Source organism: Streptomyces sp. NPDC021224, from assembly GCF_044332905.1.
Classification (GTDB): Bacteria; Actinomycetota; Actinomycetes; order Streptomycetales; family Streptomycetaceae; genus Actinacidiphila.
The window spans coordinates 1-112,806 of the sequence record NZ_JBIRPW010000008.1; the positions used below are offsets into that span (position 1 = coordinate 1).

The 112,806-nt window shown below is 72.5% G+C and carries 101 protein-coding genes and 4 pseudogenes (1 of these 105 only partly in view); 46 read left to right on the forward strand and 59 right to left on the reverse strand.

Going from position 1 to position 112,806, the window contains the following annotated elements:
• Positions 1–134: 134 nt before the first annotated feature.
• From ACH4PY_RS20885 to ACH4PY_RS20900, 4 genes and pseudogenes are all read left to right on the forward strand, one after another.
• Positions 135–383 carry a phosphopantetheine-binding protein gene (locus ACH4PY_RS20885; RefSeq protein WP_398184716.1) on the forward strand — a complete coding sequence of 83 codons (249 nt, stop codon included), beginning with the start codon at positions 135–137 and terminating at the stop codon, positions 381–383.
• A complete protein-coding gene (locus ACH4PY_RS20890) occupies positions 380–1,792 on the forward strand; it encodes a condensation domain-containing protein (protein WP_398184719.1) in 1,413 nt (470 codons plus the stop codon). The genes ACH4PY_RS20885 and ACH4PY_RS20890 overlap by 4 nt, the downstream gene beginning before the upstream one ends.
• Before the next feature lie 381 nt (positions 1,793–2,173).
• Positions 2,174–2,751, forward strand: a pseudogene (locus tag ACH4PY_RS20895) (alkaline phosphatase family protein).
• A pseudogene (locus tag ACH4PY_RS20900) lies at positions 2,748–2,927 on the forward strand (alkaline phosphatase family protein); the annotation flags it as partial. The pseudogenes ACH4PY_RS20895 and ACH4PY_RS20900, both read left to right, overlap by 4 nt.
• Before the next feature lie 161 nt (positions 2,928–3,088).
• On the opposite strand, the gene ACH4PY_RS20905 reads toward ACH4PY_RS20900, so the two are convergent.
• Together ACH4PY_RS20905 and ACH4PY_RS20910 are read right to left on the reverse strand one after the other, a co-directional pair.
• Entirely contained in the window at positions 3,089–4,162 is a 1,074-nt protein-coding gene (locus ACH4PY_RS20905; RefSeq protein WP_398185817.1) for an adenylate/guanylate cyclase domain-containing protein, read from the reverse strand.
• Between the two features lie 495 nt (positions 4,163–4,657).
• Entirely contained in the window at positions 4,658–5,515 is an 858-nt protein-coding gene (locus ACH4PY_RS20910) for a biotin--[acetyl-CoA-carboxylase] ligase (RefSeq protein WP_398184722.1), read from the reverse strand.
• Positions 5,516–5,799: 284 nt separating this feature from the next.
• Between ACH4PY_RS20910 and ACH4PY_RS20915 the strand changes: the two genes are divergently transcribed.
• From ACH4PY_RS20915 to ACH4PY_RS20930, 4 genes are all read left to right on the forward strand, one after another.
• Complete coding sequence (locus tag ACH4PY_RS20915; RefSeq protein ID WP_398184726.1) at positions 5,800–7,389, forward strand: acyl-CoA carboxylase subunit beta; 1,590 nt, start codon at positions 5,800–5,802, stop codon at positions 7,387–7,389.
• Positions 7,390–7,448: 59 nt separating this feature from the next.
• Positions 7,449–7,664 carry an acyl-CoA carboxylase epsilon subunit gene (locus tag ACH4PY_RS20920; protein WP_398184729.1) on the forward strand — a complete coding sequence of 72 codons (216 nt, stop codon included), beginning with the start codon at positions 7,449–7,451 and terminating at the stop codon, positions 7,662–7,664.
• A 109-nt stretch (positions 7,665–7,773) separates the two neighbouring features.
• Positions 7,774–7,911 (forward strand): morphogenic membrane protein MmpB, encoded by a 138-nt coding sequence (gene mmpB, locus ACH4PY_RS20925; RefSeq protein ID WP_398184732.1) that lies wholly within the window; start codon positions 7,774–7,776, stop codon positions 7,909–7,911.
• 105 nt (positions 7,912–8,016) lie between these two features.
• The gene (locus ACH4PY_RS20930) at positions 8,017–8,640 is read left to right on the forward strand and encodes a nucleoside triphosphate pyrophosphatase (protein WP_398184735.1); all 624 of its coding nucleotides are present in this window, start codon (positions 8,017–8,019) and stop codon (positions 8,638–8,640) included.
• A gap of 64 nt (positions 8,641–8,704) precedes the next feature.
• On the opposite strand, the gene ACH4PY_RS20935 is transcribed toward ACH4PY_RS20930, so the two are convergent.
• Complete coding sequence (locus ACH4PY_RS20935; RefSeq protein WP_398184738.1) at positions 8,705–9,193, reverse strand: hypothetical protein; 489 nt, start codon at positions 9,191–9,193, stop codon at positions 8,705–8,707.
• Positions 9,194–9,660: 467 nt separating this feature from the next.
• Between ACH4PY_RS20935 and ACH4PY_RS20940 the strand changes: the two genes are divergently transcribed.
• The gene (locus ACH4PY_RS20940; protein WP_398185820.1) at positions 9,661–11,421 is read left to right on the forward strand and encodes an acetyl/propionyl/methylcrotonyl-CoA carboxylase subunit alpha; all 1,761 of its coding nucleotides are present in this window, start codon (positions 9,661–9,663) and stop codon (positions 11,419–11,421) included.
• A 100-nt stretch (positions 11,422–11,521) separates the two neighbouring features.
• Here ACH4PY_RS20940 and ACH4PY_RS20945 read toward each other — a convergent pair whose 3' ends face one another.
• On the reverse strand, positions 11,522–12,964 hold the full coding sequence (locus tag ACH4PY_RS20945) for an MFS transporter (protein ID WP_398184741.1): 1,443 nt from the start codon (positions 12,962–12,964) through the stop codon (positions 11,522–11,524).
• Positions 12,965–13,120: 156 nt separating this feature from the next.
• On the opposite strand from ACH4PY_RS20945, the gene ACH4PY_RS20950 reads away from it, so the two are divergent.
• A complete protein-coding gene (locus ACH4PY_RS20950) occupies positions 13,121–13,666 on the forward strand; it encodes a TetR/AcrR family transcriptional regulator (RefSeq protein ID WP_398184744.1) in 546 nt (181 codons plus the stop codon).
• Between the two features lie 39 nt (positions 13,667–13,705).
• Here ACH4PY_RS20950 and ACH4PY_RS20955 read toward each other — a convergent pair whose 3' ends face one another.
• Positions 13,706–14,596 carry a DeoR/GlpR family DNA-binding transcription regulator gene (locus ACH4PY_RS20955; protein WP_398184747.1) on the reverse strand — a complete coding sequence of 297 codons (891 nt, stop codon included), beginning with the start codon at positions 14,594–14,596 and terminating at the stop codon, positions 13,706–13,708.
• A gap of 107 nt (positions 14,597–14,703) precedes the next feature.
• A complete protein-coding gene (locus ACH4PY_RS20960; RefSeq protein WP_398184750.1) occupies positions 14,704–16,140 on the reverse strand; it encodes an NAD(P)H-quinone dehydrogenase in 1,437 nt (478 codons plus the stop codon).
• A gap of 130 nt (positions 16,141–16,270) precedes the next feature.
• Here ACH4PY_RS20960 and ACH4PY_RS20965 point away from each other — a divergent pair, with 130 nt between their 5' ends.
• The 4 genes from ACH4PY_RS20965 (at position 16,271) to gdhA (ending at position 21,275) form a co-directional block, all read left to right on the forward strand.
• On the forward strand, positions 16,271–16,708 hold the full coding sequence (locus tag ACH4PY_RS20965; RefSeq protein WP_398184753.1) for a gamma-glutamylcyclotransferase: 438 nt from the start codon (positions 16,271–16,273) through the stop codon (positions 16,706–16,708).
• 501 nt (positions 16,709–17,209) lie between these two features.
• On the forward strand, positions 17,210–18,019 hold the full coding sequence (locus ACH4PY_RS20970; protein ID WP_398184756.1) for a purine-nucleoside phosphorylase: 810 nt from the start codon (positions 17,210–17,212) through the stop codon (positions 18,017–18,019).
• A 25-nt stretch (positions 18,020–18,044) separates the two neighbouring features.
• On the forward strand, positions 18,045–19,691 hold the full coding sequence (locus ACH4PY_RS20975; protein WP_398184759.1) for a phospho-sugar mutase: 1,647 nt from the start codon (positions 18,045–18,047) through the stop codon (positions 19,689–19,691).
• A gap of 246 nt (positions 19,692–19,937) precedes the next feature.
• Positions 19,938–21,275, forward strand: coding sequence for an NADP-specific glutamate dehydrogenase (gene gdhA, locus ACH4PY_RS20980; protein ID WP_398184762.1), 1,338 nt, complete (start codon positions 19,938–19,940; stop codon positions 21,273–21,275).
• A gap of 43 nt (positions 21,276–21,318) precedes the next feature.
• Here gdhA and ACH4PY_RS20985 read toward each other — a convergent pair whose 3' ends face one another.
• From ACH4PY_RS20985 to pstC, 10 genes are all read right to left on the reverse strand, one after another.
• The gene (locus ACH4PY_RS20985) at positions 21,319–22,044 is read right to left on the reverse strand and encodes a hypothetical protein (protein WP_398184765.1); all 726 of its coding nucleotides are present in this window, start codon (positions 22,042–22,044) and stop codon (positions 21,319–21,321) included.
• Between the two features lie 5 nt (positions 22,045–22,049).
• On the reverse strand, positions 22,050–22,904 hold the full coding sequence (locus tag ACH4PY_RS20990) for a phosphate ABC transporter ATP-binding protein (protein ID WP_398184768.1): 855 nt from the start codon (positions 22,902–22,904) through the stop codon (positions 22,050–22,052).
• A 76-nt stretch (positions 22,905–22,980) separates the two neighbouring features.
• Positions 22,981–23,898: a sortase gene (locus ACH4PY_RS20995; protein WP_398184771.1), complete on the reverse strand. Its 918-nt coding sequence runs from the start codon at positions 23,896–23,898 to the stop codon at positions 22,981–22,983.
• A gap of 78 nt (positions 23,899–23,976) precedes the next feature.
• Positions 23,977–25,443 (reverse strand): Ig-like domain-containing protein, encoded by a 1,467-nt coding sequence (locus ACH4PY_RS21000; protein WP_398184774.1) that lies wholly within the window; start codon positions 25,441–25,443, stop codon positions 23,977–23,979.
• A 145-nt stretch (positions 25,444–25,588) separates the two neighbouring features.
• Positions 25,589–26,716, reverse strand: a complete 1,128-nt coding sequence (locus tag ACH4PY_RS21005) for a hypothetical protein (RefSeq protein ID WP_398184777.1) — start codon at positions 26,714–26,716, stop codon at positions 25,589–25,591.
• A gap of 150 nt (positions 26,717–26,866) precedes the next feature.
• Complete coding sequence (locus tag ACH4PY_RS21010; protein ID WP_398184780.1) at positions 26,867–27,979, reverse strand: hypothetical protein; 1,113 nt, start codon at positions 27,977–27,979, stop codon at positions 26,867–26,869.
• A 177-nt stretch (positions 27,980–28,156) separates the two neighbouring features.
• Positions 28,157–30,682 carry a hypothetical protein gene (locus ACH4PY_RS21015; RefSeq protein WP_398184782.1) on the reverse strand — a complete coding sequence of 842 codons (2,526 nt, stop codon included), beginning with the start codon at positions 30,680–30,682 and terminating at the stop codon, positions 28,157–28,159.
• Positions 30,669–32,369 (reverse strand): phosphate ABC transporter substrate-binding protein PstS, encoded by a 1,701-nt coding sequence (locus ACH4PY_RS21020; protein ID WP_398184785.1) that lies wholly within the window; start codon positions 32,367–32,369, stop codon positions 30,669–30,671. Before ACH4PY_RS21020 ends, ACH4PY_RS21015 begins: the two co-directional genes overlap by 14 nt.
• The gene (pstA, locus tag ACH4PY_RS21025; RefSeq protein ID WP_398184788.1) at positions 32,366–33,691 is read right to left on the reverse strand and encodes a phosphate ABC transporter permease PstA; all 1,326 of its coding nucleotides are present in this window, start codon (positions 33,689–33,691) and stop codon (positions 32,366–32,368) included. The genes ACH4PY_RS21020 and pstA overlap by 4 nt, the downstream gene beginning before the upstream one ends.
• Before the next feature lie 34 nt (positions 33,692–33,725).
• Positions 33,726–34,757 (reverse strand): phosphate ABC transporter permease subunit PstC, encoded by a 1,032-nt coding sequence (pstC, locus tag ACH4PY_RS21030; protein WP_398185823.1) that lies wholly within the window; start codon positions 34,755–34,757, stop codon positions 33,726–33,728.
• A 383-nt stretch (positions 34,758–35,140) separates the two neighbouring features.
• Here pstC and ACH4PY_RS21035 point away from each other — a divergent pair, with 383 nt between their 5' ends.
• On the forward strand, positions 35,141–35,533 hold the full coding sequence (locus ACH4PY_RS21035; RefSeq protein WP_398184791.1) for a hypothetical protein: 393 nt from the start codon (positions 35,141–35,143) through the stop codon (positions 35,531–35,533).
• Positions 35,534–35,539: 6 nt separating this feature from the next.
• On the opposite strand, the gene ACH4PY_RS21040 is transcribed toward ACH4PY_RS21035, so the two are convergent.
• The 5 genes from ACH4PY_RS21040 to ACH4PY_RS21060 form a co-directional block, all read right to left on the reverse strand.
• Positions 35,540–36,247, reverse strand: coding sequence for a PH domain-containing protein (locus ACH4PY_RS21040; RefSeq protein WP_398184794.1), 708 nt, complete (start codon positions 36,245–36,247; stop codon positions 35,540–35,542).
• A gap of 106 nt (positions 36,248–36,353) precedes the next feature.
• On the reverse strand, positions 36,354–37,100 hold the full coding sequence (locus tag ACH4PY_RS21045; protein ID WP_398184797.1) for a hypothetical protein: 747 nt from the start codon (positions 37,098–37,100) through the stop codon (positions 36,354–36,356).
• A gap of 2 nt (positions 37,101–37,102) precedes the next feature.
• Complete coding sequence (locus ACH4PY_RS21050) at positions 37,103–38,017, reverse strand: ATP-binding cassette domain-containing protein (protein WP_398184800.1); 915 nt, start codon at positions 38,015–38,017, stop codon at positions 37,103–37,105.
• Positions 38,014–38,409 carry a GntR family transcriptional regulator gene (locus tag ACH4PY_RS21055; RefSeq protein WP_398184803.1) on the reverse strand — a complete coding sequence of 132 codons (396 nt, stop codon included), beginning with the start codon at positions 38,407–38,409 and terminating at the stop codon, positions 38,014–38,016. The genes ACH4PY_RS21050 and ACH4PY_RS21055 overlap by 4 nt, the downstream gene beginning before the upstream one ends.
• A 70-nt stretch (positions 38,410–38,479) precedes the next feature.
• The gene (locus ACH4PY_RS21060) at positions 38,480–39,010 is read right to left on the reverse strand and encodes an AAA family ATPase (protein WP_398184806.1); all 531 of its coding nucleotides are present in this window, start codon (positions 39,008–39,010) and stop codon (positions 38,480–38,482) included.
• A gap of 268 nt (positions 39,011–39,278) precedes the next feature.
• Between ACH4PY_RS21060 and deoC the strand changes: the two genes are divergently transcribed.
• The 3 genes from deoC to ACH4PY_RS21075 are packed head-to-tail and all read left to right on the forward strand — an operon-like array spanning position 39,279 to position 42,587.
• Positions 39,279–40,277, forward strand: coding sequence for a deoxyribose-phosphate aldolase (gene deoC / locus ACH4PY_RS21065; protein WP_398185826.1), 999 nt, complete (start codon positions 39,279–39,281; stop codon positions 40,275–40,277).
• A gap of 5 nt (positions 40,278–40,282) precedes the next feature.
• On the forward strand, positions 40,283–41,722 hold the full coding sequence (locus ACH4PY_RS21070; RefSeq protein WP_398184809.1) for an aldehyde dehydrogenase family protein: 1,440 nt from the start codon (positions 40,283–40,285) through the stop codon (positions 41,720–41,722).
• Positions 41,715–42,587 carry an aldehyde dehydrogenase family protein gene (locus ACH4PY_RS21075; RefSeq protein WP_398184812.1) on the forward strand — a complete coding sequence of 291 codons (873 nt, stop codon included), beginning with the start codon at positions 41,715–41,717 and terminating at the stop codon, positions 42,585–42,587. The genes ACH4PY_RS21070 and ACH4PY_RS21075 overlap by 8 nt, the downstream gene beginning before the upstream one ends.
• A gap of 39 nt (positions 42,588–42,626) precedes the next feature.
• On the opposite strand, the gene ACH4PY_RS21080 is transcribed toward ACH4PY_RS21075, so the two are convergent.
• On the reverse strand, positions 42,627–42,992 hold the full coding sequence (locus ACH4PY_RS21080) for a hypothetical protein (RefSeq protein WP_398184814.1): 366 nt from the start codon (positions 42,990–42,992) through the stop codon (positions 42,627–42,629).
• 195 nt (positions 42,993–43,187) lie between these two features.
• Between ACH4PY_RS21080 and ACH4PY_RS21085 the strand changes: the two genes are divergently transcribed.
• Positions 43,188–43,802 (forward strand): uridine kinase, encoded by a 615-nt coding sequence (locus ACH4PY_RS21085; protein ID WP_398184817.1) that lies wholly within the window; start codon positions 43,188–43,190, stop codon positions 43,800–43,802.
• 32 nt (positions 43,803–43,834) lie between these two features.
• On the opposite strand, the gene ACH4PY_RS21090 is transcribed toward ACH4PY_RS21085, so the two are convergent.
• Complete coding sequence (locus ACH4PY_RS21090; RefSeq protein ID WP_398184820.1) at positions 43,835–44,563, reverse strand: hypothetical protein; 729 nt, start codon at positions 44,561–44,563, stop codon at positions 43,835–43,837.
• A gap of 205 nt (positions 44,564–44,768) precedes the next feature.
• Positions 44,769–45,522 (reverse strand): annotated as a pseudogene (locus ACH4PY_RS21095) (transposase family protein).
• 719 nt (positions 45,523–46,241) lie between these two features.
• Here ACH4PY_RS21095 and ACH4PY_RS21100 point away from each other — a divergent pair.
• Both ACH4PY_RS21100 and ACH4PY_RS21105 read left to right on the forward strand, forming a co-directional pair.
• Positions 46,242–46,649: a hypothetical protein gene (locus ACH4PY_RS21100; protein WP_398184823.1), complete on the forward strand. Its 408-nt coding sequence runs from the start codon at positions 46,242–46,244 to the stop codon at positions 46,647–46,649.
• A 239-nt stretch (positions 46,650–46,888) separates the two neighbouring features.
• Positions 46,889–47,350, forward strand: coding sequence for a transposase family protein (locus ACH4PY_RS21105; RefSeq protein WP_398184826.1), 462 nt, complete (start codon positions 46,889–46,891; stop codon positions 47,348–47,350).
• Positions 47,351–47,356: 6 nt separating this feature from the next.
• Here the strand turns inward: ACH4PY_RS21105 and ACH4PY_RS21110 are convergent, their stop codons facing one another.
• Positions 47,357–49,036, reverse strand: coding sequence for an APC family permease (locus ACH4PY_RS21110; protein ID WP_398184829.1), 1,680 nt, complete (start codon positions 49,034–49,036; stop codon positions 47,357–47,359).
• 237 nt (positions 49,037–49,273) lie between these two features.
• On the opposite strand from ACH4PY_RS21110, the gene ACH4PY_RS21115 reads away from it, so the two are divergent.
• The 7 genes and pseudogenes from ACH4PY_RS21115 to ACH4PY_RS21145 all read left to right on the forward strand — a co-directional run bounded on the left by ACH4PY_RS21115 (position 49,274) and on the right by ACH4PY_RS21145 (position 53,768).
• Positions 49,274–49,723, forward strand: coding sequence for a hypothetical protein (locus ACH4PY_RS21115; RefSeq protein ID WP_398184832.1), 450 nt, complete (start codon positions 49,274–49,276; stop codon positions 49,721–49,723).
• Entirely contained in the window at positions 49,693–49,905 is a 213-nt protein-coding gene (locus ACH4PY_RS21120) for a hypothetical protein (RefSeq protein WP_398184835.1), read from the forward strand. Before ACH4PY_RS21115 ends, ACH4PY_RS21120 begins: the two co-directional genes overlap by 31 nt.
• Positions 49,889–50,446 carry a DUF6879 family protein gene (locus tag ACH4PY_RS21125; RefSeq protein ID WP_398184837.1) on the forward strand — a complete coding sequence of 186 codons (558 nt, stop codon included), beginning with the start codon at positions 49,889–49,891 and terminating at the stop codon, positions 50,444–50,446. The genes ACH4PY_RS21120 and ACH4PY_RS21125 overlap by 17 nt, the downstream gene beginning before the upstream one ends.
• Positions 50,346–51,064, forward strand: a pseudogene (locus tag ACH4PY_RS21130) (helix-turn-helix domain-containing protein). The gene ACH4PY_RS21125 and the pseudogene ACH4PY_RS21130 overlap by 101 nt, the downstream one beginning before the upstream one ends.
• A 114-nt stretch (positions 51,065–51,178) precedes the next feature.
• Entirely contained in the window at positions 51,179–51,661 is a 483-nt protein-coding gene (locus ACH4PY_RS21135) for a hypothetical protein (RefSeq protein ID WP_398184840.1), read from the forward strand.
• A gap of 84 nt (positions 51,662–51,745) precedes the next feature.
• A complete protein-coding gene (locus ACH4PY_RS21140) occupies positions 51,746–52,411 on the forward strand; it encodes a class I SAM-dependent methyltransferase (protein WP_398184843.1) in 666 nt (221 codons plus the stop codon).
• Between the two features lie 274 nt (positions 52,412–52,685).
• Positions 52,686–53,768, forward strand: coding sequence for a hypothetical protein (locus ACH4PY_RS21145; RefSeq protein WP_398184846.1), 1,083 nt, complete (start codon positions 52,686–52,688; stop codon positions 53,766–53,768).
• 9 nt (positions 53,769–53,777) lie between these two features.
• Here the strand turns inward: ACH4PY_RS21145 and ACH4PY_RS21150 are convergent, their stop codons facing one another.
• The 4 genes from ACH4PY_RS21150 to ACH4PY_RS21165 form a co-directional block, all read right to left on the reverse strand.
• Positions 53,778–54,284 (reverse strand): hypothetical protein, encoded by a 507-nt coding sequence (locus ACH4PY_RS21150; protein WP_398184850.1) that lies wholly within the window; start codon positions 54,282–54,284, stop codon positions 53,778–53,780.
• A gap of 29 nt (positions 54,285–54,313) precedes the next feature.
• On the reverse strand, positions 54,314–54,517 hold the full coding sequence (locus ACH4PY_RS21155) for a DUF397 domain-containing protein (protein ID WP_398184854.1): 204 nt from the start codon (positions 54,515–54,517) through the stop codon (positions 54,314–54,316).
• A gap of 117 nt (positions 54,518–54,634) precedes the next feature.
• The gene (locus tag ACH4PY_RS21160) at positions 54,635–54,838 is read right to left on the reverse strand and encodes a DUF397 domain-containing protein (RefSeq protein ID WP_398184857.1); all 204 of its coding nucleotides are present in this window, start codon (positions 54,836–54,838) and stop codon (positions 54,635–54,637) included.
• A complete protein-coding gene (locus ACH4PY_RS21165; protein ID WP_398184860.1) occupies positions 54,835–55,662 on the reverse strand; it encodes a Scr1 family TA system antitoxin-like transcriptional regulator in 828 nt (275 codons plus the stop codon). The genes ACH4PY_RS21160 and ACH4PY_RS21165 overlap by 4 nt, the downstream gene beginning before the upstream one ends.
• A gap of 160 nt (positions 55,663–55,822) precedes the next feature.
• On the opposite strand from ACH4PY_RS21165, the gene ACH4PY_RS21170 reads away from it, so the two are divergent.
• Positions 55,823–56,266 (forward strand): ATP-binding protein, encoded by a 444-nt coding sequence (locus tag ACH4PY_RS21170; protein ID WP_398184863.1) that lies wholly within the window; start codon positions 55,823–55,825, stop codon positions 56,264–56,266.
• On the forward strand, positions 56,263–56,625 hold the full coding sequence (locus ACH4PY_RS21175; RefSeq protein ID WP_398184866.1) for a hypothetical protein: 363 nt from the start codon (positions 56,263–56,265) through the stop codon (positions 56,623–56,625). The genes ACH4PY_RS21170 and ACH4PY_RS21175 overlap by 4 nt, the downstream gene beginning before the upstream one ends.
• On the opposite strand, the gene ACH4PY_RS21180 is transcribed toward ACH4PY_RS21175, so the two are convergent.
• The 4 genes from ACH4PY_RS21180 to ACH4PY_RS21195 form a co-directional block, all read right to left on the reverse strand.
• Positions 56,603–57,118, reverse strand: a complete 516-nt coding sequence (locus tag ACH4PY_RS21180) for a VanZ family protein (RefSeq protein WP_398185829.1) — start codon at positions 57,116–57,118, stop codon at positions 56,603–56,605. The genes ACH4PY_RS21175 and ACH4PY_RS21180 overlap by 23 nt on opposite strands.
• Before the next feature lie 137 nt (positions 57,119–57,255).
• Positions 57,256–57,867 carry a hypothetical protein gene (locus ACH4PY_RS21185; protein WP_398184869.1) on the reverse strand — a complete coding sequence of 204 codons (612 nt, stop codon included), beginning with the start codon at positions 57,865–57,867 and terminating at the stop codon, positions 57,256–57,258.
• On the reverse strand, positions 57,864–59,384 hold the full coding sequence (locus tag ACH4PY_RS21190) for an ATP-binding protein (RefSeq protein WP_398184872.1): 1,521 nt from the start codon (positions 59,382–59,384) through the stop codon (positions 57,864–57,866). The genes ACH4PY_RS21185 and ACH4PY_RS21190 overlap by 4 nt, the downstream gene beginning before the upstream one ends.
• A 32-nt stretch (positions 59,385–59,416) precedes the next feature.
• A complete protein-coding gene (locus ACH4PY_RS21195; RefSeq protein WP_199923381.1) occupies positions 59,417–60,094 on the reverse strand; it encodes a response regulator transcription factor in 678 nt (225 codons plus the stop codon).
• Between the two features lie 252 nt (positions 60,095–60,346).
• On the opposite strand from ACH4PY_RS21195, the gene ACH4PY_RS21200 reads away from it, so the two are divergent.
• On the forward strand, positions 60,347–61,093 hold the full coding sequence (locus ACH4PY_RS21200; protein ID WP_398184876.1) for a SigE family RNA polymerase sigma factor: 747 nt from the start codon (positions 60,347–60,349) through the stop codon (positions 61,091–61,093).
• A 126-nt stretch (positions 61,094–61,219) separates the two neighbouring features.
• On the opposite strand, the gene ACH4PY_RS21205 is transcribed toward ACH4PY_RS21200, so the two are convergent.
• Positions 61,220–61,528 (reverse strand): hypothetical protein, encoded by a 309-nt coding sequence (locus tag ACH4PY_RS21205; RefSeq protein ID WP_398184879.1) that lies wholly within the window; start codon positions 61,526–61,528, stop codon positions 61,220–61,222.
• Positions 61,529–61,619: 91 nt separating this feature from the next.
• On the reverse strand, positions 61,620–62,786 hold the full coding sequence (locus tag ACH4PY_RS21210; RefSeq protein WP_398184882.1) for an adenosine deaminase: 1,167 nt from the start codon (positions 62,784–62,786) through the stop codon (positions 61,620–61,622).
• Between the two features lie 101 nt (positions 62,787–62,887).
• Here ACH4PY_RS21210 and ACH4PY_RS21215 point away from each other — a divergent pair, with 101 nt between their 5' ends.
• On the forward strand, positions 62,888–63,715 hold the full coding sequence (locus ACH4PY_RS21215; protein WP_398184885.1) for an alpha/beta hydrolase: 828 nt from the start codon (positions 62,888–62,890) through the stop codon (positions 63,713–63,715).
• A 45-nt stretch (positions 63,716–63,760) separates the two neighbouring features.
• Here the strand turns inward: ACH4PY_RS21215 and ACH4PY_RS21220 are convergent, their stop codons facing one another.
• Positions 63,761–63,973 carry a hypothetical protein gene (locus ACH4PY_RS21220; RefSeq protein ID WP_398184888.1) on the reverse strand — a complete coding sequence of 71 codons (213 nt, stop codon included), beginning with the start codon at positions 63,971–63,973 and terminating at the stop codon, positions 63,761–63,763.
• Positions 63,974–64,209: 236 nt separating this feature from the next.
• Between ACH4PY_RS21220 and ACH4PY_RS21225 the strand changes: the two genes are divergently transcribed.
• Positions 64,210–64,911 carry a hypothetical protein gene (locus ACH4PY_RS21225; RefSeq protein WP_398184891.1) on the forward strand — a complete coding sequence of 234 codons (702 nt, stop codon included), beginning with the start codon at positions 64,210–64,212 and terminating at the stop codon, positions 64,909–64,911.
• A gap of 65 nt (positions 64,912–64,976) precedes the next feature.
• Here the strand turns inward: ACH4PY_RS21225 and ACH4PY_RS21230 are convergent, their stop codons facing one another.
• The 13 genes from ACH4PY_RS21230 to ACH4PY_RS21290 all read right to left on the reverse strand — a co-directional run bounded on the left by ACH4PY_RS21230 (position 64,977) and on the right by ACH4PY_RS21290 (position 82,675).
• Positions 64,977–67,052, reverse strand: coding sequence for a hypothetical protein (locus tag ACH4PY_RS21230; RefSeq protein ID WP_398184894.1), 2,076 nt, complete (start codon positions 67,050–67,052; stop codon positions 64,977–64,979).
• A gap of 128 nt (positions 67,053–67,180) precedes the next feature.
• Positions 67,181–68,458 (reverse strand): thymidine phosphorylase, encoded by a 1,278-nt coding sequence (locus ACH4PY_RS21235; protein WP_398184897.1) that lies wholly within the window; start codon positions 68,456–68,458, stop codon positions 67,181–67,183.
• Between the two features lie 236 nt (positions 68,459–68,694).
• Positions 68,695–69,132, reverse strand: coding sequence for a cytidine deaminase (locus ACH4PY_RS21240; protein WP_398184900.1), 438 nt, complete (start codon positions 69,130–69,132; stop codon positions 68,695–68,697).
• The gene (locus tag ACH4PY_RS21245; RefSeq protein WP_398184903.1) at positions 69,129–70,415 is read right to left on the reverse strand and encodes an ABC transporter permease; all 1,287 of its coding nucleotides are present in this window, start codon (positions 70,413–70,415) and stop codon (positions 69,129–69,131) included. Before ACH4PY_RS21245 ends, ACH4PY_RS21240 begins: the two co-directional genes overlap by 4 nt.
• Complete coding sequence (locus ACH4PY_RS21250) at positions 70,412–71,524, reverse strand: ABC transporter permease (RefSeq protein WP_398184906.1); 1,113 nt, start codon at positions 71,522–71,524, stop codon at positions 70,412–70,414. Before ACH4PY_RS21250 ends, ACH4PY_RS21245 begins: the two co-directional genes overlap by 4 nt.
• The gene (locus ACH4PY_RS21255) at positions 71,521–73,122 is read right to left on the reverse strand and encodes an ABC transporter ATP-binding protein (protein WP_398185832.1); all 1,602 of its coding nucleotides are present in this window, start codon (positions 73,120–73,122) and stop codon (positions 71,521–71,523) included. Before ACH4PY_RS21255 ends, ACH4PY_RS21250 begins: the two co-directional genes overlap by 4 nt.
• 138 nt (positions 73,123–73,260) lie before the next feature.
• Complete coding sequence (locus ACH4PY_RS21260) at positions 73,261–74,343, reverse strand: BMP family protein (protein ID WP_398184909.1); 1,083 nt, start codon at positions 74,341–74,343, stop codon at positions 73,261–73,263.
• 154 nt (positions 74,344–74,497) lie between these two features.
• Positions 74,498–75,682: a M20 family metallopeptidase gene (locus ACH4PY_RS21265; protein WP_398184912.1), complete on the reverse strand. Its 1,185-nt coding sequence runs from the start codon at positions 75,680–75,682 to the stop codon at positions 74,498–74,500.
• A gap of 143 nt (positions 75,683–75,825) precedes the next feature.
• A complete protein-coding gene (locus tag ACH4PY_RS21270) occupies positions 75,826–77,364 on the reverse strand; it encodes a glycosyltransferase (protein WP_398184915.1) in 1,539 nt (512 codons plus the stop codon).
• Positions 77,365–77,606: 242 nt separating this feature from the next.
• Complete coding sequence (locus tag ACH4PY_RS21275; protein WP_398184918.1) at positions 77,607–78,746, reverse strand: hypothetical protein; 1,140 nt, start codon at positions 78,744–78,746, stop codon at positions 77,607–77,609.
• A 73-nt stretch (positions 78,747–78,819) separates the two neighbouring features.
• Positions 78,820–79,779 (reverse strand): N-acetylneuraminate synthase family protein, encoded by a 960-nt coding sequence (locus tag ACH4PY_RS21280; RefSeq protein WP_398184921.1) that lies wholly within the window; start codon positions 79,777–79,779, stop codon positions 78,820–78,822.
• 51 nt (positions 79,780–79,830) lie between these two features.
• On the reverse strand, positions 79,831–81,030 hold the full coding sequence (locus ACH4PY_RS21285) for a cytidylyltransferase domain-containing protein (protein WP_398184924.1): 1,200 nt from the start codon (positions 81,028–81,030) through the stop codon (positions 79,831–79,833).
• 346 nt (positions 81,031–81,376) lie between these two features.
• Positions 81,377–82,675, reverse strand: coding sequence for a DUF6716 putative glycosyltransferase (locus ACH4PY_RS21290; protein ID WP_398184927.1), 1,299 nt, complete (start codon positions 82,673–82,675; stop codon positions 81,377–81,379).
• A gap of 186 nt (positions 82,676–82,861) precedes the next feature.
• Between ACH4PY_RS21290 and ACH4PY_RS21295 the strand changes: the two genes are divergently transcribed.
• Together ACH4PY_RS21295 and ACH4PY_RS21300 are read left to right on the forward strand one after the other, a co-directional pair.
• On the forward strand, positions 82,862–83,857 hold the full coding sequence (locus ACH4PY_RS21295; RefSeq protein ID WP_398184929.1) for a glycosyltransferase family 2 protein: 996 nt from the start codon (positions 82,862–82,864) through the stop codon (positions 83,855–83,857).
• Positions 83,857–85,215: a polysialyltransferase family glycosyltransferase gene (locus ACH4PY_RS21300; protein WP_398184932.1), complete on the forward strand. Its 1,359-nt coding sequence runs from the start codon at positions 83,857–83,859 to the stop codon at positions 85,213–85,215. Before ACH4PY_RS21295 ends, ACH4PY_RS21300 begins: the two co-directional genes overlap by 1 nt.
• A 3-nt stretch (positions 85,216–85,218) precedes the next feature.
• Here the strand turns inward: ACH4PY_RS21300 and ACH4PY_RS21305 are convergent, their stop codons facing one another.
• Positions 85,219–86,799, reverse strand: a complete 1,581-nt coding sequence (locus ACH4PY_RS21305) for a methylmalonyl-CoA mutase (protein ID WP_398184935.1) — start codon at positions 86,797–86,799, stop codon at positions 85,219–85,221.
• 252 nt (positions 86,800–87,051) lie between these two features.
• On the opposite strand from ACH4PY_RS21305, the gene ACH4PY_RS21310 reads away from it, so the two are divergent.
• Positions 87,052–87,987 (forward strand): L,D-transpeptidase family protein, encoded by a 936-nt coding sequence (locus tag ACH4PY_RS21310; protein ID WP_398184937.1) that lies wholly within the window; start codon positions 87,052–87,054, stop codon positions 87,985–87,987.
• A gap of 147 nt (positions 87,988–88,134) precedes the next feature.
• On the opposite strand, the gene ACH4PY_RS21315 is transcribed toward ACH4PY_RS21310, so the two are convergent.
• A complete protein-coding gene (locus tag ACH4PY_RS21315; protein WP_398184940.1) occupies positions 88,135–89,211 on the reverse strand; it encodes a hypothetical protein in 1,077 nt (358 codons plus the stop codon).
• 9 nt (positions 89,212–89,220) lie between these two features.
• Positions 89,221–89,940: an RNA polymerase sigma factor gene (locus ACH4PY_RS21320; protein WP_398184943.1), complete on the reverse strand. Its 720-nt coding sequence runs from the start codon at positions 89,938–89,940 to the stop codon at positions 89,221–89,223.
• Positions 89,941–90,115: 175 nt separating this feature from the next.
• Here ACH4PY_RS21320 and ACH4PY_RS21325 point away from each other — a divergent pair, with 175 nt between their 5' ends.
• The 6 genes from ACH4PY_RS21325 (at position 90,116) to ACH4PY_RS21350 (ending at position 95,249) form a co-directional block, all read left to right on the forward strand.
• The gene (locus ACH4PY_RS21325; RefSeq protein ID WP_398184946.1) at positions 90,116–90,910 is read left to right on the forward strand and encodes a DUF4253 domain-containing protein; all 795 of its coding nucleotides are present in this window, start codon (positions 90,116–90,118) and stop codon (positions 90,908–90,910) included.
• A 264-nt stretch (positions 90,911–91,174) separates the two neighbouring features.
• Positions 91,175–91,762: a 2-oxo-4-hydroxy-4-carboxy-5-ureidoimidazoline decarboxylase gene (locus ACH4PY_RS21330; RefSeq protein WP_398184949.1), complete on the forward strand. Its 588-nt coding sequence runs from the start codon at positions 91,175–91,177 to the stop codon at positions 91,760–91,762.
• Positions 91,763–91,812: 50 nt separating this feature from the next.
• Positions 91,813–92,193, forward strand: a complete 381-nt coding sequence (sdhC, locus tag ACH4PY_RS21335) for a succinate dehydrogenase, cytochrome b556 subunit (RefSeq protein ID WP_398184952.1) — start codon at positions 91,813–91,815, stop codon at positions 92,191–92,193.
• Between the two features lie 3 nt (positions 92,194–92,196).
• Positions 92,197–92,676, forward strand: coding sequence for a succinate dehydrogenase hydrophobic membrane anchor subunit (locus ACH4PY_RS21340; RefSeq protein ID WP_398184955.1), 480 nt, complete (start codon positions 92,197–92,199; stop codon positions 92,674–92,676).
• 30 nt (positions 92,677–92,706) lie between these two features.
• The gene (sdhA, locus tag ACH4PY_RS21345) at positions 92,707–94,464 is read left to right on the forward strand and encodes a succinate dehydrogenase flavoprotein subunit (protein WP_398184958.1); all 1,758 of its coding nucleotides are present in this window, start codon (positions 92,707–92,709) and stop codon (positions 94,462–94,464) included.
• Positions 94,464–95,249: a succinate dehydrogenase iron-sulfur subunit gene (locus ACH4PY_RS21350; protein ID WP_398184961.1), complete on the forward strand. Its 786-nt coding sequence runs from the start codon at positions 94,464–94,466 to the stop codon at positions 95,247–95,249. Before sdhA ends, ACH4PY_RS21350 begins: the two co-directional genes overlap by 1 nt.
• A gap of 92 nt (positions 95,250–95,341) precedes the next feature.
• On the opposite strand, the gene ACH4PY_RS21355 is transcribed toward ACH4PY_RS21350, so the two are convergent.
• The 3 genes from ACH4PY_RS21355 to ACH4PY_RS21365 form a co-directional block, all read right to left on the reverse strand.
• Positions 95,342–97,036, reverse strand: a complete 1,695-nt coding sequence (locus tag ACH4PY_RS21355; protein ID WP_398184963.1) for a vWA domain-containing protein — start codon at positions 97,034–97,036, stop codon at positions 95,342–95,344.
• Between the two features lie 224 nt (positions 97,037–97,260).
• On the reverse strand, positions 97,261–99,732 hold the full coding sequence (locus tag ACH4PY_RS21360; RefSeq protein ID WP_398184966.1) for a DUF4132 domain-containing protein: 2,472 nt from the start codon (positions 99,730–99,732) through the stop codon (positions 97,261–97,263).
• On the reverse strand, positions 99,732–100,127 hold the full coding sequence (locus ACH4PY_RS21365; protein ID WP_398184969.1) for a hypothetical protein: 396 nt from the start codon (positions 100,125–100,127) through the stop codon (positions 99,732–99,734). Before ACH4PY_RS21365 ends, ACH4PY_RS21360 begins: the two co-directional genes overlap by 1 nt.
• 223 nt (positions 100,128–100,350) lie before the next feature.
• Between ACH4PY_RS21365 and ACH4PY_RS21370 the strand changes: the two genes are divergently transcribed.
• The 3 genes from ACH4PY_RS21370 to ACH4PY_RS21380 all read left to right on the forward strand — a co-directional run bounded on the left by ACH4PY_RS21370 (position 100,351) and on the right by ACH4PY_RS21380 (position 105,686).
• Positions 100,351–101,031, forward strand: coding sequence for a TetR family transcriptional regulator (locus ACH4PY_RS21370; protein ID WP_398184972.1), 681 nt, complete (start codon positions 100,351–100,353; stop codon positions 101,029–101,031).
• Between the two features lie 98 nt (positions 101,032–101,129).
• A complete protein-coding gene (locus ACH4PY_RS21375; RefSeq protein ID WP_398184975.1) occupies positions 101,130–102,767 on the forward strand; it encodes an FAD-dependent monooxygenase in 1,638 nt (545 codons plus the stop codon).
• A gap of 330 nt (positions 102,768–103,097) precedes the next feature.
• Entirely contained in the window at positions 103,098–105,686 is a 2,589-nt protein-coding gene (locus ACH4PY_RS21380) for a DUF4132 domain-containing protein (RefSeq protein ID WP_398184978.1), read from the forward strand.
• Here the strand turns inward: ACH4PY_RS21380 and ACH4PY_RS21385 are convergent.
• From ACH4PY_RS21385 to ACH4PY_RS21400, 4 genes are all read right to left on the reverse strand, one after another.
• The gene (locus tag ACH4PY_RS21385; protein WP_398184981.1) at positions 105,673–107,118 is read right to left on the reverse strand and encodes a hypothetical protein; all 1,446 of its coding nucleotides are present in this window, start codon (positions 107,116–107,118) and stop codon (positions 105,673–105,675) included. The genes ACH4PY_RS21380 and ACH4PY_RS21385 overlap by 14 nt on opposite strands.
• Before the next feature lie 379 nt (positions 107,119–107,497).
• Positions 107,498–107,770 (reverse strand): GlsB/YeaQ/YmgE family stress response membrane protein, encoded by a 273-nt coding sequence (locus ACH4PY_RS21390; protein WP_398184984.1) that lies wholly within the window; start codon positions 107,768–107,770, stop codon positions 107,498–107,500.
• 165 nt (positions 107,771–107,935) lie between these two features.
• Complete coding sequence (locus tag ACH4PY_RS21395) at positions 107,936–109,585, reverse strand: sensor histidine kinase (RefSeq protein WP_398184987.1); 1,650 nt, start codon at positions 109,583–109,585, stop codon at positions 107,936–107,938.
• A 63-nt stretch (positions 109,586–109,648) separates the two neighbouring features.
• Positions 109,649–110,383, reverse strand: coding sequence for a response regulator transcription factor (locus ACH4PY_RS21400; protein WP_398184990.1), 735 nt, complete (start codon positions 110,381–110,383; stop codon positions 109,649–109,651).
• A 232-nt stretch (positions 110,384–110,615) separates the two neighbouring features.
• On the opposite strand from ACH4PY_RS21400, the gene ACH4PY_RS21405 reads away from it, so the two are divergent.
• Positions 110,616–112,806, forward strand: partial view of an MMPL family transporter gene (locus ACH4PY_RS21405; RefSeq protein ID WP_398184992.1) — the 5' portion only. Its footprint extends 26 nt past the window's final position; only the first 2,191 of its 2,217 coding nucleotides appear in the window; the start codon lies at positions 110,616–110,618; the stop codon falls past the right edge of the window.

Below are 112,806 nucleotides of genomic sequence, written 5' to 3' on the forward strand. Positions count from 1 at the left end.
GACCACCGCACCGTCGAAGCCGTCGCCCAAGCCCTCGAAAACGCACTCCTCACCGAACTCGACCAACTCACCGACGCAGAAGCCGACCAACTGCTCGGTGAGAGCGAGAGCATCCACGGAACGGACGGAACAGCATGAGCACCCCGGTGATCAAGGAACGCCTGGCCCAGCTCGTCGCGGAGTCCTCGGACGGCGCGATCACCGCCGGTCAGGCCCTGGCGAGCACGGCCCCGCTGTCCGACCTGGGCCTGTCGTCGCTGTCCCGGATGCGGCTGGTCGACGCGGTGGAGGACGAGTACGACGTCGAGATCGATCTCGACGGTGACGGCTGGGACCTGGTCGACAACCTCGACGCCCTCGCCGCGCACCTGGAGTCCCGGTGACCGAGGCGCCGCCCGCCCCGGCCACGAGCCGGCCCGCGCCGCCGCGCGTGACGTGGGAGCCGGTGCCGTTCACGACCGACGGTGGCGAAGGGCCGCTCGCCTGGGGGCAGTTCCACATGTGGCACCCGTTGCTGCGCTACGGGGCGGCCTTCGCGACGCTGAGCCTGCGCCAGGTGATCACCCTGCCCGTGCCCGGCCCCGACGTACCGCAGGCGCTCGCCGCGGTCCGGCGCCTCGTCGAGACGCACCAGGTGCTGCGCACCCGCTTCTCCGACCGCGCCGGGGAGCCGTGGCAGACCGCCGCCGCCGAGGGCACGCACCTGGTCGAGGTGTGCGAGCTGGGCGCGGAGGCCGGGGCCGGGGCGCTCGCGGCGTTCGCGGAGCGGCGGACCCGCAAGCTCGCCGCCGAGCCCTTCCGGCACAGCCACGAATGGCCGGTGCGCTTCAGCCTGGTGTGCAGCGGCGGACGGGTGCGGGCGGTCGCCGTCGTGTGCTCGCACCTCACCTTCGACGGCTGGTCCGCCGACCTCGTCGGCACCGCGCTGCGCCGCCTGGTCGCCGGGGGCCGGGTCAGCCCGCCGGAGTGGCAGCCGCTCGACCAGGCCGCGTACGAGCGGTCCGAGCGGGGTCTGCGCGACGACGCCCGCGCGATGCGGCACTTCCGGACGCGGCTCGCGGAGGTGCCCGACGCCGCGCCGCGTCCGCCGCACGCGCCCGCCTCCCCGCCGATCCAGCAGTGGTGGCTGACCTCCACCGCGCTCGCTGCGGGGTCCGTCGCCGTGGCCGAGCGCACCCGTACGTCCAGCTCCGCGGTGATGCTCACGCTCGCGGCGACCGCGCTGGCGGCGCTGCGCGGCCAGGACACGGTGCCGATGCTGCTCATCACCGGCAACCGGGTGACCGAGCGGCAGCAGCGCTACATGGCCGCGACCGCGCAGGACGGGCTGTACGTCCACGACGGCGGTACGGGCGGCACCCTGGACGACGCGGTCCGCGCGGTCTACCGCCGCTCGGCGACCTCCTACCTGCGGGCGTCCTTCCACCCGGCGTCACTCGACGCCCTCACCGCCGAACTCGACGGCGCCCGCGCCCACCCGCTCGACCTCAGCGGCTACTTCAACGACGCCCGCCTCAGCCGCGACTGGCGGCTCCCGCCGGGACCGGGCCCGTACCCGCGGTCCGCGCGCGGTCCGGCGTTCGTCCGCGGCTACGACGTCAACGACATGGCCTTCTGCCTCGTCCTCGCGCAGCAGGGTGCGGACTGCCAGGTCTCGCTGCTGGCCGACACCCGGCTGGTGCCGGCCCCGGCGATCCCGGCGGTGCTCTCGGGCCTGGAGTCGGTCCTGTGCGAGGCGGCCACGGCGGACGTGCCGCTCGCGGCGATCCCCCCGGCCCTGGGCATCGGCTGAGCGCGGGCGGCGCAGGGGCCGCGCGTCCCCTCCCCGGTTCCGCCCGCCCGCCGCGGCCGCCCGCACGTCGGCTCCCGGTCGTCCGCTCTTCTCCCGGCGCGCCGTTCCCGGTCATATAAGTCACGTCATCATTACGGGTCTAGTCCAAACCAGGTCCCCCCTCGACCCGCGAAGCGAGACACAGACCCATGAACGCAAAGACCGGACGTCTCCCGCCGGACGCTGCTCGGCGGTGCCGCCGCCACCGGTGTGCCGGCCGCCCTCCCGCTGAGCCTGCGCACCGCGCTCGCCGCGTCCGTGCGCTCCGGCCGGCTCGACGACATCCAGCACGTGGTGATCTTCATGCAGGAGAACCGCGCCTTCGACCACTACTACGGCACCATGCAGGGTGTCCGCGGCTTCGGCGACCGCGCCGCCGTACGGGGGCCAACGGCAGGCCGGTCCTCCAGCAGCCCGACCCCTCCCGCCCCGAGGGCTGGCTCGCGCCCTTCGCGATGTACGCCGCCCACACCAACGCCTACCAGCAGGGCGCCCCCGCCTTCGGCTTCGGCGACTCACTCAACGCCCGCAGCGACGGCATCGCCGACGGCTACGTGACCCGGCGCAGCAGCGGCTGGCTCGGCCAGGGCTACTACGAGCCCGCGGACATGCCCTTCTGCAACGCGCTCGCCTCGGTCTTCACCGTCTGCGACAGCTACTACTGCTCGACGGAGACCTCCACCAACCCCAACCGCGAGCACTTCATGACCGGCACCAGCGGCGGCACGGTGCGCGACCAGGCGGTCATCGACAACTCCGAGCCCGGCTTCGAGTGGACGACCTACGCCGAGCGCCTGGAGACCGCCGGGATCAGCTGGAAGACCTACCAGGCGCAGGAGACTTCGACGACAACGCGCTCGCCTGGTTCACCTCCTTCCGCAATGCCAAGCCCGGTGACTCCCTCTACGAGCGCGGCATGAAGAAGGTCGGCGCCGTCACCGACCAGGGCAACCCGTGGAAGATGGGCGACGTGCTGGTCGCGGCCTTCGCCGCCGACGTCACCGCGGACAGGCTGCCGCAGGTGTCGTGGAGCGTCGCGCCCGCCGCGCTGTCCGAGCACGCGAACTACGCGCCGCCGGACGGCGAGAACCTCACCGCCCGGCTGCTCGCGGCCCTCGCCGACAACCCCGAGGTCTTCGCCAAGACCGCCTTCATCGCCGCCCACGGGCGCCGAGAACTGCGCGACCAGCCCCACCGCGGGAAGGTCGCGCGGGCCACCGCAAGGGGCAGCCCCGGGCGTGAGGGCCCCGGCGGGGGTCAGCGGCGGGTGAGGAGCCAGGGTTCGACCACGCCGAGGCCGCGCACCGGGCGGCGCCACATCGGCTGGAGCGCGAACCGGTACTTCGCCGCGTCCGCGGTATCCGCCGCCTCCGCGTCGGCGTCCGCCTCGGACAGCGGCGCGTCGCCCGCCTCGCCGAGGGCCTCCGCGAAGTCGCCGTCGACCAGGACGGAGTCGCGCGGCGCTATCGAGGTGAGCCGGGAGGCGAGGTTGACCGTCGTACCGAACACGTCGCCCATCCGGGTGGTGACCGTGCCGAAGGCCATGCCGACGCGGAGCGCGGGCATCGTCTCGTCGCCGGTCATCGTCTCGATGAGGCGGATGCCGATCTCGGACGCGGTGCCGGGGTCGTCGGCGACGAAGAGCACCTCGTCGCCGAGGGTCTTGATGAGCCGCCCGCCGTACGCGGCGACCTGGTCGGCGGCGGTGGTCTCGAAGGCCTCGACGAGTTCGCCGAGCTCTTCCTCCTCCAGCCGCCGGGTGAGCCGGGTGAAGCCGACGAGGTCGGCGAAGCCGACGGCGAGCCGCCGGTCCACGGCCTCCTCGTCGTCGGACTGCACGACCCGGCTGGTGGCGGCCGCGACCTGGCGGCGCCACACGTAGATGAGGAATTCCTCCAGCTCCGGCAGCAGCAGCTCGACCAGCGGGTACGCGACCTCCGCGCGGGTCATGCCGGGCTCGGGCGGCTCGGTGAGGCCTTCGAGGAAGGAGTCGGTCTGCCAGTCGGCGAGCCGCGCGGTGGTCTGGCCGGTGGAGCGGGCCACCTGGATGGCCATGGACTCGCTCAGCAGACCCGCCTCGACGAGGCCCGCGAGCCGCCGCAGCGCCAGGACGTCGGCCTCGGTGAGCGCCTTGGCCTGGCCGATGTCGGCGAAGCCCATGGCGCGCCAGAAGCGGGCGGCCAGGTCCATGGAGACGCCCGCGGTGCGCGCGGCCTGGAAGGGCGTGTAGCGGCGGGGCGCGCCGAGGATGAGCTGTTCGAGCCGCAGGGCGAGCGGGTGCTCGCCCGCCTCCGCGGCGGCCTCGCCCGCCCTGCCGTACGCGGCGGGCATCCCGTGCTCGCCGGGGGCGCGTACGGGTTCGGGCTCGGCGGACTCGACGACGAAGGTGCCGTCGTCCGCGGGGACGCCGGGCTCCGCGGCCGACGCGGGCGGCGCGGGCTGCTCGCCCTCGTCCGGTCCGGGCTCGCGGTCGCCGGGGTCGCGGTCGCCCGGCTCGCGGTCGCCCGTGTCGCGGTCGCCGCGGGAGCCCGCGGCGCGGCCCGGCTCCGGAGCGGGGGGGCCCGGGTCGTCCGCGCTCACCGTACGGCCCCTGTGGAATCCCTGCGCACAGCCCTTCCGATCATCGAGACGACGCAGCGAGTCAACGATACGGCAGGTGTGCCGCAGCTCACTCTCACCGGGAGCCGGATCTCGCCGGTACGGCGGCGGGCGCGCGGCACGGTCACCGGGACGGCCGTCACCGGCGCGTCCCCGCACCCCCCGCGGTGCCCCTCACCAGCCCGCACGGCCCGGCGCGCCCCCGCGCACTCGCACGCGGCGGCCCGCTCAGTCCGAGGGCCGCAGGTGCACCACGTCGCCGGCGCCGACGCCGTGCTCGCCCTCCGCCGTGGCGATGACGAGGCGGCCGTCGTCGTCGATGCCGACCGCCGTGCCGGACAGCTCGCGGTCGCCGGGGAGTTCCGCGCGGACCTGGCGGCCGAGGGTCGCGCAGCCCGCCGCGTAGGTCTGCCGCAGCCGGGAGGCGTCGGGGTCGCCGCCCGCGGTGCGCCAGGCCTCGTACCAGTCGGCGAGGGAGCGCAGGACGGCCCGCAGCAGCGGATCGCGGTCGGTGGTGGCGGCGCCCGCGAGGGCGAGGGAGGCGGCGGTGGGGACGGGCAGCTCGTCCTCGCGCAGCGACACGTTGAGGCCGATGCCGATGACGACGCCGTTCTCGCCGGTGCGTTCGGCGAGGATGCCGCCCGCCTTGCGCTCGTCGCCGTCGAGGGTGAGCAGCAGGTCGTTGGGCCATTTGAGTGCCGTGTCGACGCCCGCGGTGCGTGACAGCGCGGTGGCGGTGGCGACCCCGGCGAGCAGCGGCAGCCAGCCCCAGCGGTCGACGGGCACGGGCTTGCCGAAGGCCCCGGCCGCACCCGGCCGGAGCAGGACGGAGAAGAACAGCCCGGAGCGCGGGGGGGCGCTCCACCGCCGGTCGAGGCGCCCGCGCCCGGACGTCTGCTCCTCGGCGACGAGCACCGCGCCCTCGGCGGCCCCGGCGGCGGCGCGCGCGGCGAGGTCGCTGTTGGTGGAGCCGGTGGCCTCGACGACGTCGAGCGAGGTCCACAGCGGGGAGCCGACGACGGCCCGGCGCAGCGCGGTCTCGTTGAGCGGCGGGCGGTCGAGGTCGGACCAGCGGCTTGTCGTCATGGGGCCCACACTACGAGCCCGCGGTGCCCGGACGGACGCCCGGGACACGCCGGGTGCAAGCGTGCCGCGGGGCGGGCCGCGGGGGCCGTGGTGGTGCAGTGTGGTGAACGCCGCAGTGCCCGTACCGGAGAGTCGCCGTTACGCTACCGAGCACAGCGTTACTGACCAGTTAAGAAGCAGCCGACGTCCGGGAGGCGTACGCGCCGTCCGGTACCCCGCCCGTACCCCCGCCCGCACCCCAGTGAGCCGCCGCGAGCAGCCCAGAGCAGGAGAGCCGCCGAGCCATGGCCGAGCCGGACTACGACATCCACACCACCGCGGGCAAGCTCGCGGACCTGCGTCACCGTATCGAGGCGGCGGCGCACGCGGGCTCCCAGCGCGCGGTCGAGAAGCAGCACGCCAAGGGCAAGCTGACCGCCCGCGAGCGGATCGAACTCCTGCTGGACGACGGTTCGTTCACGGAGCTGGACGAGCTGGCGCGGCACCGCTCCACGAACTTCGGACTGGAGGCCAACCGCCCCTACGGGGACGGCGTGGTGACCGGCTACGGCACCGTCGAGGGCCGCCCGGTCGCGGTCTTCTCGCAGGACTTCACGGTCTTCGGCGGGGCGCTCGGCGAGGTCTTCGGCGAGAAGATCGTCAAGGTCATGGACTTCGCGCTGAAGACCGGCTGCCCGGTCATCGGCATCAACGACTCCGGCGGCGCCCGGATCCAGGAGGGCGTGGTCTCACTCGGCCTGTACGGCGAGATCTTCCGCCGCAACACCCTTGCCTCCGGGGTGATTCCGCAGATCAGCCTGATCACCGGGCCGTGCGCGGGCGGCGCGGTGTACTCCCCCGCGATCACCGACTTCGTGGTGATGGTGGACCAGACGTCGCACATGTTCATCACGGGCCCGGACGTCATCAAGACGGTCACCGGCGAGGACGTCGGCATGGAGGAGCTGGGCGGCGCGCGCACCCACAACTCCACGTCCGGCAACGCCCATCACCTGGCCGCGGACGAGAAGGACGCCTTCGAGTACGTCAAGGCGCTGCTGTCCTACCTGCCGGGCAACAACCTGGAGGAGCCGCCCGCCTTCGCCACCGAGGCCGAACTCGCCGTCACGGACGCGGATCTGGAACTGGACACGCTGATCCCGGACTCGGCGAACCAGCCGTACGACATGCACAAGGTCATCGAACACATCGTGGACGACGGGGAGTTCCTGGAGACGCAGGCGCTCTACGCCCAGAACGTGGTGACCGGTTTCGGCCGGGTCGAGGGCCGCCCGGTCGGTGTGGTCGCCAACCAGCCGCTGCACTTCGCCGGGTGCCTGGACATCAAGGCGTCGGAGAAGGCCGCGCGTTTCGTGCGCACCTGCGACGCGTTCAACATCCCGGTGCTCACCTTCGTGGACGTCCCCGGCTTCCTGCCCGGCACGAGCCAGGAGTGGGACGGCATCATCCGCCGCGGCGCCAAGCTCATCTACGCCTACGCAGAGGCGACCGTCCCGCTCATCACCATCGTGACGCGCAAGGCGTACGGCGGCGCGTACGACGTCATGGGCTCCAAGCACCTGGGCGCGGACCTCAACCTGGCCTGGCCGACCGCGCAGATCGCGGTGATGGGCGCGCAGGGCGCGGTCAACATCCTGCACCGGCGCACGCTCGCGGAGGCGGGCAGCCCGGAGGAGGCCGACGAGCTGCGGGCCCGGCTGATCGCGGACTACGAGGACACCCTGCTGAACCCGTACATCGCCGCCGAGCGCGGCTACATGGACGCGGTGATCGCGCCCTCGCAGACCCGGGTGCAGCTGATCAAGGCGCTGCGGACGCTGCGCAACAAGCGCGAGAGCCTGCCGCCGAAGAAGCACGGCAACATCCCGCTGTAGCGGGTCGGGGCAGGGGCAGCGGCAGGGGCAGGACCGGAGCCGGGGAAGGGAGTTCAGCGGTGGTCGAGATCAAGGTGGAACGCGGGCGGCCGACGCCGGAGGAGCTGGCGGCCGTCGTGGCGCTGGTCCAGGCGCGGGCCGCGGCGGCCGGGGCGGAGGAGCCCGAGGCGCCCGCCGCCCGGCGGTCCGGCTGGTCGGCGCCGGAGCGCACCGTGCCGCGCGCCCTGCCCCGCCCGGCGCCGGGCGCGTGGCGGGCGTCGGCCTGGCCCTCCTGAGCCGGGGCGGCGCCGAGGCCATGGCCGGAACGGGCCATGCCGAGCGGGCCGTTCCGCTTGAGTACGCGTACTCAGGCGCCGCGCCCGCCCCGCGAGCACCCTGGTGGGCATGCTCTGGCCCGACGATCAACGACGCGACGAACCGTCCGAGGACACCCGGGAGGCGCTGCGCAAGCTGCGCCGCGCGATGGTGGTGGCCGCGCTCGTCGCGGCGCTGCTGATGGTCATCGCGACGCTGCGGGTGTGAGCGGGCCCCGAGTGCGGCCCCCGGGTACGGGGCCGCCGGTCCGGTCGTGGGGCCGGTCCGGTCGTGGGGCCGGTCCGGTCGTGGGGCCGCGCCTACGATGGGGCGATGACCTCGCCGACCCCGCCCCGCCGCGTGCTCGTTCTCGCGTCCGCCTCCCCCGCCCGCCTCGGCCTGCTCAAGCAGGCGGGCTTCGACCCCCGGGTGGTGGTCAGCGGGGTGGACGAGAAGGCGATCCACGCCGACAGCCCCGCCGAACTGGCGCGCGTGCTGGCCGAGGCGAAGGCCGCGGCGGTCGCGCGCGGCGGCATGCTCGACGCGGACGGCGGCGAGCTGGTCGTCGGCTGCGACTCCGTCCTGGAGCTGGACGGCCAGGCGCTCGGCAAGCCTGCGGACTCCGCGGAGGCCACCGCCCGCTGGCAGGCGATGCGCGGCCGCGCCGGGGTGCTCCAGACCGGCCACTGCGTCATCGACCGGGCCACCGGCCGCCAGGTCTCCGCGACGGCGTCGACGACCGTGCGCTTCGGCCGTCCGGACGACGCGGAGATCGCCGCCTACGTGGCGAGCGGCGAACCGCTGCACGTCGCGGGCGCCTTCACGCTCGACGGGCGGTCCGCGCCCTTCGTCGAGGGCATCGACGGCGACCCGGGCAACGTCATCGGGCTGTCCCTGCCGCTGCTGCGCGGCCTGCTGGGCGAGCTGGGAGTGCGCGTCACCGACCTGTGGGTGTAGGCCCCCCGGTCCGCCCGGCGTCCGTCCGGCGTCCGCCCCCGCTCAGAGCCCGCTCAGAGCCCGCTCAGGGCCCGGCGGACGGCAGCGGCGCGCCCGGCGGTGCGGCGGGCGGCGGGTTCTGCGGCGCGGAGCCGCCTCCCGTGCCGCCGGGGCCGCCCGCGCCGGCGCGCGCTTCCCGGGCGCTCTCGGGCGCGTAGAGCAGCAGGGTGCCGACGAGCAGGCCGAGGACGACCATGAGCGCGGCGAAGGCGAGCCAGCCCACCAGGCCGACGACGATCGCGCCGAGCACCCCGTGGACCACCGCGCAGACGATGAGCACGATCCGTGTGAGCAGCGGCGCGGGCTCCTGGCGTACCGCGACACGGGCCGTCAGGAACGCGCACAGCAGCAGGAAGAGGGCGAAGATCCCGCCCGCGACCCACGAGCCGACGGCCATCCCGTCCGGGTCGAGGCCGGCCAGTGACATGTCCTGGTGGCGTACGGCCAGGCCGAGCACCCAGTTCACGAAGGCGACCCCGAGTGCTTCGAGCACCAGGACCACCGCTGTGGCCACGGCTATCCCTCTGCGCACCCTGTCCCCCCTCCGACGGCCGTCCATGGGGTCGCAGGCTACTCACGGGTAAGAGGGCGGGCAAGGGTCGTGACAGGCGTTCGGGCCACCGGTGCGCAACCGTGACCGCCGTCCGGGGGGCGGCGGCCGGGCGGCCGGGGTCCGGGGGCGCCTCCGGCGGCGCGCCGTCACCCGTCAGGACGGACCCGGCCGCAAACTTTCCGCGGACTCTTCGTGGGATTCCCACAAAGAAGCGTCAACTCCATGCACCGACTCCGAGCGAGATTCGACCCGCGCCCGGTAGAGCGGGACATGGGCGGGAGCAGGGCCGTACCGTGGACTGAGCTGGAGTTCACGGGGTGCGGTGGTTCACGGATCACCCTCCGTGTGGGCAAGCTCACGTGCAGGGGTGCCTCGGCATCGAGTGTGGCCAGTACCTAAACTCGGCTTGTTTCATGGAGGGAGCCATCGTGCGCAAGGTGCTCATCGCCAACCGCGGTGAAATCGCAGTACGCGTCGCCCGCGCCTGCCGGGATGCCGGGATCGCCAGCGTAGCCGTCTACGCGGACCCCGACCGGGACGCGCTGCATGTCCGCGCGGCCGACGAGGCGTACGCACTGGGCGGCGACACACCGGCCACCAGCTATCTGGACATCGCGAAGGTGCTCAAGGCGGCGGCCGAGTCGGGTGCGGACGCCGTGCACCCCGGCTACGGCTTCCTGTCGGAGAACGCCGAGTTCGCGCAGGCCGTGCTGGACGCCGGGCTGAACTGGATCGGCCCGCCGCCGCAGGCCATCCGCGACCTGGGCGACAAGGTCGCGGCACGTCATATCGCCCAGCGGGCCGGTGCCCCGCTCGTCGCGGGCACGCCCGACCCGGTGTCGGGCGCCGAGGAGGTCGTGGCCTTCGCGAAGGAGCACGGCCTGCCGATCGCCATCAAGGCCGCCTTCGGCGGCGGCGGACGCGGCCTGAAGGTCGCCCGCACGCTGGAGGAGGTCCCGGAGCTGTACGACTCGGCGGTGCGCGAGGCGGTCGCCGCCTTCGGGCGCGGCGAGTGCTTCGTGGAGCGCTACCTGGACCGGCCGCGGCACGTCGAGACGCAGTGCCTGGCCGACAAGCACGGCAACGTGGTGGTCGTCTCCACCCGTGACTGCTCGTTGCAGCGCCGCCACCAGAAGCTCGTCGAGGAGGCCCCGGCGCCGTACCTGACGCCGGAGCAGAACGCACAGCTGTACGCCGCCTCGAAGGCGATCCTGCGCGAGGCGAAGTACGAAGGTGCGGGAACCTGCGAGTTCCTCGTCGGCCAGGACGGCACGATCTCCTTCCTGGAGGTCAACACCCGGCTCCAGGTCGAGCACCCGGTCACCGAGGAGGTCTCGGGGCTGGACCTGGTGCGCGAGATGTTCCGGATCGCCGACGGCGAGGAGCTCGGCTACGACGACCCGCCGCTGCGCGGGCACTCCTTCGAGTTCCGGATCAACGGCGAGGACCCGGGCCGGGGCTTCCTGCCCGCGCCCGGCACGGTGACGAAGTTCGTCGCCCCGTCCGGCCCGGGTGTGCGGCTCGACGCGGGTGTGGAGTCCGGCAGCGTCATCGGCCCGGCGTGGGACTCGCTGCTGGCCAAGCTCGTGGTGACCGGCGCGACGCGTGAGCAGGCCCTCCAGCGGGCGGCCCGCGCGCTGGACGAGTTCCAGGTGGAGGGCATGGCCACGGCCCTGACCTTCCACCGCGTGGTCGTCCGGGACCCGGCGTTCGCGCCGCCGAAGGGCCCCTTCACCGTCCACACGCGGTGGATCGAGACCGAGTTCGTCAACACGATCCCGCCCTTCGCGGGCGGGCCGGCGGACGATGACGAGGCGCAGGGCCCGCGCGAGACGGTCGTCGTCGAGGTGGGCGGCAAGCGCCTGGAGGTGTCGCTCCCGGCGTCGCTCGGCATGACCCTGGCCCGCACCGGGCTGGCCGCGGGCGCCAAGCCCAAGCGGCGCGCCACCCAGCGCGCGTCGGCGGCGGTGTCCGGCGACTCGCTGCCCTCGCCCATGCAGGGCACCATCGTCAAGGTCGCGGTCGAGGAGAACCAGCAGGTCACCGAGGGCGACCTGATCGTTGTCCTGGAGGCCATGAAGATGGAGCAGCCGCTCAACGCGCACCGCTCCGGCACCATCATCGGCCTGAAGGCCGAGGTCGGCGCCTCGGTGTCGTCGGGCGCGGTCATCTGCGAGATCAAGGACTGACACGACTGAGACGGCCGCAGGCCGTCGCTCACGCGCGCGGCGCGGCCTCCCGCCCGGGAGGCCGCGCCGCGCGCGTACGTCGCCCCGCGGTGACCGGCCGTCAGTCGGCCGCCGCCGGTGTGCGGGACGGCAGCCGCAGGGCCAGCACCAGCGCGAGCGCGGCGGCCACGAAGACGACGGCGAGGGCGAAGGCGGCGTCCACGCCGTGGATGAACGGGTCCTGCCGGTGGTGGCGGGAGACCGTGCCGAAGACGGTGACCAGCACCGACAGGCCGAGGCTCGCACCGACCTGCTGCATCGTCTGGAGCAGCCCGGAGGCCGACCCCGCGTCCGCGGGCGCGACACCGGACAGGATGACGGTGTTGAGCGGCATCATGGTGAGGCCGATGCCGAAGCCCATGAGGATCATCGTCGGCAGCACCCCGCGCGCGTAGCCGTCGGACGCGCCGAGCCGCGTGCTCCAGACCGCGCCGGCCAGCGAGACGCACAGGCCGACGGTCGCGACCACGCGCGGGCTGCGCCCGGCGGCCAGCGCCCGGGGGACGATCCGCGCGGCGACCAGCAGCGGCAGGGACAGCGCCAGGAAGGCCAGGCCGGTCCTGATCGGGCTGTAGTGCAGGTAGATCTGCAGGTACTGGGTGGAGAAGTAGAAGATGCTGCCCATCGCGGCGGGCAGCAGCATCATCACCGCGTACGCCAGCGGCCGGTTGCGGTCGTGGAACAGCCGCAGCACCACCAGCGGGTGCTCCACCCGGGTCTCGTTGACGAGGAAGGCGGCCAGCAGGGCGGCCGCGGTCACGAAGGTGGCCAGCGCCCGGGAGTCGCCCCAGGAGGTCTCGCCGACGCGGATGAAGGCGTAGACGAGCGAGGCGGTACCGAGGGTGCCGGTGAGCGCGCCCGCGATGTCGAAGCGGCCGCCGCGGTGCCGGGCGGTCTCGGGGATGCAGCGCGGGCCGAGCAGCACGACGGCCGCGCCTATGGGGATGTTGATGAAGAAGACCCAGCGCCACGAGCCCCAGCTGGTGAGCATGCCGCCCAGGGTGAGGCCGATCGTGGTGGCGCCGCCGGCGACGGCCGAGAAGACGCTGAGCGCGCGGATGCGCTCGGGGCCCTCGCGGAAGGTGGTGGCGATCAGGGCGAGGGTGCTGGGCGCGGCGAGCGCCGCCGCGGCGCCCTGGAGGCCGCGGGCGACGAGCAGCGTGGCGGCGTCGTTGGCGACACCGCCGAGCACCGAGGCGAGGGTGAAGGCGGCGACGCCCCACACCAGCGCCCGGCGGCGGCCGATGAGGTCGCCGACGCGGCTGCCGAGCAGCAGCAGGCCGCCGAAGGCGAGGGCGTAGACGTTCAGCACCCAGGACATGCCGGTGGGCGAGAAGCCGAGGCCGGAGCCGATACGGGGCAGCGCGACGTTCACCACGGTGAGGTCGAGCATGAGCACCAGCTGGGTTCCGACGATGACGGTGAGGGCGAGGTACGGGTGTGCCTCGGCGGGGGCCGGGGCGCGGCCGGCCGTCTCCTGGTCGCGCAGGACGGGCGTGGACATGGCTGTTGGGCCTCCAGCGGAGAGGTCGGGCAGCAGAAACGGAGGTTGCCTCCGAAAAATATACGGAGGGAACCTCCGGATCTACAATCGGTTTCGGGAATCCGCTTCCGCGCGGCTTCCCGGGACGAGCTCACCGGGACCGGAAGGCAGGACCGCATGCGGGCGGACGCGCAACGCAACTACGACCGGCTGCTGGAGGAGGCACGGCAGGCGTTCGTCGTGCACGGCACGGACGTGGCGCTGGAGGACATCGCGCGGCACGCCGGCGTCGGCATCGGCACCCTCTACCGGCACTTCCCCGACCGGTCGGCCCTGGTGAACGCGGTCTTCGTCAGCGAACTGGACGCGCTCGCCGGACGCGCGCAGGAACTGCTGGAGCAGCAGGAGCCGCTGCCCGCCCTGCTGGCATGGCTGAAGGCGGTGGCGGTGCACGCCACCGCCTACCGCGGGCTGTCCGTACGGATCGCCGCCGACACCGACGGGCGCATGCGGCAGTGCAAGGTGCGGCTGCACGAGGTCGGCAACAGCCTGCTGTCGCGCGCGCAGGCCGCGGGCGACGTGCGGTCCGACATCGCGATGAGCGACCTGCTCAAGCTCACCACCGGGCTCATCACGATCGCCGAGCAGAACCCGGAGGACAAGGGCACCTTCGACCGCCTGATGGACCTCACGGTGCGCGGCATCGTGACCCCCGGCGGCTGACCCGAAGGCCCCCGGCGCGCAGCCGGAGGCCCTCCCGGCTCAGTGCGGCCGCAGGTCCGCGAGCCGCGGTACGGCCGGCGGCCGCAGCCCGTGCGGACGGCGCGGCGCCGGTACGGGCTCGCGCGCGGCCGGCTCCGGCACCGCCCCCGGCGACGGGGCGACGGCGAGCTGCACCCCGCGGTCGGCCAGCGCCTGCAGCTCGGTGGCGGCGCGCTCCTCGCCGGGCGGCGGCTCGTCCGTGACCAGGTGGGTGATCATGTCGGTCGGCACCGTCTGGAACATGGTGTCGGCGCCGAGCTTGGTGTGGTCGGCCAGCACGACGACCTCGGCGGCCGCCTGCACGAGCGCCCGGTCCACGCTGGCGGCCAGCATGTTGGACGTCGAGAGGCCGCGCTCGGCCGTCAGCCCCGCGCCGGACAGGAACGCCCGGGAGACCCGCAGCCCTTGCAGGGACTGCTCCGCGCCGCTGCCGACCAGCCCGTAGTTGGAGCCGCGCAGCGTCCCGCCGGTCATGACGACCTCGACCCGGTTGGCGTGCGCGAGCGCCTGGGCGACCAGCAGCGAGTTGGTCACCACGGTGAGCCCCGGCACCCGGGCGAGCCGCCGGGCCAGCTCCTGCGTGGTGGTGCCCGCGCCGACGACGATGGCCTCGCCCTCGTCCACGAGCGAGGCCGCGAGATCGGCGATGGCCGTCTTCTCCGCGGTCGCGAGATGGGATTTCTGCGGGAAGCCGGACTCGCGGGTGAATCCCCCCGGCAGCACCGCACCGCCGTGCCGGCGGTCGAGTAGTCCTTCGGCCTCCAGTGCCCGCACATCACGGCGCACGGTCACTTCGGAGGTCTGGACGACACGGGCGAGTTCACGGAGCGACACCGCTCCGTTGGCCCGCACCATTTCCAGGATCAATTGGCGACGTTCTGCAGCGAACACGAAACCGACAGTAACCCCATCGATCGCTGCTTTCAGCGTTTTGCACCAGTACAGCGAAGTTCCGCGCGAAACAGACCGCGAAGTGCTACAGACCGACCGTACGTTCGCTAATTCCCGCGGTTGTGCAGCTGCCGCGCGACCTCCGCCACCGAGCCGGACAGCGACGGGTAGACGGTGAAGGCGTTCGCGATCTGCTCGACCGTCAGGTTGTTGTCGACCGCCAGCGAGATCGGGTGGATCAGCTCGCTCGCCTTGGGCGCGACCACCACACCGCCGACCACGATGCCCGTGCCCGGACGGCAGAAGATCTTCACGAAGCCGTCCCGGATGCCCTGCATCTTCGCCCGCGGGTTGCGCAGCAGCGGCAGCTTCACCAGCCGGGCGTCGATCCGCCCGGAGTCCACGTCCGCCTGCGTGTAGCCGACGGTCGCGATCTCCGGGTCGGTGAAGACGTTCGACGACACGGTCTTCAGGTTCAGCGGCGCCACCGCGTCGCCGAGGAAGTGGTACATCGCGATCCGGCCCTGCATCGCCGCGACCGACGCGAGCGCGAAGACACCCGTCACGTCACCGGCCGCGTACACGCCCGAGGCGCTGGTGCGCGACACCTTGTCCGTCCACACGTGGCCGTACTCGGTGAGCTTGACGCCCGCCTCCTCCAGGCCCATCCCGGCGGTGTTGGGGATCGCGCCGACCGCCATCAGGCAGTGCGTGCCGGTGATGACGCGGCCGTCGGTCAGCGTCGCCTCGACGCCGTCGCCCACCCGCTTGACCGACTGCGCGCGCGAACGCGACATCACGTTCATGCCGCGGCGCCGGAAGACGTCCTCCAGCACCGCCGCCGCGTCCGGGTCCTCGCCGGGCAGCACCCGGTCGCGCGAGGAGACCAGCGTCACCTTCGAGCCCAGCGCCTGGTAGGCGCCCGCGAACTCCGCGCCGGTCACACCCGAACCCACCACGATCAGCTCGCGCGGCAGCTCGTCCAGGTCGTAGACCTGCGTCCAGTTCAGGATGCGCTCGCCGTCCGGCATCGCGTCGGGCAGCTCGCGCGGCCGCGCGCCGGTCGCGATCAGCACGGCCTCGGCCGTCAGCCGCTGCTCGGTGCCGTCGGCGGCCGTCACGACGACCGTCCGGGTGCCCTCGGCCGTCTGGGGGCCCTCCAGCCGCCCGCGCCCGCGCATCACCTTCGCGCCCGCGCGCGTCACGGACGCGGTGATGTCGTGCGACTGCGCGAGCGCGAGCCGCTTGACCCGGCGGTTGACCTTGCCCAGGTCCACGCCCACCACCCGCGCCGACCGGGCCTCGGGCGGGGTGTCGTCCGCCACGATGATGCCCAGCTCCTCGTAGGAGCTGTCGAAGGTCGTCATGACCTCTGCGGTGGCGATCAGGGTCTTCGACGGTACGCAGTCGGTCAGCACCGACGCACCGCCCAGGCCGTCGCAGTCGACGACCGTCACCTCCGCGCCGAGCTGCGCCGCCACCAGCGCCGCCTCGTAGCCGCCGGGTCCGCCACCGATGATCACGATCCTTGTCACGTACCCCATTGTCCCGCACGCGCCAAGAAGCGACCGCGCGGGGCACGCACGTTCGCCCGGACGCCGGGCGGCGCCCCCGGGTGAGGGGCGGAAGTCCGTCCTTACGCCGCCCCGATGCCGCTCCCGTACTCTCGACATCATGTCGCTCTACGCCGCCTACGCAGGCAACCTCGACGCGCGGCTGATGACCCGCCGCGCACCGCACTCCCCGCTGCGCGGCACGGGCTGGCTGACCGGCTGGCGCCTCACCTTCGGCGGCGAGCAGATGGGCTGGGAGGGCGCGCTCGCCACGCTCGTCGAGGACCCCACGCACCAGGTCTTCGTCGGCCTCTACGACATCGCGCCGATCGACGAGGAATCCCTCGACCGCTGGGAGGGCGTCCCCCTCGGCATGTACCGCCGCACGACCGTCCGCGTCCACACGCTCGACGGGGACGTGCCGGCGTGGCTGTACGTCCTCGACGACTACGAGGGCGGCCTGCCGTCCGCGCGCTACCTCGGCGAGATCGCCGACGCGGCGGAGTCGGCGGGGGCGCCTCATGACTATGTGATGGAGCTCAGGAAGCGTCCCTGCTAGCCGCTTCGCCGCGGGGCGCTCCGGGGTGCTTGTTGCGGTTCGCCGCGCGACCTTCCCTTTGTGGGGGCTGGTCGCGCAGTTCTCCCCCAGAGCTTCGCCTGGGAGGTACCCCCACGCGCCCCTTTCGCGGCGCCGCCGTCGCTGGGTCGGGGGCCGCCACGGGGCACCTCCTCGGAATGCGCCTTCACCCTCGCACCGAGTTGGTAAGCCCCTCCCAGCGCATTCCTGCGGGGGCACCCCGCACCGTCCCCCTCCAGGCCGGTCTGGCGGCTGCCTGCCGGTGGGGGTGAGCTTTTTCGGGGCGCGGCTGCGGGGGAGAGTTCCCGTTTTTAAGGGGCGCGTGGGGGCACCTCCCAAGCGAAGCTCTGGGGGAGAACTGCGCGGCCAGCCCCCCACCGGCGGAAGATCGCGCCGCCCCGCGCAAGGGGAAGGGACGGGGCGAGCCCGGCGAACAGCGGGGAGCGTCTACGCGCGTAGGCTCAAACAGGCTACGCTCTGCGCGTGAACGCTTCCGTGAATCCCGAGCCCTACGCCGCGGCCGACGACGCCGCCGCCCGCCTGCGCGAGCTGACCCGCGCGCAGACGCACGACGTCGCCCTGGTCCTGGGGTCGGGCTGGGTGCCCGCGGCGGACGCCCTGGGGGCGCCCGACGTGGAGCTGGCGGTCACCGATCTGCCGGGGTTCCCGGCGCCCGCGGTGGCGGGTCACGCGGGCCGGGTGCGTTCGGTGCGGGTCGGCGGCGTGCGCGCCCTCGTGTTCCTGGGGCGGACGCATCTGTACGAGGGCCGGGGCGTGGCGAGCGTCGTGCACGGGGTGCGGACGGCGGTGGCCGCGGGGGTGAAGACCGTGGTGCTGACGAACGGCTGCGGGGGACTTCGGCCCGGGTACCGGCCGGGCCAGCCCGTGCTGATCAGCGACCACATCAACATGACCGCGGTGTCCCCCATCGCGGGTGCGAACTTCGTGGACCTCACGGACCTGTACTCGCCGCGGCTGCGCGCGCTGTGCAAGGAGATAGACCCGACGCTGGAGGAGGGCGTGTACGTCCAGCTGCCCGGCCCGCACTACGAGACGCCCGCCGAGATCGGCATGGTCCGGGCGATCGGCGGGGACCTGGTGGGCATGTCCACCACGCTGGAGGCGATCGCGGCCCGCGAGGCGGGCGCGGAGGTGCTGGGCGTGTCGCTGGTCACGAACCTGGCCGCGGGGATGACGGGCGAGCCGCTCAACCACGAGGAGGTGCTCGCGGCGGGCCGCGAGTCGGCCACCCGGATGGGCACGCTGCTCGCGGACCTGCTCGCCCGCCTCTGACACCGAACGAAGGGAACCGGCTCCCATGACCGACCTGCTCGCCCGCGCCCGCGCGTGGGCCGCGGAGGATCCCGACCCCGAGACCCGGGCGGAGCTGACCGCGCTGATCGCCGCGGGCGAGTCCGCGGAGCTGGCGGACCGTTTCGACGGGACGCTGGAGTTCGGGACGGCGGGGCTGCGCGGTGCGCTGGGCGCGGGGCCGAACCGGATGAACCGCGCGGTCGTGATCCGGGCGGCCGCGGGGCTCGCGGCGTATCTGGGTCCCGGCGGCTCGGTCGTGGTGGGTTACGACGCCCGCCACAAGTCCGCGGACTTCGCACGGGACACGGCCGCGGTGATGACGGGCGCGGGCCTGCGCGCGTATCTGCTGCCGCGTCCGCTGCCGACGCCGGTGCTGGCCTTCGCGATCCGTGAACTGGGCGTCGCCGCCGGGGTGATGGTGACGGCGAGCCACAACCCGCCGCAGGACAACGGCTACAAGGTGTATCTGGGCGACGGCTCGCAGATCGTGCCGCCCGCGGACGCGGAGATCGCGGCCCGGATCGCGGCGGTGGGGCCGCTGGCGTCCGTGCCGCTGGCCGCGGAGGGCTGGGAGGTGCTCGGCGAGGACGTCCTGGCCGCGTATCTGGAGCGCGCGACGGGTGTGCTCGCGCCGGGCGGCCCGCGCGAACTGTCCACCGTCTACACGCCGTTGCACGGCGTGGGGCTGGAGACGCTGACCGCCGCCTTCGCCCGCGCGGGCTTCCCCGCGCCCGTGCCGGTCGCCGAACAGGCCGCGCCCGACCCGGATTTCCCGACCGTCGCCTTCCCCAACCCTGAGGAACCGGGCGCGATGGATCTGGCCTTCAAGACCGCGCGGGACGCCTCGCCCGACCTGGTCGTCGCCAACGACCCGGACGCCGACCGCTGCGCCGCCGCCGTCCCCGATCCCGCGGCGGACGCGGGCTGGCGCATGCTGCGCGGTGACGAGCTGGGCGCGCTGCTCGCCGCCCACCTCGTCCGGCGCGGCGCCGCCGAACCCGGGCAGGACGTCTTCGCGGCCAGCATCGTGTCCTCCTCGCTGCTGTCGAAGATCGCCGCCCGCGCGGGCCTGGGCTACGAGGACACGCTCACCGGTTTCAAGTGGATCGCCCGCGTCCCGGGGCTGCGGTACGGGTACGAGGAGGCGCTCGGCTACTGCGTGGATCCGGCCGGGGTCCGGGACAAGGACGGGGTGACCGCGGCGCTGCTGCTCGCGGAGATGGCCGCGCAGGCCCGGCAGGAGGGCCGCACCCTCGCGGACGAGCTGGACGGGCTGGCCCTCGTGCACGGGCTGCACGCCACCGACCAGCTCTCCGTTCGCGTGGACGACCTGGGCCTGATCACCGCCGCGATGGCCCGGCTGCGGGCGCACCCGCCCACCGAGCTGGCGGGCCTGAGCGTCACCTCCGCGGAGGACCTGCGCGAGGGTGCGGACGACCTGCCGCCCACGGACGGCCTGCGCTACCGCCTGACCGGTGAGGGTGTCTCCTCGGCCCGTGTCGTCGTCCGCCCCAGCGGCACGGAACCCAAGGTCAAGTGCTATCTGGAGGTCGTCCTCCCGCCCACCGCCGACCTTCCCCCGGCCCGCGCCCGCGCGGCCGCCCTCCTGGAGGCGCTCAAGGCCGCCCTCGCCTCGGCGGCGGGCCTGTAGGCCGTCCCCGGACGGGGCGGCGGTGCCTCCGGCAGGCGTACCGGCCCTCCCGCGGACCGCTGGGGCGGGGACGCCACCGGTGGCCACGCCCGGTGACACCGGGCGTGGCCTGGATCACCCCGTGTTCCGGTGCGGCGGGCGACCGGGGACAATGAATATGCCAAACGCCGAAGGGGGCCGCTGCGGCCCCCAGGGACGGGGTGCCTCAGCGCGCGAAATCGCCGAGCCAACGGAGGGCACACCCGTATGCGCGTCATCGAGCCGCTGTACGCAGAGATCCTGCGCCGCAACCAGGGCGAGACCGAGTTCCACCAAGCCGTGCGCGAGGTCCTGGAGACCCTCGACCCGGTGCTGGAGCAGCGGCCGGAGTTCATGGACGCGCGGATCGTGGAGCGGATCGCCGAGCCCGAGCGGCAGCTGATCTTCCGGGTGCCGTGGTCGGACGACCAGGGCCGGGTGCACGTCAACCGCGGTTTCCGGGTCGAGTTCAGCAGTGTCCTCGGGCCGTACAAGGGCGGGCTGCGCTTCCACCCCTCGGTGAACCTCGGGATCGTGAAGTTCCTGGGCTTCGAGCAGATCTTCAAGAACGCGCTCACCGGCATGCCCATCGGCGGCGGCAAGGGCGGCTCGGACTTCGACCCGAAGGGCCGCTCGGACGCCGAGGTGATGCGCTTCTGCCAGTCGTTCATGACCGAGCTGCACCGCCACCTCGGCGAGTACACCGATGTGCCGGCGGGCGACATCGGCGTGGGCGGCCGGGAGATCGGCTATCTGTTCGGCCAGTACAAGCGGATCACCAACCGCTTCGAGTCGGGCGTCCTGACCGGCAAGGGGCTGGGCTGGGGCGGTTCGCAGGCGCGGACCGAGGCGACGGGCTACGGCTGTGTGATCTTCACCGAGGAGATGCTGCGCAGCCGCGGTGAGTCGCTGGACGGGCGGCGCGTGGCAGTGTCGGGTTCGGGCAATGTCGCGATCTACGCGATCGAGAAGGCCCAGCAGCTCGGTGCGACCGTCGTGACGTGCTCGGACTCCTCCGGCTACGTCGTGGACGAGAAGGGCATCGACCTCGCCCTGCTCAAGGAGATCAAGGAGGTCGGCCGGGGCCGGGTCGCGGAGTACGCGCAGCGGCGCGGTGCGCACGTGTCGTACGTGGACGGCACGGGCCTGTGGAACGTCCCCTGCGATGTGGCGCTGCCCTGCGCCACGCAGAACGAGCTGCACGAGACCGACGCGCTGGCCCTGGTCCGCAACGGTGTGCAGGCGGTCGCGGAGGGTGCGAACATGCCCACCACGCCGGAGGCCGTGCGGGTCTTCCAGGAGGCGGGGGTCGCCTTCGCGCCGGGCAAGGCGGCGAACGCCGGCGGTGTGGCCACCAGTGCCCTGGAGATGCAGCAGAACGCCTCCCGCGACTCGTGGACGTTCGCGCACACCGAGGAGCGGCTGGCGGAGATCATGCGCCACATCCACGAGTCCTGCTACACCACCGCGGAGCGCTACGGCAGCCCCGGCAACTACGTGGTCGGTGCCAACATCGCGGGCTTCGAACTGGTCGCGGACGCGATGCTGGCCCAGGGCCTGATCTGACCGCGCACCGGCTGACCGGGCCGCCCCGCGCGGGGCGGCCCGGTCAGTCGCGTTGGAGGTAGCTGAAGCCGGTGTCGGGGCCGACGCAGGTCTGGAGGGTGAGGTCGCCCCAGTACAGGCCGCTGTCGGGGCCGCCCTGGCCGGGTGTGATGTAGGTCGCGTAGACGTGGTAGGACAGCGTGCCCTGCGGTGTGTCGAGGGTCACGCGGGTGCCGACCGGGAGCGGCGCGAGGATCGCGTAGCCGCAGAAGTCGTGGCCGACGATGACGGTCGTGCGCATCGCGGTGCCGTCGGCCTGCGCGGGGTCGGGACCGGCGAAGAGCACCGCGGAGATGCAGCGGTCGATCGTGGCCTGGTCGCCGCGGACGACCGGGCGGGACCACTTCCCGATGTGCAGCACCGTCGTGCCCGGCGGGTACACCGGCCCGGTCTGCTTCGCCGCAGGCGCGGCCGTGCGGACCGGCGCCCTGGGCGGGGCGGTGCGCGGCGGGGGCGGGGCCGCGGGGGCGGTGTGACGTGCGGGGGCGGTCGTGGACGGTGCGGTGGTGGGCGGGGCGGACGGTGCGGGCGCGGGCCGGGCGGTGCTGGCCGGGGGCGCCGGAAGGGCGTGCGGCAGCGGCCGGTTGGCGTCCCGGGACGTCGTGGTGGCCGCCGCGGGGGTGGGGGCGGCGGCGGGCCGGGCGGGGTCGGCCGCCGGACGGCCGCACGCGGCGAGCACCACGGCGGCCACCAGCGCGCCCGCGGGCAGGAGCGTGCGCGAGCTTCCCACCGGGGTCAGCCGAAACGGCCGTTGACGTAGTCGGACGTGCGCTCGTCCTGCGGGTTGTTGAACATCGTGTCGGTGGGCCCGTGCTCCACGACGACGCCGGGCGTGCCCTGTTCGGCGAGGAAGAAGGCGCAGGAGTGCGACACGCGCGCGGCCTGCTGCATGTTGTGGGTGACGATGACGATCGTGACCTCGTCGGACAGCTCGCCGATGGTCTGCTCGATCCGCCGGGTCGAGGTCGGGTCGAGCGCCGAGCACGGCTCGTCCATCAGCAGTACCCGGGGCCGTACCGCGAGCGAGCGGGCGATGCACAGGCGCTGCTGCTGCCCGCCGGACAGGGCCCCGCCGGGCTGCCGCAGCCGGTCGGCGACCTCGCGCCACAGCCCGGCCTTCATCAGGCACTCCTCGACCAGGTCGTCCCGTTCGCGGCGGCCCGCCTTGATGCCGTTCATCTTCAGCCCGGCCAGCACGTTGTCGTAGATGCTCATCGCCGGGAAGGGGTTGGGCTTCTGGAAGACCATGCCGATCTCCCGCCGGGCCTGGGTGATGCGCCGCCCGCGGTCGTAGATGTCCTGCCCGTCCAGCAGCACCTGCCCGGCCAGTGACGCGGTGCCGATGAGTTCGTGCATGCGGTTGAGGATCCGCAGGAAGGTGGACTTGCCGCAGCCGGACGGGCCGATGAGCGCGGTGACCCGCTGCGCGGGCATGGTGAGCGACACCCGGTCGAGCACCTTGTGGTCGCCGAACCACGCGGAGATGTCGCGGGCGTCGAGGGTGGCGGGGCGGCCCGCGGCGGTGCGGGCGTGCGGTGTCGGGGAGGCCGGTACGGGCGGGAGCTGGACGGTCTCGTCGGTGGTGGACATGCGGTGGTTCTCCTCGGAGTTGCGCGGGGCGGTGCGCGGGCGGTGCGCGGGCGGTCGGACGCGGGCGGCGCGCGGGTCAGAGCAGGTTGGGGAGCAGCTCGGTGGCCGCGCCGGACAGCGCGACGACGATCGCGGCGAGCACCGGCACGCCCGCGATCCAGGTCTGCCAGCGCCCCCAGCGGCGGAAGGCCCAGGTGACGGCGACGACGGCGACGAGCAGCGCCTGGAGCCACAGCATCACCGGCAGCCACGCCGACGGGTCGCCCTCCAGCGGGCGTTCGGCGGTGGGGATCTGCCCGCCGGCCGCGGGGCCGGGCTGCACGTCGCTGACCAGGTCGGCGTCCACCCGCAGCACGCCGTGCGGGGTGTAGAGCCCGCCGGTGGAGGTGACGAGGGTGAGCCGCCCCTGCCCGGTGTGCAGCACCACGGGGGCGGGGTCGCCGGCCCGGCGCACCCCGGTCACGCGGTACTGCTGCTGGCCCTGCCCGGTGGTGACGGTGATGCGGTCGCCGGGCCGCAGTTCGTCGAGGTGGTGGAAGGGGCTGCCGTAGCCCCACTGCCGCCCCAGGACGGTGCTGGTGCCGGGCTGGCCGGGCATCGGGGTGTTGCGCAGGTGTCCGGGCCCCTTGGTGAGCACCCCGGACGTGGTGCCCTGGAAGACGACCTCGCGCAGCCCGATCGACGGGATGTGCAGCACGGCGACCGGTGAACCGGCGGCGAGCGGCCTGCCGTTGACGTCGCGCGGGCCCACCGGGGCGGTGCCGTTGGCCAGTTCGCCGCGCAGCCGGTCGAACCCGGCCTGCTGGGCGTGGGCGTGCTCGATGTGTCCGAGCACGGTGAGGTGCGCGGCGAAGCCCAGCAGCAGCGCGGCCAGCAGCGTGAGGGCGGCGCCGGGGATCATGAAGCGGGCGTCGGGTCGGGCGGGCCCCGGCGGTGGTGCGGCCGGCTCCTCCGGCGGCGCGGCCGCGGGCTGCGACGGTGTCAGTACGGCCACGGAGGGCTCCTTAGGCGGTTCGGGGGTGCCGGACGGCGGACGGCGCGGACGCGGTCCGCCGCCCGGCGGAAAGAAGGGTCAGTCGCGCGTTCGGCTGCCGAAGGTCAGCAGCTTCCCGTCGCGCCGGACGCGGTGGACCATGAGGCCGCCCGCGGTGACCATGAGCAGCGAGAGCACGCTGTAGGTGAGCGCGCCCCCGGCCCCGGTCGCTGCCAGCGGGCCCAGGTTGGAGCCGCCGGACGTGCCGCCGGAGTCGCCGGCGCCCGCGGTGTCCCCGGTGCCCGCGGTGTCCCCGCTGCCGGCCGTGTTCCCGGCGGTGTCTCCCGCGGTGTCGCCGGAGGTGTCCCCGGCGCCGCTGGTGTCACCGCTGCCGGAGGTGTCGCCCGAGCCGCTGGTGTCGCCGTTGCCGCCGGAGTCGCCCGAGCAGTCGGTCCTGGCCCCGGTCTTGAAGGCGAAGCTCTGCTTGACGCCGCTGGTGGCGCCGGTGAAGTCCAGCGTGTGGCAGCCGTCCGCGAGGGAGGTGGGGATGGTCACGGTGAGGCTGTTGACCGACCCCTGGGCGTCCGCGGTGGCGTCGGGCAGCGCGGAGGAGCCGTCGTCGAGCGTGAGGTGGACGGCCTCGCCGGGGTTCCCGTCCCGGGCGTTCAGGAAGCCGGTGAGGGTCGCGGTGATCTTCTGACCGCCCGTGAGCAGGGGGGTGTCCTCGAGGTCGTTGTTGTCCTTGTCGAGCACGGTGATGCTGGGCTCGGCGAGGACGTTGTAGCTCACGGCGGGCGAGGTGCTGCCCGCGTACTTGGTGGGGTCGGTGGGCTTGAAGACCGCCGTGTAGCTGTAGACGCTCGTGGCGACGCCCGGGATCGAGACGCTCGCCGTGCCGTTCGACACCGCCAGTGTCCCGCCGTCGACCGGGGTGGGACCGCTGAAGAACTGGACGCTGCCGACGGCGTCGCTCGGCGTCACCGTGGCCTTGAGGGTGAACGGCTGGTCGGTCACCGAGTAGTTCGCCGGGGAGATCGCGAGGGCGACCGACGTGGTGGCCGGCGGGGCGACCTGCTTGACCGCCCAGTCGTGCCCGGTGATGTCGATCAGCGCGGTGAAGGTCGAGCCGTCGGCGGAGGCGCCGGTGCTCGACTCGCAGATGACGTTGAGCGGGTACGTCCCGTCGGTCATCGTCGCACCGCTGTTGCCGAACGCGTCGGCGATGCTGTTGATGTACGTGGTCGGCCCCGGGTCGGTCGGGACGGTCACGGTGACGTTGGTACCGCTGTAGGGCGCGCCGTCCGTCAGGCCGTAGACGATGTCGCTGGTGCCGCCCGAGAGCGCCACGCCGATCTCCAGGGAGTCCTGGTAGCCCGTGGGGCAGCCGGAGGGCAGCGTCAGCGAGGTGAGCGGCGGGTTGTCGTCGACGGAGCCGCTGCCGGGCGTCAGGGTCACCGTCCCGGAGTCGTCGGCGCCCGCCGACCCCGCCGTGGTGAGGACCAGGGCGCCGCTGCCCAGGACGAGTGCCAGCACGCTCAGCAGTGCCGCGTGCATTCTTCGTTTCATATCTCCTTGTCCCCTTAACGGTGACGGTCGGTGGTGCCGGTCGTGCCGGTGGTGCGGCCTTACGCGCACTGCCCTGCCACCTGGGAGGTGGCAGGGTCTGTGTGCGTCCACGCAGGTCAGCGGGGCATCCCGCGGACCGTCGCGGCTACTTTGTGGTGAAGCCGAAGGTGATCTTGACCTTCGAGGTCTCGCCGGAGAGCACGAGCTGGTGCGAGCCGGCGGAGATGCAGTCCGGGACGGTGACCGTGTAGGACGTCACCGCGCCGGACCCGTTGGAGGTGGTCGCCGGGAGGCCGACCGGCAGGATCCCGAGCAGCGCCTTGGTGATCGACGCGTCGACGGTCTCGCCGGCGGAGGGCTGGAAGCCGGTGGCCGACACGGTGATCTGCTGGCCCGCGGTCAGCCGCGGGTTGCTCCCCAAGGCGGTGCCCGCCGCGTCCGTGACGGTGATGCCCGGGGCGGCGAGGAAGGCGTAGTCCGCCAGCCCGTAGGCCTGGGCGTACGTCAGCTGGTCGGCGGGCAGGAAGACGGCGTCGTAGTGCCGGACGGCGGGCAGCGTGTTGGTCGGCACGGTGACGCCGGCGACACCGTTCACCACGGTCACCGGGGTGCCGATCGGGTTGGCACCGCCGTCCGCGGAGAAGCGCACGGTGCCGGCGACGGCCGGGCTGACGGTCGCGGTGAGCGTGAAGGTCTGGCCGACCTGGACGTGCCGGAGCGGGTCGGCCGCCAGCTTGATCTTGGTGGCGACCGGGGCCTGCCGGCTGTCGACCTGCCAGGTGTCACCGGTCACGTCGATGAAGCCGGTGGAGGTGGGCCGGTCCGGGTGGTTCGCCGGGTCGGCGCTCCCGCACACCACGTGGATCGGGTAGGTGCCGTCCACGAGCGGGGCGTTGACGTTGCTGAACGCGTCGGCGATCGAGTTCACGTAGGTGCTGCCGGTCGAGTCGGCCGGCTCCTGGGCGGTGGCCGGGGCGGCGGAGAAGGGCGCCCCGTCCGTCAGGTTGAACGCGATACCGGACTCGCTCCCGTCGCGCGCGACCAGGAAGACGCTCAGGTTGTCCTGGTAGCCCGCCGGGCAGGCCTTGCTGACCGAGACCTGGGTGAACGGCGAGCCGTCGGTGATGCTGTCGCTCCTGGGGGTGAGCGTCACGGTCGCGCCGCGGGCGGCGGTCGCGGCGCTCGCGCTGCCGGCTCCGGGCGCGAGGACGCCCAGGCCCCCTATGGCCAGTCCCAGAGCGCCGACGAGCACGCCGTGCAGTCTTCGGTTCATCGTGTGATTCCCCCTGAGAATCAGTGAGTGGGTGTCCGGTGGCGGGTGGTGCGGCCGGGCACCCCGCACGGGGTGCCCGGCCTGGCGGACTTCCGTCCGCCGGTGGTGGTGCGGGGGTGCGGGCTCAGCCCCGGAGCCCGCGCGGGTCGGTCAGGAGTTGCCGGTCAGCGTGGTGTCGCCGCAGTGGGTCAGCAGACCGAAGCCGTAGAGCTGGATGGTCGCGGTGTTGGTGCAGACCTTGGAGGTCGCGCCGACGAACGCCAGCGCGATGTCGGTCTCGGTCAGCCGGGTCGTCTTGATGACGTTGTAGACGTCGCGGTTGATCGGGAACGCGGTGTTCAGCACGGCCGGGCTGCCCGTGGTCGGCGACGCGGAGTCCACCGACTCCAGGACGGCGCCGTTGCGGCGGTCGCGCACCTTCGTGGTGGTGCTGTTGGACTGCGCGATCCACTGCGCGATGGAGAACGGCACGATGTCCTCGGCGCCGTCCGCGGCGACGGTGCGCTGCAGGCCGCTGCCGTCGTGCTCCTCGACCTGCGCACCGTTCTTGGCGTGGTCGCTGACGCAGGACGGCAGGTTGACCGGGTCGAAGCCCAGCTTCTGCGCCCAGAACTTGCGGGTGCCCGAGCCGGTCTGCGGGACCAGCGGGTGCACGGTGACGGGGTTGCCGCTCGCGTCGTTGATCGTCGGGAACTGACCGGCCGGCAGCGGGTTGCCGCTGGCGTCCAGGCAGTTGTAGACGCGCTTGAGGTCCGAGTTCGTGGGCGCGAAGGTCACGTTGGTCTTCAGCGTGCTGCCGGTCTTGACCGCCAGCGTCACCGCGTCCTCGGCGAACGGAACCCAGGTGAGGTTGGTGCCGGCCACCGACACGCCGCTGGAGGAGCGGGCGAAGTCGATGTTGCCCGCGCCGGAGGCGATGTCCGCGTTCAGCGCGGCGATGCCCTCGCCCGAGCCGTTCGGCCGGGTGATGCCGCCACCGGTCGGGCAGGTGCGGCCGGTACGCAGCACGATGCACTCGTGCGCCGCACCCGTGGTCGGGTTGACCGCGTCGTAGGACGCGATCAGCAGGTGCGCCGGGCTGTTGTTGGGGTCGACGATCTTGCCGCTGAGGCCGTTCAGGACGTCCTGCGTGGTGTCCGAACCCACACCGTTCAGCTCGCGGAACTCGGTGGGGTCGGCCTGCGCCGTACCCGCGACCATCACTGCGGCGAGAGTCGTGGCACCGGCGACGACAGCCGCCCGCTTGGCGAATTTCACGATCACTGTACTTTCCTCCGTGATTATGCGGATGGAATTGCTGACGTGACCTGCCCGAAGGGTTTCCGGATTCCCTCCGGAACGGCCCGGTCCGTCGACCGGCCGTGAAATATCCTGCCCATGAACAAAGCCCCGGTCAATCAAATTGACACCACTGGCAAAGTGAACGAAAGGAATTCCGGACTACCCCAGAATTTCCTTCTTGGGGGCGCGCAAGTCCGCGGCCGGGCGCCGTGGACGGAAAAGCGACCCGCCCCCGCCGCGGACCGCTCCCGCGCGCATCAGCAGGGGGCCCGCGAGGGATCCCGCGACACCCGCGACCAGGACGATCAGCAGCACCCAGCGGACGGCGCCGAGCAGCAGGCCCGGCGTGGTCCCGCCGGTCTCCGCGACGTTGTGGGACGGCGGGGACGCGCTCGGGCCGCCGGTCCCGCCGCCGGCGGCGGCCGGGGCCGAGGTGGACGGGGAGGCGCCGCCGGCCGCGGAGCCCGCCGGGGCCCCGGGCGCGGAGCCCGTGGCCCCCGCCGACGAGGAGCCGGTCGAGCCTGCGGCGCCGCCGGTCGTCCCGGTGTCCCCGCTGCCCGCACCGGAGTCGCCGGTGGGCGGTACGCCCGCCACCAGCCGGCCCGCGGCGGTGAGCGCCTGGGAGCGCATCGCCGTGGTCAGGGGCGCGTAGCCGGGGGGCAGCAGCCCGTTGCCGATGCCCGGCGCCTGTCCGGCGCCGGCCGCGTACCGCATCAGGTTGGCGTAGTCGGCGCGGGAGACGGAGTCGAGGCCGGTGGAGGCGGCCGCGTAGGTGACGGAGGTGAGCGGGTAGGCGCCCGCCGTCTTCCGGCCCGGGTCCTGGTCCAGCACACCCGGTACCGCGCCGTCCTTCATCCCCGCCACCGCCTTGCCCAGCGAGTCGGTGGTCGGTGCCACGAACTGGCCGTCGGCGTTGAGGAGTTCGGCGGTGCCGAGGCGGTACGCGGCGGCGGTCGCCGCGTCGGTCAGCCCCAGCATGAAGTAGCTGCCGGGAAGCTGGACGTTCGGGTAGAAGCTCACCGGAATGGAATTGGTGTTCACGCCCATGGAGCCCTTGTTGTTCGCGGACTGCACACGGACGGCGTCATCCTGGAGGTCGTTTCCGTAAGGGTTGACGGTCACCGCGCTGAGCGAAAGGTTCGGGTTCTCCGGGATGGGCACCCACTTCGTCGAGTCCGGTTTCGGGAACTCGCTGAGGGATGTCGTGTCCGGCTGGTTCTCCAGGAAATTCGGGTTGATCTTCATGCCCCACTGGTCCGGCTTGCCCTGGAGGAACGCCTTGGCGTCCCGGTCGGAGTTCAGCCAGCGCCACAGCATGGCGGCGTAGTCGCTCTCCCCCTGCGGCACCTGGAAGCCGGCCCGGCAGCCGTTGAGCACGGAGCCCTGGAATCCGGGGTTGAGCGCCTTGAACTCCGGGTCGTCGTCCACCTTCTGGGGGTTCTTGTCCGTCAGCCTGCCCCGGACGACCTGGCTGTTCGGCCCCGGGATGTCGCACTGGTAGGACTCCGTGAGCATCTTCGCGACGAGCCGCGCGTTGAGCCGCACCCTCGGCACCTGCCGGGAGGACGCTCTCGCCTGGACGTTGAAGGCGATGACGAGTCCGGAGACCGCGACGGGCGCGTGCACGACCGGTGGGCTGCCCGGTGGCGGGACCACCGGGTCCTCGACGAAGCCCAGTTGCCCGTCCGCACCGCCCGCGAGCACCTGCTGCCGGACGAAGGACCGCTGGTTCTTGGAGAAGTCGAAGGTGATCTTCTCGCTCGTGCACAGCGAGGGCTGCCAGGACTCCATCGCCTGACGGATCATGTCCGAGCCGACGGTGGGCTGTTCCTTCTGGCCGAGCGTGCAGTAGACCCCGATGGGCTTGAAGTCGAGACGGAAGACGATGCGCTGGTCCCAGTTGCTCTGGGACAGCGGCGACGTGCGCAGTCCTGCCGAGGTCCGCGGGACGGTGCCGTCCGGCTCGTGCTCACCGCGCGGTACGACGACGAGCCAGCACGGGGCGGGCTGGGCCCCGGCGGCGGAGCTGCCGCACCCGAGGTAGTCCGCCTCGGTCGTCGTCTTCAGCCGGAAGATCGACTCGCCCGTGCCGTCGGGCCCGGTGGGGACGGCCGCCTGGGCGTTGGTGGTGAGAGGGGAGAAGTACTCGCCCACGTCCTTCGTGGTCTTGCCCGTGACCGCCCGGAACGGCAGGACCTGCCCCGAGGGGGTCGCGGGGACCGTCTCCTTCGGGTCGTCCAGTCCGTCGCTGGAGGAGTCGTAGGCGATGTTCCGCCCCACAGCGACGAACCCCTCGGCGTTGGGGGCGTTCCCCCACTCGCACTGGTCCCGGTCGGGACCGTCGGGCGAGTCTCCCCAGCACTGCATGACCTGGAGGAAGTCGAAGCCGAACTGGCTCTGGCCGGGGCTGGTCGGCTCCCCGCCCGTCCAGGAGACCTTCACACCCTGCGTGTCCAGGTCCTCGGTCTGGTCGACGGTCACCTTGAGGCCGGAGAAGTCGTCGTACGGCCCCTTCGTACCGGCTTTGGTGACCGCGGAGTCACCGGAGCCGGCGGTCGCGCTGGCCCGTCCGCCCACCGGAGCGGGGAGCAGGACCAGGCCGACCGCGGCGAGCAGCGCGGTGAGCAGTCCGCCGGTGCGGACGAGCAGCGTGCGGCGCCGCCCGGTGGTGTCATGCGCGCTCATCACGCCTCCCCTTCCCGGTGATCCGGTGGGCGATGGTGGGCGGGGCCAGGACGACGAGCAGGAGCAGCAGCGCCGACAGGCCCATCAGCCAGGTCCGCAGGCCCCCGAAGGGCTCGGAGCCGACGGTGACCTCGGAGGCGGTGACGTCCTGGTCGCCGCCGGTCGTGCCGGTGGAGTCGCCGCCGGCCAGGCCCGTGTCGGGGTCGACCGCGCCGCCGGAGGAGCCGCCCGCGCCGGAGGAGCCGCCCGTGGCGCCCGCGCCGGAGGTGCCGCCGGACGCGCCGCCGGTGGTCGCGCCGCTTCCGGCGGTGGCGCCGCCGTTGGTGGTGCCGGTGCCGTTCCCGGTGCCGCCGGAGCCGCCGTTGCCGCTGCTGCCGCTGATGGGCTTCAGCGGGGTCTTCTGGTTGCTCGCGCCCGCGGTGCCGTCAGTGCACTGGTCGTTGCCGTCCTTGTCGCACGGCTTGGGGAAGGGCGCGTTCTTGACCAGGGTGTTGGTGCCGTCCGTGGAGAAGGTCGGGTTGTGGCAGCCCTTGAGGTCGATGGTCTGGGCCACCGCCCCCGGGATCTTCCTGAGCTGGTCGAAGCCCGCCTGCACGAGGTTGATCGGCAGCGCGGAGTAGCCCAGCGGGTCGGCCTGGGCCTGGCCCTGGCACAGGAAGTAGTAGCCGAAGGCGGCGAGCGTCTTGCCCTTGGCCTCGGTGAGCGGCGATTCCAGCTTGGTCGGCAGGATGATGTAGCTGTAGCTGGACAGCGGGTACGTGCGCGGGTCGCGGAAGGTGTAGACGTCGTCCAGGATCTGCGTCAGGTATTCCGAGGAGCCCTTGTTGGTGTTGATACGGGCCTTGGTCAGCGCGACGGCCACGTTGGAGGCGGTCGGCTCGGTGTAGTAGCCGGCCGCGTTCTCGACCTTCGCGACGGGGAAGCCGCTGGTGAGCGCGTACGAGTATTCGTCGTAGCCGATGGCGCCCTCGGAGTAGTCCTGCCGGATGTAGCCGGACACGCCGAGCGAGCCCTGCTGGGCGATGAAGCCCGTGCCGGGGATCACCGGGAAGTCGGAGGTCTCACCGCAGGGCGTCGGCTTGCCGGCCCGCTTGCAGTAGGCGTTCCACAGCGAGCCCTGCTGCTTGGACATCCAGAGCGTGAACTGGGCGGTGGAGCCCGAGCCCTCGGCGCGGACCACCGGGATGATCTTGCGGCTGGGCAGCGTCAGACGGGGGTTGTCGTGGCGGATCTGCGGGTCGTTCCAGTTCTTGATGGCGCCCGTGAAGATCTTGGCGACGGTGTTGCCGCTCAGCCGCAGGTTGGTGACCCGCTTGCCGCCGATCTTGAGGTTGTACATGAAGGCCGTACCGCCCGCGACGATCGGCATGTACGCGTAGCCGCGCTTCGGCGGAGCCTCCCGCACCCCGAACTCGGTGGTGCCGTACGGGATCTCGGAGACGCCGAAGTCGGTCACCCCGTCCTTGAACTGCTGGCGGCCCTGCGTGGACGCGTTGTCGTTGTAGCTCACCGTCATGCCGTACTTGTGGACGCTCGCGATCCACTGCTGGATGGCGTTCGCGCTCCATGTCGAGCCCGAGCCGCTGATGCTGGCGTAGGTGTCCGCGTGCGCCGCGGGCTGGCCGAGGGCCAGCAGGGTGCACAGCATCAGGGCGAGGGCCGAGGCCGCCGCCCGTAGTCTCTTCACGATCCGTCAACTCCCTGTGCGGGGTCCTGCTCTGGGCTGGGGGAAGGGGCGGGTGCCGGACCTGCGGGAGCAGGCGCGGGGCCGCGGAGCGCCGCCCGCTCGGCGAACCGCTTCTGGTCGCGGCGGGAGGCGAGCACCCGGCGGTGGGTGGCGCGCCGGGTCAGCTCGCCGGGACCGCGGCCGCCGATCACCCGGGCGATCACGAAGAGGACGAGCACCAGGACCAGCAGCGCGGCCGCGGTGCCGAACCCGCGCGAGATCATGGCCGGTTGGGGGGACTTGACGAACTCGAAGGTGGCCAGCGGCAGCGACACCATCGGCCCGCTGAACGGGTTGAGGTTGGTCACCGCGGTGACGCCCGCGGTCAGCAGCACCGGCGAGGTCTCCCCCACCCCGCGCGCGGTGCCGAGGATGACGGCGGTGGTGAGACCGGACCGCGCGGTGGGCAGCACCACGTGCCACACCGTGCGCCAGCGCGGCGAGCCGAGCGCGTACGACGCCTCCCGCAGGGTGCCGGGCACGAGCCGGATCACCACGTCGGCGGCGCGGATGACGATGGGCAGCATCATCACGGAGATGGCCAGCGACGCCGCCAGGCCGGACAGCGGCACGCCCAGCGCGAGGATCACGGTGGCGTAGATGAACAGGCCGGCGACGATCGACGGCAGCGCGGTCATCGCCTCGACGACCGTGCGCACGAACCGCGCGTAGCGTCCGGGCACCTCGTTGAGGAAGACCGCGCACAGCAGGCCCGCGGGGACGGTCAGGGTCAGCGCGATGGCGATCTGGATCAGGGTGCCGACCATCGCGTGCCGCATGCCGCCGGTCGAGAGCGGTTCGAGCGGACCGGCCTTCGTCATGTCCTGCGTGTAGAAGTTCAGGTGCGGGAAGGCCTTGCGGCCGTTCCACAGCGTGTAGACCACGACGAACGCCAGGGCCGTCAGCAGCAGCACGGCCAGGCTGTGCACGATCACCGAGGCGATCCGGTCGCGGACGGCCGGCCCGTCCTCGTCGAAGGACACCAGCAGCGCGTACAGCAGCAGGAAGAGCGCGTACGCGACGACGACGAAGCCGAGGCCGCCGGAGAAGGGTGCAAGGCGGGTGAAGAACAGCCAGGTCAGCGAGAGCGAGGCCGCCGCGGCGCCGGTCACCGCGTAGAGGTCGGTGACGCGGACGGTGCTGGTGGAGCGGCGGCGCTCGGCGGCCGGGGGCCGCTCGCCGCGGGTGGGCAGGGTCGTGGCGCCCGCGGGGCGCGCGTCCGGGCCGGGCGGGGACGCGGCGGGGGCGCCCGCCCCCGCCGCGTTCATGGCGTCCGTGGTCATACCGAAGGAACTCCTTGCTCCGCCGATTGCTCGGCTACTCGGCGGTGGCGCCGGAACGGCTGCGGGCGACGATCGTGGAGGCCACGAAGTTGACGACGAGCGTCATGAGGAAGAGCGCGAGGCCCGCGGCCATCAGCGCCGACATCCCGAAGGTGCTGGCCTCCCCGTAGCGCAGGGCGATCAGCGTGGAGACGGAACTGGTGCCGGCCTGGAGGATGTGCGGCTGGATCACGAAGACCGGCGAGATGACCATGTAGACGCCGATGGTCTCGCCCAGCGCCCGGCCCAGGCCCAGCATCGTGCCGCCGATCATGCCGCCCTTGCCGTACGGCAGCACGACCGAGCGGATCATGCCCCAGCGGGTGGCGCCCAGCGCGTAGGCGCCCTCGCGCTCACCGACCGGGGCCTGCGAGAACACCTCGCGGATGATGGAGCAGACGATCGGGGTGACCATCATCGCGACCACGATGCCCGCGATGAAGGTCGAGGCGGTGTAGACGGTCGCGGTGGCCAGCGGGTCGTGCGGATCGGCGTTGGTCACCTTGAACAGCGGGATCCAGCCGAAGTACGTCGCGAGCCAGCGGGCCAGCCCGACGACCTTGCCCTGGAGGAAGAACAGCCCCCACAGGCCGTAGATGACCGAAGGAACCGCGGCCATCAGGTCGATGGTGCTGACGAGTGTGCGGCGCAGCCGGTGCGGGGCGTACTCGGAGATGTAGAGCGCGGTGCCGATCGCCAGCGGCACCGCGATGACCACCGCGACCCCCGCGATCAGCAGGGTGCCGACGATGACCGCCGCGACACCGAAGTTGCGGGCGTCCGGCTCCCAGGCGGCGGTGGTCAGGAAGTGCCACTTGGCCACCTTCAGCGCCTGCCACGCCCGGAACGTCAGGAAGCCGCCGACCAGCAGCATCACGGCCAGCACCAGGCCGCCGCCGCCGCGGGCCACGCCGCGGAACAGCTGGTCGGGCAGCCCCGAGCCGGCGTACAGCCGGCGCGGTCGGTCGCCGGCCGCCTCGGGTCCGAGGTCGGGGGCGGCACCCGCGGTTCGTGCCCGTGTTCGCATTGTCACGGGTTGACGCTCTTGGCAGGCGATGGCCGGGCCGACACGCCAAAGTGAACTGGGGCCCCCGTAGGGGCAACTTCCGTTCACCTGAAGGTCCGCACGGGAACGTCGGCACCGGCCCGCGGCGACCCGTCGGCGCGCCCGCGCACCCCTCGGCCGGGGTGCAGAACCCCAGCCCACGGGGGCATGATTGCAGTGCGTGACCGTTCGTGAACAAGGGGCAACTTCACGGTGAAGGATGCCGCGGGCCCGCTGTGACGCAGGCCTTAACCATCACTTGACCCATACATTGCCCGTGCTGCACGACTCTCGCGCGGGGCGTGGGAGCGGCTTCGTGGCGCGGCATCGGTGCCGCGCCACGTCTGTCAGGGTGGGGTGGGGCAATGACAGGGGACATCGGGGGTGCCGGGACCCGGGGGGCGGGTACGCGGTGCCAGGTCGACATCAACGAGGACGGCTGGTTCTCGTGGCGGTTGACCGCCAACAACGGCCGGGTCATCGCGCTGGGCGCACAGGCGTACCCGGCCGACGACGAGTGCAAGGCCGCCTTCGAGACGCTGTGCGCGCGCTCGGAGGGGCTGGCCGGGGGGGTGCAGCACGCCGCCGAGTCCAACGGCTGGGTGTGGCGGCTGCGCGGTCCGGACGGGCAGGTGCAGGCGGTCTCGGCGCGCGCCTACGAGCGGCACTCGACGTGCCAGTCGGCGTACGAGCGCTTCCGCGTGCTGCTGCTGGGCCTCGGCGCCGCCGAGGCCGTCCCGTGGGGGGATTCCGCGTGACGCGGCTCAGCTGATGGCGGACAGCACGATCAGCACCACCAGGCCCGCGAGAGCCGGGGCGAGGACCTCCCAGCACCAGCGGACCTGCGCGGCCGACTCGGGGGCCGCCGGACCGGCCGCGCTCTCGCGGGCCTCGGCCAGCTCGCGCAGCTCGCTGAGCGCCTGGTCCGACCACGCCCGGATCGTCGGGTCGGCGCCGGGGACCGGGGTGGGGCGGCGGCCGTAGGGCGGCCGGCCCCCGGGGCGGCCGGGGGTGAACGCGTCGTCGCCCGCGGCCTTCGCCCGCGCGTCCTGCCGCGCCGCCCGCTTGCGGGCGCGCAGCGAGACCGGGATCGCCCAGAGCTGGTACTTCTTCCCGCCGGCCAGCAGCTCGGTGGTGTACGACGAGCGCACACCGTCCACCCCGGTCCACGGCACGGTGACGGTACGGAAGGGGTTGCGCACCCGGATCCGCTCGGAGTTCGCGAAGACGGCCGGGCGCAGGGTGAGGGCGATGATGATCGGCAGGGCGAGCAGCAGTCCGGCGATGGCGAACCACGGGGTGTGGCCCTTGCCGTGGACGATGGCGTCGCCGCCGAGCCAGCAGGCGACGACCAGCAGCCCGACCCCGCCGATCATCCCGGCCATGGAGCGGTAGGCCCGGTCGGCGTACGCGGGCTGTTCCGGGCCGCCGCCGTCCGGCGGGCTCGGGCGGTCGGACCTGGGACTCGTCATAAGGACCGATTGTGCCCGACGCCCACTGCCCGCCGGGCCACGACCCGGTTGCGTTCCCGTCTCGACCGGTGGCGCACCCGGGCCCGGCGGTCCGCGGCCGTCTCCGTCAGACCGCGAGCCGGCGGACCGTCGTCAGCCCGCCGGCCAGCAGGATCACCGCCACCGCGGCCAGAACGGCGGGGAAGAGCGCGGTGACGGTGAAGAAATGGGCGACCCGGGTCCAGCCGTGCACCCAGGTGACGACCGCGGCGGCGAGGGTGAGCAGCACGCCCTGCGCACCGGCGAAGGAGACGGTGCCGATGAGCCCTGCGCGCCGGAAGACCAGGCCGTACCACATGCCGTAGGCGAAGAGCATGACGAAGGCGGCCGCGGCGCCGAGCCAGGTCTGCCACCAGGAGCCGTCGAGGACGCCGGGGACCCGGAAGTAGGCCATGTTCATGCCCCATCCGTCGGTCGCGCGCTCGGCGGCCTGGCCGATCGCGACGGCGGCGCCGAAGCACACCGCGAGCGCGACGGCCAGCAGCGTGGCGCCCAGGAAGTACGTACGGCGGCTGACGCCGAGCGCGAGGCCGAACGGCAGGGACTGGGCGACGGTCTGGATGCCGATCCCGAAGACGACCAGGAAGACCGCGGCCAGCCCGCCCACCCAGCGGTGGCTGGCGTGGCCCGCGGGGGTGAGCCGGAGGATCACGACGTCCAGGACGAAGGCGAAGGCGGCCCACGCCCACGGCAGGACGAGGTACGTGAAGCGGTCCAGCAGCAGGTAGCGGACGACGGTCAGGACGGGCGACAGGCCCGGCACGGACACTCCGGGCATGGTGGCGGACACGCTGGTGGACCAGGTCGTGGGCATGGTCAGACCGTCCCTGCGGAGGAGAGGGTGGCGCGGCTGCCGCTGTCGGCGGCGTGCATCGCGAGCTGCTGGAGGGTGAGGGGGCGCAGGTCGAGCCGCAGATGCTCGGCGAGCTGGCGGTCGCGCTCGTCCAGGCGGCCGGCCATGACGGCGGTCGTCCGCCCGGCCAGCGCGCGGCGGCTGAGCGTGGTGCGGTCGGCGACGAAGCGCTCGACGCCGGGGGTCGGGCCGGTCACGGTGACGGCGTTGCCCCGCAGGTCGTCGGTGAGGGCGTCCAGGACGAGCCGCCCGTGGTCGAGGACGAGAACGCGTTCCAGCAGGTCGGCGACCTCGTCGATGAGGTGGGTGGACAGCACGATGCAGCGCGGGTGGGCGGTGTAGTCGGCCAGCAGGTGCCGGTAGAACATGTCCCGCACCACCGCGTCGAGCCCGGCCACCGGCTCGTCGAAGAGCGTCACCTCGGCGTGCGCGGCCAGGCCCAGGATGATGCCGAGGGCCGCGCGCATACCGCGGGAGAGCTTCTTGATGCTGCGGTCCGGCGGCAGCTCGTACGCCTCCAGCAGCTCGGCGGCCAGCTCCGCGTCCCACCGCGGGTGGAAGAGCGCACCGGCCGCGAGCGCCTGGCGGACCTTCAGGTCGGGGTAGGTCTGGTCCTCGCGGATGAGGGTCATCCGGCGCAGCACCGCGTCGTTCTCGACCGGGTCGGCGCCCAGGACGCGGACGGTCCCGGCGGAGACGAAGTCCTGTCCGGCCAGCGACCGCAGCAGCGTGGTCTTGCCCGCCCCGTTACGGCCGAGCAGCCCGACGATGCAGGGGCCGTGGACGTCGGCGGTGACACCGGACAGCGCCTCGTGGCCGCCCGCGCCGCCGAACCGCCGGGTGACACCGGCGAGCGAGATGACGGCGGGGCCGGTCACCGCGGGCTCCCCGCGGTGAGGCCGACCGCGCCCCGCTCGTCGCGCACCAGCGCGAGCAGCTCCGGCTCGTCGAGCCCGAGCCGCGCGGCCTCGACGACCAGCGGCCGCACGAACCGGTCGGCGAACTCCCGGCGGCGTGCGGTGAGCAGCCGCTCGCGCGCGCCCTTCGCGACGAACATCCCCACCCCGCGCCGCTTCTCCGCGAGCCCGTCCTCGACGAGCGAGGTCAGCGCGCGGGCGGCGGTCGCCGGGTTGACCCGGTGGAAGGCGGCGAGCTCGTTGGTGGACGGGATCCGCTCGTCCTCCCCGAGGCCGCCGTCGGCGATATGGTCCGCGAGGTCGGCGGCGATCTGGGCGAAGAGCGGCCCGCCGGTGTCCGGAGCTGGTGCCATGAGCTGGGCTCCCTGGGGTGCGTTGGTTTGTTGGTCCACTAACATACCACCGCACCAGTGAAGTGGTCCCCTAGTGAGCCAGCCCTCTGTCACGCAGCCGCCCGAGCACCGCGTCCGCGGTCTCCTCCGCGGTGAGCCCGCCGGAGTCGAGGACGTTCTCCTCGTACGGGCCGAGGTCGGCGAAGCCGTCGTAGATCCCGCCGAGGACCTCCCGGTCGGTGAGCGGATGCCCCGGGCGCGTCGTCCCCCGCCCGAGCGCGGTCTCCCGGTCGGGCCGCAGCACCACGTACTCCAGCCCGACCCCCGCCGCCCCGGCCGCCTCCCGGTAGGCACCCAGGAACCACGGCCCGATCACCCCGTCGACGACGACGTGGTAGCCCCCCGCCGCGTACCCGGCCGCCGCCCGCGCGATGACCCCGGTGACGACCTCGTTCTGCCGCTCGGCCCCCGGCAGGTAGGGCGCCACGAACCCCTGCACGATCGCCGCGTAGAAATCGTCCGTGTGCAGATGCACGGCGGGCGAAAGCCTGCTCCCGGCCAGAATCCGCGCGACCGTGCTCTTCCCCGCCCCGGAGGGCCCGCTCACCACGATGATCTCCATCCCCCCACCGTAGGACGGCCCCCCAACGCGCGGCGCTCCACGGAGGGATGCGCCCCCAGGGGCGAAGGGCCGCGTGGGGGCACCCCCGGGCGAAGCCCTGGGGAGAACGGAGCGACAAGCCCCCCACGGCGAGAAGGTCCCGCTGCGGGCAGCAAACCCCTCCCCGGAGGGAACCCCGCACGGCGGGGCGCTCCCGCCACGGCAGCCTCCCACCCCCCCCGGGGGGTAGCCGCACCGCTACGCGCGTAGATATGCTGGGCTGGTGACCATGCCCAAAGTTCTCCCCTCCCACGCCCCCGGCGCCCCCGCCCGCCTCGCCGGCATGGCGGACGTCACCGCCTCGGACGCCGCCCTGCGAAGGTTCCTGCACGGGCTGCCCGGCGTCGACGCCGTCGGTCTGGAGGCCCGCGCCGCGGGCCTCGGCACGCGGTCGATCAAGACGACCGCGAAGGCGTACGCCATCGACCTGGCCATATCGATGATCGACCTCACGACGCTGGAGGGCGCCGACACCCCCGGCAAGGTGCGGGCGCTGTGCGCGAAGGGCCGCCGCCCCGACCCCACCGACGCGAGCACCCCGCACGTCGCGGCGATCTGCGTCTACCCGGACATGGCGGCCGTCGCCCGCGACGCGCTGGGCGCGGATTCCGGTATCGCGGTCGCGTCCGTCGCGACGGCCTTCCCGGCGGGCCGCACCAGCCTGCCGGTCAAGCTCGCGGACACCGCGGACGCGGTCGCCGCCGGAGCCGACGAGATCGACATGGTCATCGATCGCGGCGCCTTCCTGGCGGGGCGCTACCTCCAGGTCTTCGAGGAGATCCGCGCGGTCAAGCAGGCCTGCGCGCGGCCCGACAAGACGTCCGCCCATCTCAAGGTGATCTTCGAGAACGGCGAGCTGGCGACGTACGACAACATCCGCCGCTGCTCGTGGCTGGCGATGCTGGCCGGTGCGGACTTCATCAAGACCTCCACCGGCAAGGTCGCCGTCAACGCGACACCGCCGAACACGCTGCTGATGCTGGAGGCGGTGCGCGACTTCCGCGACGCGGTCGGCGTGCAGGTCGGGGTGAAGCCCGCGGGCGGCATCCGGACGTCCAAGGACGCGATCAAGTACCTGGTCATGGTCAACGAGACGCTCGGCGACGACTGGCTCTCCCCGCAGTGGTTCCGCTTCGGCGCCTCCAGCCTGCTCAACGATCTGCTGATGCAGCGGCAGAAGCTCAGGACCGGCCGCTACTCCGGCCCCGACTACGTCACGGTGGACTGATCGCGATGACCGACAACCTCTTCCCGTACGCCCCCGCGCCCGAGTCGCGCGCGATCGTCGACCTGGCCCCGTCCTACGGCCTGTTCATCGACGGCGAGTTCACCGAGGCCGCCGACGGGCGGGTCTTCAAGTCCGTCTCGCCGTCGAGCGAGGAGGTGCTCGCCGAGGTCGCCCGCGCGGGCGAGGCGGACGTGGACCGCGCCGTCGCCGCCGCGCGCAAGGCCTTCCCGGCGTGGAGCGCGCTGCCGGGCGCCGAGCGCGGCAAGTACCTCTTCCGGATCGCGCGCATCCTCCAGGAGCGCTCGCGCGAGCTGGCCGTCCTCGAATCGCTCGACAACGGCAAGCCGATCCGCGAGACCCGGGACGTCGACCTCCCGCTGGTGGCGGCGCACTTCTTCTACTACGCCGGGTGGGCGGACAAGCTCGCGTACGCCGGTTTCGGCCCGGACCCGCGGCCGCTGGGCGTCGCGGGCCAGGTCATCCCGTGGAACTTCCCGCTGCTGATGCTGGCCTGGAAGATCGCCCCGGCGCTCGCCACCGGCAACACGGTGGTGCTCAAGCCCGCGGAGACCACGCCGCTGTCGGCGCTGTTCTTCGCCGACATCTGCCGCCAGGCCGGGCTGCCGCGCGGTGTCGTCAACATCCTTCCCGGGTACGGCGACGCGGGCGCCGCGCTCGTCGCGCACGAGGGCGTCGACAAGGTCGCCTTCACCGGTTCGACGGAGGTCGGCCGGGCGATCGCCCGCGGGGTCGCGGGCACCCGCAAGAAGGTCACGCTCGAACTCGGCGGCAAGGCCGCCAACATCGTCTTCGACGACGCCCCGATCGACCAGGCCGTCGAGGGCATCGTCAACGGCATCTTCTTCAACCAGGGCCATGTGTGCTGCGCGGGCTCGCGCCTGCTGGTGCAGGAGTCCGTGCAGGACGAGCTGCTGGACGCGCTGAAGCGGCGGATGGCGCAGCTGCGGGTCGGCGACCCGCTGGACAAGAACACCGACATCGGCGCGATCAACTCCGCCGAGCAGCTCGCCCGGATCACCGCACTGGCCGAGGCGGGCGAGGAGGAGGGCGCCGAACGCTGGGCGCCCGCGTGCGAACTGCCGTCGTCCGGCTACTGGTTCGCCCCGACGCTCTTCACGGGCGTGACGCAGGCGCACCGTATCGCCCGGGAGGAGATCTTCGGCCCGGTGCTGTCCGTGCTGACCTTCCGCACCCCGGCGGAGGCGGTCGAGAAGGCCAACAACACGCCGTACGGCCTGTCCGCGGGCATCTGGACGGAGAAGGGTTCGCGCATCCTGTCGATGGCGAACAAGCTGCGGGCCGGGGTGGTGTGGGCGAACACCTTCAACAAGTTCGACCCGACGTCGCCGTTCGGCGGTTACAAGGAGTCCGGCTACGGCCGGGAGGGCGGCCGGCACGGCCTGGAGGGATACCTCGATGTCTGACGAAACCAGGCGGCTCACCGTCTTCAAGACCTACAAGCTGTACGTGGGCGGCAAGTTCCCGCGTTCCGAGAGCGGCCGGGTGTACGAGGTGGCGGACTCCAAGAGCGGCGGGTGGCTGGCCAACGCGCCGCTCGCGTCCCGCAAGGACGCGCGGGACGCGGTCGTCGCGGCGCGCAAGGCGGTGCCCGGCTGGTCGGGCGCGACGGCGTACAACCGGGGCCAGGTCCTCTACCGCGTCGCGGAGATGCTGGAGGGGCGGCGCGAGCAGTTCGTGCGCGAGGTCGGCGAGGCGGAGGGGCTGTCGAAGTCCCGGGCCGCGGCGGCGGTGGACGCGGCGGTCGACCGCTGGGTCTGGTACGCGGGCTGGACCGACAAGATCGCCCAGGTCGTCGGCGGCGCCAACCCGGTCGCGGGCCCCTTCTTCAACCTCTCCACGCCCGAACCGACCGGCGTGGTCGCGGTGCTGGCCCCGCAGGACTCCTCGCTGCTCGGCCTGGTCTCCGTGCTGGCCCCGGTCATCGCGACCGGCAACACCGCGGTGGTCGTGGCCTCCGAGCGGGCGCCGCTCCCGGCGCTGAGCTTCGGTGAGGTCCTGGCCTCCTCCGACGTCCCCTCCGGCGTGGTGAACGTCCTGTCCGGCCGCACCGCCGAACTGTCCGCGCCGCTGGCCGCGCACGGGGACGTCAACGCCCTGGACCTGACCGGGGCCTCCCCGGAGCTGGCCACGGAGCTGGAGATCTCCGCGGCCGACACCCTCAAGCGTGTCCGCCGCCCGTCCCCCGAGGACTGGACGGCGGACCCGGGCACGTCCCGTCTGACGGCCTGGCTGGAGACGAAGACGGTCTGGCACCCGATCGGCGTCTGAGCCTGCGGGCAGCCCCGGACCCTCCTCCTCGCCGTCCCGTCAGTGCGGCAGCAGCCCGGTCGCCGGGCCGACGAGGGGGAGGGTGCCGAGGGAGCCGCCGTGGGTGACGGGGTCGGTGAGCGCGGTCGTCGAGACGGGCTTGAAGTCGGCGACCTGCGAGCCGAGTCCGTTGTCCAGCGGATCGACCCCGGTGTTGGACAGCGGGTCGAGGGTGAGGTTGCGCACGGGGGCGACCGCCGGGCCCAGGGCCGCCGTCACCGCCGAGGTCGGCAGGGCTTCCAGCTCGGAGGCGACGTCGGGGACACCGGCAGCCGCCGGGGCGGCGGCGACCGCGGCGGTGGCCGGGGCGATGACCGCGGCGGCGGCGGTCATGGTGAGCGCGAGGGCGGTACGCAGTGAGGGCATCGGGACACCTGGGCCTTGCTCGGGGAGGTACGTCGTTGCGTGCTCAGCGTAGCCGATCGGGTGCGGAGGGTGTCTCGTCGCCTGTGGACAGGACTGCGGGGCGCCGTCCACCTGCGGTGTCGCCGGGTGGACGCGGACCGTAGTTATGGGACCGGGCGGGAGCGTACCGGCGGGCATGCCGGACAATGGTTTGCCGTGAGTTCATTTCCCGCCCGTGTGATCCTGCTGGCCGGGCCGTCCGGCTCGGGCAAGACCACACTCGCCGCGCGTTCCGGGGTGCCCGTGCTCGGGCTCGACCACTTCTACAAGGACGAGGACGACCCGACGCTGCCGCGGCTGCCGGGTGGCGCGGGCGACTGGGACGCGCCCGCGTCCTGGAACGCCGACGCGGCGGTGGCCGCGATCACCGCGCTGTGCACGCGGGGCGTCGCGGACACACCGGTCTACGACATCGCCACCAGTTCGGCGACCGGCGTCACCCGGCTCGACCTCGACGGCTCGCCGGTCTTCGTCGCCGAGGGCATCTTCGCCGCCGAGATCGTCGGCCGGGTCCGCGAACTCGGCCTGCCCGTCGACGCGGTGTGCCTGCGCGGCCGTCCCTCGACGACGGCCTGGCACCGCTTCGTCCGCGACATCCGCGAGGGCCGCAAGTCGGTCCCCTTCCTGCTGCGCAGGGGCTGGCACCTCTACCGCACCGAGCGCGCGATCGTCGCCCGCCAGCTCGCGCTGGGCTGCGTGCCCTGCGACTTCACCGGGGCCCTGGCCCGCATCCTCGCCCCCGAGGCGGTGACGACCGCGCAGGCCGCGTGAGCCGCACCGGGCGCGGGCGCGCGGGCGGGCCGTCAGCCCTTGCGCAGCGTCAGCGCGCCGTTCGACGTCGAGAGGTCCAGGCGGTAGGTGGCCGAGGGGTCGTCGGCGATGTCCACCTTCTTGTCGGCGTTGGACGTCTTCGCCGAGACCTTGTAGGCGGCGGGGGCCGCGGTCACGGTGACGCGGGCGTTGGAGGTGTGGACGCGGACGTCCTGCGGGGTCGGCGTCGTCACGGTGACCGCGCCGTTCGACGACTGCGCGTCCACGCCGCCCTTGGTGCCCGTGACGTTCACCGCGCCGTTGGACGTGCGCACCTTCACCGCGCCGGAGGCGCCCGCGACGGTGATCTTCCCGTTGCTGGAGTGCACGTCGGCGGTGCCGACGTCCGTGAGCGTGATCGCCCCGTTGGAGGTGCCGCCCGCGACCGCCAGCCCGGCGGGCACGGTGACGACGTAGTCGGCGCCGCAGTTGTGCCCGCAGCCGGACAGCCACAGCACGCCCTTGTCCACGTGCGAGGTCGCGCCCGGCTTGTCCCCGCGGTAGTGCACCTCGCGGTGCACGGACACCGACCCTGCCGTCCCCGAACCCTCCACCTTCACCGAGCCGTTGCTGTCGTCGAGGTGGATCGCGGTGATCTTCTCCGTCACCTTGGTGTCGTCCGTCGCCGTCTTCGACCGCACCGCGTCGCACGCCGCCAGCCCGCCGACGGTGAGTGCGGCCACTGCCGCGCCGGTGAGGATGCGCTGGTGTACGCGTGCCATGAGTTCTCCCCGTGAAGGACCTGCCGACTGACCGGATGCCCCGATCGTAGGCAGCCCCCACCTCCGCTTTCGCTGGGGAGAACCCCCCGAAAACTCCCCCGGCCCGCCCCCCGGGTGCACGACCGGGTCCGTCAGCCGCGCCACCTCACGACGGCCTCGCCCGCGACTGAGCCGACACCCGCGGCGGCGCGGTCAGTGAGCGTTTTCAGCGTTGTCTCTCCAGGGTGAGGACGGCTTTGGTGATGACGCTCATGCGGTTGGGGCTGATGCGTGATCGGCGGAAGATCCGCCAGGACTTCAGCCGGGCCATGCCTCGTTTCGACAGGTGCCCCGGGCCGCGGAAAGAGCCCGGTTCTCGGTCCGCTCGGTGAGGGTGAGTTCACCGCCCGGCGGCCGGAGTTTGGCGGTGGTGACCCAGTCCCCGGCGCCGATGTAGGCCATGTCGGCGAGGATCGGGACGCCCTGGCGGCCGCAGATTCGGAGGATCTTGTGGGTCCGGACGGCCGTCAGGTCGTGGGTCCGGCCCGGCAGCGCCGGCGACAGCCACAGGATCTCGCCGGTCGGGTCGGTGACGACCTGCACGTTCACCCGTGCCGCTTGTGCTTCGAGGAGTAGTCGGCCCTGCCGTCGCCGACGGGGTCGCACTCTGCGAGCGTGCCGTCCAGCAGGACGAAGTCCGGGTCGTGCTCGCGCAGCGTCTTCAGCAGGCCCGGCGCTCGCTCGGCGAGCAGACCGGTGACCGCGGTGACGTAGGTGGTGTGGGCGGTGCCGACGGATATCCCGAAGGCCGCGGCGATACGGGCAAGCGTGCCGTGGCGACGCAGGTACACAAGTGCGACCAGCGCACGGCGGTGCGGCGGCAGTTTGCACCGCTGGTCACCCTCGCGGGTGACGATGAGCATGGTGACCCACTCGACCAGGTCATGAGGCAGGTCGAGTGCGGCAGGATACGGAACCAACAGGGCTCCTGCACTGCTGAGCTGAGACGTCGAACACCTCGCTCAACGCCACGGGAGCCCTGCCCGTTGCGCACTCCGCGGCCCCACACCACCCCGTCACCCGATCAGGTGCCACGCTGAAAGCGTTCAATGCGAGTCCTGTGCCCGCCGCGTGTTGGCCAGGTGACCTGCCGCCGGGGGCAGCGGCACTTGATCCTCGTACAACGCGCGAGGCTGCTGCCGACGTCCTGCCGTGCCGATTGCTCACCCACGTCGCGCTGCCGGGCGAGCGGTTCTGCGTGAGCAGGTGTGGCGAGAGTGGCGCAATTGCGCCAACTGAGACATTTGAGCCGTTCTGGATGCGGCGGGCCCAGATGTCGCCCTGTGCGTCCCGCCCTGGTCACGGGCCGAGGTAGAGGCAGGCGGCGCCGTAGCGGCCCAGGGCATGATGTGGGGCCGCGACAGGGGGGCGGGAGGCGAAGTGCGACGTCAGGCCGGTTGTGTGGTTTGGGGAAGGCGCACGCCAGGGCGCTGTGGGCACCGTGACCGGTTTCGGGGCTGTGACCCTCCTGGCCGCATCTCATAGTGGTTGTTGTCGCAGGCAGTCGCAGAGGCGCGGAGGGGGAGTTCCGCACCTTTGGACCGGGATGGGCAACGCCCCGGCTGCCTGTTGTGTCCGCCCGCGCCGGAGCGGGCGGTGGCTCGCCGGAAATTCCGGGCGAGCAGGGGGAGGATCAAGCATGCGGAGAAAGCTCGCAGCTCTCGTTGGTACGGTGCTACTCGCCGGAGGGACACTCGCCAGCGCCACGTCGGCCTCGGCCGCATCTGCGCAACCCAACGCCGACAGCTGGGACCACATCTGGACCACCTCAGACTCCGCTCATGGCGGCACGATCTACATCCACGAGCATGGCGACACCGTCCGCCTCTGCGACACGGCAGCCGACGGGGCCACTCCCCGAGCCCTTGTCTTCTGGAGCTCGGGGCATTACGTGTTGACCGCCGGGGGTGGCGTGAACCACTGCATCGAGGTCAACGCCACTGTGCCGGGAGCGGACCTTCCGGAAAACACGGACATCTACGTCGACATCTGGCGGGGGCCGAACCAAGTGGATGAGACCAACCATGTCTACTTCAACGACCTCTGAGCCTCAGCGCGCGAAGAAGCACGCCGCCTCGCGCGGCGGGGCCGCATCCCACGCGCTCGCAATCGTCGCATGGTGGATGGCGGCGGACAGCTCCGCCCTAGACTGAGAAGGGGCCCTACCTCACTGAGCTTCTTCGAGCTGGCCACCAATCAGGTGATGGCCGTGAGCCGCAACGGGCGAGGCCCCCGGGCGGTTGATCGAGATGTCTGACGTCTCAATCACGCTGCTCGGGGGCCTCGTTGGTGGTCTGTCCTGCCGCACTCGACCTGCCTCATGCGCTCGTGGAGTGGGTGACCATGCTGATCGTCACCCGCAAGGGTGACCGGCGATGCAAGCTCCGCCCGTCGCAGCGCGCGATGGTGGCGCTGATCTATCTGCGCGAACACATCACCCTGGCGAAGATCGCTGTCGGGTTCGGGATCAGCGAGTCCACCGCGCACGCCTACGCCAGCACGGTCATCGCTCTGCTCGCCGAACGGGCGCCGGCCCCCTGGCTGACCGCCGGCATCAAACGCAGGCCCCTGCAGGAACTCACCCCCACCGAGAAGACCCTCAACCGCGCCCTGGCCGCAGCACGGGCACCCGTCGAACGCGGCATCGCACGGCTGAAGTCCTGGCGGATCTTCCGCCGATCGCGGTGCAGCCCCAACCCCATGACGTCAATCGCCAAGGCCGTCCTCACTCTGGAGCGGCAACGCTGAAGAAGCTCAGTGCGCCGCGCCCAGCTCCGCCTCCTCGGCGCGCGACTCCTCCTCGGCCTCCCTGACGTGCTCCTCCACCCGTGCGGCGGGGAGCCGGACGCGGAGGGCGAGCAGGTACACGACCGCGGCGAGCGCCAGGTTGACCACGAAGCCCCAGCCGAGGCCGATCCAGCCGCGCCCACCGTCGTAGTCGCCCGCCCAGCTCGCCAGGGCGAGGCCGCCGAGCCACGGCAGCGACCAGGTGGCGCCCGCACGCAGGTCGAGTTTCGGGGCGCGGTCGCCGGCGGTGACTTCGAGGACGGCCAGCAGCACGAACCCGATGCCGATGGTGGCGAAGAGCTTCCAGTTGGTGTTCCAGCCGGCCCAGTAGACGATCAGGTTCGACGAGTACAGGCCGAGGAACGGGATGATGTCGCCGCCCGGAACGCGGAAGACCCGCGGGCGGTCCGGCAGTTGGCGGCGCATCGCGGCCAGCACCAGCGGGCCGGACCCGAAGGACAGCACGGTCGCCGAGGTGATGAAGCCGACCAGCTGCTGCCAGCTGGGGAAAGGCAGGAAGACGATCAGGCCGATCACGAACGTCACGACCAGGCTCACCAGCGGCGCCCCGCGCGACGTGGTGCGCGCCAGCGCCTCCGGGGCGTTGCGGTTGCGGCCCATCGCGTAGGAGATGCGTGCGGTCACGGTCGTGTAGATCAGCCCGGTGTCGGCCGGTGAGATCACCGCGTCCACGTACAGCAGGTACGCCAGCCAGCCCAGGCCGATGGCGCTGGAGATCGCGGCGAGCGGCCCGAAGTCATCGGTGAACTGCAGGTTCAGCCAGCCGTGCGACGCGGCGAGGTCGTGCCCGGGGACGGCGCCGAGGAAGGCGGCCTCCAGCGCTATGTAGATCACCGCGGTGACGGCCACCGACCCGATGACGGCGAAGGGCACGTTGCGCTTGGGGTTGTCCGTCTCACCGGCCAGTTCGATCGCCTGCCGGAAGCCGAGGAAGGAGAAGGTGATCCCCGCGGTGGAGATGGCGGTGAAGACACCCTTGCCGCCGCCGGGCGCGAAGCCGCCGTACTCGTGGGCGTGGAAGTTGTGCCCGTGGAAGGACGTGACCAGGAACGCCACCACCACCAGCAGGATGATGCCGAGCTTCCACCACACCAGGACGTTGTTGACCCGGGCGAACCAGCGGATGCCGAAGTAGTTCAGCGCCACGAAGAAGGCCATGGCCACCACGGCGACCGCGTACCCGAGACCGGTCAGGGTGTGGGTGTCGGTGCTCGGGTGCGCGACCGTGAAGTCCGCCCACTTCGTCGCGTACTGCAACGCGCCCTCGACCTCGATGGGCGCGACCGTCGCGGCGGCGATCCAGGTGATCCAGCCCATCGTGTAGCTCGCGAAGGACCCGAACGACAGGTGCGGGAAGCGCACCACACCGCCCGACAGGGGGAACATCGTGCCCAGCTCGGCGAAGCACAGCCCGATGAGCAGGATCATCACGGCGGCGAGCGCCCACGAGAACACCGACGCCGGTCCCGCCTCCCGGGCCGCGTTCAGCGCGCCGAACAGCCACCCGGAGCCGATGATCGACCCCACGCACGCGAAGAGCAGGCTCACCCGCCCCAGATCCCGCCGCAGCGTCGGCTTCCCCGGCGCTTCCGCCGCGCCCCGCGGTTGTGCGGATGTCTCACTCATACGACCACCTTGCCTTCGTGCCCCAGCGGCCCCGGGACCGCTCACCTGCCCCAGATCCCCCGCACTCCCTACGAAGGCGGCCTGCCCGGGGTTGGCCCGGACATGCCTCACCGGCACACGACCGGCACTTCCGGCACGCGCACGATCCCCACAGGGGCGATGCCCGGCGTTCACGGTCCACCGCGGCGATCACCCCTGATCGCCCACACGTGTGACCCGTTCACTGGAGGGACCTCCATGACAACAACGCCACCGCGCCGCCGTACGGCACGGCGTCTCGCCGTGCCACTGACGGCCGCCGCCCTCGCCCTCGGCGTCGCCACCGCGACCGCCGCACCGGCCGCGGCCAGCAACAGCTACAACGGCCACCTCTCCATCGAGGGCTCCGGCACCCCGGGCGACGACCTCGACGACGAGGGCGCCGTCAACACGACCACCAACACGGTGTCCACCGTGACCTGCTTCTGGCAGAACATCCTCCACGTCGACAACTACCCGCCCATCACGGGCATCGGCCCCGCGCGAGGCTGTTCCCTTTCTCCGGGGGCGGACCTTATGCGAGAACGGGAATACCCGCCGCCCGCCGTGGACGGCCCGCCCTTCGCGGCTCTAACGTCGTCGTGCGGGCGAGCGGTGCCCGCCCGAAAGGGGGCGCCATGCGGGGTGGAGAGAAGCTCACTCGACTGACCGGCACAGTCGGGGGGCCGAATTGCGACGATGACGACTGCCCGAACGTCTACGCTACGGAGCGCCGTACGTTCGTCGTGCAAGGCGACGCGTACAACGGGTTCTCGGTACCCGAGGGAGAGGGTCTCGTCGAGATCCCCGAGCATGTGCTGCGGGAGGCCGTCCGTGTTCTTGGATGGTGACGCCTGGCGGGAATTCTTCGACGGCTTCGCACACGAGGCCTTCAGGTTCGAGTCCCAGCCGACGTACACCATGCCGAACGAGGCGGCGAGCCTCGCGACGTTCCTGCGGGGAGAACCCAAGCCCGCGGACCACAACAGCCGGTGGCACGCGCGCGTGCGCGCCTACGTCGAGGCGGGCAAGTGGATCGGCAGAACACGTGTCGTGAGCCGACCGCTCACCGACTACCAGCGTTACCAGTTCGCCTGGGGAATCCCCGGAAACATCGCGGCCGGTGAGGACATCCGGATTCTCGACGTGACGGCGCTCAGTCTCGACCTTCCAGTCGGCCAGGACTGGTGGATGCTGGACGAGTCGCGCGTCATCCGGCTCAACTTCAGACCGGACGGAACGCAGATCAACCGTGAGGTCCACCGGGGACCGGCTCGCCCGTCGTTGCGCCATGAGCCAGAGCAAAATCTCAAAACTGGAGACCGGCAGGATCACGCCGAGCCTCACCGACGTCGAGGCCGTCCTCACAGCGCTCCACGCCTCACCGGCTGAGATCGCCGAGGTCATCGCCCTCGCCCGCATGGCGAACACCGAATGGCAGGACAAGCGTTCGTCCTGGCGTCGGGGCCTGGAAAAGCGGCAGAACGAATTGGCGTCACTCGAATCCGCAGCCAGCGAGTTGCGGTACTTTCTGCCCGCGATGATCACGGGCCTGCTCGCCACACCGGAGTACATCCGCGCCAGTCTCGCCCACTCCCCGGGCGACAACGGGAGGACGGTCGCGAGGAAGACCGAACGCCAGGCGGTTCTCAACGACAGGTCGAAATCCTTCACCTTCCTCCTCACGGAGCAGGCCGTACGGTGGGCGATCGTGCCGCCGCCGCCATGGCCGCACAGATCGCGCACCTGGTGTCGCTGTCCCGCCGCCCGAACCTCCGTATCGGAGTTCTTCCCCACACCACACAGCCGGTACGCGGACCGCTGAACACCTTCACGGTGTACGACAGCCGACTGGCGACGGTCGAGACCTTCACCGGACGCATCGTCTTCCAGGACCCCCGGGATGTCGCACAGCACCTGGAGATATTCGCCGCATACGAACAGGCCGCCTCGTTCGGCGACGACGCCCGAGGCTTCCTTTTCCGCTGCGCACAGGCCGAGAATTCATGATCTTCAGTAGGGCTCAGGAATACGGAACGATTCACCGCCGCACGGCCCCTACCGTGGAATTCCGAGCCCGGCACACTGCGGCAGGGCTCGTTGAATGCAGCCGTAGGAGGATGCATGAGCACTTCCGCACAGACCCGGACGCGCGATCCGCGCATTCTGCTGAACGGGCTGGCGCATCGCGTGCCCCAACTGGTCACGGAGGACGAGCCCACCCTGTGGGACCGGGAGGTCGCGCTGCTCACCCGCGACAACCCGGTGATGACCAAGGACACGGCCGAGAGGCTTCTCGGCCAGGCCGTCGCGTACACACTCACCGCGATGGAACACCCCGGAGTCGACATGGGCGTGGGGTACACGGTGGACGTGGCCGTACACGCCCTGATCCTGGACACCCCGCTCTACTTCGCGCTGTGCGACGAATACAACGGCGGTCGTTACAAGCACCACGCACCGCTGATCCGGCGCCGCCGGGACGGCACAGTCACGCGCACGGCCGCGCTCCTGCGGGAGAACGGCTTCGACGTGGACGAGGAGTTGTGGGGCGTGGATGCCGCCGATTGCTCGCCGTGCGACAACAAGGTGCCCGACAGCCACTGAACGCCTCTCTGGCGCGGAAGCAGGATCCGGGCGCCCCCGCCGGGCGTGGCGGGGGCGCCGCCGACTTGGACGGAGGACGACGCCTTGCCCGCTCGGCACGACATCGGCGCGGAGCGCCGGCTCTGGGACGACTTCGCCGGGAGCACCAGGGAGAAGGCCCTGCGGGGCGAGCCGGTGTTCTGCTGGACGCAGTACGGGGGGCACGGCCCCGGTCCAGAGCTTCTCGGCAGTCCGGGGAGCGCCCTGGAACTCGGTTTCGGGACGGGCCGCGCGCTGGGCCACCTGCTGGGGCAGGGGGTGAAGGTCACGGGGGTGGATCTGTCGCCGGTCGCCGTGGAGGCGGTGCGCGGCCGATGGGAGGAGCGGGGGGCGAGGCTGGTGTGCGCGGAAGTGCTCGACTTCCTCGCGGAGGCCACCGAGACGTACGACGCCGTCTACTCGATCTTCGGTGCCGTCTGGTTCACGGACCCGGCCCGGCTGTTCCCGCTCGTCCGCCGGGTCCTCGCCCCCGGTGGCGTGCTCGCCTTCTCCCAACCTCCGGCGATTCCCGGGGCGTACGGCCCGCAGGGCATGTACAAGGGGGGCTTCGCCGGTCCGGCCCAGTTCACGTACCGGTACAGCTACACGCCCCGCAAATGGACCTCCCTGCTGCGGAACGCGGGCTTCACGGACGTCGGCGTCCGCGTCCTCGACGCGCCGACCCCCGGCCACATCGGCACCCTCATCGGGCGGGCCGTCGCCCAGGGCTGACGCGCTCGGCCGCAGCATTCCGCTTTCGGACGGCGACCGCCGGTCTGTGGCCGTGGGGCGACCCCAAAGTCCCCCCTCAGAGCCGGGCATGCAGAAGGTGGTCGACACGGCGCGGGGCGGAAAGCTCGACGTCACACCGGTCGCTGGCTCGTCGGAGCACCTCCCTCCGCGGAACTCGGCGTCGCGGGAAACAGGACCGCTCGTGAAAGGCCGGGCTAGGATCCACCGCGGGAACGCGGGATCACACCGGACGATCAGCGGAAGGTGATGCAATTTGCGCGCGGAAAACGAGGGCGGCGGAGCATCCGCCATACGTCGTCGCACTCTCCTCAGAACGGGTACGGGTATCGCGGCCGCCGTCGCGGGGGGCGGGCTGTCGCTCTTCGCGGCCCAGTCGGCGTCCGCCAAGGTCGGGACGTCGCAGCGCTTCAACCTCAAGGGCAACGGCGACACCTTCTTCGTCAACGCCCCGCTCCACCAGCCCTACTGGGCCATGCAGTCCTTCGCCTTCGACCACGTCTACGGCCACATCTACGCCGTGCAGACGGCGGTCGGCAGCGACAACGGCGACCTCTGGGTGACCAGGACCGACATGGCCGGTCAGATCCTGGGCTCCATGGCCATCCACGGGTTCGACCACGGGTCGAACATCGCCATCGAGCCGGACACCTACGGCTCCCCCTACATGTGGGTCCCCGGCGACTGGCGGAATCTGCATCCCGACGACCCCAAGAGCGGGCCCAACAGCCACACCATCGCCCGCTTCAAATACGCCGACGACGGCGTCCTCGCCTACTCGGACGCCGCGGTCAGGAAATTCCCCATCCAGCTCTCCGACTTCGTCGACTGCCCGAGACCGTCGATCGACCCGTACAACAACCGGATCCTGCTGCGGTACATGGGGACCACCACCCCGTGGCGCCTCGCACTGTTCGACCTCCCCAGCGTCCTCAGCAAGGGCTTCGTCGGCGACACCCCGCTCCCCCTCCTCGCCGAGCGCGAACTCCCCAGCAACACCGACCTCGGGCTCACCGGCGACGACCTCTTCCAGGGCGTGACCGCCTACGGCCAGTACGCGTACCTCCTCTACGGAGGCCCGCCGGACACCACTTCGGCCCCGGCCAACCCGTCCTACGTGGTCACGCTCGACATGAACAACACCGGGACGTCGTGCAAGGAGGTCTTCGCGACCCACGCGGGCGACAACGTCATCCCCGGTCGCGAACCCCAGGGAATCGCGATCTACCGCTCGCCTACCGGCCCGCAGCTCGCCTTCGGCTTCTCCAGCAAGTACGACGCCGACAGCCCCACGCAATTCCGCTCGACCATCTTCCACAAGACCGACCTCATGAACTGACCGGCCGGGTCAGGCGGTGGGGTCGTCGTCCCCGCAGGGCGTGGCGGCGCCGGGCGCATCGATGATGCCCGCGTCCGCCGCGTCGCCCATCGCCATCTCGACGAACTCCGCGTGCTCCACGCAGCAGTAGCGCAGGAGGCGCCAGCGGGGGAGGTAGTCGGGGTGGTCCGCGTAGCGCATGGCGACCTCCACCAGGCGGTTCCAGTCCCGCTGGAGGCAGTTGCGCACGTTCTGCACGAGCCCGGGCTTGTGGATGTCCCCTTCCAGGATCTCCAGTTCCCACGTGCTCGCGAGGTCCGACAGATCACGCCCCGCGGTCGCGATGACCTCCACCAGGCAGTCGGCGGCCCACCGCGCTTCCGTGCCCTCGGGCTGCCGCGCGGCGACCTCGCCGAGCCGCGCCACGAGGAAGTCGTGCAGCGGGGCCATGTCCGCCACGCGGAGGTCGTCGGAGAACTCCAGGATCGCCACCGGGGCGAGCTTCTCCTCGTCGCCGGGGTGGTCGTAGTAGCGCATGCGAATTCCCTCCCCGGGCTGAACCGCCGTCAGGCGGCGGGCAGTTCGCCGTCCCGGACGGCGGCTACGAAGTCCGCCCACGCGGCGGGCGTGAACGACAGGGCGGGGCCCGTCCTGTCCTTGGAGTCCCGCACGGGGACGGTGCCGGGGACGTTGACGGCGACCTCGACGCACGTGCCGCCGTTGTTGCTGTGGGAGGACGTGAACCACTGGGGGGCGGGGTGGGTGCTCATCACGGAGGGTCCTCTCGTCGTCACCAAGTGCCTTCCGTGGGCGATTGTTCCGCGTTGCGGGGCACGCCGAAAGACCCCGCGAGGCCGTCGCTACGGCCGCGGGGCCTTCGGGATGACTCACACGCTGGGGATGTCCCCGTTCCGCACCGCCGCCACGAAGGAGGTCCACGCGGTGGGCGTGAACTCCAGGGCGGGGCCGGACGTGTCCTTCGAGTCCCGGACGGGGACGATGTTGGGGACGTCGACGGCGACCTCGACGCAGTTGCCGCCGTTGTTGCTGTACGAGGACTTGTACCAGCGGGGGGAGTCGTTCGTCGTCACGAAATGCCCTTTCGTATCTCTTGGATCATGGCCACCGTGTCCGCTTGGGACAGGGCTTCGGCCTGTAGTTGATGGTAGGCCGTCAGCATGGGCAGGACTGACGGCGTTTCACGGTCCAGATGTCCCCGCGTCTGGGACTCGGCGTAGGCCAATACCGAACGATCGGACAGAGTCAGCAGGTTGACCGGCAGGTCGAACGGACGACGCTCACCTGCCTCGAACGGGATCACCTGGAGCACCGTGGACGGCCTTGCCGCGTACACCACCAGTTGATCAAGCTGCCCGGCCATGACCTCTGGGCCGCCGACCATCCGGCGGATGCAGCTCTCGTCCATCACGACGAACATCATCGGTGGGTTGAGGTGCACCAGCGCCGCCTGGCGCTCCGCGAGGAACGCCAGGCGTTCCTCGGCATGCTCCCGGGTGATCGTCTCGCGCCGCACGGCGCTGTCGGCCAGCACGCGTGCGTAGCCGGGCGTCTGCAACAGGCCGGGAACGATGCCGATCTCGTACAGACGGATCTCGGTCGCCCGCCCCTCGTATCCGACGTACTCCGGGAAACCCTCCAGCAGGGCTCCGTTGCGCAATTCCCGCCACAAACGTTCGAACTTGTCGCCCGTCCCCAGAGCGCGGTCCGAACTTGTCGAGAACCGCAAAGTTGGCAGTTTGCGGGCAGTTTCCACAGCAGAGATGTGGGATCCGGTGTACCCCATCTCTGCGGCCAACTCATCTTGCGTCCAGCCCCGCTGCTCTCGTGACGTGCGCAGATGCACGCCGAACGATGCGCGGGGCGATTTTCCTGGCTCCAACTCCTTGCGATTCACAGGGGCCTCGCCAACTTTCCGTGCGCGATTGACCAGTTGAACGCGTCCCTGACGCTGAGTCAGTCTGAACGCCTCGGTAGCGATTCTGCTACGGAGAGGCATCGACACGCCCGGAAATGACTGATCTCCGGAGACTCCCGGCGAGGAATGGATTGCAGCCATGCACGAGACGACTTCCCCGGCCCCGCCGGGAACGGCCCCGCCCGGGGCCGAGGACACGGTGGCTCACCGTTGGGCGCAGACGCCGGCCTGTGTGGGGCAGGCTCGGCAGGTGCTCCGGGAGGCGCTGGGGCAATGGGGGCTGGCACACCTCGCGGACGACTCCGCCATCGTGCTCTCGGAGTTGCTGACGAACGCCATCGTGCACTCGGACAACCCGGACGGCACGGTCCGGACCTGCTTCCGGCGGCTGCCCGGCAAGGCCGGCGTGCGGATCGAGGTGCTGGACGCGGACAGCGGGCGGCTCCCCCGGATCCCGGACCCGGCGAGCGGGGAGGACTTGCGGGGGCGCGGGCTGCGGCTCGTCGAGCTGTGCACCTCCCAGCGGTGGGGGATCGTGCTCGGGGCCACGGGCAAGTCCGTGTGGGGCGAGGTGGCGCGGTGACCACCGAAAGCGTCGGGGACGCGAGACTGTGCGAAGCCGTCACCGTCCTTCCGCCCGGCCTGCGCAGCGACCTGCTGCGTACGTACACGCACGTCGACCGGCAGCGCGTCTGCGACGAGCTGGTGTGCGCGCTCGAAGCGCACCCGCGCGGTGAGCACTTCGCCGTCGTCTACGACGACTTCGCCGCCCCGGCGCCCGGCGCCCTGTGGACGCGCTGGGCCGAGGGCGAGCCGCCCGCCACCTACTGGCTGCGCCCCGACTGCACGTTCCGCTCAGCCGGGGGCGACGCGTGCACGTACTTCGCCGCCCACCCCGGGCCCCACACGTGGGAGGCGGTTACGGAGCCCCGACTCCCGTAGGGGCCAGGGACGCCGGGGCGCCCGGCGGTGGGGGTGGGGAGCTGCGGCGGCGGCGCAGGTGGCGGCGGGCCGCGGGGACGACGAGGAGATGGGCCAGGGCCACACCCGTCGTGTTGAGGATCAGCGCGTCTATGTCGAAGAGCTGGCCCGGGACCATGGTCTGGGTGAACTCGACCGACAGGGAGACCATCAGGCCCGCGAAGACCGTGCGGACGAAGGACGCGACGGCCGAGCTCTCCAGGCGGCCACCGGCCATCGGGAGCAGGAAGCCGAGCGGGGCGAGCAGGCCGAGTCCGGCCAGCAGGTGGCGGGCGGCGTCGAGGGGCGGGAGCCGCAGGTCGTCGCGGATGGTGCCGAACGGGCGCAGGTTCGGCGACGGCACCCACGTCACGTAGTGCGGGCGCAGCAGCAGCCACCCGGTGAACGAGAGGTACGCCGCTGTCAGCAGGAGGCCGGCGGCGCGCACCCGGTACATGGAGCCTTCGTGCTGCACACCGCCCAAGACGCGGGCCGTAGGCGGACGGTTCCCGTCCGGTGGGTGTGACGGCCCGCACGTCGTCCGGCCACCGTCCCCACGTCCCTGGTCACACGCCGGACGGGGAGCCCGGCGGCCACGGGCGCGGACCGGCGTCAGCCGATCTCCGCGCCCGCGTTGTCCGCGGCCTCCGGGCGGGTCTTGAGCTCGTCCGTGCACGCGTAGCGGCGGACGGGCTTGGCGATGTCCGGGCCGCCGAGGAGGACCGCGTGGGAGGGGGAGGCCAGGGCGCTGTCGGCCACCGTGCAGACGATCTGCGCCAGCGCGAAGGAGGGGAGGTCCTCGATGGGCTGGCTGAGCCGCAGTGCGTCGGCGGGGTCGCCCGGGGCGGCGCCGAGGATCTGGAGGGAGCCGGGGACGGCGCTGGAGAAGCCCTCCTTCGCCTCCTCGCCGAGCACGCTGCGCTGGAGCTGCCGGACGAGTTCGTTGACCTGCTCGACCCGGCCGGCGGCCTGCGGGCGGACGACGACGGTGCGCCGTACGACGGTGGTCTGGCCTCCGCACACCAGATAGATCTGCACTATCTGCGCGTCCACGACGCCCGGCGAGTTGTCGGGCGCCGGTACCTGGCAGGACACCCGGGAGGGCGCGGGTCCGGCGTCGACCGGGACGGTGGTGGAGCGGATGCCGCACGCGCCGAGCAGCGGCAGCAGGGCGGCGGCGAGCAGCGCGCCGACGACCGGGCGCCGGGGGGAGGTGGGTCTCACTGCCGCGCACCCCCCGCCGTGCCGTCGCCGGTCGGGCCGTTCTCGCCGTTGACCGCGTCGTTCGTGCCGTTGGCGCGGGGGCGGCGGGGCAGCCGCAGGGTGAAGACGGCGCCGCCCTCGGCGCGGTTGGCGGCGGTGATGTCGCCGCCGTGGATGTGGGCGTTCTCCATGGCGATGGACAGGCCCAGGCCGCTGCCCTCGGAGCGGCGGCGGGAGGCGTCGGCCTTGTAGAAGCGGTCGAAGACGTGCGGCAGGACGTCCTCGGGGATGCCGGGCCCGTTGTCGGAGACGGCCACCACGATGTCGCCGCCCGCTTCGTCGGCCGCGTCCGCGTCCTCGCGGATCGTGACCCGTACCGGCGAGCCGCCGTGCTTGAGCGCGTTGCCGATCAGGTTCGCCATGATCACGTCCAGCCGCCGGGGGTCGAGTGTCGCGAGGACTCCGCGCGGCGCGTCCAGCTCGACGGAGTCCAGCCACGCGCGGGCGTCCATGCAGGCCATGACCTGCTCGCCGACGTCCACCTCGTCGACCCGCAGCTTCGCCGTTCCGGCGTCGAACCGGGTGACCTCCATCAGCGTCTCCACCAGTTCGTTCAGCCGCCGGGTCTCGCTGACGACCAGCCGGACGGCCGGTGCGATCATCGGGTCCAGCGCGTCCGCCTCGTCCTCCAGCACATCGCTGACGGCCGTGATCGCGGTCAGCGGGGTGCGCAGCTCGTGCGACATGTCCGCGACGAAGCGGCGGCTCGCCGCCTCCCGCGCGCTCAGCTCCTCGACGCGCGTCTCCAGCGCCTCGGCCGCGTTGTTGAAGGTCTGCGACATCTCCGCCAGCTCGTCGGTCCCGGTGACCTTCAGCCGGGTGTCGAGCTTGCCCTCGCCGAGCGCCCGCGCCGCCTCGCCGAGCCGCCGCACCGGCCGCAGCACGGCCGCGCCCGCGGCCTGCGCGAGCAGCGCGGAACCGATGAGGGCGAGCAGCGTGGCGATGCCGAGGGACCAGGCCAGCGAGTTGAGGTCCTTGCGCTCGGCGTCGAGCGACTTGAGCATGTAGCCGGTCGGGCCGCCGCCGTTGATCTGCGCGCCCGCGACGAGGTAGGGGCGGCTCTGCAGCGAGATGCGCTCCCAGTGCAGGTGGTACTTGCCGTCGTCCTTCAGGTGCCGGGTGTTCACGGCGGTGCGCAGCGTCTGCGGCACGTCGTCGAGCGTGAAGACGTCCCGGTTGGACGGCGCCGCGCAGTCCTGACCGTCCTGGTCCTTGCCGAGCAGCACGACCTCGTAGGTGTCCGCGTCGCCTATCCGCCCGGCCGCCTCCTTGAGCGACTCGCACGTGGGGGCGACGGGCAGCGAGGCGGCGTTGCGCTGGAGCGAGTCGCGGAAGTCGTTGAGCGCGCTGTTCTGCGCGCGGGTGAGGACGGCGTCGCGGTTGAGCCAGTACGCGATGCCGGACACCGACACCGCCGCGGTCAGCGCGACCGCCGCGAAGACGGCGACCAGCCGCAGCCGCAGACTCGTCCAGCGCACTATGCCGCTCCCCCAGCGTGCGGCACGTGAGGTCACTGCGGCGTGTCCAGGCGGTAGCCGACGCCCCGGACGGTACGGATCAGGACCGGCGACGAGGGCACGTCCTCGATCTTGGCCCGCAGCCGCTGCACGCACGCGTCCACCAGGCGCGAGTCGCCCAGGTAGTCGTGCTCCCACACCAGCCGCAGCAGCTGCTGGCGCGACAGCGCCTGGCCCGGCCGGCGGCTCAGCTCCAGCAGCAGCCGCAGCTCGGTCGGGGTGAGCTGGAGGTCGCGGCCGTCCTTGGTGACGGTCATGGCACTGCGGTCGATCACGATCGAGCCGAAAGCGGCCGAGTCGGTGCTGTCGCGCTCACCGCGGCGCAGCACCGCGCGGATCCGGGCGTCCAGGACGCGCGGCTGCACGGGCTTGATGACGTAGTCGTCGGCACCCGACTCCAGGCCCACCACGACGTCGATGTCGTCACTGCGCGCGGTCAGCAGGATGATCGGCAGCTGGTCGGTGCGGCGGATGCGGCGGCACACCTCGAAGCCGTCGATGCCGGGCAGCATGACGTCGAGCACGATCAGGTCGGGACGCTGCTCCTTGAGGAGCTTCAGGCCGTCCTCGCCCGTCGCCGCGGCCACCACGCGGTGACCCTGCCGGGACAGGCCGAGTTCGAGACCGGTGCGGATGGCGTCGTCATCCTCGATCAGCAACAGGAAAGGCACCGTGACATTGTTGCCTACCGCGGGCGGCGGCATGAAGTGCGGGGACAACTCGTCCCCAGCACCTTCACCGCCGGTCGCGGCGGGCGCGGCCCGGACGTCACGGGGCAGCGGACCTCTGTGACGGGCCTGTGACACTCGACGGACGTCCCCATGAAACTGGCCCGGCAGGCTTTAGCCACATCGGGAGAGCGCAGGACGCACAGACTGCGACGCCGAAAGCAAGGCCGAAGGTTCCACTGAGGGGGGCGCGACATGAACGCACTGCTGGGTACCGCGACCGCCGCGGTCCACTCGCCGCGAGCGACGACGCACCGCGCTGCCAGGTCCACCGAACTGTCCGGCGCCGCGAACGGACGGGGGTACGCCCGCGGCGCCGGACGCGTCCCCGCCACCACGGCGACGACGGTGGTCCGGCAGCGTCCCGCCTACATCACACCGCTGGAGCCCGCCGGGACGGCCCCCGAGCCGTCCAAGGACTCGGCCGCGGAGTTCACCGCGTACGTCCAGGAACGGCGCGCGTCGCTCTACGCGACGGCCTACCACCTCACCGGCGACCGCTACGCGGCGGAGGACCTGCTCCAGAGCGCCCTCTTCTCCACCTACCGGGCGTGGGACCGGATCAGCGACAAGGCCGCGGTCGGCGGCTACCTGCGCCGCACCATGACCAACCTGCACATCAGCGCCTGGCGGCGGCGCAAGCTCAACGAGTACCCGACCGAGGAGCTGCCGGAGACGGTCGGCGACACGGACGAGATGGGCGGCACCGAGCTGCGCGCCGTCCTGTGGCAGGCCCTCGCCCGGCTGCCCGAGCAGCAGCGCACGATGCTGGTGCTCCGCTACTACGAGGGCCGCACCGACCCGGAGATCGCCGACATCCTCGGCATCAGCGTCGGCACGGTCAAGAGCAGCATCTGGCGGTCGCTGCGGCGGCTGCGGGACGACGAGGCGCTGGCCTTCGGCCGGAACGAGGCGGACGCGTTCGGCGAGCTCGTCGCGTAGGTCTTCCAGACGGGGGGTAACGGGGGAACGGGCCCCCCGGGCGGCAAGGGGGATGCCGCCCGGGGGGCCCGTTTGTGCTGCGGCGGGGCCGCGCCCCTGAAAAGCGGGAGCCGCCCTACGCGGTAGTCAGCCGCCGAGGGGGAGGCCGCCGAGGAGGCCGCCGACCGGGGCGATCTGGTTGCCGTCGAGGTGGTTGCCGGACGGCAGAAGGCTCTGCGGGTCGGCGGGAAGCGCGGACGTCCCGTTGGCGAGCGCGTTCTGCGCACCCGCGGCCGTGTTGCCGGCGCCGGGGACGAGGTTGGCGGCGGAGCCGACCGGCAGGCCGCCGAGGACATCGGTGGGGAGGGCGGCGGCGCTCGCCGTGCCGGCCGCGGCGGCGGCGAAGGCGAGTCCGAGCGCACCGGCCGCGAGGGTCTTCTTGGTTCGAGTCTGCATGACGTCGGAACGTATCGACGTGGTCACACCGCGTGCAAACGGCGTGGCGCGTGCCGCCCGCGCGCAGAACAGCGCGGGCGGCGCCCGCACCTCACCCCTCGCCGGACGCGGAACCGCTGGCCAGCGGCCTGTCGAGGCCACCGGGCTCGAAGAGCCACTCCGCCTTCAGCTCGGCGTAACCGGGCTTGATGACCTCGTTGATCATGGCGAGACGTTCATCGAAAGGGATGAACGCTGATTTCATCGCATTGACCGTGAACCACTGCATGTCGTCGAGCGTGTAGCCGAACGCCTCGACCAGGTGCTCGAACTCGCGGCTCAAGCTCGTCCCGGACATCAGCCGGTTGTCGGTGTTGACGGTGACGCGGAAGTACAGCCGCCGCAGCAGCCCGATGGGGTGCTCGGCGTACGAGGTGGCGGCGCCCGTCTGGAGGTTGGACGTCGGGCACATCTCCAGCGGCACGCGCTTGTCGCGCACGTACGCGGCCAGGCGGCCCAGCGAGACCTGACCGTCGGGTCCGGCCTCGATGTCGTCGATGATGCGCACGCCGTGGCCGAGCCGGTCGGCGCCGCACCACTGGAGGGCCTGCCAGATCGACGGGAGACCGAAGGCCTCTCCGGCGTGGATGGTGAAGTGGTTGTTCTCGCGCTTGAGGTAGTCGAAGGCGTCCAGGTGCCGGGTGGGCGGGTAACCGGCCTCCGCGCCCGCGATGTCGAAGCCCGCGACACCCGAGTCGCGGTGGCGGTTGGCGAGTTCGGCGATCTCCTGGGAGCGGGCGGCGTGCCGCATCGCGGTCAGCAGGGCGCCGACGCGGATCCGGTTGCCCGCCGCACGGGCCCGCTTCTCGCCCTGCCGGAAGCCGGCGTTGACCGCCTCGACGACCTCGTCGAGCGTCAGACCGCCCTCCAGGTGCTGCTCGGGGGCGTAGCGCACCTCGGCGTAGACGACGCCGTCGGCGGCGAGGTCCTCGGCGCATTCGGCGGCGACGCGGACCAGCGCGTCACGTGTCTGCATCACCGCGCACGTGTGGGTGAAGGTTTCCAGGTACCGTTCGAGGGAGCCGGAGTCGGCGGCCTGCCGGAACCACGTCCCGAGCTTGTCGGGATCGGTCTCGGGAAGGCCTTCGTAGCCGGTCGCACGGGCGATGTCGACGATGGTGCCGGGCCGCAGACCGCCGTCCAGGTGGTCGTGGAGCAGCACCTTCGGGGCGCGGCGGATCTGGTCCCGGGACGGAACGCCGGGTTTCGGCTTCTGCATGGGCGAAACGATAGTCCCTACGCGCGTAGATATGGCGGGCGGGGCAAATATTTTCCGCCCGGCCATACTGTGCACACCCCTGTGTCTGCCATCGTTGCGCCATGGCTTCACAAGCATTACCGGCGCGCGGCGCACGCCTCGGGCACCCCGTCGCACCCGGGCTCGTACCGGCGCCCCGCTGGGGGCATCGCGCGGGCCGCGGGCCCCGGGGCGGCGAGGGGACGGACGGCGGCGCGACCGGCGCCACCGTGCGCGCCGTCGTGCTCGCACTGCCCGGCGGTGACGCGCTGAGCACCCGGCGCCGCTCCCCGCTGGCCGCCGCGGTGATCCGGCCGCTGGCCCGGCACCTGGTGCGCGAGGGGGCCGCCGAGGGCGTCGCCGCCCATGTCGTCCACTACCGCTTCCGCGGCTGGAACGGTGGCCACGCGCACCCCGCGGAGGACGCCGAGTGGGCCGTGAGCGAGGCGGTACGGCGCTACGGCGACGTGCCCGTGTGCCTGGTCGGCATGGGCATGGGCGCCCGCGCCGCGCTGCACGCCGCCGCGCACCCGGCGGTGGGCTCGGTCGTCGCGCTGTCCCCGTGGCTGCCGGACGACCCGGAGCCGGAGCCGGTCAAGCAGCTCGCCGGGCGCCGGGTGCTGCTCGTGCACGGCACGCAGGACGAGTCCACGGACCCCGACCTGTCGCTGCGCTTCGCCGAGCGCGCCAAGAAGATCAACCGCGAGGTGTGCCGCTTCGAGGTGCACTCCGACGGGCACAGCCTGCACCAGCACCGCTCCGAAGTCTTCGCGCTGGCCACGGACTTCGTCCTGGGCTCGCTCCTCGACCGGCCCTACGCCCGCCCGGTGGCCGACGCGCTGGCCGCTCCCCCGCCGCTGGGCCTGCGGATGCCGCTGGCGTCGGGTTTCGGCCGCGCTCTCCGCGCGTAGCGCGACCGTCAGGGCCCGGGGCGGACAACTGCGGCGCCCGGGCGGTCAGTAGCGGTAGCGGTCCATGTTGTAGAGCTTCGCCTCGTTCGGAGTGACCTTCTCCGGGAGGCTGTTGATCTCGGCGTCGATGATCGGCACGAGTTTGCCCAGCAGCGTCTGGATCCGGCTGCGGCGCCCGGAGATGTCGGAGGCCCAGGTGTCGGCGGTCTTTCCGACCCACACCTTCTTGCCGCCCATGTCGGAATTCGTCTGCTTCAAGGTGTCGGTGAGTGTGCCCATTTCACCCATGAGCCGGGATTTGAGGCTCTTGAGATCGGTGATCGCAGGATTGGGTACGGTCGCCTCTTGCTGACCCGGTCCGCCCATGTCACTACCCCCGTAGTGGCGTTGTCCGCCAGTTGGCCGCCAGTTGTCCGGCGTTTGCCGAAGCTGCTCTGTACAGGCGCTATTGCGCCACGCATATCATAGCGCCAGCCGTTTCCCAGGAGGATGCCGTGACCGACAACGCCACAGGGGACAGGGCGGGCACCGGGGGCGCGGGCACGCAGCGCGATTCCGACGACGCCATCGCCTTCTCCCCCATCACCGTCCCCGACCGCGAACGCGCCCGGCGCCGCAACCGGATCATCGGTATCGCCGCGGCCGTCGTCGTCATCGCGGGTGGCATCACGACCTGGGTCGTGGTCGCGGGCGGCGGGGACGACAAGCCGGTCGCGCACACGGCGGTGCTCCCGCAGGCGTTCGGTCCGTACACCCGGGCGACCAAGCCCGAGGACTCGCACTGGAAGACCATCGGCGGCGAGCAGCCCGACCCGTCGAAGGGGGAGGTGCGGCTGACCTACCTCGGCCCGGACGGCAAGGACGTCGGCGTCGCGCTCGACCTCGACCCGGCGGACTTCGTCTCCCACGACGGCATCCACCACGGCCCGGGTTCGGACAGCTCCGTCGAATCGTCGCTCGGCCTGGAGGACATGACGGGTGTGCGCGACTACCCGGCGGGCAAGGCCGGCGGCACGATCCAGTGCGCCGAACCGACCACGCGCGGCCTGAAGTGGACGATCTGCACCTGGCAGACCAAGGAGGCCGTCGTCACCTTCCACCCGGCCGTGGGCGGCCACACCGTCGTCGATCCCGGCGCCGCCGCGGACCTCAGGACCTTCCTCGCCGCCCTGAAGATCGAGCCGAAGAAGTCCTGAGCCGAACGGCCCCCGAGCGCCGCCCGTTCACCGTGCGGGCGGCGCTCCGTGCTGTGCGGGCACGGCTACTCGTTGAGGTGCTGGAACTGCTCCTGCTGCGTGAAGCCGCGCGAGTCCACGTGGTTGACGATCGCCGGGTCCATGAGCCAGTTGTTGTACGCGGTGCGCTGCCGGGGCGTCATGTCGTCGATGTTCTTGGCCTCGCCCTTGTCGTCGAGGAAGTTGTCCTCGGGGGCCTTGATGTAGCCCTTCGGGTCGCCGGTGTACGTGACCGGCTTGCCGCCGCGCGGGTGGATGGTGACCGGCGCCGTCACGGTGGGGCTGAAACCGCCGTCGTGGAGCTGCGCGTTGGCGAGCGACTGGTAGTTGTTCTGCCAACTGGTGTCCAGCTGGGCGTCGTTGATCTTCTTGTACTTGTCGGCGAGGCCGGGCGCGTCCTCGGGCTTGACGGAGATGCCGCTGGCGATGAAGTTCACCAGCAGGTCCTTCGCGGTGCCGCCCAGCTCCCCGGCCTTGGACGTGCCGAGTTCGGTGATCGCCGTGGTGCCGCCGGTCGCACCGGCCTCCACCAGGTCGGCGGCGCCCGAGATGAGCGCCGTACGCGCGCTGTTGACGCCCTCGGCCCACGTGTTCGCGTCGCCCTCGATGTTGCTCTTGGCGTACTCGAAGGCCTGGCTGTAGGCCTTCATCATCAGGCCGTTCTCCATCATGCGGTAGTCCTGCGCATGGTCGTCGGTGTCCCGCTCCGCGCTGCCCACCTCGTTGGTGATCTGCGTCCGGAAGGAGTCGAAGAGCGCGCTCTCCTGCCCCGCGACGGTCGGGTTGCGGGCCGACTCGTTGAGCAGCGCCTGCCACAGCGGCGCACCGACCTCCAGGCCGGGCCGGTTGGGGTCCTGTCCGGCGAGGAAGGCCTTCTGGTCCCACTGCGACATCTTCTCGGTGAAGCCGCCCGCGGTGGCGTCGGAGCCCCACAGCTTGTTGCCGGTCGGCGACGTGATCCCGTAGACCATGTCGCTCCAGTTCGCGGTGACGAGCTGGCCGTAGTAGACGTCGATCGGGTCGTAGGTGTGGACGTTCTTCATGTCGCCGTTCTGATGGCGGTAGTTGTCCATCAGGATGCGGCCGGTGAGCTTCTCGGCGAGCGGGCGGTTGGTGGACTTCAGGTCGATCGTGCCGGACTTGAGCATGTCCGCGAACGCCTGGGCGCGGGACGGCGGCTGGCCCAGGTCCCACGGCCCGTGCGGGTACATCACCGTCTGGAGGCTGTCGTAGTTGTGGTCCATGAACTCGCCCGACGCCTCGGGGTTGCCCGCGATGGCGTTGAACAGCTGCGTGTAGTGGTCGCCGTCGAAGACGCCCTTGCCGCTGCCGTTCATCCACTGGGAGCCGCTGCGCGTGGAGTTCTTGTCGTCCCACACGCGGTCGCCGAGGGCGACGAGGAAGTCCTTGTCCTGCGAGCCGCCGGGCAGCAGCGCGGTCATGTAGTCCGCGCGGAAGGCCTGGTTGGGGAACATGGACTTGTCGAACCACTTGTTCCAGCTGGCCTGCTTCTGCTCCGCGGTCTGCCCCTCGAAGGCCACCTTGGTGTAGGTGCCGAAGGTCTTGGCGATGATGTCGCGGTCGGCCGCGGCCTGGTCCTTGTGGTCGCCGTAGCGGCCGTACGGGGTGCCCGCCTGGTCGTTGGTGAGCTGCATCAGCCGCTGCGGGCCGAGCTGGTCGTAGAACGCCTTGAGGAAGTCCGGGTCGTCGGAATGCGCCTTCAGCGCGGCGAACAGGTCCTCGCCCGGGTCGTCGCCGTCGTCGAGGGACTTGTCGAACTGGTCGGCGAGCGCCTTGCCGTCCTTCTGCGACTGGGCGGTGGTGCCGACCATGCTCTCGTCGATCTCGACCATGCCCTTCTGGCCCGGATACGGCTTGTCGGCCGCGATCGCCAGATGGTAACGCCGGGTCAGCATCGGCATCTGGTCGTCCAGCCAGCCGCAGATCCCGACCAGTTCGCTCAGCGACGAGGTGTCCAGCCCGTGGTTGGCGAAATCGGACTTGTAGGCGGAGGCCCGGTCCCGCAGATGGTCCTTGTCCTTCTTGAAGGAGTCGGTCATCTTCTGCAGGGCCGTTGCGTCTATGCCCGAGAACTCACCCACGTCTTCGTTCCTCCCCGTTGTACATGCGGTGCGTGTGCCGTCGACGGCGCCGTACTGGCAGAGAGGATGTCACACGGCGGCGGTCCGGTTCCGTTTCGCAGCCGAACCGCCCCTCCGTTTACGGGTATTCAGGCGATACGGTCCAGAACGATCGGCCGCGGCGTGAATTCCGTGCCCTCCGCCGCGACCGTCACCGCGCCCTCCAGCGCCTCCAGGGCGTACCCGAAGCGCTCGGGGGTGTCGGTGTGCAGGGTCAGCAGCGGCTCGCCCGCGCGGACCGCGGCGCCCGGCTTGGCGTGGATCTCGACGCCCGCGCCCGCCTGCACGGCGTCCTCCTTGCGGGCGCGGCCCGCGCCGAGGCGCCAGGCGGCGACGCCGACCGCGTAGGCGTCCAGCTCGGTCAGGACGCCCGTGGCGGGGGCGGGGACGACATGCCGCTCGGCGGCGGTGGGCAGCGGGGCGTCGGGGTCGCCGCCCTGGGCGCGGATCATGCGGCGCCACACGTCCATCGCGGAGCCGTCGGCGAGGGCCTTCTCCGGGTCGGCGTCGGGCAGCCCGGCGGCGTCCAGCATGTCGCGGGCCAGCGCGAGGGTGAGCTCGACGACGTCGGCGGGGCCGCCGCCCGCCAGGACCTCCACCGACTCGCGCACTTCGAGGGCGTTGCCCGCGGTCAGGCCGAGGGGCACGGACATGTCGGTGAGCAGCGCGACCGTGCGCACCCCGTGGTCGGTGCCCAGGCCCACCATGGTGGCGGCCAGTTCGCGGGCGTCCTCCAGGGTCTTCATGAAGGCGCCGGAGCCGACCTTGACGTCCAGCACGAGCGAGCCGGTGCCCTCGGCGATCTTCTTGGACATGATCGAGGAGGCGATGAGCGGGATCGACTCGACCGTGCCCGTCACGTCCCGCAGCGCGTAGAGCTTGCGGTCGGCGGGCGCGAGGCCGTCGCCCGCGGCGCAGATGACCGCGCCCGTGCCGCGCAGCACGTCCAGCATCTCGGTGTTGCTGAGGGCCGCGCGCCAGCCGGGGATCGACTCCAGCTTGTCGAGCGTGCCGCCGGTGTGGCCGAGGCCCCGTCCGGACAGCTGCGGCACGGCGGCGCCGCACGCGGCGACCAGCGGGGCGAGCGGCAGGGTGATCTTGTCGCCGACGCCGCCGGTGGAGTGCTTGTCGGCGGTCGGACGGTCGAGCGAGGAGAAGTCCATACGCTCGCCGGAAGCGATCATCGCGGCGGTCCAGCGGGCGATCTCGGCGCGGTCCATGCCGTTGAGCAGGATCGCCATGGCGAGCGCGGACATCTGCTCGTCGGCGACCGCCCCGCGGGTGTACGCGTCCACGACCCAGTCGATCTGCTCGTCGGTGAGCCGGGCGCGGTCACGCTTGGCGCGGATGACGGAAATGACGTCCATGGGGCTGCTCCTCGCCGCGGGCGGCGGCTGGTGGTGGGTGGTACGTGTCGGGTGGACATGGCCGGCCCCGGCGGCGGGCCACCGGGCGCTGCGGGGGGCTCGCGGCACGTCGGGGCGGCCCGGGGCCGGGCGGGGCCGCGCGCCCGGCGCGGGACGGCCCGTGCGGCGGGCCGCCCCGACGTGCCGCGGCGCGCCGTCCGGGCAGGGCCGCGCCCGCGCCGACCCGCGGACGGGCCTTACCGGCCGAGGTCGTCGGCGCCGAAGGCGTCGGGGAGGATCTCGCTCATCGGGCGCACCCCGGCCGCGGTGTCGACGAGCAGTGCGGGGCCGCCGTTCTCCCACAGCAGCTGGCGGCAGCGCCCGCACGGCATGAGGGGCTCGCCGCGGCGGTCGACGCACGCGAAGGCGGTGAGCCGGCCGCCGCCGCTGGCGTGCAGCGCGGAAATCAGGCCGCACTCGGCGCACAGCGCGACCCCGTAGGCGGCGTTCTCGACGTTGCAGCCGACGACGGTGCGCCCGTCGTCGACGAGCGCCGCGGCGCCGACCGGGTAGCCGGAGTAGGGCGCGTAGGCCTTCTCCATGACCTCCCGGGCGGCGGCGCGCAGCGCCTTCCAGTCGACGTCGCAGACGCCGGAGACGCCGGAGTCACTGCACGCGCTGCTGTCCGGGCTCATCCGCCCTGCCCCTTCCGGTACGGCTGCCCGTCCGCCTTCGGCATGCGCAGCCGCTGCGCGAACAGGCCCATCACCAGCAGCGTGGCGACGTACGGCGAGGCCTGCACGACCTCGGAGGGGACGGAGTCGGTGGTCATGTACCACACTGCCAGCAGCACGGCGAAACCGAGCGCGAAGCCCGCCGACACGTACGCCTTGCGGAGGTACTTCCACACCGCCATGGCCAGCAGCAGCACCGCGAGCAGCAGGAGCAGCGCGTGCACGGAGTCCGTGCCGCTGCGCAGCTGGAGGCTGTCGGTGTAGCCGAACAGGCCCGCGCCCATGGCGAGCCCGCCGGGCCGCCAGTTGCCGAAGATCATCGCGGCGAGGCCGATGTAGCCGCGGCCGCTGGTCTGGCCTTCGAGGTAGAAGTGCGTACCGACCGACAGGAAGAAGCCGCCGAGCCCGGCGAGGCCGCCGGAGACGATGACGGCGACGTACTTGTAGAAGTAGACGTTGACGCCCAGCGACTCCGCGGCCACCGGGTTCTCGCCGCACGAGCGCAGCCGCAGGCCGAAGGACGTGCGCCACAGCACGAAGAAGGTCGCGACGAAGAGCACCACGGTCAGCAGCGTCAGCGAGGAGATCCGGGTGACGAGGCCGCCGAGGACACCCGCGAGGTCGGACACCACGAACCAGTGGTGCTTCTCCAGGGTGGAGAGCCAGTGCGACAGGCCCGGCACGGTGAAGGACTTCATGTCCTCCATCGGCGGCGACTGCTTGGGCGTGCCGCCCTCGGTCGCGGCCTTGCCGACGTTGAAGATCCGCTTGGCCATGTACGCCGTGACGCCCGCGGCCAGGATGTTCATCGCGACACCGGCGATGATGTGGTCGACGCCGAAGGTGACGGTGACGACCGCGTGCACCAGGCCGCCCGCCATGCCGCCGAGCACACCGGCGACCACGCCCATCCACGGGTTCATCGCCCAGCCGGCCCAGGCACCGAAGAAGGTGCCGAGGATCATCATGCCTTCGAGGCCGATGTTGACGACACCGGCCCGCTCCGCCCACAGGCCGCCGAGCCCGGCGAGGGCGATCGGTACGGCGCCGGTGAGCGTTCCCGCGATCTGGCCGGAGGACGTGACGTCGTCCGCGCCGGCGATGGCGCGCACCGCGGACACCACGACGATCGCCGCGGCGATGACGAGCAGCAGCACGGGCGCGGACAGCCGGCGGCGGCCGGGCTTGGCACCGGGCGCGCGCGGCGCCGCGGGCGGCGGGGTCTCAACGGCGGTGGCGCTCATGCCGTCACCTCCTGCTGCTTGGTCGGGGTGCCTGCGGCGGCGAGTTCCGCGCCGACTTGGCGTTGCTGCCGGGTCAGGCCGTAGCGGCGGACCAGCTCGTAGGCGATGACGACGGCGAGCACGATCGCGCCCTGGATGACGCCGACGATCTCCTTGTCGTAGCCCTCGAACTCCAGGCCGTTGGAGGCACGCTCCAGGAAGGCCCACAGCAGGGCGCCGATGGCGATGCCGATCGGGTTGTTGCGGCCGAGCAGGGCGACCGCGATACCGGTGAAGCCGATGCCGGTCGGGAATTCGGTGCTGTACTGGTGGGCGTCGTTGAGCAGCGTCGCCATGCCGACGAGACCGGCCATCGCGCCGGACAGCACCATGCTGATGACGACCATCTTCTTGACGTTGACGCCGCCGGCCTGCGCGGCGGACTCCGAGCGGCCGACGGCGCGCAGGTCGAAGCCGAAGCGGGTGCGCGACAGCACGAACCAGTACACGACGCCCGCGAGCCCGGCGAAGACGATGAAGCCGTAGACCGGGTCGGTCTGGGTGGTGAAGTTGAACAGGTGGCTGCCCGACGGCAGCGGCTTGGTGCTGGTGCTCAGCGACTGCTTGTTGGTCACGCCCAGCCGGCCGTCCTGCAGGAAGTAGCCGATGACGATGCCCGCGATCGAGTTGAGCATGATCGTCGAGATGACCTCGCTGACCCCGCGGGTCACCTTCAGCACACCGGCGATGGCGGCCCACGCGGCGCCGACGGCCATGGCGGTCAGCACGATGACCGGGATCTGGATGACACCGGGGATCGACATCGCCCCGCCGACGGCGGCGGCGAAGAAGGCCGCCAGGCGGTACTGCCCGTCGACACCGATGTTGAACAGGTTCATCCGGAAGCCGATGGCCACCGCGAGACCCGACAGGTAGTACGGGGTCGCCTTGTTGAGGATGTAGACCTGGCTGTCGGACTTGCCGCCGTAGGTCATCATCAGATGGAAGGCGTGGAACGGCTCCTTGCCGCTGGCCAGCAGCACCAGTGCGGTGACGACCAGGCCGCCGAGCACGGCGAGCACGGGGGCGGCCAGGCCCAGCAGCACCCGGTCCTTGTCGAACTTCTTCATCGGTCCTCTCCCCCGGCCTGCTTCGGTACGTCCGGATCCCCCGCGGGTTCGTGTTCCAGATGGCCCGCGGCGGCGCCGGTCATGGCCGAGCCCAGCTCCTCCGGGGTGATCGTCGCCGGGTCGGCGTCCGCGACGAGGCGGCCGCGGTAGATGACCCGCAGCGTGTCGGACAGGCCGATCAGCTCGTCCAGGTCCGCGGAGATCAGCAGCACCGCGAGACCCTCGCGGCGGGCGGCCCGGATCTGGTCCCAGATCTGCGCCTGCGCGCCGACGTCCACGCCCCGGGTCGGGTGCGCGGCGATCAGCAGCTTGGGCAGGTGGCTCATCTCGCGGCCGACGATCAGCTTCTGCTGGTTGCCGCCGGACAGCGACGCGGCCGTGACCTCGATACCGGGGGTGCGCACGTCGAACTCGCGCACGATCCGCTCGGTGTCGCGGCGCGCCGCGCCCGGGTCGATGAGCAGACCGCGGGAGTTGGGGCGCTCGGTGACATGGCCGAGGATGCGGTTCTCCCACAGCGGGGCTTCCAGCAGCAGGCCGTGCCGGTGCCGGTCCTCGGGGATGTAGCCGATGCCGTCCTCGCGGCGGGCCCGGGTGGGCACGCGGGTGATGTCGCGGCCGTCCAGGGTGAGCGTGCCGGCGTCCGCCGGCCGCATGCCCATGACGGCCTCGACGAGTTCGGCCTGCCCGTTGCCCTCGACACCGGCGATGCCGAGGACCTCGCCCTTGTGGATGGTGAAGCCGATGCCGTCCAGGACGATGCGCTCGACACCGTCGGAGTCGGTCTCGGCGAGCCGCAGGCCCTCCACCGTGAGCATCGGCTCGTCGGTGACGGTCGACTCGCGGGTCTCCGGCGACGGCAGCTCGCTGCCGACCATCAGCTCGGCGAGCTGCCGGGCGGTGGTGGCCTTCGGGTCGGCGTCGCCGACCGTGGTGCCGCGGCGGATGACGGTGATCGCGTCCGCGACCGACAGCACCTCGCCGAGCTTGTGCGAGATGAAGATGACCGTCAGGCCCTCGGACTTCAGCTCCCGCAGGTTCTCGAAGAGCGCCTCGACCTCCTGCGGGACGAGCACCGCGGTGGGCTCGTCGAGGATGAGGATGCGGGCACCGCGGTAGAGGACCTTGAGGATCTCCACGCGCTGCCGGTCGGCCACGCCCAGGTCCTCCACAAGGGCGTCCGGCCGCACGCCGAGCCCGTACGCGTCGGATATCTCCCTGATGCGCGCGCGGGCGCGCCCGCCGATGCCGTACGCCTTCTCGCTGCCGAGGACGACGTTCTCCAGCACCGTGAGGTTGTCGGCGAGCATGAAGTGCTGGTGGACCATGCCGATGCCGCGGGCGATGGCGTCGCCCGGGTCGCGGAAGTCCGCGGCCTCGCCGTTGATCGCGATGGTGCCCTCGTCCGGCTTCTGCATGCCGTAGAGGATCTTCATCAGGGTGGACTTGCCGGCGCCGTTCTCGCCCACGAGGGCGTGCACGGTGCCGCTGCGGACGGTGATGTCGATGTCGTGGTTGGCGACGACACCGGGGAACCGCTTGGTGATGCCGCGCAGTTCGACGGCGGGGGGTGCGGGGGGACTCGTGGACGCGTTGATGGCGCACTCTCCTCGGGGGAAAGGCTCGGGGCAGTGGTGGAACTGACGCGCGGCCGAGGCCCGGAGGGGCTGCCGGAGCAGCCCCCGCCGGGCCTCACTGGTCTTACCGGCTCACCGGCTCGCCGGTAGGGCCGCAGGTCACGGGGTCGAGCTGACCTTCACCTGGCCGGAGACGATCTTCTGCTTCGCCGCGTCCAGCTGGGTCTGGATGTCGGCGATGAAGTTGCCCGAGGTGGCCAGCGACACGCCGTCGTTCTTGAGGTCGTAGGTGTTGGTGCCGACCTTCGGCTTCTTGTCCTTGTCGACCGAGTTGATCAGGTCGTAGACCGCCACGTCGACGTTCTTGATCGCCGAGGTGAGGATCGACTTCTGGTACTTGGCCAGCGCCGGGTCCTGGTACTGGTCGGAGTCGACGCCGATCGCCCAGGCGCCGGACTTGCCCGCGACCTTCTGGATCGAGCCGTCACCGGACAGGCCGGCCGCGGTGTAGATGACGTCGATGCCCTTGTCGAGCATGCCCTGCGCCTTGCCGGCCGCGGAGGCGGCGTCGTTGAAGCCGCGCGGGTCGTTCTTGTACAGGTACTCGCGGGTGACCTGGACGTTCGGCTTGGTGTCCTTGACGCCCTGGGCGAAGCCCGCGTCGAAGGTGCCGATCAGCGCGTTCTGCACGCCGCCGATGAAGCCGACCTTGCCGCTCTTGGTCTTCAGCGCGGCCGCGACGCCCGCCAGGTACGAGGACTGCTCGGTCGCGAAGACCATGCTGTCGACGTTGGGCAGGTCCACGACGGAGTCGACGATGCCGAAGGTCGTGTTGGGGTACTTCTTCGCGATCTTCGTCAGCGCCGGGCCGTAGGTGTAGCCGACCGCGATGACCGGGTTGTAGCCCGCGGCGGCCATCGAGTCCAGGCGCTGCTCGCGGTCGGAGTCGGTCTCACCGTTGGCGGCGGTCAGCTCCTTCGACTCCAGACTCAGCTCCTTGTCGGCCTTGTCCAGGCCGCGTGCCGCCGAGTCGTTGAAGGAGTGGTCACCACGGCCGCCGACGTCGTACGCGATGCCGACGCCCTTGGACTTGGCACCGCCGGAGCTGCTGCTGCCGCCGCTGGAGCTGCTGCTGCTCGACGAGCTGTTGTCGTCCGTCGTGCTGCTTCCGCACGCGGCCACGGACAGCGCGAGAGCCGCGGTGGCCACACCCGCGGCAGCGATCTTGGATACCCGGCGCAAGAGGGTCCCCTTCGGTTGTGTCGCGCCCCGTCCGGCGCTGGCTACGCGGGAGCTTAACGCGCGTAGATGTCAGGTAAAGACCGAATGAAGGCCCGTTATCGGATCGACGCATTTCCGCCGGGTGAAGCCCCGGTGACCGGGGCTTCACACCCTGTCAGGCCAGCAGCACAACCCCTGTGAAGAGGTTCACACCGACGTCGATCGCACCCTCGTCCGCGTCGAAGTCGCCCTGGTGCAGATCGTGGGTCGCGGTGTCGCCGGGCGACCGCACCCCGAGCCGGGCGAGCGCTCCGGGAACCTGCTCCAGATACCACGCGAAGTCCTCCCCGCCGAGGCTCTGCTCGGTGTCCTCCACCGCGTGCAGACCGTACCGCGCGGTCATCGCGTCCCGCAGCATCTCGGTCGAGGCCGGTTCGTTGACGGTGGGCGGCACCCCGCGCTGGTAGGTGATCTCGACCTTGGCCCGGTACATCGAGGCGACCTGGTCGATCACCTCGTGCACCAGGTCCGGGGCGTCGTGCCACGCCGCCAGGTCAAGGCAGCGCACGGTGCCCTCCAGCTCCGCGTGCTGCGGGATGACGTTCGCGGCGTGCCCGGCCTGGATACGGCCCCACACGATGCTCAGGCCCGCGCGCGGATCCACCCGCCGGGTCAGCACCATCGGCAGCTCGGTCGCGAGCTTGGCCGCGGCCATGACCAGGTCCGTCGTCAGGTGCGGCCGGGCGCTGTGCCCGCCAGGACCGTCCAGCGCCAGCAGCAGCTTGTCGGCGGCCGAGGTGATCGCGCCCTGCCGCAGGCCGATCCGGCCGACCTCCACCTTCGGGTCGCAGTGGACCGCGAAGATCCGCTCGACGCCCTCCAGCGCCCCGGCCTTCACCGCGTCGATCGCCCCGCCGGGCATGACCTCCTCGGCGGCCTGGAACACCAGCCGCACCGGGCGCGGCAGCTTCCCCTGCCGCTCCAGCTCGGCGAGCACCAGCCCGCTGCCGAGCAGGACGGTGGTGTGCACGTCGTGCCCGCACGCGTGCGCCCGCCCCTCGGCGGTCGAGCGGTACGGCACGGCCTTGAGGTCGGCCACCGGAAGGGCGTCCAGATCGGCCCGCAGCGCCAGCCGCCCGCCGGGCCGGTCGGGACCGATGTCGCACACCAGACCCGTCCCGCCGGGCAGCACGCGCGGCCGCAGCCCCGCCGCCTCCAGCCTGGCCCGGACCTTCTCGGTGGTCCTGAACTCCTGGCGACTCAGCTCCGGATGCCGGTGCAGATCCCGGCGGAAGGCGATGAGCTCGTCGCGCAATTCTTCGGACAGCGCACCGGACGGCGCTGAGGGTGATTCGTTCACCTCAGTCAGGGTAGGCCCACCGGGCCCCGCGGCCGGGCCGATCGGGCAAAATCCGGGGCCCCTGGCCGAGAAAAAGTCGCCCGATCGGCGCATACCCGGGCATCGGCGAGGGTATGACCACCCTTTTGGGTTACGGGGTGGGGCTACCCTCCCGCTCTCCGCGCCAAGGGGCCCAGCAGCCGGGCGTACAGGTCCAGCAGCGGCGCCGACTCGGTCTGCCACGACCACTCGCGCAGCACGTCCACCCGGTCGTACGCCTTGCGGTAGCGGCGCGGGTTGGTCAGGACCGCGCCGACCGCCCGCACGAAGTCCGCGGTGTCGCCGGAGCGGAAGACCTCGCCGTTGCCGAGTTCGAGAGTGGCCGCGGCCATCGCCCGCACATCGCTCACCACCACCGGCAGCCGGGCGTGGGCGTACTCGAAGTAGCGGGTGGCCAGCACCGGCTGGTGGTGCGGGAGCTTGTGGACCGGCAGCACGCCGATGTCCGCCGTCGCCAGGAACGCCGGGATCTCCGCGACCGGCACGTACGGCAGGACGTGCAGCCGCCCGTGCACGCCCAACTGCGCCGCCCGGTCCAGCAGCGGCGCCAGGGCCGGGTGCTCCGGGTCCGGGACGACGAAGGCCGCGTGCAGGTCGTACAGCTTCGGCAGCGCCTCGACCACGATCGCGTGCCCGCGGTCCGGGGCCACCGGGCCCGTGTGCACCAGCAGCGGCACGTCGGCCGCCAGCCGGCAGCGGTCCCGCACCCCGCTCGGATGCGCCGCCGGGCCCTCCGCCAGCGGCGGGGCGTTGCGCACCACCGCCGGGGTCGCCGCCAGCCGGTGCCGGGCCCGCAGCTCGCGCGCCAGCCCCTGGCCGACCGTGACGACCCCGTCCGCCTCCCCCGCGAACGTGCGCTCGTGCGCGTCCGCCGCGACGTTCGCCCGGCGGGAGGCCGCGGGCGTACGCGACGGGGCGTCCCACACCACCTCGATCCGGTGGCCCGAACCCTCCGCGCGCAGCGCCGCCCGGATCGCCACGCCCAGCGCGCGGTGGCCCAGCGCGTGGATCAGGTGCGGGCGCACCGAATCCAGCACCGGCCCGTACGCGACCTCCTCGTCCAGCAGCGACGGATCCAGCCGCCGCCACGCCCTGCGGCCCAGCACCAGCCGGGCCACGTCCGTCATGAGGTTGTCCAGCCGCGCGTCCGGACTGCGCCGCCGCCGCACCGCCGCCACGTACTGCGCCGCGCGCATCCGCGTCCAGCCCGCCCGCACCCCGTACCGCACCCACGCCACGGTGTGCCCGCAGCGGGCCAGCGCGAGCAGCGGCAGCGGGCGGTGCACCACGACCAGCTCCGCCGCGCGCGTCATCAGCATCTGCCGGGCCGCCGCGAGCCGCACCGTGCGGTGGTCGTACGCGCCCGCGCTCCGGTACGCCAGCGGCCAGCGCAGCCCCGGCCGCGGCCGCCGCACCCGGTGGTTGCCGAGCACCCCCGGCACGGTGACCTGCCGGACCTCCACCCCGGGCAGCCGCACGGTGGCGGGCGCCTGGCCCACCAGCGTCACGTGGTACCCCGCGCCGCGCGCCGCGGCCGCCACCCGCAGGGCCCGCGAGTCCCCGTCCACCCCGCCGCTCGTCACGACAGCCAGCCTGACGCTGCGCCTGCCTGTGAGGGTGGGCTCCGACGGTTCCTCCGTCATGGGCCGAACGTCCGCCGACCCGGGCCCGCGTAAAGATCCCGCCATTCCCGCACCTTGTCCTACGGAGTTGATCACGAGGTTACGCCCCCCTTACGCGGGGGCGAACTCCCCCGGGGCCCGCCCCATGGACTGCCGCGCGCGGTGGCGGTTCCTTTTCCCCGGTGGGGGCTGAGCGCGCGGTTCCCCGCGCCCCCGGTTTGTTGCCGTGCGGACGGCGGGCGTTGCGGGTGAGGGCACTCGTTCTAGGTCGCGGGCGACTTCGCCGAGGAGGCGATCGCGGAGAGGAACGTGTGCGCCCGGTCGCCCGCCGCAGGCGTGAGCCAGGCGGGGTCGATGTCGACGACCTGCAGGTCCACCCCCGTGCCCGCCAGCACGAGAGGCAGCGTGTGGACGACGGTCGACGGGAAGGAGAGGATCACCCGCCCCGCGGGCCCGCGCCGGGCGACGAGTTCGAGCGGGAGGTCGGGCCGCACGATCTCCAGCCCCGTCTCCGCGGCGAGCCGGTGCAGCTTGTCCTGCGCCTCCTTGCGGTGCGCGAAATACCGCTTCGCACCGTGCCGCGCCGCGAGGTCCGCGACGACCGCGAGGTAGTGCTCGGGGTCGACGACGCCGGTCTCGACGAGCGACGTCCCGATGAGGTCCGTCCCGGCGAGCACGTGCGGCGGACCGAAGCGGCCGCGGGTCCAGGCGAAGGCGTTGACGGTGCGGGTCATCCCGGCGGGCAGCGTGGCGGGCATCGCGCTGAACAGCTCGACGCGCCGCCGCCCGCCCGGCGTGAGGCGGCGCCGCGCGGCGGACGCGAAGACGCCGAAGGCCGCCTCGACGGGCGAGCGGCGCCGTCCGCTGCGGTGCCAGCGCACGAGCCGCCCGCCGCGTTCGAGGATGGCGGTGAACTCCATCGTGGCGGTGCCGTCGTCGACGACGGTCAGTTCCTTCGCCCGGCACAGCGGCAGCAGCACCTGCACGAGCCGCGAGAAGGGGTCGCCGATGACGAGCCGCCGTACCCGCAGCAGCGTGGGCGCGAGCGCGATTGCCGTGCGCAGCAGCCCGCCGCGGTTGCCGCGGGCCTCGAACCAGCGCACGGCCAGGCCCTCGTCGCGGGCGAGTTCCGCCATCCGCCGCAGCTGCCCGCGGCTGGTGGGGTCGGCGGGCGAGAGCACGACGACGGTGACGGGCACGCGCCCGCGTACCGCCGTACCGGATTCCGTGCCGCCGCCGTCGCCCTCCCGGGCGGCGGGGATGCCGGGCTGTATGTGCGCCCACTCCAGGACGTTGAGCAGCTGCACGGGTGACTCGACCAGTGCGACCGTCCCGTGGCCCGGATGGGGCGCGGGGGCGCGGCCGGCGGAGGCGGGGGTGGCGGTCGTCCTCGACTCGTCCATGTCCTCGAAGTCCTCGTGTCCTCGGTGCTCGCTCGGTGCTCTGGGTGCTCTGTCGTGGGCGCTCGGCCGCGCGTCAGACGGACGCGGTGGCGTCGGCCCCGGCCTCCTCGGCCGCCTCCGCCTGGGCGACGACACCGGCGATGCGGCGCAGCTTCTTCATCGGGCCCAGCTCGCCGTCGTAGACCTTCTTGACGCCGTCGCCGAGCGAGGTCTCGATGATGCGGATGTCGCGGACGAGCCGCTCCAGGCCCTGCGACTCGACGGACGCGGCCTGGTCGGAGCCCCACATGGCGCGGTCCAGGGTGATGTGCCGCTCGACGAAGACGGCGCCGAGCGCGACCGCGGCCAGCGTGGTCTGCAGGCCGACCTCGTGGCCGCTGTAGCCGACGGGCACGTTCGGGTACTCGGTCTGCAGGGTGTTGATCATCCGCAGGTTGAGCTCCTCGTGCTTGGCCGGGTAGGTCGAGGTGGCGTGGCAGAGCACGATGTTGTCGCTGCCGAGCACCTCCACCGCGTGCCGGATCTGGCGGGGCGTGGACATGCCGGTGGACAGGATCACCGTGCGGCCGGTCGCGCGCAGCGCGCGCAGCAGGTCGTCGTCGGTCAGGCACGCGGACGCGACCTTGTGCGCGGGCACGTCGTACTGCTCCAGGAAGGCGACCGACTCGACGTCCCACGGGGACGCGAACCAGTCGATGCCGCGCTTGCGGCAGTACTCGTCGATCGCCCGGTAACCGGCCTCGTCGAACTCCACGCGGTGGCGGTAGTCGATGTACGTCATCCGGCCCCAGGGGGTGTCGCGCTCGATGTCCCACTGGTCGCGCGGGGTGCAGATCTCCGGCGTCCGCTTCTGGAACTTGACGGCGTCGCAGCCCGCGGCCACGGCCGCGTCGATCAGCGCGAACGCGTTCTCCAGGTCGCCGTTGTGGTTGATGCCGATCTCGCCGGTGATGTACACGGGCTGGCCGTTGCCGATGTGGCGCGAGCCGACCTTGCGGAGGTTGGCCGGGAGGGAAGCGAGAGGAGAGTTCACGGGTGGTTCCTTAGGGGGTTTCGGGACTGGATCAGGGGTGTGGTGGCCGGGTCAGCGGGCCAGAGTGGGACCGAGGAGCCATGCGGCGATCTCGCGGATCGCGCCGTGGCCGCCCTCGGCCGTGGTGATCGCACGGGCGGCGGCCCGTACGACGTCGTGCGCTCCCGCGACGGCCACCGGCCAGCCGACCAGGCCGAAGCACGGCAGGTCGTTGACGTCGTTGCCGGCGTAGAGCACCCGCTCGGGCGCGATGCCGTTCTCCTCGCACCACTGCTTGAGCGCGAGGTCCTTGCGGTCGATGCCGTGCAGGACGGGCACGTTGAGCTTGCGCGCCCGTGCGGCGACGACCGGGTTGGTCTCGGTGGACAGGATGAGCACGGGGAGTCCCGCGCGGCGCAGGGCCGCGATCCCGAGCCCGTCACCGCGGTGCACGGTGACGGCCTCATGTCCGTCCGCATCGATCAGCACCCGGTCGTCGGTCTGGGTGCCGTCGAAGTCCAGTACGACCGCGTCGACGTCGTCGCAGGTCGGGATGGCCGCCGTCGGATCGAGCAGCGGGGCCAGGGCGCGGGCGCGCGCGAGATCGGCGGGCTCGTCGATCTCCAGCACCTTCGCGGGGTCGGTGCGCACCAGCGCGGTACGCCCGAAGAAACGGTGGCCCGCGGCGCGGAAGCCGGCCGCGCGCATCGCGTACGCCGTCCCCGTCTCCAGCAGGTCCTGCGGGCGGTCCTGGCGGCGGGGACGGGTGGCCTTGTCGTGGTTCACGCCGTACGCGGAGGCGCCCTCGTCCGCGCCCTCGCGCCAGATGAAGCCGTGGAAGGGCGCGACGGTGTGCGCGGTGTCGGCGCCGCCCTCGGTGACCGCGGCCACGACGCCGTCGATCTCCTCCGCCGTGACGAACGGGCTGGTGCACTGCACGAGCAGCACCACCTCGGTGCTGCCCGGCTCCGCGGAGGTCATCGCCTCGTACGCGTCCATCGCGTGCAGCACCGCGGCCTCGCTCGTCGCGGTGTCCCCGGCGATCGCGGGCGGGCGCAGCACGACGTCGGCACCGGCGGTACGGGCGGCCTCGGCGATCGAGGGGTCGTCGGTCGACACGACCACGCCGGTGACCCGGCGGGCCCGGCGGCACGCCTCGACCGCCCGGGCGATGAGGGGCACGCCGCCGACCGGAGCGAGGTTCTTCCCGGGCACCCCCTTCGAGCCGCCGCGCGCGGGGATGACGGCGAGAACGCTCCGCTCGGTGCTCATGAGGTGACTCCTGTCGTGAGGGTGTGCGTGCCGCACGGGCTTGCGTTCTCGGGGCATCCCGCCCCCGCCGGGCGAGCGTTTCGAGGGCGCCTCGACGCCGCCGGGCGAGCGTTTTCAGGGCGCCTCGACGCCGCCGGGCGAGCGTTTTCAGGGGCGCGGGGAACTGCGCGCTCAGCCACGACGGTGGCGCGGGTAGTCACCGGCCCGAAGGGGCAGTCGCTGTCGTTCCCGGACCACCGGCCGGTGGTGGGTTGCTCGCGCAGTTCCTCGCGCCCCTGAAAAACGCTCGCCCGGCGGCGCAGCCGCGGCCCCGGGGCGCGCCCCACCGCCCTACGCAGTAGTGAGGTCACAGCTGCCCCCAGCGGCGGATGGCGGGGGCTACCCGCTGAACCCCCTGCCGGTAGGCAGTGCGCGCGGAGTTGCGGACGAACTCGCGCACCGCCGCCCGCACGGGCCCCGCCTCGCGCGGGGCGAAGCCCGCGACGGGCTCGCCGGTGGGGTCCAGGCCGTGCCGGGCGAGGACGCCGGGAAGGTAACCCGGCGCGGTGCGCAGCGTGTAGTACGGCTCCAGCGGGGGGAGGGACTCCTCCTCCAGGAGGGCGGCGACCCGGCCGCGCAGGGCCGCGTACGGCGCGGCGCCGTCGACCCCGTGCGTGGACGTCCATTCCGCGGACGCCCGCGGCAGGTGCCCGTCGTCCAGCTCGTCCCACGAGGCGTAGCAGCCGGAGCCGAGGAAGTGGTGGTTGCCGAGGGACTCGCGGATGCCGAGGTCGGTGAGCACCGCCGTGGGTATGCCGCGGTGCAGCGATTCGAGCGCGGCGGTCGAACTGACCGTCACGAGCAGGTCGGTGCGGTCCAGGACCTCGGCCATGTTGCCGTAGACCAGGCGCAGGTTGTCCGGCGGATCGAGGTCGGCCACCAGCTTCTGGTAGGGCTGCTCCTCGATGTGGGTGGTGTGTTCGCCGGGTTTGCTGCGCAGCTTGACGAGCACGTCGCGGCGCGGGTGCAGCCGGGCGTGGGCGACGGCGCGGCGCAGCAGGTGCAGCCGGTCCTTGCGGCTGTCGGGCACGGACGGCTGGACGGCGAAGGTGACGGTGAAGGGCCGCGTCCCGTCGGGTTTGTAGCGGTCGCCGCCGAGGAAGGGCAGCGCGGTCTCGACGATGCTGCCGGTGCGGTGGCCGACGCCCGCGTAGACGTCGCGGAAACGGCGGGCGTCGTCGGCGCTGTTGGCCAGGACGACGTCGGCGCCGGCCCGCAGCAGCAGGCCGTCGGCGAGCTTCTCGTAGACGACGCCGACGTATCCGGTCACGACGACGGGGCGCCGGGAGCGGCCCGCCCAGGCGTGGTTGAAGCCGTGCAGCAGCGCCTGGCAGGTGCCGCCGACGCAGGAGACGACGACGACGTCGCAGGTGTCGGCGCTGGTCTCGGCGAGGATCTCCGCGGCGGTGCGCTCGACCATCGTGTCGGCGGGGATGCCGAGTTCGGCGAGCTGGCGGGGCGTGGGGGTGGCGCGGCCACGCAGCAGGCGCGCGTCGAGCCGGGCGTCCGGGTCGATCCGGCGCGCCACGAGCGCGCCCCATTTCCACCGGGTGTCCGAATCGGCGATCACAGTGACCCGCAGCGGGCCTGACGTACGTGTTGGCACAGCGCCGACAGTAGGAAGCGGGCGGGTGGAATTGACGAATCAAAGGACAACGGGAGGTAAACAGAATGCCGCTACTTTGCACGGAGGGCTTCCGATCAGCGGCATCACCGGTTGGACATTTTCCGTTTACCCAAACGTTCCCCGGTCGCCAAGTACCCCGCGCGGCAAGACCATAGGATTCATCGGGTGGTCAAGCTCTCCGTCATCGTGACGTTCTACAACGTGCAGCAATTCGTGCCCGACGCACTCAAGAGTCTGCGTGCGAACAACCGTCCGGATTACGAGTTCCTGCTGATGGACGACGGGTCCTCGGACCAGACGCCGCAGCTGCTCGAAGAAGGGGCGCGGACCCTGCCCGGCGCACGCGTCCTGCGACGCGACCACGGCGGTGTCTCCGCCCTGCGCAACGCCGGGATCGAGGCCTCCGAAGGCACGTACCTGACCTTCATGGACGGCGACGACTGGATGGCGCCCGGCTATCTGGACCAGCTCGTGCACGCCATGGAGCGGCTGGACGTCGACTTCCTGCGCACCGACCACGTCAAGTGCACGGGCGCCAACCGGGAGGTCGTCCGGGCCCCGCACGGCCGCCGCGGCGCGGTGCTCGCGCCGCGCGACTGCATCCTGCCGGCCGAGCGGCCCTCGCTCGTGGACTACCCCAACCTGCCCTTCGGCGCCTACCACCGGCGCACCGTGGACAACGGCCTGCTGCGCATGCCCGAGGAGCTGCGCACCGCCGAGGACCGGCTGTGGGCGTGGCGGATGCACCTCAATGCCGGGTCCGTGGGCGTCGCGAGCCTGCTCGGGATGCATTACCGGCGTGATGTGACCACGTCGCTCACCCGCATCGGCGACGAGCGCCAACTCGATTTCGTCCGCTCCTGCGAACTCGTCTTCGACATGCTCGCGAAGGACCCCGAAGGCGAGCGCTACCTGCCGAAAGCGATCCGGCAGTTCTGCGCCCTCATCATTTTCCACCTGGAACAGACAGACCGCTTCGAGCCCGCCGTCGCACGCCGTCTGAAGTCGGTGAGCGCCGCTGCTCTCGGCCGGCTCCCCGCCGATACGCTCAACGCGGTCCTGGACGCGATGGATATCGAACGCAGCACGAAAATCCGCCGGTTGCGGTGGCGCTCCGGCGGCGGATCCGGCAGCACCGGCAACGGAACGGCGGCCGCGTGATGGCCACCACCCAGCTGCTCATGGCGTCCACCCTCTACGGGGCCGCGACGCTCGCCGCCGCGATCGACGCCGGCACCCTCCCGCCCGCCGACCGCCGCATCCTCGTGGTCAGCAACAACGCCTCCGTGCCCGAGACACAGCCCGCCCTCGACGAGGCGCCCGGCTTCGCCGCGCTGCGCTCCCGCTTCGACCGGCTGGTCTCCTGGAACGCCTTCGTCAGCCCGCTGCACCCGGGCGGCTGGACCCCGCGCGTCAACGAGATCCCCATGTGGGAGCGGTACGTGCGGGCGCTGTGGGACCTCGGGGACGACGACGTCGAGCTGGTCGTCGAGTCCATCCAGGTCCCGCCGTCGCTGGCCTTCGCCCAGGTCTTCACCGGCGCGCCCATCACCGTCTACGCCGACGGCCTCATGTCGTACGGCCCGACGCGCAACAAGCTCGGCCTGCTCGTCGACACCCGCATCGACCGGCTGCTGCACCTCGACCTCGTGCCCGGCCTGCGGCCGCTGCTGCTCAGCGAGTTCGGCGTCGAGCCGCGGATCGTGCCCGGTGCCGAATTCACCAAGGTCCTCCAGGAGGTCGCCGAGGCCTCCGCCGACGACGACGCCCTCACCGGCCTCCCGCAGGGCGCCGCGCTGCTGCTCGGCCAGTACCTGTCCGCGCTCGGCATCCTCAGCGTGCGCGAGGAGGAGGAACTGCACCTGGCGATGGTGCGCGGCGCCGCCGCGCTCGGCCACCAGGACATCGTCTTCAAGCCGCACCCCACCGCGCCCGCGAGCTGGACCGAGCCGCTGGCCGCCGAGGCCGAACGGCTCGGCTGCCGGCTGACGGTGCTCGACACGCCCGTACTGGCCGAGGTCGTCTACCAGAAGGCCCGCCCCGCGCTCGTCGTCGGCTGCTTCTCCACCGCGCTGCTCACCGCGTCCGCCCTCTACGGCATCCCCGTCGCCCGCACCGGCACGGACCTGCTGCTCGAACGGCTCTCGCCGTACCAGAACAGCAACCGGGTGCCCGTCACGATCGTCCATGCCCTGCTGCCCGACCTCGCCGCCCCGGCGGCCGTACGGTCCTGGACCCCGCCCACCCCGGAGTCCGTCGCCGCCGACCTCACCCCGCTGATCCGCGCGGTCGGCTTCTGCATGCAGTCCGCGGCGTACCCGCACCTGCGGGACGAGGTGGCGCAATGGCTCGCCGCGAACCTCACGAAGCGGACGTGGCCCTACTTCAAGCGCCGCCGCCTGACCTCGCTGGGCCTGCCGGGAGGCGTCCCGGCCAAGCTCTCGTTCGTCCCGCGCAACCGCGTCGTCCGCCGCGTGGCGCGCCGGGCACGCGCCTTGCGCAAGAGGGCACGCTCCTAACGCCTAGAAGGTGTCCGACGGCACGTACGTGCCCCACACCGCGCGGAGCGCGTCGCACACCTCGCCCACGGTCGCGCGGGCGCGCAGCGCGTCCCGCATGGGGTAGAGGACGTTCTCCGTGCCGCCCGCCGCCTTCTGGAGCGCGGCCAGCGCCGCGTCCACCGCGGCGGAGTCGCGTTCGGCGCGGAGGGCGGTGAGCCGCGCGGCCTGGCGTGCCTCGATCGCCGGATCGACGCGCAGCGGCTCGTACGGCTCCTCCTCGTCGAGCTTGAAGCGGTTGACGCCGACGACGACGCGCTCGCCCGCGTCCGTCTCCAGGGCGATGCGGTACGCGTTGCGCTCGATCTCGGACTTCTGGAAGCCGTGCTCGATCGCGGCGACCGCGCCGCCGAGGTCCTCGACGCGGGCCATGAGGTCGAGGGCGGCGGCCTCGACGTCGTCGGTGAGCTTCTCGACGACGTAGGAGCCCGCGAAGGGGTCGACGGTCGCGGTGACGTCCGTCTCGTACGCGAGCACCTGCTGGGTGCGCAGGGCCAGCCGCGCGGACTTGTCGGTGGGCAGCGCGATGGCCTCGTCGAAGGAGTTGGTGTGCAGCGACTGCGTGCCGCCGAGCACCGCGGCCAGGCCCTGGACGGCGACGCGCACCAGGTTGACCTCGGGCTGCTGCGCGGTGAGCTGGACGCCCGCGGTCTGGGTGTGGAAGCGCAGCATCAGCGACTTGGGGTTCTTCGCGCCGAACTCCTCGCGCATCACGCGGGCCCAGATCCGCCGGGCGGCGCGGAATTTCGCGACCTCCTCCAGGATCGTGGTGCGCGAGACGAAGAAGAAGGACAGCCGCGGCGCGAAGTCGTCCACGTCCATCCCGGCGGCGATCGCGGTGCGCACGTACTCGATGCCGTCGGCGAGCGTGAAGGCGATCTCCTGCGCGGGCGAGGCCCCGGCCTCGGCCATGTGGTAGCCGGAGATCGAGATGGTGTTCCACTTCGGGATCTCGGCCTTGCAGTACGCGAAGATGTCCGCGATGAGCCGCAGCGACGGCTTGGGCGGGAAGATGTACGTCCCGCGCGCGATGTACTCCTTGAGCACGTCGTTCTGGATCGTGCCGGTGAGCTTGTCGGCCGGGACCCCCTGCTCCTCGCCGACGAGCTGGTAGAGCAGCAGCAGGAGGGCCGCGGGCGCGTTGATGGTCATCGACGTGGACACCTTGTCCAGCGGGATGCCGTCGAAGAGCACCCGCATGTCGTCGATCGAGTCGATCGCGACGCCGACCTTGCCGACCTCGCCGTGCGCGAGCGGCGCGTCGGAGTCGTGGCCCATCTGGGTGGGCAGGTCGAAGGCGACGGACAGGCCCATGGTGCCGTTGGCGATGAGCTGCTTGTAGCGCGCGTTGGACTCCGACGCGGTGCCGAAGCCCGCGTACTGCCGCATCGTCCAGGGCCGTCCGGTGTACATCGAGGGGTAGACCCCGCGGGTGTACGGGTAGCCGCCGGGCTGCCCCAGCCGCTCGGCCGGGTCCCAGTCGGCCAGCGCCTCCGGGCCGTAGACGGGTTCGATCGGCAGGCCGCTCTCCGACTCGCGCGTCATGCTGCACGCCTCCGCTGTACTCAAGGGCTGAAACAACCGGGATGAACGAATAGGGGTGGGGTGGATGTTTGCGGACCGGCGCGAACCGGCGAAGTTACCGACACGGACTGTAGTGGCGGGCCCGCACGGGGCGCAGCGCCGCGAGCTGGGACCTTCCTCACAGTACGGAGTCCGCGGCCCGGAGCGGTGGAACCGTGCGCGCCGGATACGTGTCTATGCGGGCACAACGGCTGATCAAGGGGATAACCAGCGATGTCGACAGGTATAGGCAGAGGCAGCAGCGGCAGACGACGGCGGATGTCGGTGCCGATGACGGCGGCGGCCGGAGCGGCGCTCGCCGCCGCGCTGCTCAGCGCGTGCGGTCCGGACGGCAGCGGCGCGGACGGCAAGCCGTCGGCGTCCGCGACGGCATCGGTGTCCGACCCGGCGACCACCGCCGCGCCCGCCACGTCCGAGGCCGCGCCGACGACACCGCCCACCACGACGGCGGCGCCCACGACCACGGCGCCGAAGCCCTCGCAGACCCCCGCCACGAAGGCCCCCGCGCAGCCCGCCGCCCTGATGGCGTCGGGCCAGACCAGCGCGAAGGTCCGCGAGCTGCAGGCCCGGCTGGGCCAGCTGCACTTCTTCTCCCGCAACCCCACGGGCTTCTACGGCACCGTCACCGAGCACGCGGTGAGCGACTTCCAGGAGCGGCACGGCCTGTCCGGCAGCGGCACCAGCGTCACCGAGACCACATGGTCCAAGCTCACATCGCTGACGCACACCCCGACGCACAAGGAGCTGTACCCGCCGGCCCCGGCCAAGCCCGAGCAGAAGCTGGACGCGCGCTGCATGACCGGCCGCGCGCTGTGCATCAGCAAGACCACCCGCACGCTGTCGTGGGTCGTCGACGGCAAGGTGCAGGCCACCATGGACGTCCGCTTCGGGTCGCAGTACACGCCGACCCGCGAGGGCCTCTTCCACGTGAACTCCAAGAGCCGCGACCACGTCTCGACGATCTACCACACGTCGATGCCGTTCGCGATGTTCTTCAGCGGCGGCCAGGCCGTGCACTACTCCTCGGACTTCGCGGCGCGCGGCTACGCGGGCGCCTCCCACGGCTGTGTGAACGTCCGCGACAAGGCGGCGATCTCCAAGCTCTTCGACGAGGTCAAGGTGGGCGACAAGGTCGTCGTCTACTGGTGACCCGCGAGCAGGCGGAGGAGCGCGGCCGGGCAGGGGGAATGCGCCCGGCCGCGCTCCGTGTCCGACCCCGGTACGGGGAGAACCGGGGTCATCGGGGCCGATGACCAGTCGGCCTTACTCCCTACAGCGCACGGGCCGTCAGAAGTGTCACCTGCCCGGCGGGCGGGACGGGGAGCGGTGTCCGGGACGGGTGGTGCGGGAGCCCGCGCTGCCGGGCGGGCGCCCGGCGCGGTCGCCCTGGTCGGGCCGGTCCGCGGTGGCCTGTCCCCCGGCGCCCCCGGCGCCCCCGGCGGGGTACGCCGCGGAGGGGTCCTGGCCGTGGTCCGGCGCACCGTACGTCTCGGGTGACTGCGGCGCGTCGACGCGTTCGCCCCAGGAGTTCCAGCCGTCCCCGCGGGAGTACCCGCCCCCGCCGTCCCGGTCGTTCCCCTGGTCGTTGTCGTTGCCCTGCTCGTTGCCTTGTCCGTTGCCCTGGCCGCTCCCCCGGTGGGTGCCCCGGCCGTGGCCGCCCGTACGGGAGCCGTCGCCCGTGCCGGCGTCGGTGCGGCAGGGGGCGGGGGCGCCGCGGCAGCCGCGGACGGTACGGCCGGTGTCGTGCTCACGCTGCGGGGTGCCGGTGGCGCGCGGCGCCGGGAAGCGCGTGGTGGGGCCCGCGGTCCACGGGCCCAGCCGTCCGCCGTCGGGTGAGACGGCCGCGGGCGGGCGGGTCTCCAGCGGGCTGGTGCCCGCGCCGCCGGGGGCCAGCGAGCGGGCGGCCGCGGCCATGCCGACCACGACCCCGCCGAGCGCGAGCGCCGAGACGACCGCGGCCGCCATCACCCGCGGCCTGCGCACCGCGAACGCGGCACGCAGCGCGGCCAGCCGCCCCGGCCGCGGCGCCTCCCCGGTCGCGGCCCGCCCGGCGACCGCGCTGCGGAAGGCGGCGAGCGCGGCGGCCTCACGGGCCGGGTCGAGCACGGGGCCCACCTCGCGGGCGGCGCTGAGCAGCCGCACCAGGCGGTCGGCGGGCACACCGGTCGGCGCGGTGGTGCTGCCGCCGTCGAGCAGTGTCTCGGCGGTGCGGGCGTCGGGCCAGGTCTGGCCGCGGACGGCCGTGCCGCGGCGCTCGGGGCGCGGCACGGGGTAGACCGCCGGGCGGTGCTCGTACCGCCGGGCCCGGTAGGGGTGACGGGCCGGGTGGGGCAGGTCGGTGGATGCGGTGTCACGTCGCGTGTTGTCGCTCATCCCACTCCCTCACAGCGCCTTGGACGCGGAAAACGTCACATCCGCGTTCTGCCGGTCCGCCGGCCGCTGCCCGGGGACGCCACGCCGGCCCTCCTCGCCGTCGCTCCCGCCGTCCTCGTCCCCCTCGCCGTCCCGGTAGCCCTCCCCGCCCCCCTCGTCGGTGTAGTCCAGGATCTCGGCGAGCCGCCGCAGCCCGCGGTGAGTCGCCATTCTCACCGATCCGGCCCGTTTCCCGAGCACTCTTGCCGCACTGGTTGAATCGAGTCCCATCACCACCCGCAGCAGCACCGCTTCCGCCTGCTCCCGCGGCAGCGCCGCTATCGCCGCGAGCGCCCGGTCGGTCGCGACCGCGTCCAGCGCCTCGCCGGCCGTGTCCGACCGGTCCGGCATCTGCACCAGGTCGTCCACCCCGCCGCCGGCGACCGGCCGACGGGCCCGCGCGCGGATGTGGTCCAGCGCGCGGTTGCGGGCGATCCGCGCCGCCCAGCCGCGTATCGACCCGCTGCCGCCGCGGTAGTTGGGCAGGTCACGGGCTATCTGGAGCCACGCCTCGGACGCGACGTCCTCGGCCTCGCCCGGACCGACCAGGCTGCGCACGTAGTTGAGCAACTGCGGCTGCACAGCGCGGTAGACGGTACGGAACGCCCCCTCGTCGCCCTGCTGCGCCGCACTGACAGCGGCCTCCAGAGACTCCGGCAGTTCCACGTCCGGCCCCACCCCCTCGAACACACGGCCAATCCTGCCTCATAAGGGCCTGTGACACTTTTGGTCTGGGATACGCCGTACAAGTCGGCGGCCGGGGACGCTCCTGTGGGGGGAGGCGGCCCCCGGCCGTCGTCACTCGTACCACCCGCCCGGGTGCGCACCCCGCACCCGGGCGCGCGCCACGGAGGAGCCCGCCGTCATGCATGTGGACCGCCTCCCCGACGGCCTCCCCCCGGGCCGGATCGTGGCCGGTTCCGCCCCCGGGCTGTGGATGAGCCACGAACCCGTCGTCGCGCCCGGCCGGTTGTGGACGTCCTGCCACCGCCAGCACCGCCGCACCGGCTGGTACCCGGTGCTGATGGCGTGGCCCTGCGGGCACGGCAACGGGCACGGGCCCGAGGAGGTCGCCACCGTAGACGTCGCCGAGTCGCTGCGCGACTCCTGGCAGTCGTACGAACTGAGCCGCGCGGCGCGGCCGGTGCTCTGGCCCGCGCGCGGCAGGTCCGGGCCCGACCCGACGACGGACGCGGGGCAGAGCGCGGGACTGCGGGTGCCGTTCGGCGCCTGGCCGGGGCTCGCGGCGGCGTCCGAGCCGCACCCGGGGCCGTCGCCGGACGCGGTGGCGCGGGTCGCGGTCGGGCAGATGCTGCACTACTTCACCACCCGCTTCGTGGCATATGTCGCGCTCGTCCGGGTGGACCGCAGCGCCGACATCCCCGCCGCGGTGGGCTGGGAGGCCGACGCGCCCGCGCTGGAGCTGTCCGCGCTGCTGCGGACGTGGGAGGACCGGTTCGGGGCGCGCGTCATCGGCTTCGAGGGCGCCTCGCTCTTCGTCTCGGTGGCCTCGCCGCCGCTCGCGTCGCGGCACGCCGCCCATGTGGCGCTGGAGCACGTCCTGACGGGGGCGACCAATCTGAACGACGGCGGCTTCCCCTTCGCCGAGTACGCGGAGGCGCTGCGCGGCGAACGGCTGTGGTCGTTCTGGTGGGACTGACGGGGACGGCCCCCGGAGCGGGGGCCCGGGGAGGGCGACGCGGGCGTCAACGGGGGACGACACGAGGGGCCCGTACGGGTGAAGTTCGTATGTCCGCCCGCCGCGTTCGAAGCGGCCCCGCCTAGAGTGGTCTTCCGCCGTAGGGCCCGTTCCGTTCACTCTCCTGGAGCCCCGCTGCTGTCCAGCGACCCCGCCTCCGAGGCCGTCACGCCGTCCGTGCCGGCCCCGCTCTCCCCGCCTGCCGCCGCACCGCCGGTGTCGGCTGTGCCGTCGGCGTCGCCGCTGTCCCGTTTCAACGGGGCGCCGGTCGCCGCCGCGCAGGCCGCGCTGCTGGCGTGCTGCGGCAGCACCCGGTGGGCCCGGCGGCTCGCGGCCCACCGCCCGTACCCGACCGTCGAGGCGCTGCTCGCGGCCGCGGAGGAAGCCGCGTACGACCTGACCTCGGGCGATCTCGCCGAGGCACTGGCCGCCGAACGGCCCGCCGCGCTGGCCGACCGGGGCGGCCTGAGCGTGCACACCGCGCTGCGCGCCGCGCACGCCCACTACGAGGCGAAATTCGGCCACTCCTTCATCCTCGCCCTCGACGAGCGGGCCGCCGCCGACCCGGCCGCCGCGCTCGACCAGACCCTCGCCAGCCTGCGGATGCGCCTGGGACACGACACGGACGAGGAGTCCGTGGTCACCGCGGAGCAGCTGCGCGGCCTGTGCCGGGCACGGCTGCTGCGCGCGTTCGAGCCGTCACGTTCACCCGACCGTGCGGGATCGCTCACACCTGGCCCACCCCGCCGTACCGAGGCCGGATCACGTCGCTACGATGGCCGGGGCCGGTGGACCGTACCCGGCCGGGCGTGACCGACACACAGGCCGGCACCCCCTCGCCCCGCTCCCGGAGGGTTTTTTCCGTGCCGGCAGGAACGCTGTACCGCGGCCGGGAAGGCATGTGGTCCTGGGTGGCTCACCGAGTCACCGGTGTCCTCATCTTCTTCTTCCTGTTCGTCCACGTCCTCGACACCGCACTCGTGCGCGTCTCCCCCGAGGACTACGACAAGGTCGTCTCGACCTACAAGACCCCGATCGTCAGCCTGCTGGAGTACGGCCTGGTCGCCGCGATCCTCTTCCACGCGCTGAACGGTCTGCGGATCATCGCGGTCGACTACTGGACCCAGGGCCCGCGCTACCAGAAGCAGATGCTGTGGACGGTCGTCGGCGTGTGGATCCTGCTGATGCTCGGCGCGATCTACCCCGTCCTCGGCCACGCCGCACGAGTCCTGTGGGGGAACTGAGCCATGTCCGCTGACATCTCCGACGCCGTCGAACTGACCGGTTCCAGCGTCGCCCCGTACAGCCCCGCGAACCCCGCCCCGGTCATCGAGCCGCCGCGGGCCCGCACCCAGCGCACCCCGCGCGCCACCCGCACCAACTTCGAGCTGTACGGCTGGCTGTTCATGCGGCTGTCCGGCGTGGTGCTCGTCGTGCTGGTCCTCGGCCACCTGCTGATCCAGCTGGTGCTCGACGGCGGTGTGCAGAAGGTCGGCTTCGCCTTCGTCGCCGGCCGCTGGTCCTCGCCGTTCTGGCAGTTCTGGGACCTGGCCATGCTGTGGCTGGCCATGCTGCACGGCGGCAACGGTCTGCGGACCGTCATCAACGACTACGCCGAGCAGGCCAACACCCGTGTCTGGCTCAAGACGCTGCTGTACACCGCGGTGGTCTTCACCATCGCGCTCGGCTCGCTGGTGATCTTCACCTTCGACCCGAACATCCGCTGAGCCAGGGCTGGGACAGGGAAAGCGACCCCAATGCAGATCCACAAGTACGACACCGTCATCGTCGGCGCGGGCGGCGCCGGTATGCGCGCCGCCATCGAGGCCACCAAGCGCTCCCGCACCGCCGTCCTGACCAAGCTTTACCCCACGCGCTCCCACACCGGCGCCGCCCAGGGCGGCATGGCCGCGGCCCTCGCGAACGTCGAGGAGGACAACTGGGAGTGGCACACCTTCGACACGATCAAGGGCGGCGACTACCTGGTCGACCAGGACGCCGCCGAGATCCTGGCGAAGGAGGCCATCGACGCGGTCCTCGACCTGGAGAAGATGGGCCTGCCGTTCAACCGGACGCCCGAGGGCCGGATCGACCAGCGGCGCTTCGGCGGCCACACCCGCAACCACGGCGAGGCCGCGGTCCGCCGGGCGTGCTACGCCGCCGACCGCACCGGTCACATGATCCTCCAGACGCTGTACCAGAACTGCGTCAAGGAGGGTGTGGAGTTCTTCAACGAGTTCTACGTCCTGGACCAGCTCCTCACCGAGGTCGACGGCGTCAAGCGGTCGGCCGGCGTGGTGGCGTACGAGCTGGCGACCGGCGAGATCCACGTCTTCCAGGCGAAGGCCGTCATCTACGCCTCCGGCGGCACCGGCAAGTTCTTCAAGGTGACCTCCAACGCGCACACCCTCACCGGTGACGGCCAGGCCGCCGTCTTCCGGCGCGGGCTGCCGCTGGAGGACATGGAGTTCTTCCAGTTCCACCCGACGGGCATCTGGCGCATGGGCATCCTGCTCACCGAGGGCGCCCGCGGCGAGGGCGGCATCCTGCGCAACAAGGACGGCGAGCGCTTCATGGAGAAGTACGCGCCCGTCATGAAGGACCTCGCCTCGCGCGACGTCGTCTCCCGCGCGATCTACACCGAGATCCGCGAGGGCCGCGGCTGCGGCCCCGAGGGCGACCACGTCTACCTCGACCTCACGCACCTGCCGCCGGAGCAGCTGGACGCCAAGCTGCCCGACATCACCGAGTTCGCGCGCACGTACCTGGGCATCGAGCCGTACACCGACCCGATCCCGATCCAGCCCACCGCGCACTACGCCATGGGCGGCATCCCCACCAACGTGCAGGGCGAGGTGCTGTCCGACAACACCACCGTGGTGCCGGGCCTGTACGCGGCCGGCGAGGTGGCGTGCGTGTCCGTGCACGGCGCGAACCGGCTGGGCACCAACTCGCTGCTGGACATCAACGTCTTCGGCCGCCGCTCCGGCATCGCCGCCGCGGAGTACGCGCACGCCAACGACTACGTGCCGCTGCCCGACAACCCGGCCGAGAAGGTCGTGGAGCTGATCGAGCACCTGCGCGAGTCCACCGGCACCGAGCGGGTCGCCGACCTGCGGCGCGAGCTGCAGGAGTGCATGGACGCCAACGTGATGGTCTTCCGCACCGAGCAGACCATCAAGACCGCGGTCGAGAAGATCGGCGAGCTGCGCGAGCGCTACCGCAACGTCTCCGTCCAGGACAAGGGCCGGCGCTTCAACACCGACCTGCTGGAGGCCGTCGAGCTGGGCAACCTGCTGGACCTGGCCGAGGTCATGGCCGTGTCCGCGCTCGCCCGCAAGGAATCCCGCGGCGGCCACTACCGCGAGGACTTCCCCAACCGCGACGACGTCAACTTCATGCGGCACACGATGGCCTACCGCGAGTTCGACTCGGCCACCGGTGCCGAGACGATCCGCCTGGACTACAAGCCGGTCGTGCAGACCCGCTACCAGCCGATGGAGCGTAAGTACTGATGAGCACCCCGAGCACCCCGACGCTCGACGGCGGGCACTCCGCGGCCCTGGACGCCGCCGAGGCCGGCGCGTCCCACCTGGTCACGGTCACCCTGCGGGTGCGCCGCTTCAACCCCGAGGTGTCGGCGGACGCCGAGTGGGTCGACTACCAGATCCCGATCGACCCCAAGGAGCGCGTCCTGGACGCGCTGCACAAGGTCAAGTGGGAGATCGACGGCACCCTGACCTTCCGCCGCTCGTGCGCGCACGGCGTGTGCGGCTCCGACGCCATGCGGATCAACGGGCGCAACCGGCTCGCCTGCAAGACCCTGATCAAGGACATCAACCCCGAGAAGCCCATCACGATCGAGCCCATCAAGGGCATGACCGTGCTCAAGGACCTCGTGGTCGACATGGATCCGTTCTTCCAGGCCTACCGGGACGTCATGCCCTTCCTGGTGACCAAGGGCAACGAGCCCACCCGGGAGCGGCTGCAGTCCGCCGAGGACCGCGCGCGCTTCGACGACACCACCAAGTGCATCCTGTGCGCCGCGTGCACGTCGTCCTGCCCGGTCTTCTGGAACGACGGCCAGTACTTCGGCCCGGCCGCCATCGTCAACGCGCACCGCTTCATCTTCGACTCGCGTGACGAGGGCGGTGAGCAGCGGCTGGAGATCCTGAACGACAAGGACGGCGTCTGGCGCTGCCGCACCACCTTCAACTGCACCGACGCGTGCCCGCGCGGCATCGAGGTGACGAAGGCCATCGCGGAGGTCAAGCGCGCGCTGATCACCCGGCGGTACTGACCCCTTCCGTCACCGCTGTTCCCTCCCCGGCCCCCGGGCGCGCTGCGCGCCCGGGGGCCGGGGTGTCGTGCGGTCCGGTTCGGCGGCGCCGCTTACGGCTCGCGCGCGTAGCCGGCCGGGTCGTGGTCGTAGCCGGGGTGGTGGCCGTCGTCCGGGCAGTGGTCGTGATCGTGGTCATGGTCGCCGTCGCCGTCGTCGTTCGCGGGGCGGTTGAAGACGGTGCAGCTCACGGCGTCCTCGCGGGGTGCGGTGACGGTGAAGCCGGGGCCGGTGGCGGTGTTGGACACCGGGAGGACCTGGCCGGTGTCGAGGTCGGTGCAGATGGCGTTCTGCCCGCCCTGGGTGACCAGGTCGTATCCGGACTGCTGGACCTCGCCGACGGTGATGTCGGCGGACGGGTTGGTGCCGAAGCCGGGGGTGAAGGTGACCGAACCGGTGCCGTCGGCGATGGTCGTCTGCCGGTCGGGCAGGCCGGTGACGCCGGAGGTCGTCGTGGACGCGTCGAACGTCCAGCCCGCGCCCGCCGGGACCGAGCCGGTGACGTCCTCGCCGGTCGTGCCCTCGGGCGCGATCTGCTTGACGACGGTGAGGCTGCCGGTGCAGTTGTCCAGGGCCAGGGCGCGCAGTTGCTGAGCCGCCTGGCCGTAGTCGGCGGTCTGGAAGTAGTCGGCCGCGGTGGTGTTGCCGCCGTCGAACTCCGTCGGGCCGGAGATGGCCCGCAGGTTGAGCCCGGAGACGCCGGCCACGCCGCTGCCGACGCCCAGGGCGATGACCCGGGTGTTCTCCGCCTTCACCGCGTTGGCGGAGAAGATGCCGTTCTCGACGTCGACGAAGTGGGTGTTGGCGCCGTCGCCGTGCAGGCTGCCGAAGCGGGTGGGGTTGCCGTCGGTGAGGACGACGGTGGCGTCGTAGTGCTCGGGTGCCTGGGCGACGGCCCACAGCGCGCGGTCCCAGTTGGTGCCGCGGCCCAGGGTCCAGTCCGCGTACAGGCTCTTGAAGGCAGCGGCCCCGGCGGCCGTCGACACCGACTGCAGCCCGGGGTGGTTGGCGCCGACGCTGGTGGCGGGCGACTCCTGGTCGAAGGAGAAGAGGGCCAGCCGGGAGGGGGTGCCGGTGAGCGCGTCGGTGAAGGCGTCGGTGGCCGCCTTGAGCGCGGGCAGCTGGCTGCCGACGGACGCCGACAGGTCGAGCACCACGGCGACGTCGAGTCCGCAGGAGTCGGGCAGCGGCGGGTTGTCGCGGGACGACTGCCACACCCCGCCGGAGCGGGTGGGCAGCGCGTTGCTGGAGCTGTACATGAACTCCCGGGTCGAGCGGTAGGTGCCGCCGCCCTCCAGCGCGGGGGTCTGGAAGCGGTAGGGGGAGGCGACCGAGCCGGAACCGCTGCCCGGGCCGGTGCGCAGCACGGGGTTGGTGTACCAGCCGGCGGGCGCGGCGACCTGGCCCACGGTCAGGACGCGGCCGTTGTTCGCCCCGCCGGTGGCCGTGTCGGGGACGACGAAGCTGCAGTCGCCGTCCGCGTCGGAGGTGCACTGCGCCCAGGGGTCGGTGAGCGGGTCGGTGGCGTCCGCGCTCGCGTAGAGGGCGAGGCGGACGCCCGCCAGCGGGGCGGGGGTGTCGGTCGCGGCCCGGTCGCCGCCGGTCCTGACGGTGACGACGCTGCTGTCCGCGCCGGGCGCCGGTACGACGCGCGGGGCGGGTGCCCCGGCCGCCGCACCGGCGGTGGCGGCCGTGCTCAGCGCGAGCGCGAGGGCTCCCGCTGCGGCAAGGCGGAGTCCGTGCTTCATCGCGGCCTTTCTGTCTGCTGCCTGCTGCGGGCCGCCTGCCGCGAGCTGTCTGCTGCGTGCTGTCCGCCGCGTGCTTGCCGGCCGCCGGGCGGCACGGTCGTGACGCGACCTCACGACAGAGCGGTTTTTTACCACGATAAGAGCATGATCAGGACTTTACGGGCGGGCGCGCCGGTCCCTTTCCCGTCCGTCCCGGCTCGGGAGCTGCTCCGGGGTGGGCCGGGTCAGAGCTGGCCGAGGATCGTCGGGTCGGTGATCTCGGTGTCGCGGGCCAGCAGCAGGGCCTTGCTGAGGATGAGGCTGAGCGTGCGATCGCCGTCGAAGGGCAGGTAGCCGGGGTCGGCGGCCCTGCTCCCGCCGGGGACGATGCACAGGTAGCGGTCCTGCGGGGCGATGAGGATGTTGCCCGAGCCGAGGTGGATCCGGTACGTGTGCCGGTCGCCGCGCACATGCAGGAAGCGGCCCTCGACCGCGCACCGGTCGGCTATCGCGAGCCGCGGGAGGAGGCGGGCGAGGACGTCACCGCGGCCCTGCGCGGAGACGGTCAGCTCACCGAAGCCGTAGCGGTGCCAGTAGTCGCGGTACCGGCCTTCCGGCCCGCCGTCCTGCCAGGTCGGATCGTTGCCGACGCTGGCGACGCCGACGAAGAGGTCGACGTCCCGCAGCACCTCGCTGAGCACGAGGGGCGGGACCTCCGCCAGCGGCAGCGGCGGGACGTGCTCGGCGCCGCGCAGCGGCCCGTACTCGTCGCCCCACGAGTGGGCGTAGTTGCGCGGCGCACCGGCAGGGTAGAAGCGGACCTGGTCGGTGGCCAGGTGCAGGAAGCTCCCGGAGTCGGTGAGGTCGTGCGCGTCGCCGCCCTGGACCCAGAATTCCGCGCGCAGCCCCCACTCGGGCAGCTCACGCTCGGCGGGCGGGTAGCTGTCGTCCACCGCCAGCCGCAGCTTGCTGCTCCAGCCCCGGGCGGCGGCCAGCGACTGGAACTGGTGCTGGCGCAGCACATGCGCGGCGAAGCGGTTGGAGTACGTGGCGGTGCGGCGCTCGGCGTCGGTGAGCAGGTACACCTCGCGGTGGGCCTGCTTGAACGGCTGGGTGATCCCGTGCCGCTCCAGCCACTCCCGCCAGGCCATGACCTCGGCGACCTCCCGGCCCACCGGATGCCACAACTCGACGGTGCCCCCCTCGCGCGGGAGGGGCGCCCCGGCGAGGGTGCGCAGCTCGCCGTCCGCGAAGCCGCAGGCCCGGCCGTCGACCGTCCACAGCAGGCGGCGGGCGAGCGTGCCGACCAGCGGATGGTCGAGGAGGCGCTCGCGCCACTCCGCGTACGCCCACCGGCGGCGGGCCAGGAACTGCCGGTCCAGCCGCTCGGACTGGGCGCCGAGCATGCGCTCGACGTCCTTGGCGGCAGCCTTGAGCGCGGCGACCTCCTCCGGGTGGTCGCGCCGCACCGCCGCCGGAACGCCCTTGACCTGCTTTCCGGCCGCGTTGCGCCACGTCAGGACGGCCTTTCCGGCGCGTACGGCCAGCTCGCCGTGCGCGTGCCGGAGCAGCCCGACCTCGGTGAGCCCGTAGGCCGGCACCGCCAGCTCCTCGACCTCCTCCCGGCTCAGACCCAGCGCCTCGGCCCGCGCCTCCAGGGCGCGGTCGATCTGCTTGAGCGTGCTCCGGAAGGTGACCCGGGCGGCGAGCCGGGCCAGTTCGCCGAGGGCCGCCTCGCCCTCGCAGCGGGCCAGCGCCGTCACCCCGGCGTTGGCGAGCTTGGGATTGCGCGGCCCGTGCCCGGGGACCTTGCGCACGCACACGTCGACGAGGAAGCCGAGCGCGCGCGGGATCGCCGGGTGCGGCGGGAGGAGCGCGAGCGTCCAGGCGAGGCCGCGCAGGGCGTTGGCGTTGTAGGGGTCGATCAGCGCGTTGGTGTCGGGACCGTAGTCGATCTCGTCGCGGTACGGCACGGTGCGCGGCCGCCCGACGAGACCGAGCCACGCCGCCGCCTTGTCCCGCAGCGCGTCCGCGCCGATCCGCTCGATCAGCGCGCGGGCCTCCTTCTCCCAGCGGGCGGTGGGGCGTGCGGCGGTCGCGGTGGCGGCGTGCCGCAACAGCGCCGTCCAGGGCTCGCCGAGCAGCGTGGCGGTGGCGAGTGCGTCGTCCGCCCAGGCCTCGCCGGGGTTGACCGGCGGATCGGGGAGCTGCTTGAGCAGGGGCACGTAGTCCGGGTGCGCGTAGCCGGAGGCGACGCTGCGGCGCATGACGGCGACGACTCCCGCCGGTACGGCGCGGCCCGCCTCTCTTTCGGCCCGCGCGAGCAGGTCGGGGCGGTGGCCGCGCCACGTGAGGCTGAGGGTGTCGTACGCCGCGAGGCGGGCCGCGCGGTCCTCGGTGAGCGGGTCCAGGCCCGTGCCGCGCGCGGCGAGGACGATCAGCAGGAGCAGCCCGCTGCGCGACTCGTCGTCGGCCGGCGGGCGGTCGCGGTAGCCGTCCGTCAACCGCCCTACGAGCGCGCGGCGCTGGTCGCGCGACAGCGCGTCCAGGCTGGCCAGCATCTTGCTGCCCGCGCCGGTGTCCGGCACATCGGGTCCGTGGAAGGCCCAGCGCAGCCGGTCGGCCAGCCGCTCCAGATCCACCCCGTCCACCCCGTCCGCCCCGGCGGCCGTCGCGAGCGCGCGCACCGCCACCACGTGCTCCCCCATGACGGCCATCAGCCACCCACCAGCGGCACGAGCTTGAGGAAGACCACCTCGGCGGCCCCGGAGGACAGATCGACCTCCTCGTCCAGGTCTTCTATCTGGCGATCGCCGACGAGCAGCAGGAATCCGTTGCGCCCGAAGGCCTCGACGGCCAGCGCGAACTGCCCCTCGGCGTCCAGGCGGCGCGGGGTGCGCAGCCGGTAGCCGTTGAGGGTGCGCTCGGTGTCGGTCGGCTGGACCAGGCCCCGGAAGAGGCCGGACTGCCGCGCGTTGTACTCCGCCACCTCCTGGAAGACCCGACGCCTGATCACCTCGCGGGCGCTGACGCGCTCCTCCGCGAACTCCAGCCCCCAGGAGTCACGGGTCTCCCCTGATGTCGTCTCGTCGACGAAGGTCACCATTCCCATGACCGAGAGCGTAGGGGTGACCACTGACAGCGGCGGGGGCGCGGGCGGTGCGGGGCCGGGGCGGGCCACGGGCTCGGGCTCGGGCACGCCGTTGCGGCCCGATGGTCGGAAAATCTTGCCGGATGAGAAAAGTTTTCCACAGGGCATGTTTTCCGATTCGGAAAGAATGCTAGCTTGAGGGTCACAGGGAGGACGGAGAACGGAGAACGAGGGGGCGGTCCGGGTGGACGGACAGACGGAGGGGCCCGCGGGCGAGCGGGTGGGCGAGCAGGCGGCGGGGCTGCGTGAGCGGAAGAAGCAGCAGACCCGGCGGGCGCTCAGCGAGGCCACGATCGCGCTCGCGGTCCAGCGCGGTTGGTCGAATGTGCGGGTCGAGGACATCGCCGCGGCGGTGAACGTCTCGGAGCGCACGTTCCGCAACTACTTCTCGGGCAAGGCGGAAGCGGTCGCGGCCACGCATCTGGACCGGATGGCCCGGGTCGCCCGGGCGGTCGGCGAACGGCCCGCGGTGGAGCCGCTGTTCGAGGCGATAGGGACGGCGCTGCGGTTCGAGTTCGCCCCCGAGGACAGCGCGGCGCACCAGCGACGCACCCCTCGCCGGCAGCACCGCGAGGCGATCTGGGAGGTGCTGACGGAGCCCGCGGTGCAGGCCGAGGTGATGCGCGCCGACCAGGAGGCGCAGGGTGTGCTCGCCGAGGCGATAGCGGCGCGGACGGGTACGGACGCGGTGGCCGACCTCTACCCGAAGCTGGTCGCCTCCGCGGTCGGCGCCGCGATGGGCGCGACGCTGTCCCACTGGCTGCGGGCCGATCCCCCGGTCCCGCTGGCCCCGTTGATAGACGAGGCGCTGGAACACCTGCGCAAGGGCCTGTCCTCGCCGGGACCCGCCCCCGCGGAGAGCTGACACCCGCGGCGCGAGGCCGCGGACCGCGTCACGCCACACCTCAGCTGTGACGTGTCGAAAAACAACCGTGCGTGGAGAGTTGGGAGGAGTGCGTCCTGATGAGCGGGAACATTGCGGGTGGAACGAGCGGAACGGACGGAACGGACACGGGGCACGTGGCCGCCGAGGACGTCGTGATCGTGGGCGGCGGCCCGACCGGGCTCATGCTGGCCGCCGAGCTGGGGCTGCTGGGCGTGCGGTCGCTGGTGCTGGAGAAGCTCGCGGAACCGGGGCGCGAGCCGAAGGCGAACGGCCTGGTGGGCCAGGTCGTCCAGGCGCTGGACCGGCGCGGGCTGTGCGAGCCGCTGACCGGTGAGCCGGGGGCGCCGCGGCCCAACAGCACGGGCTTCATGTTCTCCGGGATGCCGCTGGATCTGAGCCTGCTCGAGGAGAGCCCCGTCTACACCGTGGCGGTGCCGCAGCAGCGGATCGCCCAGGTGCTGGAGGAACGGGCGCGTGAGCTGGGCGCCGAGATACGCGCCGGCCACGAAGTGGTGGGCCTGGCCCTGCGGGAGGACGGGGTCGAGCTGAAGGTGTCGGGCCCGGAAGGGGCGTACGAGGTGCGGGCGCGCTACGCCGTCGGGGCCGACGGTGCGCACAGTCCGGCCCGCAAGCTCGCCGGGATCGGCTTCCCCGGGGTGACTTACGACCACTCGGTGGCCCGCCACGCGCATGTGTCGGTGCCCGCGGGATGGGCCGACGCCGCGGGGCTGCACGTGCCGGGTGCCGGGACGGTGCCGCCGTTCCTGCCGCTGCGCACCGAGCGGGGCGCCTTCACCTGGGCGCCGCTGCCCGGCCGGCCGCCGCTGGTGGCCACGATCGAGTGGGAGCCGGTGGAGGGGGACGAGCCGATGAGCCTGGAGGAGATGCGGGCGAGCACGGCCCGGGTGCTCGGCGTGGAGGTCCCCTGGGCGGCGCCCGAGGGTGCGGGCCCGCACGTGCTGCGGCGGCTCAAGGGCGGCAACACGCGGGTGGCCGAACGGATGCGCACGGGGCGGCTCTTCCTGGTGGGCGACGCGGCCCATGTCTACGCCTCGGGCGGCGGACCGGGCCTGAACGCCGGGCTCCAGGACGCCGTCAACCTCGGGTGGAAGCTCGCGGCTGCCCTCGCCGGTACCGCGCCCGAGGGCCTGCTGGAGAGCTACGACACCGAACGCGGCGCCGCCGCCCGCCGCACCCTGCTCTCCGCGCAGGCCCAGCACGCCCTGCACATGCCCGGCAGTGACGTGGACGCGCTGCGCCAGGTGATCGGCGAACTGCTGCGGGACGAGCGGGCGGTGGCGCGGGTGGCCGCGCTGATAGCCGGTTCCGACCTGCGCTACGCCATGGGCGGCGGTACGGCGGGCCCGGCGGCGGACGGGCATCCGCTGCTGGGCGGCTTCGCGCCCGATGTGCCGCTGGAGACGGCGGAGGGGCCGGTGCGGCTGGCCGAACTGGCGCGGAGCGGACGCCCGTTGCTGCTGGACCTGACGGAGGGGGCAGCGGCCGCGGAAGTGGCGGAGGGCTGGTCCGCGCGCGGGGCTGCGGGGGTGGACGTGGTGCGGGTGTCCGTCCGGACACCGGGGGCGGCCCCCTTCACGGCGGCGCTGATCCGTCCGGATTCCTATGTGGCGTGGGTGAGTTCGGCGACGGAGCCCGACCCGGAGGAGCTGGCGGAGCTGCGCGCGGCGGGAGGGCGGTGGTTCGGGGCGGCGTAGGGCGCGGGCCCGCCCGAGGGGACGCGGCGGGTGCGTCGCCCGCCCGCGGGGCGGACCGGGTGCGAGCGTGCGGGGTGCGGCTGCGCGGGCCGGGCGCGCAGGGTGACCTAACCGTGCGGGTGCGGGTGCGCGGGTGCGGCTGCGCGGGCCGGGCGCGCAGGGGGGCCTGACCGTGCGGGTGCGGGTGCGCGGGTGCGGCTGCGCGGGGTGCGGGTGCGCGGGCCGGGCTGACGGTGCCGGCGCGCGGGGCGGGGTGTCGGTGGGGGTGCCTAGTCTGCTGGCCATCGGAGGACGGCGCCCCGCCCGGGGCGCCAGGCGCAGGGGTGGGCGATGGCGATCTTGCTGGCGACGCGGCTGAACGCGGCATTGGGGCGGGACGAGAAGGAGGGAGTGCACGGGCGGTCGTTCGACGACACGGAGGTGGGGCGGCTGGTATCGGGCCTTCCCGAGCCCGAGCAGCGCAGGGCGGCGCTGCATCTGCACGAGGAGCTGTGCGTGGCCACCCGCCAGGGGCCGGGCGAGCACGCGGTGCGGGCGCTGGCGGCGATGCCGCTGCGGTGGACGGCGGAGCAGGCGGAGGAGCTGGCCGGGCGGGTCATCGGGCGGCTGCCCCGGGTGTGGACGCGCAGCTACGGCATGCTCGCGCTGCCGGTGGCGGCGGCGGAGGTGCTCGGTCCGGACGAGCAGCTCGCGCTGCGGGCCGACGTCACGCAGGTCGCGCGCTGGCTGCCGCTGGTCGACGCCACGCAGGGGGAACGCTCCCGGCTGGGCCGCCGGTTGGACGCGCTGCTGCTGCCGGACGGCTCGGGCCTGCACTGGACGGTGCTGGACGACGACGACGCGTACGGACCGCGGATGCGGGCCGAGCACGCGGGGGTGCTGGCGTCGGCCGGGGTTCCGGAGCTGCTGGCGCACTGCGTGACGCTGGAGCAGGTCAGGGCCGGGGCGCGGTGGCGGGCGCAGGCGGCGGAGCTGGTCGGGGCGGCGCCGCGCGGGGCGGAGGCGGTGCGGGCGCTGGTGGCCGGCTTCGCGGAACTGCCGGAGGGCCGTGCGGTCATGCGCTGGACCTACGGGGAGGTCGGCCGGATGAAGGGGCTGACCGGCCGGGCCAACACCTTCCTGGTGCGGGGCCTGCTGTGGGTGCTGGCGGATCTGGCGGCGGCGGACGCGGGCGCGGGAGGAGAGGAGGCGGTGCGGCTGATCGCGGAGTGCGCGCGGAACGCCGGGACGGGGACCGGCGGCAAGGGCGGCCAGTCGCGGGGCGAGCAGGTGGCGAACACCGCGGTCGTGGTGCTCGGCGGCTTCGACGGCGGCCTGGGGGCGGTCGCGGTCGGCGAACTGGGCTCGCTGCGGCGGGCGGTGGCCCATCAGGGCGTGCTGAAGAAGGCGGAGCGCGCCCAGCGGGAGATGGCCGCCCGCTCGGGCCTGGCGCCGTCGCAGTTGCGGGAGCGGGCGGTGCCGACGGCGGGGCTGGACGGGGAGCACCGCCGGGAGGTGGCGCTGCCGGACGGCACGACGGCGGTGCTGGCGGCGGACACGTCGGGGCGGGCGTCGCTGACCTTCGTGACGGCGGCGGGCCGGCGGGTCGCGGCGCCGCCCGCGTCGGCGAAGCGGGAGGCGGCCGGTGAGGTGGCGCGGCTGCGGGAGGAGCTGAGGGGGCTGCGCAAGCTGCTGGCGGCCGAGCGGGTCCGGCTGGAGGAGCTGCTGGCGGCCGGGGTGAGCTGGAGCGGCGCGGACTGGCAGCGCTGCTACGCCGACCATCCGATGGTCGGTGCGCAGGCGAAGGCCCTGCTGTGGGAGGTCCGCCCGGCCGCGGACGACAGGGCGGACGACAGGGCGGACGACAGGGCGGACGACAGGGCTGAGGGGGAGCACGGCTGGCGGGCGGGGCTGCCGGAGCGGGCCGGGGCGGGGTGGGTGCTGGCCGGGGCGGACGGCACGGCGGTCCCGGTGGGCGGCACGGACCGGGTGCGGCTGTGGCATCCGCTGCGCGCAGAGGTCGCCGAGGTCGCGGCGTGGCGGACGGAGGTGACGGAGCGGCAGCTGCGGCAGCCGTTCAAGCAGGTCTTCCGGGAGATCTACCCGCTCACTCCCGCGGAGGAGGCGACCGGCGGCTACTCCAACCGCTTCGCGGCGCACGTGCTGCGTCTCGGGCAGGCGCGCTCGCTGATGTCGGCGCGCGGCTGGTCCTCGAAGCACCTGGGCCACTGGGACGGAGGGGCGGAGGGCGAGGCGGTGCGGGAGATCCCCGCGGCGGGCCCGGTGGGGTGGCGGGCCCGCTTCGACTACCAGCTGGTCGAGGAGGTCCGGCCGGAGTCGGGCCTGGCGGAGGTGTGCTCCACCAACCGGGTGCGGTTCGAGCGGCAGGCGGCGGCCGGCAGGTCCTGGGTGCCGGTGGCGCTGGCGGAGGTGCCGCCGCTGGTGCTGAGCGAGACGCTGCGCGACGTGGACCTCTTCGTCGGGGTGGCGTCGATCGCGGGTGATCCGCAGTGGCGGGACGCGGTGGAGGGGCGGCTCGCGGCGCGCTGGGACGCGGCGGCGTTCGGGGAGCTGCCGCAGTCCGCCGAGGTGCGCAAGGAGGCGCTGGCCCGGCTGCTGCCGCGGACCAGGATCGCCGACCGGGTGGAGCTGGCCGGGCGCTTCCTGCGGGTGCGCGGCGACCGGGCGTCGTACCGCATCCATCTGGGCTCGGGGAATGTGCTGGTCGAGCCGCACGACGCGTATCTGTGCATCGTGCCCGCCCGGCAGCAGGGCGCGGCCGGGCGGGTCTTCCTGCCGTTCGAGGAGGACGGCGGGATGCTCGCGGTGGTGCTGTCCAAGGCGTTCCTGCTGGCGGACGACGCGTCGATCACCGATCCGACGATCACCCGCCAGCTGCCGCCACCTGCGGCGGAGGGAGCGCCGGTCAGCGGCGGGTGATGCGCAGGACGCCGGTCTCGGTGCCCTGGTAGAGGGTGCCGTCGGGGGCGGTCGTGCCGGTCATCTGGAGCGGGTTGTAGAGCAGGCCGAGTCCGATGGCGGAGGTCTTCACGGCCTTGCCGGTCGCCGGGTCGAGGGCCGCGTAGGAGTAGGTCGCGAAGGTGTTGGAACCGACGACGTCCGTGGGGCCGCTGACGGTGACGGTGTAGAGCAGGCCGTCGCCGAGCGAGAGCCGGGGCAGCGCCGCCGACTTGGCGGTGCTGTTCCACACCACGTGGCAGCCGTTGCCGTCGGCGTCCACGTCGATCCGGCTCAGCCCGCCGTCGAAGCCCGCCGAGGACGGGACGCTGGGCGGGGCGCCGTCCGGGAGGGCCGGGTAGGCGTAGCCGAAGGTGTTGGTGACGAAGACGCTGCGGCCGCTGGCGATGACCGCGTCCTCGGTACCGCTCTGGGCGTACTGCGTGAGGACGGGTGTGCTGCACACCGGGTCGGGGCCGTCGGCGACCCGGTAGACCAGCAGGTTCTCGTGCGGGGCGGCGTTGTCGGTGAGGGTGACGTACTCGGTGCCGTCGCCGGGGCCGAAGAAGCTGGGGGTGGCGCCGGTGCCCCAGGTGAGCTGGCCGGGTTTGCGGCCGGGGCCGCGGTCGTAGGGGGCGCGCCAGTCGATCACGGGCGTGCCGTCGGCGGTCTCGCTCAGCAGGTAGAGCGCGTGGTCGGTGGCGACGGCGGTGAGGCCGGGCACGGTGGAGATGCTGTTGCCGATGCCCTCCCCCGTGCTGAGGGTGTGCACGGCGCCGGTCGTGGTGTCGGCGGTGCCGATGACGCCGCCCGCGCTCGCGAACCACACGCGGCCGTCCCAGCCGGGGCTGAGCCCCACGATGGCGTCGTCGGCGGGCAGCGCCCCGGTCAGCGAGGTGGACCCGTCGACCGTCAGTGCCCAGGAGCCGCCCTGCCGGTGGTGGCCGATGCGCAGCAGGTTGTCGTTGCCGTCCACGACGACGAGCGCGTCCGACTGGTCGAGGTAGGCATAGACGCCGCCGAAGAGGCTGCCCTTCGCCAGGCCGAGGGAGGCGAAGTCGTCGCCCGTCGCCGGGTCGAGCAGGTGGACGGTCGGGGTCTGCCCGAAGATCGTGGTGCACAGCGTCACGGGGTAGCCGTCCGCGCCGATGACGACGGTGGGGCAGGCCGACGCCAGCGCCGTACGGGTCCAGGCGACGGAGCCGGTGCCGGGTCCGGCGTAGGGGGTGGTGTCGCTCGACGCGCTGTCACCGTGCATGGTGGCGGTGCCGTTGGGCGCGGTGGCCGGGTTCTGCGGGGGCAGCGGGCCGAAGCCGGGGGTCGTGGCGGAGGCCGTCGCGGTGGCGGTGAGCGCGGCGACGGCGGCGGTCGCCAGCGCCGTGAGCAGACGGCGGCGCGGGGCGTGCGGACGCATGGGCGGGGTCCTTTGCGGCAGGGGTCGGATGCCCGGCGGCCGCCCGCGGTCGTACGAGGGTGCGGAGAAGGGGTGTACGGGGCCGCCCGGCCGGAAGCGGGAAGGAAGCAGCGGCCCTCGTACGGACGAGGTGTCGGAACGAGAGAAGGCCGCGTCAGCTGACGCGGCGACACCCGGTGGTGGTGGCGCGGCCGTGGTCCACATGGCGGCGGCTCACCAGCAGGGTCATGACATCCAGCCTAGCGACGCCGTCCCCCGGCTGTCGATGCCGCCGCCCCCGGCCGCACCGGTACTCACCCGGGCCGTACGCGCCCCTGCCCGGGACACCGGCGGCCGTGCCCGCCTGTCCTCGGGCACGGCCGCCGGCGGGCGCGGGACCTCAGCGGCGGGCGCGCGAGTCGCCGAAGATGATGCGGTAGGCGATGAGGAGGACCAGCGAGCCGCCGATCGCGGCCACCCACGTCCTGCCGTCGAAGAAGTGGTGCGGTACGGGCCTGTCCCACAGCTTCGCGGACAGCCAGCCGCCGAGGAAGGCGCCGACGATCCCGATCAGGGTGGTCCCGATGAGCCCGCCCGGGTCGCGGCCCGGCAGGATGATCTTGGCGATGGCGCCCGCGAGCAGTCCCAGTACGATCCATCCGATGATGCCCATGTCGGCCGCCTGCCCCTGAACCCGCGTCACACACCTGTACGGATCCGCGCGGCGCGGCCGCCGTCACATCCCGGCCGCGCCCCGCCCGGCGAAGATCTCCCGGGCAGCCGTGACGCCGTCGGGGGCTGCGGGGAATCCGGCGTGTCCGGCGAGCCGGGTGAGCGCTCAGCGCCCCGCCGGGCTCGACCCCACCGCCTCGGGCGCCGTGAGACCGGGCGGCGGCGGCGCTCCCGGCAGGCTCACCCGGACGGTGAGGCCCGCGCCCTTCGCCGTGTCGAGCCGCACCGTGCCGTGGTGGGCCTGGACGACGGCGTGCACTATCGCCATGCCGAGCCCCGCCCCGCCCGTGTCGGGGGCGCGCTCCGGGTCGGCCCGGAAGAAGCGGTCGAAGGCGCGTTCGGCGTCCCGCGCGTCCAGGCCCGGCCCGGCGTCGCTCACCCGCAGCCGCACCCCGCGCACGCTGCCGCGCACCTCGATGACGACCGGCGCGTCCGGCGGTGTGTGCACCCGCACGTTGCTCAGCAGGTTGCCGACGACCTGCCGCAGCCCCGTCTCGTCGCCGAGCGCCCACACCGAGCATCCGCTGCCCGCTCCCCCCTGCTCCGGGAGCAGCAGCGTGACCGGGCGGCCGGGCTGCTGCGCGGCCAGGTCGGCGGCGGCGTCGCGGACCAGCGCGCACAGGTCGACCGGGTGGAAGTCCAGTCCGGGCCGCTCCTCCAGGCGGGCGAGCGCGAGGAGTTCGTCGACGAGGCGGCTCATCCGGGCGGCCTCGGCGGAGACCCGGCGCAGCGCCCGTTCCTTGTCGTCGGCGTCGAGCATGCCCTTCTCGTACAGCTCCAGGTAGCCCTGCACGGAGGCGAGCGGGGTGCGCAGTTCGTGCGAGGCGTCGGCGAGGAAGTGCCGGAGCTGGGCGGTGGCGCGTTCGCTCTCGGTCACGGCGGTCTCGATCTGCTGGAGCATCGCGTTGAGGGCGGTGCTGAGCTGCTGCACCTCGCTGGAGCCGTACCGCCCGGTGGCGATCCGCCGGGACAGGTCCCCCTCGGCGATGGCGGAGGCGGTCTCGACCATGGCCTCCAGCGGGCTCAGCCGCCGCCGCGCCGAGGTCAGCGAGCCGACCGCGAGCAGCGCGAGCAGTACGAACCCGGCGACGAACTCCCAGCCCAGCAGCTTGTGGATGGCGCGTTCGACCCCGCTGTAGCGCATGCCCTGCACGACCATGCTGCCGTCGCCGAGCCGGGTGACGACGACCCGGTAGTCCGTCCCGGCCGCCCGTACGTTGACGGCCCGTCCGCTGCGGGCGAGGTCGGCGGGGTCGGGCAGGGCGGCGGTGACGTCGGCGCGCACGCGGTTGTCGGTGCCCATGCCGTTCTCGCACACCGTGGAGTTGCGGCCGTCGGGGTCGAGGACGACGAAGAGGTCCTGCTTGAAGGCCTTGGCGAAGGGCAGGCCGCCCCCGCCGTCGTCCCCGTCGTGACCGGTCTGCAGGATCGTCGCCAGCGTGCACAGCTGCTGGAGCCCGTTGGCGGTGACCGGGGTGCTGCGCAGCGAGCGCTGCGAGTCGCTGAGGGTGTGGTCTATCTCGCTGCCCAGCACCATGTCGGTGGCCATGACGCTGAAGGCGGCGGTCGCGAGCAGCCCGAGCGCGACGAAGGCGACGTTGGCGAGGGTGAGCCGGGCGCGCAGCGTCTTCGGTCCGGGCAGCAGCCGCCCGCTGCCGCACAGCACTCCGCCCCGGCGTCCCGCCGCGTCGCGCTTGCGGCGGCTCGACTCCGCCGCGAACCACGCGTAGGCCCACGGCAGCAGCCGCTTGCTCATGTGCTCACACCCGTCCGGTCCCCGCCGCCCCCGTGCCCGTCCCCGTCCCCGCTCGCGGGCCCGTCATGTGCCCTCGACCGCCCGCAGGCCGTAGCCGACCCCGCGCCGGGTCTCTATCAGCGGCGGGCCCAGCCGGTCGAGCTTGCGCCGCAGGTAGGAGATGTACGTCTCGACGACGGTGGAGGGCACCACCGTGTCGTACTGCCAGACGTGCTGGAGCAGTTGTTCCTTGGAGACGATCCGCCCGGAGTTGCGCAGCAGGTGCCGCAGCAGGTTGTACTCGGTGGGCGTCAGCTCGACGGGCTGGCCGGAGCGGCGGACCGAGTACGTCGCCTCGTCCATCTCCAGGTCGCCGTGCCGCAGCACCCGGTCCGCGACGCCCGTGGTGCGGCGGGTACGGCGCAGCACCGCGTGCACGCGCGCGACGACCTCGTCCACGCCGAACGGCTTGGTGATGTAGTCGTCGCCGCCCAGCGCGAGCCCGGCGACGACGTCGCGCGGGGCGTCCCGCGCGGTGACGAAGATGACGGCGAGGTCGTCGCCCTCGCCGTCCCGCCCCGCCGGGTGTTCGGCGCGCAGCGCGCGGCACAGCTCCCAGCCGTTGCCGTCGGGCAGCATCACGTCGAGGAGCACGAGGTCGGGCCGGTGGGCGCGGACCGCGGCCAGGGCTTCCCGGCGGGTGGCCGCGCAGTGCACGGTGAAGCCGTTGTACGTCAGCGTGATGCGCAGGATGTCCGCGATGCCCGGCTCGTCCTCGACGACGAGCACGGTGGGAGCCGTACCGACAGCTGTCTCCATGCGTCAAGTATCCGCACACCGGGTGTCCTCCGGGGGGCGCGAACTTTGGAGTTCCTTGAGAGAAGGCCGTTCGGCTTGGTGGGCGCGCTTGTCACGGCTGACTCTGGTGGGGGGCGAGTGATCACGGCACGACCGTGCGCGACCGTGCGCGACCGCACGAGGCCGCGTACCGGGCCGCAGCACAGACGAAGACGACGCAGATGACGCAGACGAAGATGATGGGGGATGGATCGTGGCCGCTCTGGCGCGATGGTGCTTCCGGCACAAGTGGGTGGTGATCCTGCTGTGGGTGGCGGCGCTGCTCGGCGTCGGCACCGCGAGCAGGATCGCAGGTGACGCCTACTCGAACGACTTCTCGCTCCCGCACACCGAGTCGAGCAAGGTGCTCGACCTGCTGGACAAGGCCGTGCACAGCCAGTCCGGCGAGAGCGACACCGTGGTGTGGCACACCGACTCGGGCTCGGTGAAGGACGCGGCGGTCAAGGCGAAGATCCTGCCGATGCTGGACAAGGTCCGGCACCAGAAGGACGTCGGCCAGATCGTCAGCCCGTACGACCCGGCCGGCGCGACGCAGATCAGCAAGGACGGGAAGACGGCCTACGCCCGCGTGACGTACGACGTCCTCGGGCAGACGCTGACCGCCGACCAGGTGCACGCCCTGGTCGACACCGCGCACTCGGCGCGCGCGGACGGGCTGAAGGTGGAGGTCGGCGGTGACGCGGTCGGCCAGATCGAGCAGCCGCCGCCGGGGCTGAGCGAGTTCGTGGGCATCGCGGCCGCGGCCGTCGTGCTCTTCCTGGCGTTCGGCTCGCTGCTGGGCATGCTGACGCCGATCATCACGGCGCTGCTGGCGATCGGTATCGCGTCGTCGATGATCACCCTGCTCACGCACGTCGAGAACGTGCCGGACTTCTCCGGCCAGCTCGCGATGCTGGTGGGTCTCGGTGTCGGCATCGACTACGCCCTCTTCATCGTCACCCGGCACCGAAAAGGCATCCTGAGCGGCCTCACACCGGAGGAGGCCGCGGTCAAGGCGATCAACACCTCCGGGCGCGCGGTGCTCTTCGCGGGCGGCACGGTGTGCATCGCGCTGCTGGGCATGTTCACCGTGGGCCTGAGCTTCCTGTACGCGGTGGCGATCTCCTCGGCGATGACCGTGGTCGTCTCGGTGCTCGGCGCCATCACCCTGCTGCCCGCGCTGCTCGGCGTGTTCGGCATGAAGGTGCTCAGCCGCAGGCAGCGTCGGCGCTTCGCCGCCGAGGGTGTGCGCACCGGCGAGTCGGTGGGCGCGTCCGCGCGCTGGTCGTCCTTCGTGCAGCGGCACCCCCGCTCGCTCGCGGCCGCCGCGATCGTGGTCATGGCGACGCTGGCGATCCCGACGCTGTCGCTCCGGCTCGGCTCGTCCGACCAGGGCAACAACCCGACGTCGACGACCACCCGCAAGGCCTACGACCTGCTGGCCGACGGCTTCGGCCCCGGCTTCAACGGCCCGCTGACGATCCTCGCCGAGGTGCCCGGCGGGGCGCACGACAAGCAGGCGCTGGACAACCTCGTCACGACCCTCGGCCACACCAAGGGCATCGCCTACGCGGCCGCCCTGCCGATGCAGCCGGACAGCACGGTGGCGCTCGTCCAGGCCGTCCCGACGACCTCGCCGCAGGACAAGGCGACCGACACCCTCATCAACCACCTGCGCGACGACGTCGTGCCGGCCGCCGAGCGCGGCAACACGATGAAGGCGTACGTCGGCGGTCCGACCGCGATCTTCAAGGACTTCGCCAGCGTCCTCGGCAGCAAGATGCCGATCTTCATCGGGGTGATCATCGCCCTGGGCTTCGTGCTGCTGCTGCTCGCCTTCCGCAGCATCGTCGTCCCGCTCACCGCGGCGGTGATGAACATGGTCGCGGCGGCCGCGTCCTTCGGCGTGCTGGTCGCGACCTTCCAGTGGGCGTGGGGCGGCAGTCTGCTGGGCGCGACCCGGCAGGGCCCGATCGACGCCTTCCTGCCGGTGATCATGCTGGCGCTGCTCTTCGGCCTGTCGATGGACTACCAGGTCTTCCTGGTCAGCCGTATGCACGAGGAGTGGGTCCACACCCGCGACAGCGCGCGTGCGGTACGCGTGGGGCTCGCGGAGACCAGCCGGGTGATCACCTCCGCGGCCGTCATCATGGTGTGCGTCTTCGGCGCCTTCGCGCTCAGCGGGGTGCGCGTGCTCGGCATGTTCGGCGTCGGGCTCGCGGGCGCGGTCGCGCTGGACGCGTTCATCCTGCGCTCGGTGCTGGTGCCCGCGCTGATGCACCTGTTCGGCAAGGCCAACTGGTGGCTGCCCGCGTGGCTGGACAAGCGGCTGCCGCACATGGCCGTCGAGCCCGCGGACGAGGCCTCGCCGGACCCGGCGGCCCGGCCCGGCCAGGAGCCGGACC

Excerpts from the sequence above, each read along its gene's own strand:
- ACH4PY_RS21385 (WP_398184981.1), bottom strand. The coding sequence starts at position 107,118 with ATGCGTCCGCACGCCCCGCGCCGCCGTCTGCTCACGGCGCTGGCGACC.
- ACH4PY_RS21315 (WP_398184940.1), bottom strand. The coding sequence starts at position 89,211 with ATGAGCGACAACACGCGACGTGACACCGCATCCACCGACCTGCCCCAC.
- ACH4PY_RS21270 (WP_398184915.1), bottom strand. The coding sequence starts at position 77,364 with ATGACGGAGGAACCGTCGGAGCCCACCCTCACAGGCAGGCGCAGCGTC.
- ACH4PY_RS21155 (WP_398184854.1), bottom strand. The coding sequence starts at position 54,517 with ATGAGCACCCACCCCGCCCCCCAGTGGTTCACGTCCTCCCACAGCAAC.
- ACH4PY_RS20930 (WP_398184735.1), top strand. The coding sequence starts at position 8,017 with ATGACCTCGCCGACCCCGCCCCGCCGCGTGCTCGTTCTCGCGTCCGCC.
- ACH4PY_RS21150 (WP_398184850.1), bottom strand. The coding sequence starts at position 54,284 with ATGCGCTACTACGACCACCCCGGCGACGAGGAGAAGCTCGCCCCGGTG.
- ACH4PY_RS21045 (WP_398184797.1), bottom strand. The coding sequence starts at position 37,100 with ATGCCCACGACCTGGTCCACCAGCGTGTCCGCCACCATGCCCGGAGTG.
- ACH4PY_RS21060 (WP_398184806.1), bottom strand. The coding sequence starts at position 39,010 with ATGGAGATCATCGTGGTGAGCGGGCCCTCCGGGGCGGGGAAGAGCACG.
- ACH4PY_RS20885 (WP_398184716.1), top strand. The coding sequence starts at position 135 with ATGAGCACCCCGGTGATCAAGGAACGCCTGGCCCAGCTCGTCGCGGAG.
- ACH4PY_RS21350 (WP_398184961.1), top strand. The coding sequence starts at position 94,464 with ATGAGCACCCCGAGCACCCCGACGCTCGACGGCGGGCACTCCGCGGCC.
- ACH4PY_RS21090 (WP_398184820.1), bottom strand. The coding sequence starts at position 44,563 with ATGGCACGCGTACACCAGCGCATCCTCACCGGCGCGGCAGTGGCCGCA.
- ACH4PY_RS21000 (WP_398184774.1), bottom strand. The coding sequence starts at position 25,443 with ATGAAACGAAGAATGCACGCGGCACTGCTGAGCGTGCTGGCACTCGTC.
- ACH4PY_RS21365 (WP_398184969.1), bottom strand. The coding sequence starts at position 100,127 with ATGGGAATGGTGACCTTCGTCGACGAGACGACATCAGGGGAGACCCGT.
- ACH4PY_RS20915 (WP_398184726.1), top strand. The coding sequence starts at position 5,800 with ATGGCCGAGCCGGACTACGACATCCACACCACCGCGGGCAAGCTCGCG.
- ACH4PY_RS21380 (WP_398184978.1), top strand. The coding sequence starts at position 103,098 with ATGGCGATCTTGCTGGCGACGCGGCTGAACGCGGCATTGGGGCGGGAC.
- ACH4PY_RS21305 (WP_398184935.1), bottom strand. The coding sequence starts at position 86,799 with ATGACGCGCGAGTCGGAGAGCGGCCTGCCGATCGAACCCGTCTACGGC.
- ACH4PY_RS21100 (WP_398184823.1), top strand. The coding sequence starts at position 46,242 with ATGCGGAGAAAGCTCGCAGCTCTCGTTGGTACGGTGCTACTCGCCGGA.
- pstC (WP_398185823.1), bottom strand. The coding sequence starts at position 34,757 with ATGCGAACACGGGCACGAACCGCGGGTGCCGCCCCCGACCTCGGACCC.
- deoC (WP_398185826.1), top strand. The coding sequence starts at position 39,279 with ATGCCCAAAGTTCTCCCCTCCCACGCCCCCGGCGCCCCCGCCCGCCTC.
- ACH4PY_RS21375 (WP_398184975.1), top strand. The coding sequence starts at position 101,130 with ATGAGCGGGAACATTGCGGGTGGAACGAGCGGAACGGACGGAACGGAC.
- ACH4PY_RS21250 (WP_398184906.1), bottom strand. The coding sequence starts at position 71,524 with ATGAAGAAGTTCGACAAGGACCGGGTGCTGCTGGGCCTGGCCGCCCCC.
- ACH4PY_RS21310 (WP_398184937.1), top strand. The coding sequence starts at position 87,052 with ATGTCGACAGGTATAGGCAGAGGCAGCAGCGGCAGACGACGGCGGATG.
- ACH4PY_RS20990 (WP_398184768.1), bottom strand. The coding sequence starts at position 22,904 with ATGTCCACCACCGACGAGACCGTCCAGCTCCCGCCCGTACCGGCCTCC.
- ACH4PY_RS20950 (WP_398184744.1), top strand. The coding sequence starts at position 13,121 with ATGCGGGCGGACGCGCAACGCAACTACGACCGGCTGCTGGAGGAGGCA.
- ACH4PY_RS20975 (WP_398184759.1), top strand. The coding sequence starts at position 18,045 with ATGACCGACCTGCTCGCCCGCGCCCGCGCGTGGGCCGCGGAGGATCCC.
- ACH4PY_RS21395 (WP_398184987.1), bottom strand. The coding sequence starts at position 109,585 with ATGAGCAAGCGGCTGCTGCCGTGGGCCTACGCGTGGTTCGCGGCGGAG.
- ACH4PY_RS21235 (WP_398184897.1), bottom strand. The coding sequence starts at position 68,458 with ATGGACGTCATTTCCGTCATCCGCGCCAAGCGTGACCGCGCCCGGCTC.
- ACH4PY_RS21115 (WP_398184832.1), top strand. The coding sequence starts at position 49,274 with ATGACAACAACGCCACCGCGCCGCCGTACGGCACGGCGTCTCGCCGTG.
- ACH4PY_RS21055 (WP_398184803.1), bottom strand. The coding sequence starts at position 38,409 with ATGGCACCAGCTCCGGACACCGGCGGGCCGCTCTTCGCCCAGATCGCC.
- ACH4PY_RS20965 (WP_398184753.1), top strand. The coding sequence starts at position 16,271 with ATGTCGCTCTACGCCGCCTACGCAGGCAACCTCGACGCGCGGCTGATG.
- ACH4PY_RS20905 (WP_398185817.1), bottom strand. The coding sequence starts at position 4,162 with ATGCCCGCCGCGTACGGCAGGGCGGGCGAGGCCGCCGCGGAGGCGGGC.
- ACH4PY_RS21210 (WP_398184882.1), bottom strand. The coding sequence starts at position 62,786 with ATGCAGAAGCCGAAACCCGGCGTTCCGTCCCGGGACCAGATCCGCCGC.
- ACH4PY_RS21400 (WP_398184990.1), bottom strand. The coding sequence starts at position 110,383 with ATGGAGACAGCTGTCGGTACGGCTCCCACCGTGCTCGTCGTCGAGGAC.
- ACH4PY_RS21275 (WP_398184918.1), bottom strand. The coding sequence starts at position 78,746 with ATGGACGAGTCGAGGACGACCGCCACCCCCGCCTCCGCCGGCCGCGCC.
- ACH4PY_RS21075 (WP_398184812.1), top strand. The coding sequence starts at position 41,715 with ATGTCTGACGAAACCAGGCGGCTCACCGTCTTCAAGACCTACAAGCTG.
- ACH4PY_RS21340 (WP_398184955.1), top strand. The coding sequence starts at position 92,197 with ATGTCCGCTGACATCTCCGACGCCGTCGAACTGACCGGTTCCAGCGTC.
- ACH4PY_RS21360 (WP_398184966.1), bottom strand. The coding sequence starts at position 99,732 with ATGGCCGTCATGGGGGAGCACGTGGTGGCGGTGCGCGCGCTCGCGACG.
- ACH4PY_RS20960 (WP_398184750.1), bottom strand. The coding sequence starts at position 16,140 with ATGGGGTACGTGACAAGGATCGTGATCATCGGTGGCGGACCCGGCGGC.
- ACH4PY_RS21070 (WP_398184809.1), top strand. The coding sequence starts at position 40,283 with ATGACCGACAACCTCTTCCCGTACGCCCCCGCGCCCGAGTCGCGCGCG.
- ACH4PY_RS21200 (WP_398184876.1), top strand. The coding sequence starts at position 60,347 with ATGAACGCACTGCTGGGTACCGCGACCGCCGCGGTCCACTCGCCGCGA.
- sdhA (WP_398184958.1), top strand. The coding sequence starts at position 92,707 with ATGCAGATCCACAAGTACGACACCGTCATCGTCGGCGCGGGCGGCGCC.
- ACH4PY_RS21120 (WP_398184835.1), top strand. The coding sequence starts at position 49,693 with ATGCGGGGTGGAGAGAAGCTCACTCGACTGACCGGCACAGTCGGGGGG.
- ACH4PY_RS21040 (WP_398184794.1), bottom strand. The coding sequence starts at position 36,247 with ATGACGAGTCCCAGGTCCGACCGCCCGAGCCCGCCGGACGGCGGCGGC.
- ACH4PY_RS21170 (WP_398184863.1), top strand. The coding sequence starts at position 55,823 with ATGCACGAGACGACTTCCCCGGCCCCGCCGGGAACGGCCCCGCCCGGG.
- ACH4PY_RS21215 (WP_398184885.1), top strand. The coding sequence starts at position 62,888 with ATGGCTTCACAAGCATTACCGGCGCGCGGCGCACGCCTCGGGCACCCC.
- ACH4PY_RS21325 (WP_398184946.1), top strand. The coding sequence starts at position 90,116 with ATGCATGTGGACCGCCTCCCCGACGGCCTCCCCCCGGGCCGGATCGTG.
- mmpB (WP_398184732.1), top strand. The coding sequence starts at position 7,774 with ATGCTCTGGCCCGACGATCAACGACGCGACGAACCGTCCGAGGACACC.
- ACH4PY_RS21205 (WP_398184879.1), bottom strand. The coding sequence starts at position 61,528 with ATGCAGACTCGAACCAAGAAGACCCTCGCGGCCGGTGCGCTCGGACTC.
- ACH4PY_RS21240 (WP_398184900.1), bottom strand. The coding sequence starts at position 69,132 with ATGAGCCCGGACAGCAGCGCGTGCAGTGACTCCGGCGTCTCCGGCGTC.
- ACH4PY_RS21390 (WP_398184984.1), bottom strand. The coding sequence starts at position 107,770 with ATGGGCATCATCGGATGGATCGTACTGGGACTGCTCGCGGGCGCCATC.
- pstA (WP_398184788.1), bottom strand. The coding sequence starts at position 33,691 with ATGACCACGGACGCCATGAACGCGGCGGGGGCGGGCGCCCCCGCCGCG.
- ACH4PY_RS20910 (WP_398184722.1), bottom strand. The coding sequence starts at position 5,515 with ATGACGACAAGCCGCTGGTCCGACCTCGACCGCCCGCCGCTCAACGAG.
- ACH4PY_RS21300 (WP_398184932.1), top strand. The coding sequence starts at position 83,857 with ATGGCCACCACCCAGCTGCTCATGGCGTCCACCCTCTACGGGGCCGCG.
- ACH4PY_RS20945 (WP_398184741.1), bottom strand. The coding sequence starts at position 12,964 with ATGTCCACGCCCGTCCTGCGCGACCAGGAGACGGCCGGCCGCGCCCCG.
- ACH4PY_RS21135 (WP_398184840.1), top strand. The coding sequence starts at position 51,179 with ATGAGCACTTCCGCACAGACCCGGACGCGCGATCCGCGCATTCTGCTG.
- ACH4PY_RS21005 (WP_398184777.1), bottom strand. The coding sequence starts at position 26,716 with ATGAACCGAAGACTGCACGGCGTGCTCGTCGGCGCTCTGGGACTGGCC.
- ACH4PY_RS21110 (WP_398184829.1), bottom strand. The coding sequence starts at position 49,036 with ATGAGTGAGACATCCGCACAACCGCGGGGCGCGGCGGAAGCGCCGGGG.
- ACH4PY_RS21015 (WP_398184782.1), bottom strand. The coding sequence starts at position 30,682 with ATGAGCGCGCATGACACCACCGGGCGGCGCCGCACGCTGCTCGTCCGC.
- ACH4PY_RS21355 (WP_398184963.1), bottom strand. The coding sequence starts at position 97,036 with ATGAAGCACGGACTCCGCCTTGCCGCAGCGGGAGCCCTCGCGCTCGCG.
- ACH4PY_RS21285 (WP_398184924.1), bottom strand. The coding sequence starts at position 81,030 with ATGAGCACCGAGCGGAGCGTTCTCGCCGTCATCCCCGCGCGCGGCGGC.
- ACH4PY_RS21080 (WP_398184814.1), bottom strand. The coding sequence starts at position 42,992 with ATGCCCTCACTGCGTACCGCCCTCGCGCTCACCATGACCGCCGCCGCC.
- gdhA (WP_398184762.1), top strand. The coding sequence starts at position 19,938 with ATGCGCGTCATCGAGCCGCTGTACGCAGAGATCCTGCGCCGCAACCAG.
- ACH4PY_RS21035 (WP_398184791.1), top strand. The coding sequence starts at position 35,141 with ATGACAGGGGACATCGGGGGTGCCGGGACCCGGGGGGCGGGTACGCGG.
- ACH4PY_RS21245 (WP_398184903.1), bottom strand. The coding sequence starts at position 70,415 with ATGAGCGCCACCGCCGTTGAGACCCCGCCGCCCGCGGCGCCGCGCGCG.